The organism is Acidovorax sp. CF316, assembly GCF_000276605.1.
Classification (GTDB): Bacteria; Pseudomonadota; Gammaproteobacteria; order Burkholderiales; family Burkholderiaceae_C; genus Acidovorax.
In genome coordinates this window covers 1-109,607 of record NZ_AKJX01000207.1, presented here as the reverse complement: position 1 = coordinate 109,607, position 109,607 = coordinate 1, and the positions used below count along the sequence as shown (strand labels likewise).

General features: G+C 67.4%; 112 protein-coding genes (1 of these 112 running past the window's edge). 56 read left to right on the top strand and 56 right to left on the bottom strand.

Translation table 11 applies throughout. The features are described 5' to 3' along the window. From sbcB to PMI14_RS25665, 3 genes are all read left to right on the top strand, one after another. A protein-coding gene (gene sbcB, locus PMI14_RS25675) for an exodeoxyribonuclease I (RefSeq protein ID WP_007858886.1) crosses the window boundary here: on the top strand, positions 1-1,068 show its 3' portion. 372 nt of this gene lie to the left of the window's left edge; the window shows 1,068 of its 1,440 coding nt (coding positions 373-1,440); the start codon falls outside the window, past its left edge; the stop codon is at positions 1,066-1,068. 45 nt (positions 1,069-1,113) lie between these two features. Continuing rightward, positions 1,114-2,364, top strand: coding sequence for a cystathionine gamma-synthase family protein (locus PMI14_RS25670; RefSeq protein WP_007858884.1), 1,251 nt, complete (start codon positions 1,114-1,116; stop codon positions 2,362-2,364). Positions 2,365-2,472: 108 nt separating this feature from the next. Further along, a complete protein-coding gene (locus PMI14_RS25665; RefSeq protein WP_007858882.1) occupies positions 2,473-4,362 on the top strand; it encodes a sigma-54-dependent Fis family transcriptional regulator in 1,890 nt (629 codons plus the stop codon). 12 nt (positions 4,363-4,374) lie between these two features. Here the strand turns inward: PMI14_RS25665 and PMI14_RS25660 are convergent, their stop codons facing one another. After that, positions 4,375-5,172, bottom strand: a complete 798-nt coding sequence (locus PMI14_RS25660; protein ID WP_007858880.1) for an isocitrate lyase/phosphoenolpyruvate mutase family protein — start codon at positions 5,170-5,172, stop codon at positions 4,375-4,377. Positions 5,173-5,193: 21 nt separating this feature from the next. Further along, entirely contained in the window at positions 5,194-5,931 is a 738-nt protein-coding gene (locus PMI14_RS25655) for an SDR family NAD(P)-dependent oxidoreductase (RefSeq protein ID WP_007858879.1), read from the bottom strand. Positions 5,932-6,038: 107 nt separating this feature from the next. On the opposite strand from PMI14_RS25655, the gene PMI14_RS25650 reads away from it, so the two are divergent. Then, complete coding sequence (locus PMI14_RS25650; RefSeq protein WP_007858876.1) at positions 6,039-6,632, top strand: TetR/AcrR family transcriptional regulator; 594 nt, start codon at positions 6,039-6,041, stop codon at positions 6,630-6,632. Between the two features lie 39 nt (positions 6,633-6,671). Here PMI14_RS25650 and PMI14_RS25645 read toward each other — a convergent pair whose 3' ends face one another. Both PMI14_RS25645 and adh read right to left on the bottom strand, forming a co-directional pair. Continuing rightward, a complete protein-coding gene (locus tag PMI14_RS25645) occupies positions 6,672-7,058 on the bottom strand; it encodes a DUF779 domain-containing protein (RefSeq protein WP_007858874.1) in 387 nt (128 codons plus the stop codon). Positions 7,059-7,077: 19 nt separating this feature from the next. Next, the gene (adh, locus tag PMI14_RS25640) at positions 7,078-8,598 is read right to left on the bottom strand and encodes an aldehyde dehydrogenase (RefSeq protein ID WP_007858873.1); all 1,521 of its coding nucleotides are present in this window, start codon (positions 8,596-8,598) and stop codon (positions 7,078-7,080) included. A 334-nt stretch (positions 8,599-8,932) separates the two neighbouring features. On the opposite strand from adh, the gene PMI14_RS25635 reads away from it, so the two are divergent. Next, entirely contained in the window at positions 8,933-10,273 is a 1,341-nt protein-coding gene (locus PMI14_RS25635) for a protein kinase (protein ID WP_007858871.1), read from the top strand. Here the strand turns inward: PMI14_RS25635 and PMI14_RS25630 are convergent. Further along, positions 10,248-11,627 carry an MATE family efflux transporter gene (locus PMI14_RS25630; RefSeq protein ID WP_007858869.1) on the bottom strand — a complete coding sequence of 460 codons (1,380 nt, stop codon included), beginning with the start codon at positions 11,625-11,627 and terminating at the stop codon, positions 10,248-10,250. The genes PMI14_RS25635 and PMI14_RS25630 overlap by 26 nt on opposite strands. A gap of 2 nt (positions 11,628-11,629) precedes the next feature. After that, positions 11,630-12,073, bottom strand: a complete 444-nt coding sequence (locus PMI14_RS25625; RefSeq protein WP_007858868.1) for a VOC family protein — start codon at positions 12,071-12,073, stop codon at positions 11,630-11,632. A 79-nt stretch (positions 12,074-12,152) separates the two neighbouring features. Here PMI14_RS25625 and PMI14_RS25620 point away from each other — a divergent pair, with 79 nt between their 5' ends. Next, positions 12,153-12,806: a TetR/AcrR family transcriptional regulator gene (locus tag PMI14_RS25620; protein WP_007858866.1), complete on the top strand. Its 654-nt coding sequence runs from the start codon at positions 12,153-12,155 to the stop codon at positions 12,804-12,806. Positions 12,807-12,812: 6 nt separating this feature from the next. Here PMI14_RS25620 and PMI14_RS33740 read toward each other — a convergent pair whose 3' ends face one another. After that, on the bottom strand, positions 12,813-14,384 hold the full coding sequence (locus PMI14_RS33740; protein WP_007858864.1) for an EAL domain-containing protein: 1,572 nt from the start codon (positions 14,382-14,384) through the stop codon (positions 12,813-12,815). A 444-nt stretch (positions 14,385-14,828) separates the two neighbouring features. After that, on the bottom strand, positions 14,829-15,536 hold the full coding sequence (locus PMI14_RS25610) for an HAD family hydrolase (protein WP_052024492.1): 708 nt from the start codon (positions 15,534-15,536) through the stop codon (positions 14,829-14,831). Positions 15,537-15,725: 189 nt separating this feature from the next. Between PMI14_RS25610 and PMI14_RS25605 the strand changes: the two genes are divergently transcribed. Genes PMI14_RS25605 through PMI14_RS25595 form a run of 3 tightly spaced genes read left to right on the top strand, consistent with a single transcriptional unit; the run spans position 15,726 to position 17,897 of the window. After that, positions 15,726-16,226 carry a hypothetical protein gene (locus PMI14_RS25605; RefSeq protein WP_007858861.1) on the top strand — a complete coding sequence of 167 codons (501 nt, stop codon included), beginning with the start codon at positions 15,726-15,728 and terminating at the stop codon, positions 16,224-16,226. A gap of 57 nt (positions 16,227-16,283) precedes the next feature. Next, positions 16,284-16,907 carry a superoxide dismutase gene (locus tag PMI14_RS25600; protein WP_007858860.1) on the top strand — a complete coding sequence of 208 codons (624 nt, stop codon included), beginning with the start codon at positions 16,284-16,286 and terminating at the stop codon, positions 16,905-16,907. Positions 16,908-16,964: 57 nt separating this feature from the next. Then, positions 16,965-17,897 carry a ZIP family metal transporter gene (locus PMI14_RS25595; protein WP_007858859.1) on the top strand — a complete coding sequence of 311 codons (933 nt, stop codon included), beginning with the start codon at positions 16,965-16,967 and terminating at the stop codon, positions 17,895-17,897. Positions 17,898-17,957: 60 nt separating this feature from the next. Here the strand turns inward: PMI14_RS25595 and PMI14_RS25590 are convergent, their stop codons facing one another. Beyond that, positions 17,958-18,854, bottom strand: a complete 897-nt coding sequence (locus PMI14_RS25590; protein WP_007858858.1) for an NmrA family NAD(P)-binding protein — start codon at positions 18,852-18,854, stop codon at positions 17,958-17,960. A 121-nt stretch (positions 18,855-18,975) separates the two neighbouring features. Between PMI14_RS25590 and PMI14_RS25585 the strand changes: the two genes are divergently transcribed. Beyond that, a complete protein-coding gene (locus PMI14_RS25585) occupies positions 18,976-19,947 on the top strand; it encodes an AraC family transcriptional regulator (protein WP_007858857.1) in 972 nt (323 codons plus the stop codon). Here the strand turns inward: PMI14_RS25585 and PMI14_RS25580 are convergent. After that, the gene (locus tag PMI14_RS25580) at positions 19,944-21,173 is read right to left on the bottom strand and encodes a nucleoside recognition domain-containing protein (protein ID WP_007858856.1); all 1,230 of its coding nucleotides are present in this window, start codon (positions 21,171-21,173) and stop codon (positions 19,944-19,946) included. The two genes, PMI14_RS25585 and PMI14_RS25580, sit on opposite strands and share 4 nt — an antisense overlap. A gap of 118 nt (positions 21,174-21,291) precedes the next feature. On the opposite strand from PMI14_RS25580, the gene PMI14_RS35090 reads away from it, so the two are divergent. The 7 genes from PMI14_RS35090 to PMI14_RS25545 all read left to right on the top strand — a co-directional run bounded on the left by PMI14_RS35090 (position 21,292) and on the right by PMI14_RS25545 (position 26,052). After that, on the top strand, positions 21,292-21,684 hold the full coding sequence (locus PMI14_RS35090) for an SMI1/KNR4 family protein (protein WP_007858854.1): 393 nt from the start codon (positions 21,292-21,294) through the stop codon (positions 21,682-21,684). Positions 21,685-21,845: 161 nt separating this feature from the next. Beyond that, the gene (locus tag PMI14_RS25570) at positions 21,846-22,559 is read left to right on the top strand and encodes a YebC/PmpR family DNA-binding transcriptional regulator (protein WP_007858853.1); all 714 of its coding nucleotides are present in this window, start codon (positions 21,846-21,848) and stop codon (positions 22,557-22,559) included. A gap of 64 nt (positions 22,560-22,623) precedes the next feature. Then, positions 22,624-22,908, top strand: a complete 285-nt coding sequence (locus PMI14_RS25565) for a DnaJ domain-containing protein (RefSeq protein ID WP_007858846.1) — start codon at positions 22,624-22,626, stop codon at positions 22,906-22,908. Next, entirely contained in the window at positions 22,905-23,480 is a 576-nt protein-coding gene (locus PMI14_RS25560; RefSeq protein WP_007858843.1) for a hypothetical protein, read from the top strand. The genes PMI14_RS25565 and PMI14_RS25560 overlap by 4 nt, the downstream gene beginning before the upstream one ends. Before the next feature lie 2 nt (positions 23,481-23,482). After that, on the top strand, positions 23,483-24,241 hold the full coding sequence (locus PMI14_RS25555) for a hypothetical protein (protein WP_007858842.1): 759 nt from the start codon (positions 23,483-23,485) through the stop codon (positions 24,239-24,241). 8 nt (positions 24,242-24,249) lie between these two features. Then, positions 24,250-25,521 carry a hypothetical protein gene (locus PMI14_RS25550; protein WP_035205719.1) on the top strand — a complete coding sequence of 424 codons (1,272 nt, stop codon included), beginning with the start codon at positions 24,250-24,252 and terminating at the stop codon, positions 25,519-25,521. A gap of 45 nt (positions 25,522-25,566) precedes the next feature. Beyond that, positions 25,567-26,052, top strand: coding sequence for a DUF2199 domain-containing protein (locus PMI14_RS25545; RefSeq protein WP_007858840.1), 486 nt, complete (start codon positions 25,567-25,569; stop codon positions 26,050-26,052). Positions 26,053-26,099: 47 nt separating this feature from the next. Here PMI14_RS25545 and PMI14_RS25540 read toward each other — a convergent pair whose 3' ends face one another. Next, positions 26,100-26,849, bottom strand: a complete 750-nt coding sequence (locus PMI14_RS25540) for an AAA family ATPase (protein ID WP_007858839.1) — start codon at positions 26,847-26,849, stop codon at positions 26,100-26,102. Between the two features lie 235 nt (positions 26,850-27,084). Between PMI14_RS25540 and PMI14_RS25535 the strand changes: the two genes are divergently transcribed. Next, on the top strand, positions 27,085-28,248 hold the full coding sequence (locus PMI14_RS25535) for a GGDEF domain-containing protein (protein ID WP_007858838.1): 1,164 nt from the start codon (positions 27,085-27,087) through the stop codon (positions 28,246-28,248). 30 nt (positions 28,249-28,278) lie between these two features. Here the strand turns inward: PMI14_RS25535 and PMI14_RS25530 are convergent, their stop codons facing one another. From PMI14_RS25530 to PMI14_RS25515, 4 genes are all read right to left on the bottom strand, one after another. After that, on the bottom strand, positions 28,279-29,553 hold the full coding sequence (locus tag PMI14_RS25530) for an amidohydrolase family protein (RefSeq protein WP_007858837.1): 1,275 nt from the start codon (positions 29,551-29,553) through the stop codon (positions 28,279-28,281). An 88-nt stretch (positions 29,554-29,641) separates the two neighbouring features. Further along, positions 29,642-30,088 carry a hypothetical protein gene (locus tag PMI14_RS25525; protein WP_007858835.1) on the bottom strand — a complete coding sequence of 149 codons (447 nt, stop codon included), beginning with the start codon at positions 30,086-30,088 and terminating at the stop codon, positions 29,642-29,644. Next, a complete protein-coding gene (locus PMI14_RS25520; RefSeq protein WP_007858833.1) occupies positions 30,085-31,008 on the bottom strand; it encodes an ABC transporter permease in 924 nt (307 codons plus the stop codon). The genes PMI14_RS25525 and PMI14_RS25520 overlap by 4 nt, the downstream gene beginning before the upstream one ends. Next, positions 31,005-32,066 carry an ABC transporter permease gene (locus PMI14_RS25515; protein WP_007858832.1) on the bottom strand — a complete coding sequence of 354 codons (1,062 nt, stop codon included), beginning with the start codon at positions 32,064-32,066 and terminating at the stop codon, positions 31,005-31,007. Before PMI14_RS25515 ends, PMI14_RS25520 begins: the two co-directional genes overlap by 4 nt. 137 nt (positions 32,067-32,203) lie before the next feature. Here PMI14_RS25515 and PMI14_RS25510 point away from each other — a divergent pair, with 137 nt between their 5' ends. Further along, a complete protein-coding gene (locus PMI14_RS25510) occupies positions 32,204-32,743 on the top strand; it encodes a hypothetical protein (RefSeq protein WP_108016437.1) in 540 nt (179 codons plus the stop codon). Positions 32,744-32,777: 34 nt separating this feature from the next. Here the strand turns inward: PMI14_RS25510 and PMI14_RS25505 are convergent, their stop codons facing one another. From PMI14_RS25505 to PMI14_RS25485, 5 genes are all read right to left on the bottom strand, one after another. Then, on the bottom strand, positions 32,778-34,346 hold the full coding sequence (locus tag PMI14_RS25505; RefSeq protein WP_007858828.1) for an ABC transporter ATP-binding protein: 1,569 nt from the start codon (positions 34,344-34,346) through the stop codon (positions 32,778-32,780). Positions 34,347-34,354: 8 nt separating this feature from the next. Beyond that, complete coding sequence (locus PMI14_RS25500; protein WP_007858826.1) at positions 34,355-35,305, bottom strand: 5'-methylthioadenosine/S-adenosylhomocysteine nucleosidase; 951 nt, start codon at positions 35,303-35,305, stop codon at positions 34,355-34,357. Positions 35,306-35,399: 94 nt separating this feature from the next. Beyond that, positions 35,400-36,410: a BMP family protein gene (locus tag PMI14_RS25495; protein ID WP_007858824.1), complete on the bottom strand. Its 1,011-nt coding sequence runs from the start codon at positions 36,408-36,410 to the stop codon at positions 35,400-35,402. A gap of 202 nt (positions 36,411-36,612) precedes the next feature. Beyond that, positions 36,613-37,254 carry a uracil phosphoribosyltransferase gene (gene upp / locus PMI14_RS25490; protein ID WP_007858819.1) on the bottom strand — a complete coding sequence of 214 codons (642 nt, stop codon included), beginning with the start codon at positions 37,252-37,254 and terminating at the stop codon, positions 36,613-36,615. Positions 37,255-37,597: 343 nt separating this feature from the next. Next, the gene (locus tag PMI14_RS25485; RefSeq protein ID WP_007858817.1) at positions 37,598-38,572 is read right to left on the bottom strand and encodes a threo-3-hydroxy-L-aspartate ammonia-lyase; all 975 of its coding nucleotides are present in this window, start codon (positions 38,570-38,572) and stop codon (positions 37,598-37,600) included. A gap of 182 nt (positions 38,573-38,754) precedes the next feature. Between PMI14_RS25485 and PMI14_RS25480 the strand changes: the two genes are divergently transcribed. Then, complete coding sequence (locus tag PMI14_RS25480; protein ID WP_007858814.1) at positions 38,755-39,522, top strand: basic amino acid ABC transporter substrate-binding protein; 768 nt, start codon at positions 38,755-38,757, stop codon at positions 39,520-39,522. A 102-nt stretch (positions 39,523-39,624) separates the two neighbouring features. Next, the gene (locus PMI14_RS25475) at positions 39,625-40,395 is read left to right on the top strand and encodes an amino acid ABC transporter permease (protein ID WP_007858804.1); all 771 of its coding nucleotides are present in this window, start codon (positions 39,625-39,627) and stop codon (positions 40,393-40,395) included. On the opposite strand, the gene PMI14_RS25470 is transcribed toward PMI14_RS25475, so the two are convergent. The 4 genes from PMI14_RS25470 to PMI14_RS25455 form a co-directional block, all read right to left on the bottom strand. Then, the gene (locus tag PMI14_RS25470; protein ID WP_007858802.1) at positions 40,392-41,243 is read right to left on the bottom strand and encodes an enoyl-CoA hydratase-related protein; all 852 of its coding nucleotides are present in this window, start codon (positions 41,241-41,243) and stop codon (positions 40,392-40,394) included. The genes PMI14_RS25475 and PMI14_RS25470 overlap by 4 nt on opposite strands. Positions 41,244-41,350: 107 nt before the next feature. After that, a complete protein-coding gene (locus PMI14_RS25465; protein WP_007858800.1) occupies positions 41,351-42,673 on the bottom strand; it encodes a hemolysin family protein in 1,323 nt (440 codons plus the stop codon). Between the two features lie 127 nt (positions 42,674-42,800). Continuing rightward, positions 42,801-43,637 (bottom strand): hypothetical protein, encoded by an 837-nt coding sequence (locus tag PMI14_RS25460; RefSeq protein WP_007858798.1) that lies wholly within the window; start codon positions 43,635-43,637, stop codon positions 42,801-42,803. A gap of 83 nt (positions 43,638-43,720) precedes the next feature. Beyond that, positions 43,721-45,241, bottom strand: coding sequence for a helicase HerA-like C-terminal domain-containing protein (locus PMI14_RS25455; protein WP_007858796.1), 1,521 nt, complete (start codon positions 45,239-45,241; stop codon positions 43,721-43,723). A gap of 68 nt (positions 45,242-45,309) precedes the next feature. Between PMI14_RS25455 and PMI14_RS35085 the strand changes: the two genes are divergently transcribed. The 9 genes from PMI14_RS35085 (at position 45,310) to PMI14_RS34405 (ending at position 55,617) form a co-directional block, all read left to right on the top strand. Further along, entirely contained in the window at positions 45,310-47,961 is a 2,652-nt protein-coding gene (locus PMI14_RS35085) for a PDZ domain-containing protein (RefSeq protein WP_007858794.1), read from the top strand. A 42-nt stretch (positions 47,962-48,003) separates the two neighbouring features. After that, positions 48,004-48,723 carry a YebC/PmpR family DNA-binding transcriptional regulator gene (locus PMI14_RS25445; RefSeq protein ID WP_007858792.1) on the top strand — a complete coding sequence of 240 codons (720 nt, stop codon included), beginning with the start codon at positions 48,004-48,006 and terminating at the stop codon, positions 48,721-48,723. 81 nt (positions 48,724-48,804) lie between these two features. Further along, positions 48,805-50,085: a phosphoribosylamine--glycine ligase gene (gene purD / locus PMI14_RS25440; protein ID WP_035205688.1), complete on the top strand. Its 1,281-nt coding sequence runs from the start codon at positions 48,805-48,807 to the stop codon at positions 50,083-50,085. Between the two features lie 205 nt (positions 50,086-50,290). Beyond that, on the top strand, positions 50,291-51,250 hold the full coding sequence (gene hemF, locus PMI14_RS25435; RefSeq protein ID WP_035205684.1) for an oxygen-dependent coproporphyrinogen oxidase: 960 nt from the start codon (positions 50,291-50,293) through the stop codon (positions 51,248-51,250). A gap of 182 nt (positions 51,251-51,432) precedes the next feature. Next, positions 51,433-52,257 carry a ribosome silencing factor gene (gene rsfS / locus PMI14_RS25430; RefSeq protein WP_007858786.1) on the top strand — a complete coding sequence of 275 codons (825 nt, stop codon included), beginning with the start codon at positions 51,433-51,435 and terminating at the stop codon, positions 52,255-52,257. Between the two features lie 59 nt (positions 52,258-52,316). Further along, positions 52,317-52,784 (top strand): 23S rRNA (pseudouridine(1915)-N(3))-methyltransferase RlmH, encoded by a 468-nt coding sequence (rlmH, locus tag PMI14_RS25425; protein WP_007858784.1) that lies wholly within the window; start codon positions 52,317-52,319, stop codon positions 52,782-52,784. 91 nt (positions 52,785-52,875) lie between these two features. Continuing rightward, the gene (locus PMI14_RS25420) at positions 52,876-53,490 is read left to right on the top strand and encodes a nucleoside triphosphate pyrophosphatase (RefSeq protein WP_007858781.1); all 615 of its coding nucleotides are present in this window, start codon (positions 52,876-52,878) and stop codon (positions 53,488-53,490) included. A 22-nt stretch (positions 53,491-53,512) separates the two neighbouring features. Continuing rightward, on the top strand, positions 53,513-55,000 hold the full coding sequence (rng, locus tag PMI14_RS25415) for a ribonuclease G (RefSeq protein ID WP_007858779.1): 1,488 nt from the start codon (positions 53,513-53,515) through the stop codon (positions 54,998-55,000). Between the two features lie 92 nt (positions 55,001-55,092). Beyond that, a complete protein-coding gene (locus PMI14_RS34405; protein WP_007858777.1) occupies positions 55,093-55,617 on the top strand; it encodes an SHOCT domain-containing protein in 525 nt (174 codons plus the stop codon). Positions 55,618-55,641: 24 nt separating this feature from the next. Here PMI14_RS34405 and PMI14_RS25410 read toward each other — a convergent pair whose 3' ends face one another. Next, positions 55,642-56,505 (bottom strand): SHOCT domain-containing protein, encoded by an 864-nt coding sequence (locus PMI14_RS25410; RefSeq protein WP_035205681.1) that lies wholly within the window; start codon positions 56,503-56,505, stop codon positions 55,642-55,644. A gap of 91 nt (positions 56,506-56,596) precedes the next feature. Here PMI14_RS25410 and PMI14_RS25405 point away from each other — a divergent pair, with 91 nt between their 5' ends. The 3 genes from PMI14_RS25405 (at position 56,597) to PMI14_RS25395 (ending at position 59,012) form a co-directional block, all read left to right on the top strand. After that, the gene (locus PMI14_RS25405; RefSeq protein WP_007858774.1) at positions 56,597-57,082 is read left to right on the top strand and encodes a RidA family protein; all 486 of its coding nucleotides are present in this window, start codon (positions 56,597-56,599) and stop codon (positions 57,080-57,082) included. A gap of 81 nt (positions 57,083-57,163) precedes the next feature. Beyond that, a complete protein-coding gene (locus tag PMI14_RS25400; protein ID WP_007858771.1) occupies positions 57,164-58,039 on the top strand; it encodes a helix-turn-helix domain-containing protein in 876 nt (291 codons plus the stop codon). A gap of 52 nt (positions 58,040-58,091) precedes the next feature. Next, the gene (locus PMI14_RS25395; protein ID WP_007858769.1) at positions 58,092-59,012 is read left to right on the top strand and encodes an SDR family oxidoreductase; all 921 of its coding nucleotides are present in this window, start codon (positions 58,092-58,094) and stop codon (positions 59,010-59,012) included. Positions 59,013-59,034: 22 nt separating this feature from the next. On the opposite strand, the gene PMI14_RS25390 is transcribed toward PMI14_RS25395, so the two are convergent. From PMI14_RS25390 to lptF, 6 genes are all read right to left on the bottom strand, one after another. Continuing rightward, the gene (locus PMI14_RS25390; RefSeq protein ID WP_007858768.1) at positions 59,035-60,207 is read right to left on the bottom strand and encodes a pyridoxal phosphate-dependent aminotransferase; all 1,173 of its coding nucleotides are present in this window, start codon (positions 60,205-60,207) and stop codon (positions 59,035-59,037) included. Between the two features lie 56 nt (positions 60,208-60,263). Then, positions 60,264-61,151: a bifunctional 2-polyprenyl-6-hydroxyphenol methylase/3-demethylubiquinol 3-O-methyltransferase UbiG gene (locus PMI14_RS25385; protein WP_007858767.1), complete on the bottom strand. Its 888-nt coding sequence runs from the start codon at positions 61,149-61,151 to the stop codon at positions 60,264-60,266. Between the two features lie 12 nt (positions 61,152-61,163). Beyond that, a complete protein-coding gene (locus PMI14_RS25380; RefSeq protein WP_007858766.1) occupies positions 61,164-62,105 on the bottom strand; it encodes a CysB family HTH-type transcriptional regulator in 942 nt (313 codons plus the stop codon). 73 nt (positions 62,106-62,178) lie between these two features. Then, complete coding sequence (locus PMI14_RS25375) at positions 62,179-62,553, bottom strand: sirohydrochlorin chelatase (protein WP_007858765.1); 375 nt, start codon at positions 62,551-62,553, stop codon at positions 62,179-62,181. A gap of 8 nt (positions 62,554-62,561) precedes the next feature. Next, a complete protein-coding gene (gene lptG, locus PMI14_RS25370; RefSeq protein WP_007858764.1) occupies positions 62,562-63,668 on the bottom strand; it encodes an LPS export ABC transporter permease LptG in 1,107 nt (368 codons plus the stop codon). Then, the gene (lptF, locus tag PMI14_RS25365; RefSeq protein ID WP_007858763.1) at positions 63,665-64,759 is read right to left on the bottom strand and encodes an LPS export ABC transporter permease LptF; all 1,095 of its coding nucleotides are present in this window, start codon (positions 64,757-64,759) and stop codon (positions 63,665-63,667) included. Before lptF ends, lptG begins: the two co-directional genes overlap by 4 nt. Before the next feature lie 23 nt (positions 64,760-64,782). Between lptF and PMI14_RS25360 the strand changes: the two genes are divergently transcribed. The 4 genes from PMI14_RS25360 (at position 64,783) to PMI14_RS25345 (ending at position 68,716) form a co-directional block, all read left to right on the top strand. Further along, positions 64,783-66,276, top strand: a complete 1,494-nt coding sequence (locus PMI14_RS25360; protein ID WP_007858762.1) for a leucyl aminopeptidase — start codon at positions 64,783-64,785, stop codon at positions 66,274-66,276. Positions 66,277-66,282: 6 nt separating this feature from the next. Next, entirely contained in the window at positions 66,283-66,717 is a 435-nt protein-coding gene (locus PMI14_RS25355) for a DNA polymerase III subunit chi (RefSeq protein ID WP_007858761.1), read from the top strand. Further along, positions 66,717-67,454, top strand: coding sequence for a hypothetical protein (locus tag PMI14_RS35650; protein ID WP_108016436.1), 738 nt, complete (start codon positions 66,717-66,719; stop codon positions 67,452-67,454). The genes PMI14_RS25355 and PMI14_RS35650 overlap by 1 nt, the downstream gene beginning before the upstream one ends. Positions 67,455-67,585: 131 nt before the next feature. Next, a complete protein-coding gene (locus tag PMI14_RS25345) occupies positions 67,586-68,716 on the top strand; it encodes a branched-chain amino acid ABC transporter substrate-binding protein (RefSeq protein WP_007858759.1) in 1,131 nt (376 codons plus the stop codon). A gap of 201 nt (positions 68,717-68,917) precedes the next feature. Here PMI14_RS25345 and PMI14_RS25340 read toward each other — a convergent pair whose 3' ends face one another. The 3 genes from PMI14_RS25340 to lexA form a co-directional block, all read right to left on the bottom strand. Continuing rightward, positions 68,918-69,925, bottom strand: coding sequence for a D-2-hydroxyacid dehydrogenase family protein (locus tag PMI14_RS25340; protein WP_007858757.1), 1,008 nt, complete (start codon positions 69,923-69,925; stop codon positions 68,918-68,920). 216 nt (positions 69,926-70,141) lie between these two features. Next, positions 70,142-70,543 (bottom strand): hypothetical protein, encoded by a 402-nt coding sequence (locus PMI14_RS25335; protein ID WP_007858755.1) that lies wholly within the window; start codon positions 70,541-70,543, stop codon positions 70,142-70,144. A gap of 138 nt (positions 70,544-70,681) precedes the next feature. Next, positions 70,682-71,356, bottom strand: a complete 675-nt coding sequence (gene lexA, locus PMI14_RS25330; RefSeq protein WP_007858753.1) for a transcriptional repressor LexA — start codon at positions 71,354-71,356, stop codon at positions 70,682-70,684. 83 nt (positions 71,357-71,439) lie between these two features. On the opposite strand from lexA, the gene PMI14_RS25325 reads away from it, so the two are divergent. From PMI14_RS25325 to PMI14_RS25310, 4 genes are all read left to right on the top strand, one after another. Further along, positions 71,440-72,393 carry an asparaginase gene (locus tag PMI14_RS25325; RefSeq protein WP_007858751.1) on the top strand — a complete coding sequence of 318 codons (954 nt, stop codon included), beginning with the start codon at positions 71,440-71,442 and terminating at the stop codon, positions 72,391-72,393. 38 nt (positions 72,394-72,431) lie between these two features. Further along, the gene (locus PMI14_RS25320) at positions 72,432-72,851 is read left to right on the top strand and encodes a hypothetical protein (RefSeq protein ID WP_007858749.1); all 420 of its coding nucleotides are present in this window, start codon (positions 72,432-72,434) and stop codon (positions 72,849-72,851) included. A 20-nt stretch (positions 72,852-72,871) separates the two neighbouring features. After that, entirely contained in the window at positions 72,872-73,351 is a 480-nt protein-coding gene (locus PMI14_RS25315) for a DUF6152 family protein (RefSeq protein ID WP_007858747.1), read from the top strand. 120 nt (positions 73,352-73,471) lie between these two features. Next, positions 73,472-73,966 (top strand): DUF3617 family protein, encoded by a 495-nt coding sequence (locus PMI14_RS25310; protein WP_007858745.1) that lies wholly within the window; start codon positions 73,472-73,474, stop codon positions 73,964-73,966. 90 nt (positions 73,967-74,056) lie between these two features. Here PMI14_RS25310 and adk read toward each other — a convergent pair whose 3' ends face one another. The 6 genes from adk to PMI14_RS25280 all read right to left on the bottom strand — a co-directional run bounded on the left by adk (position 74,057) and on the right by PMI14_RS25280 (position 78,218). Next, complete coding sequence (gene adk, locus PMI14_RS25305; RefSeq protein ID WP_007858743.1) at positions 74,057-74,713, bottom strand: adenylate kinase; 657 nt, start codon at positions 74,711-74,713, stop codon at positions 74,057-74,059. A gap of 320 nt (positions 74,714-75,033) precedes the next feature. Continuing rightward, positions 75,034-75,828, bottom strand: coding sequence for a 3-deoxy-manno-octulosonate cytidylyltransferase (gene kdsB / locus PMI14_RS25300; RefSeq protein ID WP_007858742.1), 795 nt, complete (start codon positions 75,826-75,828; stop codon positions 75,034-75,036). After that, a complete protein-coding gene (locus PMI14_RS25295; protein WP_007858740.1) occupies positions 75,825-76,007 on the bottom strand; it encodes a Trm112 family protein in 183 nt (60 codons plus the stop codon). Before PMI14_RS25295 ends, kdsB begins: the two co-directional genes overlap by 4 nt. A gap of 39 nt (positions 76,008-76,046) precedes the next feature. After that, entirely contained in the window at positions 76,047-77,117 is a 1,071-nt protein-coding gene (gene lpxK / locus PMI14_RS25290) for a tetraacyldisaccharide 4'-kinase (protein WP_007858738.1), read from the bottom strand. 5 nt (positions 77,118-77,122) lie between these two features. Beyond that, entirely contained in the window at positions 77,123-77,566 is a 444-nt protein-coding gene (locus PMI14_RS25285) for a biopolymer transporter ExbD (RefSeq protein ID WP_007858737.1), read from the bottom strand. Between the two features lie 10 nt (positions 77,567-77,576). Next, positions 77,577-78,218, bottom strand: a complete 642-nt coding sequence (locus tag PMI14_RS25280; protein ID WP_007858736.1) for a MotA/TolQ/ExbB proton channel family protein — start codon at positions 78,216-78,218, stop codon at positions 77,577-77,579. Positions 78,219-78,571: 353 nt separating this feature from the next. Between PMI14_RS25280 and xseA the strand changes: the two genes are divergently transcribed. Together xseA and PMI14_RS25270 are read left to right on the top strand one after the other, a co-directional pair. Continuing rightward, complete coding sequence (xseA, locus tag PMI14_RS25275) at positions 78,572-79,885, top strand: exodeoxyribonuclease VII large subunit (protein ID WP_035205675.1); 1,314 nt, start codon at positions 78,572-78,574, stop codon at positions 79,883-79,885. Positions 79,886-80,057: 172 nt separating this feature from the next. After that, the gene (locus PMI14_RS25270; RefSeq protein WP_007858734.1) at positions 80,058-80,639 is read left to right on the top strand and encodes a superoxide dismutase; all 582 of its coding nucleotides are present in this window, start codon (positions 80,058-80,060) and stop codon (positions 80,637-80,639) included. A gap of 83 nt (positions 80,640-80,722) precedes the next feature. Here PMI14_RS25270 and PMI14_RS25265 read toward each other — a convergent pair whose 3' ends face one another. Then, positions 80,723-81,220: a DUF192 domain-containing protein gene (locus PMI14_RS25265; protein ID WP_007858733.1), complete on the bottom strand. Its 498-nt coding sequence runs from the start codon at positions 81,218-81,220 to the stop codon at positions 80,723-80,725. 128 nt (positions 81,221-81,348) lie between these two features. Beyond that, positions 81,349-81,561 (bottom strand): hypothetical protein, encoded by a 213-nt coding sequence (locus PMI14_RS34400; RefSeq protein WP_007858730.1) that lies wholly within the window; start codon positions 81,559-81,561, stop codon positions 81,349-81,351. A 196-nt stretch (positions 81,562-81,757) separates the two neighbouring features. Here PMI14_RS34400 and icd point away from each other — a divergent pair, with 196 nt between their 5' ends. Both icd and PMI14_RS25255 read left to right on the top strand, forming a co-directional pair. Then, on the top strand, positions 81,758-83,017 hold the full coding sequence (gene icd, locus PMI14_RS25260; protein ID WP_007858729.1) for an NADP-dependent isocitrate dehydrogenase: 1,260 nt from the start codon (positions 81,758-81,760) through the stop codon (positions 83,015-83,017). 256 nt (positions 83,018-83,273) lie between these two features. After that, entirely contained in the window at positions 83,274-83,825 is a 552-nt protein-coding gene (locus PMI14_RS25255) for a hypothetical protein (RefSeq protein WP_007858727.1), read from the top strand. A 126-nt stretch (positions 83,826-83,951) separates the two neighbouring features. Here PMI14_RS25255 and PMI14_RS25250 read toward each other — a convergent pair whose 3' ends face one another. Then, positions 83,952-84,905, bottom strand: a complete 954-nt coding sequence (locus PMI14_RS25250) for an aldo/keto reductase (RefSeq protein WP_007858725.1) — start codon at positions 84,903-84,905, stop codon at positions 83,952-83,954. Positions 84,906-85,216: 311 nt separating this feature from the next. On the opposite strand from PMI14_RS25250, the gene PMI14_RS25245 reads away from it, so the two are divergent. Beyond that, complete coding sequence (locus PMI14_RS25245) at positions 85,217-86,236, top strand: hypothetical protein (RefSeq protein WP_007858723.1); 1,020 nt, start codon at positions 85,217-85,219, stop codon at positions 86,234-86,236. Here PMI14_RS25245 and PMI14_RS25240 read toward each other — a convergent pair. Both PMI14_RS25240 and PMI14_RS25235 read right to left on the bottom strand, forming a co-directional pair. Next, on the bottom strand, positions 86,224-86,823 hold the full coding sequence (locus tag PMI14_RS25240) for a chromate transporter (protein ID WP_007858721.1): 600 nt from the start codon (positions 86,821-86,823) through the stop codon (positions 86,224-86,226). The two genes, PMI14_RS25245 and PMI14_RS25240, sit on opposite strands and share 13 nt — an antisense overlap. Then, the gene (locus PMI14_RS25235) at positions 86,820-87,422 is read right to left on the bottom strand and encodes a chromate transporter (protein ID WP_007858720.1); all 603 of its coding nucleotides are present in this window, start codon (positions 87,420-87,422) and stop codon (positions 86,820-86,822) included. Before PMI14_RS25235 ends, PMI14_RS25240 begins: the two co-directional genes overlap by 4 nt. Positions 87,423-87,559: 137 nt before the next feature. Here PMI14_RS25235 and PMI14_RS25230 point away from each other — a divergent pair, with 137 nt between their 5' ends. From PMI14_RS25230 to PMI14_RS25215, 4 genes are all read left to right on the top strand, one after another. Further along, positions 87,560-88,405: a fumarylacetoacetate hydrolase family protein gene (locus tag PMI14_RS25230; protein ID WP_007858719.1), complete on the top strand. Its 846-nt coding sequence runs from the start codon at positions 87,560-87,562 to the stop codon at positions 88,403-88,405. 88 nt (positions 88,406-88,493) lie between these two features. Beyond that, positions 88,494-90,389: an adenylate/guanylate cyclase domain-containing protein gene (locus tag PMI14_RS25225; RefSeq protein WP_238541902.1), complete on the top strand. Its 1,896-nt coding sequence runs from the start codon at positions 88,494-88,496 to the stop codon at positions 90,387-90,389. Between the two features lie 38 nt (positions 90,390-90,427). Further along, positions 90,428-90,949 (top strand): SH3 domain-containing protein, encoded by a 522-nt coding sequence (locus tag PMI14_RS25220; protein ID WP_007858717.1) that lies wholly within the window; start codon positions 90,428-90,430, stop codon positions 90,947-90,949. After that, the gene (locus PMI14_RS25215) at positions 90,946-91,875 is read left to right on the top strand and encodes a M48 family metalloprotease (protein ID WP_007858716.1); all 930 of its coding nucleotides are present in this window, start codon (positions 90,946-90,948) and stop codon (positions 91,873-91,875) included. Before PMI14_RS25220 ends, PMI14_RS25215 begins: the two co-directional genes overlap by 4 nt. Positions 91,876-91,969: 94 nt before the next feature. Here PMI14_RS25215 and PMI14_RS25210 read toward each other — a convergent pair whose 3' ends face one another. Next, positions 91,970-92,254: a DUF6150 family protein gene (locus PMI14_RS25210; protein ID WP_007858715.1), complete on the bottom strand. Its 285-nt coding sequence runs from the start codon at positions 92,252-92,254 to the stop codon at positions 91,970-91,972. A 170-nt stretch (positions 92,255-92,424) separates the two neighbouring features. After that, on the bottom strand, positions 92,425-93,042 hold the full coding sequence (locus PMI14_RS25205) for a hypothetical protein (RefSeq protein WP_007858714.1): 618 nt from the start codon (positions 93,040-93,042) through the stop codon (positions 92,425-92,427). 161 nt (positions 93,043-93,203) lie between these two features. Between PMI14_RS25205 and PMI14_RS25200 the strand changes: the two genes are divergently transcribed. After that, positions 93,204-94,574 carry a sorbosone dehydrogenase family protein gene (locus tag PMI14_RS25200; protein WP_007858712.1) on the top strand — a complete coding sequence of 457 codons (1,371 nt, stop codon included), beginning with the start codon at positions 93,204-93,206 and terminating at the stop codon, positions 94,572-94,574. A 45-nt stretch (positions 94,575-94,619) separates the two neighbouring features. Here PMI14_RS25200 and PMI14_RS25195 read toward each other — a convergent pair whose 3' ends face one another. From PMI14_RS25195 to PMI14_RS25185, 3 genes are all read right to left on the bottom strand, one after another. After that, positions 94,620-95,660 (bottom strand): phytanoyl-CoA dioxygenase family protein, encoded by a 1,041-nt coding sequence (locus PMI14_RS25195; protein ID WP_007858711.1) that lies wholly within the window; start codon positions 95,658-95,660, stop codon positions 94,620-94,622. 83 nt (positions 95,661-95,743) lie between these two features. Beyond that, a complete protein-coding gene (locus PMI14_RS25190; protein ID WP_007858710.1) occupies positions 95,744-96,727 on the bottom strand; it encodes a tripartite tricarboxylate transporter substrate-binding protein in 984 nt (327 codons plus the stop codon). A 39-nt stretch (positions 96,728-96,766) separates the two neighbouring features. Then, complete coding sequence (locus PMI14_RS25185) at positions 96,767-97,435, bottom strand: DJ-1/PfpI family protein (protein ID WP_007858709.1); 669 nt, start codon at positions 97,433-97,435, stop codon at positions 96,767-96,769. 105 nt (positions 97,436-97,540) lie between these two features. Here PMI14_RS25185 and PMI14_RS25180 point away from each other — a divergent pair, with 105 nt between their 5' ends. After that, positions 97,541-98,551, top strand: coding sequence for a GlxA family transcriptional regulator (locus PMI14_RS25180; RefSeq protein ID WP_007858708.1), 1,011 nt, complete (start codon positions 97,541-97,543; stop codon positions 98,549-98,551). A 99-nt stretch (positions 98,552-98,650) separates the two neighbouring features. Here the strand turns inward: PMI14_RS25180 and PMI14_RS25175 are convergent, their stop codons facing one another. The 3 genes from PMI14_RS25175 to PMI14_RS25165 form a co-directional block, all read right to left on the bottom strand. Then, positions 98,651-98,854 carry a YjfB family protein gene (locus PMI14_RS25175; RefSeq protein ID WP_007858707.1) on the bottom strand — a complete coding sequence of 68 codons (204 nt, stop codon included), beginning with the start codon at positions 98,852-98,854 and terminating at the stop codon, positions 98,651-98,653. Between the two features lie 93 nt (positions 98,855-98,947). Further along, a complete protein-coding gene (locus PMI14_RS25170; RefSeq protein WP_007858706.1) occupies positions 98,948-100,363 on the bottom strand; it encodes a dihydrolipoyl dehydrogenase in 1,416 nt (471 codons plus the stop codon). A gap of 90 nt (positions 100,364-100,453) precedes the next feature. After that, a complete protein-coding gene (locus PMI14_RS25165; protein ID WP_007858699.1) occupies positions 100,454-101,044 on the bottom strand; it encodes a YigZ family protein in 591 nt (196 codons plus the stop codon). Positions 101,045-101,287: 243 nt separating this feature from the next. Between PMI14_RS25165 and PMI14_RS25160 the strand changes: the two genes are divergently transcribed. Further along, positions 101,288-101,494 carry a hypothetical protein gene (locus PMI14_RS25160; protein ID WP_007858684.1) on the top strand — a complete coding sequence of 69 codons (207 nt, stop codon included), beginning with the start codon at positions 101,288-101,290 and terminating at the stop codon, positions 101,492-101,494. A 36-nt stretch (positions 101,495-101,530) separates the two neighbouring features. Here the strand turns inward: PMI14_RS25160 and PMI14_RS25155 are convergent, their stop codons facing one another. Beyond that, the gene (locus PMI14_RS25155) at positions 101,531-102,088 is read right to left on the bottom strand and encodes a GNAT family N-acetyltransferase (protein WP_108016433.1); all 558 of its coding nucleotides are present in this window, start codon (positions 102,086-102,088) and stop codon (positions 101,531-101,533) included. 259 nt (positions 102,089-102,347) lie between these two features. Continuing rightward, positions 102,348-103,292: a bifunctional helix-turn-helix transcriptional regulator/GNAT family N-acetyltransferase gene (locus tag PMI14_RS25150; protein WP_007858680.1), complete on the bottom strand. Its 945-nt coding sequence runs from the start codon at positions 103,290-103,292 to the stop codon at positions 102,348-102,350. Between the two features lie 172 nt (positions 103,293-103,464). On the opposite strand from PMI14_RS25150, the gene PMI14_RS25145 reads away from it, so the two are divergent. The 3 genes from PMI14_RS25145 to PMI14_RS25135 all read left to right on the top strand — a co-directional run bounded on the left by PMI14_RS25145 (position 103,465) and on the right by PMI14_RS25135 (position 107,670). Further along, complete coding sequence (locus PMI14_RS25145) at positions 103,465-105,852, top strand: YgiQ family radical SAM protein (RefSeq protein ID WP_007858679.1); 2,388 nt, start codon at positions 103,465-103,467, stop codon at positions 105,850-105,852. 24 nt (positions 105,853-105,876) lie between these two features. Further along, positions 105,877-106,647, top strand: a complete 771-nt coding sequence (locus PMI14_RS33735; RefSeq protein ID WP_007858673.1) for a helix-turn-helix transcriptional regulator — start codon at positions 105,877-105,879, stop codon at positions 106,645-106,647. 63 nt (positions 106,648-106,710) lie between these two features. Continuing rightward, a complete protein-coding gene (locus PMI14_RS25135; RefSeq protein WP_007858671.1) occupies positions 106,711-107,670 on the top strand; it encodes a DMT family transporter in 960 nt (319 codons plus the stop codon). Here PMI14_RS25135 and PMI14_RS25130 read toward each other — a convergent pair. Continuing rightward, a partial coding sequence (locus tag PMI14_RS25130) for an EAL domain-containing protein (protein WP_007858669.1) occupies positions 107,619-109,607 on the bottom strand: 1,989 nt, incomplete at its 5' end. The genes PMI14_RS25135 and PMI14_RS25130 overlap by 52 nt on opposite strands.

Below are 109,607 nucleotides of genomic sequence, written 5' to 3'. Positions count from 1 at the left end.
TGCGGCCGCTGGGACCTGCTCGACGTGGTGCGCATGACCTACGCCCTGCGCCCGGACGGCATCACCTGGCCCAAGAAGGAAGACGGCGCGCCGAGCTTCAAGCTCGAGCACCTCTCCAAGGCCAACGGCCTGCTGCACGAGGCCGCGCACGACGCCCTGTCGGACGTGCGCGCCACCATTGCCCTGGCGCGGCTCATCCGCCAGCACAACACCAAGCTCTTCGACTTCGCGCTCAGCCTGCACAAGAAGGACCGCGTGGCCGCCGAGCTGCGCCTGCCGGCCACGGCCATCACGGCCAAGCCCTTCCTGCACGTGTCTGGCATGTTCCCGGTGGAGCGCGGCTGCCTGGCCGTGATGTGGCCGCTGGCCAGCCACCCGACCAACAAGAACGAACTGATCGCCTGGGACCTGGCGCACGACCCGACGCCGCTGGCCAGCATGGGCGTGGAGGAGATCCGCCTGCGCATGTTCTCGCGCGCGGCCGACCTGCCCGAGGGCGTGACTCGCCTGCCGATCAAGACCATCCACCTGAACAAGTCGCCCATGGTGGTGGGCAATGTGAACACCCTCACGGCCGAGCGCGCCAGGCACTGGAACATGGACCTGCCCCAGGCCGCGCAGCACGCCGAGATCGCGCGCGTGCTGCCCGACATGAGCGGCATCTGGCCCCAGGTGTTTGCCCGCCCCGAAGAGCCCACGCCCGACGTGGACCAGGACCTGTACGGCGGCTTCGTGGGCAACGGTGACCGGCGCCAGCTCACCGACATGCGCGCCATGAGCGGCGAGAAGCTGGCGCGCACGCGCCTGTCGTTCGACGACCCGCGCCTGAAGGAGCTGGTCTGGCGCTACCGTGCCCGCAACTTCCCCCAGACGCTCACGCCCGAAGAGCACGAGCGCTGGGAGAAGCACCGCGCCGCCTGCCTGTTTGATGGCGCCGGCGGCGCCCGCACGGTGGAGCAGCTGTTCACCGAGATCGACAACCTGTCGGAGACCGCCGATGACGACCGCACCCAGGACATCCTCGGCGCGCTGTACGATTACGCCGAGCAGATAGCGCCCGAGCGCTGAGTTTTTGTTTTCCCCGATTCCGCAGAGCAGCAAGCCCGCATTCCCATGAGCAGCAGCAACGACAAGCCCACCCGCCAGTTCACCACCCAGATCGTGCACGCCGACCGCCTGGCCGGCACCGAATACGGCGCGGTGCACCAACCCATCCACACCTCGGTGCAGTACGGCTACGACAAGGTGGAAGACCTGATCGGCGTGTTCCAGGGCACGCTCAAGGGCGGCTTCAACTACGCGCGCCAGGGCACGCCCACCACGGCGGCGCTGGAGGCCAAGGTCACGCAGATGGAGCGCGGCCAGGGCAGCATCGTGTTCTCCACCGGCATGGCGGCCGTCTGCGCGGTGTTCCTGACCCTGCTCAAGGCGGGCGACCACCTGCTGGCCAGCCAATTTGTCTTCGGCAACACCAACAGCGTCTTCGGTACCCTGGCCGACCTGGGCATCGAGGTGACCATGGTGGACGTGACCGATGCGGCCCAGGTCGCGGCCGCCGTGCGCCCCAACACGCGCATGGTGTTCGTGGAGACCATTGCCAACCCCGGCACGCAGATCCCCGACCTCGAAGCCATCGGCACCCTGTGCAAGGAGCGCGGCCTGCTCTACGTGGTGGACAACACCGTGGCCTCGCCCTACCTGTTTCGCCCCGTGACCGTGGGCGCGGGCCTGGTCGTCAACTCGCTGACCAAGAGCATCGGCGGCCTGGGCGATGCGCTGGGCGGTGCGGTCACCGACACCGGCCTGTTCGACTGGAGCAGCTACCCCAACATCTTCGCGCCCTACCGCAAGGGCGACGCCAAGGGCTGGGGCCTGCAGCAGATCCGCAAGAAGGGCCTGCGCGACATGGGCGGCATGCTCTCGTCGCAGGCTGCGCACCAGCTGGCGCTGGGTGCCGAGACCCTGGCCCTGCGCATGGATCGCACCAGCACCACGGCCCTGGCCCTGGCCCGGTGGTTGGAGCAGCACCCCGCGATTGCCCGAGTGCACTACCCGATGCTCGAATCGCACCCGCAGCACGCCATTGCGCGCAAGCATTTCAAGGCCGGCTCGTGGCTGCTGGCCTTCGAGCTGCGCGATGCCGACCAATGCCTGGCTTTTTGCAACCGCTTGCAACTGCCGATCAAGGCCACGGGCCTGGCCGACACGCGCACGCTCATCATCCCGGTGGCGCACACCATCTTCTGGGAGGCAGGCCCGGCCGTGCGCGCCAAAATGGGCATTGGCGACGGCATGATCCGCCTGTCGCTGGGGCTCGAAGAGTTCGAAGACCTGCAGGCGGATTTCGCGCAGGCACTCGCTTGAAAACCCCTTGCGCCGGCTTGCCGTGCAAGCTGGCGCCAAGCTGGGCGTGCTAAGGTTTCCTGAAATGCCGGGTGGCACTGACTGCCCCGGCCGCAAGGAGACAAGCCCATGCACCTGGAGCCAACCGCCCTGGCGGCGCCGCGCGACCTGATCCCCCACGCCCATGCGCGTTCGGCCGCCTTCGGCCTGCGCGCGCAGGACGCCATGGATGCCATGCCCCTGGCCAGCGCCGACCTGCGCTGTGCGCTGCAGCGCAACCGCACCCTGGCCGACCATGCGCTGCCGGTGATGGAGACGCTCTACCACCAGATCGCGGGCACCCACAGCATGGTGCTGCTGACCGATCCCGAGGGCGTGATCCTGCACGCCCTGGGCGACGACGATTTCGTGGCCCGGGCCGACCGCGTGGCCCTGCGCCCCGGCGGGGTGTGGACCGAGGAGCGCAAGGGCACCAATGCCATCGGCACCGCACTGGCCCTGGGCCAGGCCGTGCAGGTGCACGCCGGCCAGCACTACCTGCGTGCCAACCAGTTCCTCACCTGCTCGTGCGTGCCCATCCTCGACCCGCAGGGCAGGGCGCTGGGCGCGCTGGACGTGAGCGGCGACCACCGCAGCCAGAGCAAGCACACCATGGCCCTGGTGCGCATGTCCGCCCAGATGGTGGAAAACCACCTCTGGAACCAGGTGCACGAGGACGCGGTGCGCCTGCACTTCCATGCCCGGCCGGAGTTCCTGGGCACGCTGGTCGAGGGCCTGGCCGCTTTCAGCCCCGACGGGCGCTTTCTCTCGGCCAACCGCAGCGGCCAGTTCCAGCTGGGCCTGTCGCACAGCGCGCTGCAGGCCCACACCTTTGGCTCGCTGTTCGGCGTGGACATGGGCCAGGTGCTCGACCACTGCCGCAGGGGGCACGCGGAGTTGCTCACGCTGCGCCTGCCGGGCGGCGTGACGGTGATGGCCCGGCCCGCGTACCGGCCGCAGGCCGAGCGCCTGTGGGTCGCGGGCCGGCCGGCCGAACCCGCGCGCGCCGCCGCCCGATCCTCCGGGCTCTCGGGCCTGCGCTACCTCAACACCGGTGACCCCGTGCTGGCCCTGGCCATAGCCCGCGTCACCAAGCTGCTGGGCCGCGACATCGCCACGCTGATCCAGGGCGAGACCGGCACCGGCAAGGAACTGCTGGCCCGTGCCATCCACCACGACGGGCCACGGCGCCAGGCGCCCTTCGTGGCGGTGAATTGCGCGTCCATCCCCGAGTCGCTGATCGAGTCGGAGCTGTTCGGCTACGAGGAGGGGGCCTTCACCGGCGCGCGGCGCAAGGGCAGCCCGGGCAAGATCGTGCAGGCCCATGGCGGCACCTTGTTTCTCGACGAGATCGGCGACATGCCCCTGGCCCTGCAGGCCCGCCTGCTGCGCGTGCTGCAGGAGCGCAGCGTGGCCCCGTTGGGCGGCACGCGCCAGGTCGAAGTGGACATCCAGGTGGTCTGCGCCACCCACCGCAACCTGCGCGAGATGATGGCTGAGGGCAGCTTCCGCCAGGACCTGTACTACCGCCTCAACGGCCTGGTGGTGCGCCTGCCCGCGCTGCGCGAGCGCAGCGACCTGGCGGCCATCGTGCAACGCATCCAGCAGTCAGGGGCCGACGGCGGCTCGCCACCGCTGCCCGTGTGCCCTGAGGTCATGGATCTTTTCGCGCGCTGCGCCTGGCCGGGCAACCTGCGCCAGCTGACCAATGTGCTGCGCACGGCGGCGCTGATGGCCGAGGGCGATACGGTCATCCGGCGCGAGCACCTGCCCGAGGATTTTCTGGAAGAGTGCGAAGAGGTTGCCGCCATGCCCCCGGGGCCTGCAGCGGCACCGGCTGCGCAGCCCCTGCAGGCCATCACCGCCGCCGCCATCGCCCAGGCCCTGGCCGCGCAGGGCGGCAATGTGTCGGCCGTGGCGCGTGCGCTGGGCGTGTCGCGCAATACCGTGTACCGGTACCTGCGCGCCCAAGCCGCGTGATCGCTGTCCAGGTCAGCTGAACAGGCCCTGCATCTGCGCATAGGGGATCTGCCCCTGCAGCTTGTCCGATTCGCCGCCCTGCAGGAAATCCGTCGCCAGCTTCGCGGCCTGCCCCCACAGCACCTGCGGGATGCCGGAGCCCGCGCTGAGCCGCCTCACGCCCAGGGCCTGCAGTTGCGTGGCGTTGGCCAGGCCGCCCCAGGCCATCAGGTTCAGCGGCAGGTCGACACCGGCCACGATGGCCTTGATCTGCCCAGCATCGGTGAGCCCGGGGACGAACAGGCCGTCGACGCCCGCCTTGCGGTACAGCTGGCCGCGTGCGATGGCTTCACCTGCCTGGCTGCCCTCATCGACCAGGCGCTGCAGCACCACGTCCGTGCGCGCATTGACGAAGAGGTCCAGCCCGTCCTTGGCCAGCCGCTCGCGGATCGCCTCGGCCTTGCGCGCCAGCAGCTCGGGGGGCTTGCGTCCGTCTTCGAGGTTGATGCCCGCAACGCCTTCGCCCGCCAGGCGCGCAGCCAGGTCGGCGACCTGGGCCGGGTCGTCGGAATAGCCGTCTTCCATGTCCACCGACAGGGGCACCTTGAGCACCCGCACCAGGTTCTTCGCGTACGCCAGCACCACGTCGACGGGCATGGCGTAGCCGTCAGGGTAGCCCTGGGACCAGGCCACACCGGCACTGGTCGTGGCGATGGCCGTCGCACCCAGGCTCTCGAAGAGCCGGGCGCTGGCGGCATCCCAGGCATTGGGCAGGCGCAGCAGGGTCGGGCTGGCATGCAGCGTGCGGAAAGTGGTTGCGGGTGCGGTCAAGGGGTCTCCTCCAGTAAGTCTTTACGCGAGCATACCGCCGTCGACCGTGAGCGCAGTGCCGGTGATGTACTGCGCCTTGGCGCTCGCGAGGAAGGCCACGGCGTGGGCGATGTCCTCGCCGCTGCCGTACTTGCCGACGGCGATGGGCTTGCGGATCAGGTCGGACAGCGGCCCGGCGGCCGGGTTCATGTCGGTGTCGATGGCGCCCGGCTGCACCAGGTTCACGGTGATCCCCTCGGGCCCGAGCTCGCGCGCCAGGCCCTTGGTGAACGAGGCCAGTGCGGACTTGGACATCGCGTAGATGCTCAAGCCCGGCCACTGCACCTGCTCGGCGAACCAGCTGCCGATGTGGATGATGCGCCCGCCCTGGCCCAGGTGGGGAATGGCCGCCTGGCTGGCGATGACCGGCGCGCGCACGTTCACGTTCAGGATCGCGTCGATGTCCGTCAGCACGGCGTCCTTGACCGGGCCCATGTGGAAGATGCCCGCGTTGTTGACCAGGATGTCGATGCCGCCCAGGAAGGCCACCGCCTTCTGTACCGAGGCCTGCACGGCCGCAGCGTCGGCACTGTCGGCCTGGATGGCGGTGCCTCGTCGCCCCAAGGCCTCGATCTCGCGGACGACGCCAGCAGCCAGGTCGGCCGACTTTTCATAGGTGATGGCGACGTCGGCGCCCTCGGCGGCCAGGGTCTTTGCAATCGCGGCGCCAATACCGCGGCTGGCCCCCGTGACGAGGGCGCGTTTGTTGGAAAGCAGCATGAATTACCTTTCTGTGTTGATCGACACAGAATGATTGCGGCATTGATCTTTGCTGTCAATCGATTTATTGTGTCGATCAACACAAAAATGACGAAAGGATGGATTCCATGCCGGTTCTGGGCCGACCGAGAGCGTTCGACCGCGATGCCGCCCTGCAGGCGGCCGTGGAGGTTTTCTGGCGCCAGGGCTTCCTGGCCACCTCGATGAACGACCTGTGCGCAGCCATGGGCATCCGCTCGCCCAGCCTGTACGCAGCGTTCGGCAGCAAGGAGGCGCTGTATGCCGAAGCCATCGACCGCTACAGCGCGGCCGCCAACGAACTGATCTGGGACCGCATCGATGACGGCCCCACGGTGCGGGCGGGCATGCAGAAGGTGCTGCTGGCGGCAGCCCAGGTGGTGGCCGGCCGCGACGACATGCCTTCGGGCTGCATGGTGACGCTGGCCACGGGCGAGGAGTGCCCGGGCGGCTCGCCCGATACCGCCCGGCACGCCCGCGAGGGCTCATTGGCCAAACTGCGCGCTGGGCTCCAGCGGGCGGTGACTACGGGTGAGCTGCCACCCTCCAGCAGCATCGACCGCCTGGCGCGCTTCTACCTGGGCGTGGTGCAGGGCATGGCCATCCAGGGGCGTGATGGCGCGGACCTGGCGGACCTGGAAGACATGGCCCGGACCGCCATGGCGGCCTGGCCGGAAAGATGAAATCCCCCTGCGCCGCAGCGCGCGCCAGGGGGATTGGCGTCAAGCCACCGGGCGCAGCCTCAGTGCCTGCGACTCTTCGTCGTTGAACAGCCGCGAACGGATCAGAAAGCGAAGCCCCGTGGGCCGCTCCAGCGAGAACATGCCGCCCCCGCCGGGCACCACGTCCACGGTGATCTGGGTGTGCTCCCACACCGCGAACTGCGGGCGGCTCATGTAGAAGGGCTCGCTCCCGATGTGCCCCAGCAGCACGTCGGAGTCGCCCACCAGGAACTCGCCGCGCGCAAAGCACATGGGGGCGCTGCCATCGCAGCAGCCGCCCGACTGGTGGAACATCAGTGGGCCATGCTGCGCATGCAGCCGCGCGATCAGTTCCAGGGCCTCGGGCGTGGCTGTGACGCGCTCGGGTGCTGCAAGGCTTGCCTGCATGGCGTCGTCCGGTTCGGGTTCAAAAGAACCCGAGCGGCGCCTGCGTGTAGCTCACCAGCAGGTTCTTGGTCTGCTGGTAGTGGTCCAGCATCATCTTGTGGTTCTCGCGGCCGATGCCCGACTGCTTGTAGCCGCCGAAGGCTGCGTGCGCCGGGTACTGGTGGTAGCAGTTGGTCCACACGCGCCCGGCCTGGATGCCCCTGCCCATGCGGAAGGCGCGGTTGCCGTCGCGGCTCCACACCCCGGCGCCCAGGCCGTAGAGCGTGTCGTTGGCGATCTCCAGGGCTTCCTCTTCGGTCTTGAAGGTGGTGACCGACAGCACGGGGCCGAAGATCTCCTCCTGGAAGATGCGCATCTTGTTGTGGCCCTTGAACACGGTCGGCTGGATGTAGTAGCCGCCGGCCAGGTCGCCCGCGAGGTGGTTGCGTTCGCCGCCGATCAGGCACTGCGCGCCCTCCTGCTTGCCCAGGTCCAGGTACGAGAGGATCTTCTCGAGCTGCTCCTGCGATGCCTGCGCGCCGATCATGGTGCTCTTGTCCAGCGGGTGGCCCTGCTTGATGGCGCCCACGCGCTTCAGGGCGCGCTCCATGAAGCGCTCGTAGATCGACTCCTGGACCAGCGCGCGGCTCGGGCAGGTGCAGACTTCGCCCTGGTTCAGCGCGAACATGGCAAAGCCTTCGAGCGCCTTGTCGAAGAAGCCGTCGTCGGCGTCCATCACGTCCTCGAAGAACACGTTGGGGCTCTTGCCGCCCAGCTCCAGCGTCACGGGGATGATGTTCTGGCTGGCGTACTGCATGATCAGCCGGCCTGTGGTGGTTTCGCCCGTGAAGGCGATCTTGGCGATGCGCGGGCTGCTGGCCAGGGGCTTGCCGGCTTCCAGGCCGAAGCCGTTGACGACGTTGAGCACGCCGGGCGGCAGCAGGTCGGCCACGATCTCCAGCAGCACCAGGATGGAGGCGGGCGTCTGCTCGGCCGGCTTGAGCACCACGCAGTTGCCGGCGGCCAGGGCCGGGGCCAGCTTCCACACCGCCATCAGGATCGGGAAGTTCCAAGGGATGATCTGCCCGACCACGCCCAGGGGCTCGTGGAAGTGGTAGGCCATGGTGTCGTGGTCGATCTCGCTGATGCCGCCTTCCTGCGCACGGATGCAGCCCGCGAAGTAGCGGAAGTGGTCGATGGCCAGCGGGATGTCGGCCGCCATGGTCTCGCGCAGCGGCTTGCCGTTGTCGATGGTCTCGGCCACGGCGATGGTCAAGAGGTTGGCCTCCATGCGGTCGGCGATCTTGAGCAGGATGTTGGCGCGGTCGGTGGTCGAGGTCTTGCCCCAGGCCGTTTTCGCCTTGTGGGCGGCGTCCAGCGCGGCGTTGATGTCCTTGTCGTTGGAGCGCGGGATGGCGGTGAACACCTGGCCGTTGATGGGCGAGCTGTTCTCGAAATACTGTCCGTCGATGGGGGCCACCCACTGGCCGCCGATGTAGTTGCCGTACTGCTTCTTGTAAGGGTTGGCGATGCCGAGGCTCGCGATTTCTGCCATGTTCATGCGTTTGTCTCCTGCGGTGGTTGGGTTGTGCCAGGCCCTGTCGGCGGGCCTGCAGCAGTAGATGGGCGCAATGCCCGTGCCAGCCGCAGCATGGGAGCGCTGGCAGCGCGAAAACCCAGCATCCATGCGGCTTGGGCCTCGTCTGCCAGCAACCCGTGGTGTGGGTATTGGGTGTGCCATGGCACAGCCCTTGTTCAGAAATGGAACAGCGGGCGGGACACTTGCGGCACACCACGGACCGTTGCCGGCGTGCAAAAAGCCACGGGTGGGGATGCCGCATGCGGTTGCAGGCCGCGGCTTTTGCCACAATGCGGGCATCGCCACCCGGATGCCCATGACCGCCACGCCCACCCTCATCCCCCCGACCATCGGCAAGTACCGCATCGAGCGCGAGCTTGGGCGCGGCGCCAGCGGCATCGTGTACCTGGGGCTCGACGGGTTCCGCGGCAAGCGCGTGGCCATCAAGCAGATGCACGCCCACCTGCTGGCCCAGCCCGACCAGGCCGAGCGCTACCGGCGCCTGCTGCGCAACGAGGCGGCCATGTCCGGCCGGCTCAGGCACCCCCACATCGTGCGCCTGCTCGATGCCGACGAGGACGCCGCCCAGCCCTACCTGGTGCTCGAATACGTGGACGGCCAGCCCCTGGCGGCCCATGCCCGGGCCGATGCCCTGCTGCCGGTGCCCCATGTGCTGGACATCGCCTTCAAGTGCTGCAATGCGCTCGAATACGCCTACCGCGAAGGCCTGGTGCACCGCGACATCAAGCCCGCCAACCTGATGCTGGCCGCCAACGGCGACGTCAAGCTCACCGACTTCGGCGCCGCGCTGTCGCTGCGCAGCGATGCCACGCAGCTCTCGGGCATGGTGGGTTCGCCCTCCTACATGTCGCCCGAGCAGGTGCGCGAGGAAGACCTCACGCACCACAGCGACATGTTCTCGCTGGCCATCGTGGTGTACGAGCTGCTCACCGGCCGCCGCCCCTTCGATGGCGAGACCGACTTCGCCACGCTCTACAAGATCAGCCACGAAGAGCCCACGCCCCCGAGCCTGCTGCGCGTGTCGCTGCCCGGGCATGTGGACGCGGTGCTGCTGCGCGCCATGGCCAAGAAGCCGACCGACCGCTTTGCCACCTGGGGCGACTTCGCCCAGGCCCTGCTCGACGCCCACCGCGACCTGCCGCGCCAGCGCTCGCAGGACACCGAGGCCGAGCGCTTCGGCCGGCTGCGCGAGCTGCCCTTCTTTGCCGACTTCCACGACGTGGCGCTGTGGGAGCTGATGCGCCTGGGCAACTGGCGCCGGCTGGAGCAGGGCACGGTGCTCATGCGCGAGGGCCAGCCCGGCGACTCGTTCTGCATCCTCATCGAGGGCCAGGTGACCGTGAGCCGCCAGGGCTGGACGCTGAGCACCCTGGGCCCGGGCGTGACCCTGGGCGAGATGACCTACCTGCGCCCCGACAACCGCCTGCGCACGGCCACCGCCGTGGCCGAGACCGAGGTGCTGGTGCTCAAGATCCGCAACCCCGCGCTGCGCGAGGCGTCCGAAGACCTGCAGTCGCGCTTCGACAAGGCCTTCATCAAGCTGCTGGTGGGCCGGCTGGTCGCCGCCAACGAGCAGATCGCCGAATGGGACATGGTGGCCGGCCAGGTGTTCACGCCGGACGACGAGCAGGGCTGACGCTCTCCTGGAAACCCCGCAGCACCCACCGCAGCCTTGCGTGAAAGGCCGCAGCCAGCACCGCGCTGAGCAGCGCCGCCGCCATCCAGCCACCCCATGCGCCCCAGCCCAGGGCCGGCACGCTGGCGCCCAGCGCATCGAGTGACAACCATGCCGCCAGCGGCACGAACAGCAGCAGCGAGCACACGGTGTTGACGGTACTGGCCCAGCGCACGTCGCCCAGGCCGCGCAGGGCAAAGGCACTGCCCAGGTTGATGGCATCGAGCACCTGGTACGCGGCCACCAGCCCGAGCAGCGAGGTGGCCAGGGCCAGCGCGGCCTGGCCGCCGGCCCCGGCATCGCTGCCCAGCAGCGCCGCCAGCAGGGGCGGGCCGACGAGCACCATGGCGGAGCCCACCAGGGCCATCCAGCCCGCCATCAGCCACAGGCTGGCGCGCACCAGGGGCGCTATCTGGTGGCGCTGGCCCGCTCCCATGGCATGGCCCACCAGCGTGGCACTGCCCGTGGCCAGGCCCAGCGCCGGCCAGAAGGCCAGGCCGGTGAGCGACAGCAGCAGCAAGGTGGCCGCACCCTCGGCGGGGCCGATGTGCGACATCAGGAGCTGGAACAACGCCATCGCCAGCACATCGGCCGCGGCGGCCACGCCGATGGGCAGGCCGGTGCGCAGCAGCTCCACGGTGCGGGCTCGCAGGGAGCCGAGGGACGATCTCCAGCCCGCGCGGGGAACCATGCCCAGCCCTGCCGCCACACCGACCAGATTGGCCAGCGTGGATGCGTGGGCCGAACCTGCGAGGCCCAGGCCCGCATCGAAGATCAGCCACTGGTTGAGCGGCACATTGGCCACGGCCGCCGCCAGGCTGGCCCTCAGGCTGGCCCGCGTGCGGCCCAGGCCGGCCAGGTAGCTCGACACCGCGAACAGCAGCACCACCGATACCCCGCCCGCCATGCGCGGCTGCCAGTACTGCACGGCCTGCGCGGTGGACTCCGCGGGCAACTGCCACAGCGCAAACAGCCAGGGCCCGGCCCAGGCCAGCGCCCAAAAGCAGGGCAGGGTGAGCGCGGCGGCCAGCAGGCCCGCGGGCAGGTAGGCCCGTGCGGCCTGCACCTGGCCCGCACCCAGGGCCTGGGCCACCGGCACCTGCACGGCAAACGCCACGCCGCCCAGGCCCACGAACACCGCCAGGTTCAGGAAGGTCTGCGCCCCCAGACCGGCCAGGGCATCGGCCGAGATGCGGCCGGCGAACCAGGTATCCGTCACGCCGACCACGGCCTGCAGCGAGTAGGTGGCGATCAGTGGCCAGGAGATGGCCAGCAAGGCACGTACGGGGCCCGGGGTGGTGGTTGTTTCGGCCATGGTCAGCCAGCCAGGTACGGGTCCCAGAAGCCCTCGGCGGGCTCGGCCTGCTCCACGATGTCGAGCACCAGGCCCGAAGGATCGCGCACCTGGAAGCGCACCTGGCCCCAGGGCTCGTGCTGCACGGCATGGACGATTTCCACGCCGGCCGCGCGCAGGCGAGCCTCTTCGCGGCGGGCATCGTCCACCTGCAGGGTCAGCAGCAGGCCCTGGCCGTTGAAGACCTCGGGGCCTGGCGGGCGCGAGGGATGGTCGGGCGCCATGAAGGCGATGGACGCCGCACCGCCCTCGCTGCTGTTGCGCGACAGCAGCACGAACCACGAGGCTTCGAAGACCACCTCGAAACCCAGGTGCTGCACGAAGAAGTCGCGCGAGGCCGGGACGGTGGCGGTGGTGACCAGGGGATAGGCGGAGGTCAGTTGCGAAAGGGGGGACGGGGTTGGCATGGTGGCTCCTGTTGCATCGGATGAGTACTGCGTACATACTGCCTGTATGTTCAATTAAATATAGATACGTACAGTCTGTATGTCAACAGGAAAACCCATTCCCGGCCCCGCCGCGGGCAATCGGCGCCTGGAGCAGGGCGCCCAGTCGCGCACCAAACTCATTGCGGCGGCGCGCGCGCTGTTCGAGAGGGACGGCTATGCCGCCACCTCCACCGAGGCGCTGCTGGCGGCCACGGGCCTCACGCGCGGCGCGCTGTACCACCACTTTCGCGACAAGAAAGACCTGTTCGTGGCCGTCTGCGAAGCGGTGCATGCCGAGCTCAGCGCCGCCATCGACGGGGCGGCCGATGCAGAGGCGACCCCGCCGGACCAGTTGGTGGCGGGTGCATTGGCCTGGATCGATGCGGTGTCGCGGCCCGGCCCGCGCCAGGTGCTGCTGATCGACGGCCCCTCGGTGTTGGGCGCCCAGGCCTGGGCGGAACTCGACGGGCGCCATGGCTACCAGCAGCTGCATGCCGTGGTCGCCGAGATCCTGGCGCCCGCGGGCCTGGCACTGCTGGAGGTCGATGCCTGCGCCTCGGCCTTGAACGGCGCCATCAACGAGCTGGCGCGCTGGCTCGCGCGCCACCCTGCCGACGAGCACCCGGGCGCGCGCGATGCTGCCATCGCCGCGCTGCAGCGGGTGTGCGTGAGCGTGCTGCCGGCCGAAGGAAAAGCGGGGAGGGGCGCCTGAGCGCGTCTATCGAGCTGCCTGGGCCTTGAGCCCTGCCAGCAGCTCGGCCAGTGGCATGGCCTTGGCAAACAGCCAGCCCTGCGCATGCCGCACGCCGCGCTCGCGCAGGAAGTCGGCCTGGAACTGGGTTTCCACGCCCTCGGCGATCAGGTCCAGCCCCAGCTTCTGCGCCATCTCGATGATGTGCGTGGTGACCGGGCTGATGGCGGCCTGCGCGCCGATGCTGGCGATGAAGATGCGGTCGATCTTGAGCGTGTCGATGTCGATGGATTCGAGCATGGACAGGCTCGAATAGCCGGTGCCGAAGTCGTCCATGGCGATGGACGCGCCGATCTGTCGGCCCGCCTGCAATGCGGGCCTGGCGGCCTCGACGTCCACCAGGCCGCGCTCGGTCACCTCCAGCATCAAGGCCCCCGGTGGCAGGTCCTGGGCGTCGAAGCGCTGCTGCAGGTATTGCACGGGCCCGTCGGCCACCAGGTCCTGGGGCGAGAGGTTCAGACTGACGTGAAAGCCCGGGCTGGCCTTGAGCACATCGGGCAGGTCTTCGAGCACGCGGTCCATCACGTAGCGGGTGATGTGCGCCACTACGCCGGTGCGCTCTGCCTCGGCGATGAATTCGTCGGGCGGCACCAGGGTGGCGTTGGCCTTGCCGTTGCCACGGCGCCAGCGCAGCAGGGCCTCTGCGCCCACCCAGCGGCGGGTCTGCAGGTCCACGATGGGCTGGTACAGCACGAAGAACTCGCGCCGCCTGAGGCCCGCACGCAGCCGGGACCGGGAGGACAGGGTCCAGCGCGTGAGCGCCGCCACTCCCAGCGCCAGGGTGGCGCTGGCCACCAGCCCCAGAGGTGCCAGCACCAGCGCCTGGGCCGCCAGGCCCTCGTAGGCCAGGGCCTTGGGCGCGGCGGCCAGGGCCGCGATGTTGTTCTCCTGGGAGCTGCGAAACACGATGTGGTGCGTGTCGCTTTCCACCAGGCTGGGGGCGGGGGCCTGGTAGAGGTCCAGCCAGGCCTCCTGCAGTGGCCCCCGGGAGCGGATCAGCGCCTTGGGGGTGGTGATCGCCAGGCCCAGCGACACATCGGCATGCAGCACCGGCATGTCGATCACGATGCCGGGGTGGATGATCACCGCATGGCCGTTGCGCGCATAGATGTGGAAGGGCTGCTCGGGCGCGAAGGGCAGGCGCGCTCCGATCCAGCTGGAGATGCCCGAGGAGGTGACCATCGGCTTGCCGGCCAGTGCCACCGGACCGCTGCCCAGGGTGAGCGTGCTGCAGACCAGCGTCCCTTCCACCACCGAACCCATGCCCTGCAGGTAGAACGAGGTGCCCACCATCTGCTGCATGCGCGCCAGGCTGGCCTGGCCGCAGGGTGGGCTGGGGTCCTTGTCGAGCTCGTTCAAGGCCGCCACCAGCTGCTGGCGCGAGGCGATGCCCCGGCGCAGCACCTCGTCCGCCAGCGAGGTCAGGTAGGCCACCTGGTCATCCCGGGCCTTGCGCTGTGCCAGGTAAAGCGAGGCCGCGATGGGAATCAACGCCGCCAGCAGCAGGGGGACCGAGGCAACGACGTAGAAGCGTTTCATGGGTGCGGCGGTGAGAGGAGGTGCCTTGCAATGAGGGTCGATGCTGGCGTGTTTTGGGGTGGTGGGCAATCGGCCGGACCCTGCCATCGGATGGGTCTCAGTGTCCCGGATCGGCCTCTCACCTGGGCTCGAATGTTACTACTTGTTAATGGATAGGCCTGCTCCATGCCAGGTTTGGCTTTCACACCATCAGCCTCAAGAACTTGGGGTGGTGCAGGTGACCCTCTTCGCTGCCGCATGGTCTTTCGTGAGAACCCATGTTCGCTGATTTGGTACCGACCTGGCCTGCGGGCTTTCACTGGGCCCTTGCGCGCCTATGGACCCCATCCAGCGTTGCGAGCACATGTTGGAGGTCAGGCCGGCCAGTTTCGCAACGTCGGATCGCGCAGCACCATCCGACCTTACCCCGACCTCACCCGGCTGTGAAGGCCTGTCGTCCGGGACTTACCCGCGCGCCGGGGTGGGCACCGCGGTCAGCGCAGCGATCGAGGGTATGCAGAAATCCGCCACATCCGCGCCGCCGCCGCAGGCCGTGACCCAGCAGGTTGCCATCCCCAGCGCCTTGGCTGGAGCAATATCCCGCTCAAGGCTGTCGCCGACGAACAGCACATCCTGGGGCGGCAAGTCCAGCATACCCAGCGCTTGCAGGAGTAGTCGGGGGGAGGGCTTGATGGACCTCGTGTCCGAAGAGAAGACTTGGCATTCCAGCACGGGCGCGACCTTCGACCGGCGCAGCTCGGGCTGCCAGTGGTGGGAGGGCGCCCAGAGGTTGCTCACCAACCCCATCCGGTGGGACCGGGCCAGCGTGAGAAGCACCTGTGCTGCCCATTCCGGGACCACGCCCACCTCGTGCCTTGCAATGACAAGCTCCAGAAGCCGGGCCTCGTGCCTGGACGGTATGCTGTGTTTGGCAAGCGTCTCTCGCAGGGACGGGAAGTCGTCGACAAGGGCAGGGTTGGTGTAGTCGGCAAGAAAGCCCGCCACGGCTGCGCCAACGCAATGCGCAACGGCTTCTGCAGACAGCGCAGCGCCGCCCACAGCGCGGTAGGTGGCATCGAAGTCTTCGCCGGGCCCCAGGCGGTCGCCGCCAAACATGAACGTTTCGTTCATGTCGAACAGCAGGGCCTTGTAGCGATGGAGAGGGGGAACCATGGAGGCAATGGTGCCTGATCCGTGCCACAGGTGGCTCGCAAAGACGGGCCGCACCGGGCTGTGCGCTTTCCCTGATGTGCCCGCCACAAAACCCCTCGCTGGACAATACGAATGAGAATGCATATCATTTTAATTGCCTGAGTACGCTACACCCGTCCACCGCAAAAGGCTCCCACCAGGAGCATTGCCATGGACCTGCGTCACGCATCCAGCCCTTCGATTGCCACCACCGCCCGGGACGCCCTGGCGCCCGAGCCCGCCACGCTGGCGCATTGGGAGCGCACGCTGCAGCGCGCCAATGCGGCGCTGCACATGGAACAGCCCGTGATGGCGCTGGCCTACCAGCAGCAGGCCTTGGTACTGGCGCTGCGCATCGTGCAGGCACCCCCCGCCGGCCGGGAAGACGACTGCATTGCCGCCCTGGTGGTCTCGCACCTGAACCTGGCCGACCTGCAGGCCGAAGCCGGCGCGCTGGACGCGTCTGCGCAGTTGCTGTGCAGCGTGCATGCCACGCTGCTGGGCCTGATGGCCGATGGCAGCCAGGGCACCGCCCTGCAGCGGGCGGCCTGGCGCCACAGCCGCGAATCCCATGCCGCGCTGCTGCGCCACGTGCAGGCCCATGGCCCGCACCCCGACACCACCGCCGTGCTGGCCGCCGCCTCGGGCGTGCTGCAGGGCACGGCGCATTGAGCTTCCCCGATTTTTTCCACCTGGCCATTGACGATTCACCCCACCTGAAAGGAACCCATGCTCTATTCGCTGCCTGCCTTGCCCTATGCCTATGACGCGCTGGAACCCCACATCGATGCCCGCACGATGGAGATCCACCACACCAAGCACCACCAGACCTATATCAACAACCTGAACGCCGCGCTGGACGGCACGCCCCACGCCGGCCTGCCGGTGGACGAGCTGGTGGCCGGCATTGCGCAATTGCCCGAGAACCTGCAGGGCCCCGTGCGCAACAACGGTGGCGGCCATGCCAACCACACGCTGTTCTGGACCGTGATGTCGCCCACGGGCGGCGGTGAACCGCAGGGCGCGCTGGCCGAGGCCGTCCAGGCGGACCTGGGCGGCTTCGATGCCTTCAAGGACGCTTTTACCAAGGCCGCGCTCACGCGCTTTGGCAGCGGCTGGGCCTGGCTGTCGGTGAACAGCGCCGGCAAGCTGGTGGTGGAGAGCTCGGGCAACCAGGACAGCCCGCTGATGGCCGGCCTGCTGTCGGGCAACACCCCCATCCTGGGCCTGGACGTGTGGGAACACGCCTACTACCTGCAGTACCAAAATCGCCGCCCCGAATACATCGCGGCGTTCTATAACGTGGTGGACTGGGCCGAGGTGGCCCGCCGCTACGCCCTGGCGCGCGGCTGAATCGATCCGCACTGCCGCGCCCTGCGCCCTGACCCGATGCCATCCGGAGCCGACACCATGCCCGTTCCCCCGCCGTCACCCGACAACGCCGCGCTGCCTGCCGGCCATGCCCCTGCTGCCCGCCAGTCCTTGCACTTGCGCCAGTGGTTGGGCCTTGCCATCGTGCTGACCGGGGGCGTGGTCGGCACGCTGCAGATCTGGCAGTGGATTGCGCAGCAGCCGGTGGTGCTGTCGGCGCTGCTGGGCGGCAGCGTTGCGGCCCTGGCCACGGCCCTGGGCACGCTGCCGGTGATGCTCTCGCAGCGCATCTCCGAGCGCACGCAGGACACGCTGTTCGGCTTTGGCGCGGGCGTGATGCTGGCGGCCTGCTCGTTCTCGCTCATCATCCCGGGCATCAATGCCTCGCGCGCCGCCGGTGCCGGGGCCTGGGAGGCGGGCGGCACCATGGGTGCGGCCATCCTGCTCGGTGCGCTGGTGCTGCTGCTGATGGAGCGCCTGCTGCCGCACGAGCATTTCATCAAGGGCGTGGAGGGCCAGACCTCGCGCACGCTGCGGCGCACCTGGCTGTTCGTGTTCGCGATCGCGCTGCACAACCTGCCCGAGGGCCTGGCCATCGGCGTGGGCTATGCCAGCGGCGACACCATGCGCGCCGGCGCCCTGGCCACGGGCATCGCCATCCAGGATGTGCCCGAGGGCCTGGTGGTGGCCGTGGCCCTGCTGGCCGCCGGCTACAAGCGCTGGCTGGCCGTGGGCTTGGGCATGGCCTCGGGGCTGGTGGAGCCCATCGGTGCGGTGATCGGCGCCGCCGTGGTCAGCTACTCGGTGAGCCTCTTGCCCTGGGGCCTGGGCTTTGCCGCTGGCGCCATGCTGTTCGTGATCAGCCACGAGATCATCCCCGAGTCGCACCGCAAGGGCCACGAGGCCTGGGCGACCGGGGGGTTGATGCTGGGCTTCGTGATCATGATGGTGCTGGATACGGCCCTGGGCTGATACCGCGCCCCGCATGACCAACGGCCACGGCAGTGCAGATTGCCGTGGCCTTTCTGCATTTCAGGGCAGGGCGTCGTAAGCCGCCTTGATGGCCGGGGCCAGGGATTGCAGTGGGGTGGCGGTGGTATTGCGCGCATTGCGCCCCTCCACCGAGCGCACGCGCCCTTCGTTGAGGGCGCGCGCCATCTCGGCCAGCAGGTAGGCCAGGTCGGGCGCAATGCCGGCCTGGGCCATGCCCTGAGCGGCGGCGTCATACGGAAGCTGCTGGTAGGCCAGCGCCGGCTGGCCGATCACCCCGCCCACGAAGGTGGCGAGCTGCTCGTGGCTCAGGTCCCCGGGGCCCAGCAGCTCGCGCACGCTGTGGCCTGTCCAGCCGCGCTGGTCCAGCGCCGCGGTGGCCGCATCGGCAATATCGCGCGTGGCGATCATGGGGATGGGCAGATCGGGCGCAAAGGCATCGGCCAGGCTGCCGCCGTATTTGACGCCGGGCAGCAGGTTGAACAGGCCCTCGTAGAACATGGCCGGGCGCAGCCTGAGCACGTGGCTGTGCTGCAGCGTGGCCAGGCGCTGTTCCTGCTCGTGCAGGCTGACCAGCACACCCGTGCCGGCAGGCTGCTCGGCGCCCAGGCTGCTGAGCGCCACCACATGCGGCACGCGCGCCGCCTGCAGCGCCGCCACGATGGCCTGGCCCTGGGTGCGCTGCAGCTCCACGAAACCGGGGGCCGTGGGGTCGAAGGGCATCATGGCGTAGACGGCGTCGGCGCCTTCGAAAGCGCGGGTGAGGTAGGCCGGGTCGGCGGCATCACCCACGTGCACCTGCGCACCCTGTTGCCGCAAGGCGTCGAGCCGCTCGGCCGAGCGGCCCAGGGCACGCACGCGGTGGCCCAGGGCAAGGAGGTTGCGGGCGATCACGCTGCCCGTGTGGCCGGTGGCACCCATCACTGCGATGTCTGACATGTGGAACTCCGAGGGGTTGTGGAACAAACAGGCGTCCAGTGTCTCGGCCAGCGTCCGGCATGCCAATGATGAATAGAAGGTGTTTTTTGATTATTCGTCCAGATCGGATTAGGATGGCGGCATGGACATCCAGGTTGAAGCCGCCTCTGCCGCCACCGACCCGCTGGGCCGGGCCCTGCACCTGTTGCGCATGACGGGCGTGATCTACTGCTACTCCTATCTGCACCCGCCCCTGGGCATTGCGCTGCCGCCGATCCCGGGCTGCCTGATGTTCCACGCCATCACGGCGGGCGAATGCTGGCTGCGCGTGCCGGGCGCCGAGCCCGTGTTGCTGCGGGCCGGTGACTTCGCGCTGGTGCCGCGCGGTGAGGGGCACGACCTGCTGTCCACCGCCACCTCGCAGGCCGACGATTTCTTCGACCTGCCGCGCGTGCAGCTCGGCGGGCGCTTCGAGATCATGCGCCACGGCGAAGGCAACGCGCCTGTCGCCCTGGTGTGTGGTGCCGTGCGTTTTGACGATGTGCTGGCCCGCCGCCTGGTGCATGCGCTGCCGCGCCAGATCGTGCTCGGCGGGCAGTCGCTGGGCCCATCGAACTGGCTCGCGCCCATCCTGGCGCTGCTGCAGGAAGAGGTCCAGCACCTTCGGCCCGGCGGCGAGGCCGTGGCCACGCGCCTGGCCGACGTGCTGGTGCTACAGGCCATCCGCACCTGGCTGCAGAACGACCCGGGCGCGCGCACCGGCTGGCTGGGCGCCCTGCAGGACGCCCAGCTCGGCCCGGCCCTGGTGCTCATGCACGAGCAGCCCGGCACGCCCTGGACCCTGGCTTCGCTGGCCAGCGCCGTGGCCATGTCGCGCTCGGCCTTTGCCGCGCGCTTTGCGGCATCGGTGGGCATGCCGGTGATGCAGTACCTGACCCTTTGGCGCATGGCCCTGGCCCAGTCGCGCCTGCAGGAAGGGCAGGTGCGCCTGGCCGAGCTGGCCGACAGCCTGGGCTACCAGTCGGAGGCGGCGTTCAGCCGGGCCTACAAGCGCTGGTCGGGGCGTTCGCCTGGGAGTGAGCGGCGGGTGGAAGCCGCCACCGCCTTGGTTTAGCCAAAGAACCAGTAGCAGACGGCGATGGCGGCAATCACACCCGCCAATTCGGCCAGCAGCGCGCACGCCACCGAATGCCGCGCACGCTGGATCCCCACCGCACCGAAGTACACCGCCAGCACATAGAAGGTGGTCTCGGTGCTGCCCTGGATGATGGCCGCCGCGCGGGCGGCGAAGCTGTCCACGCCCTGGGTCTGCATGGTCTCGATCAGCATGGCGCGGGCGGCGCTGCCCGAGAAGGGCTTGACCAGGGCGGTGGGCAGGGCGTCCACGAAGCGGGTGTCGGCACCGACCGCCTCCACGCACCAGCGGATGGCGTCGAGCACATAGCCCAGCGCGCCCGAGGCGCGGAACACGCCCACTGCGCAGAGCATGGCCACCAGGTAGGGCAGCAGGCCCTTGGCCACGTCGAAGCCCTCGCGCGCGCCTTCGATGAAGGCCTCGTACACGGCCACCTTGCGCCAGGCGCCCAGCACCACGAACAGCACCACCAGCGAGAACAGCGTGAGGTTGCCCAGCAGCGACGACAGGCTGGCCAGGGCCGCGGCGCTCAGCGTGGTCAACAGCGCCATGAAGCCGCCCAGCACCAGCGCCACGGGCAGCAGGTAGGCCAGCGCCACGGGGTGCCACAGCGGCAGCCGCTGCACCACGGCCACGGCCAGCAACCCGACCAGGGTGGAGACGGACGTGGCCAGCAGGATGGGCAGGAAGACCAGGGTCGGGTCCGGCGCGCCCTGCTGCATGCGGTACATGAAGATGGTCACCGGCAGCAGCGTGAGCGACGATGCATTGAGCACCAGGAACAGGATCTGCGCGTTGGTGGCGGTGTCGGGCCGGGGGTTGAGCTCCTGCAGCGAGCGCATGGCCTTGAGGCCCATGGGCGTGGCCGCGTTGTCCAGCCCCAGCGCGTTGGCGGCAAAGTTGAGCGTGATCAGCCCCAGGGAAGGATGGCCGCGCGGCACCTCGGGCATGAGCTTGGCGAACAGCGGCGCCAGCCAGCGGGCGAGGGCGTCGACGATGCCGGCCTTTTCGGCAATGCGCAGAAAGCCCAGCCACAGTGTGAGCGTGCCGAACAGCAGCACCATCACCTCGACCGAGAGCTTGGCCATGGCGAACAGCGCCTCGACCATGCTGCCGAAGATCTGCGCATTGCCGCCCACCAGCCACTGGGCGAAGGCCGCCACGGCGGCGATGATGAAAAAACCCAGCCAGAGGGTGTTGAGCATCCGGTCTCCAGGAAATTGCAGCTTCCAAGGTTACCTTGGGTCGGTGCGAGCCAGCGGCACGGGCCTTGGCGATTTGCCCGGGTTCCCTGGGCTGGCGCGATCTGGTAGCGTGCCTGCCATGGCGCTTCCCACCACCGAATCCTTTGTCGCGGCTGCAGAGGACCAATTGGGCCTTGCGCTGCCGCCCTGGCTGCGGGTGCGGCTGATGCAGGCCAATGGCGGCACCCTGGAGGCCGAGGGCGAGTACTGGGAGCTGTTTTCCGTGCCCGACACGAGGGACCGCAAGCACATCACCCGCTCCGCAACCCACATCCTTGGGGAAACGGCTGCGGCCCGCGAATGGACGGGGTTTCCGCCCCAGGCGATCGCCATTGCCAGCAATGGCGGCGGCGACTACCTGATCCTCCTGCCCGACGAGCAGGCGCCCTCCAGGCTGCACGACAGGCCCTTCATCTGGCTGCACGGCGTGGACGAGGCACCGGTGCAGATCGATGTGCCCATGCCCCCATAGTGCTTGCACCTTGGCGACAGTGGTACTCTATAGGGTTCGGCCAGAGACGGGGCTGCGGCGTTTTTGCAACGCTTTCAAGCCCGGATTCCTGGCCTGACAGGGCGCCTGCTTGAAGGGCAGGGCGCCCGACCAACCAAAACTCACCGAGGAAGAGGTCCAACATGGGCGCGCAGTGGAAAGCAAAAGGCAAGGCACAGGTCGCAGATGCCAAGGGCAAGCTGTTTGGCAAGCTGGTCAAGGAAATCATGGTCGCTGCGCGCGGCGGTGCCGACCCGGCCGGCAATGCACGACTGCGCCTGGTGGTCGAGCAGGCCCGCAAGGTCTCCATGCCCAAGGACACGCTGGAGCGCGCCATCAAGAAGGGCTCCGGTACCGGCGCCGATGCGGTCAACTACGAGCGCGTGATCTATGAAGGCTTTGCGCCCCACCAGGTGGCGGTGATGGTCGAGTGCCTGACCGACAACGTCAACCGCACCGCGCCCGAGATGCGCGTGCTGTTCCGCAAGGGCCAGCTGGGCACCTCCGGCTCGGTGGCCTGGGACTTCAACCACGTGGGCATGATCGAAGCCGAGCCCGCCAACGGCGATGCCGACCCTGAAATGGCCGCCATCGAGGCCGGTGCGCAGGACTTCGAGGCCGGCGACGAAGAAGGCAACACCACCTTCTGGACCGACCCGACCGACCTGGACCTGGTGAGCCGCGCTCTGCCGGCCCAGGGCTTCACGGTGCTGTCGGCCAAGCTGGGCTACAAGCCCAAGAACCCGGTGAACCCCGCCAACCTCACGGCCGAACAGCTCGAAGAGGTGGAAAACTTTCTGGCGGCCATCGACTCCAACGACGACGTGCAGAACGTGTACGTGAGCCTGGGCGGCTGAAGAAGCCCGCCGCCCTGGTGCCGGCGCCCGCTGTGCGCGCCGGCCACCGCACCACCTGGATTCCATGACTGCAGACCACTACGCCGCCCTCGGGCTGGCGGCCAACGCCTCGCTCGCCGACATCAAGAAGGCCTACCGCCAGAAGGCGGCCTTCTACCACCCGGACCGCAACCCGGCGCCCGACGCCGCGCAGCGCTTCCAGGCGGTGCAGAAGGCGTATGACGTGCTGTCCGACGATACGGCACGCCAGGCCTACGACGACAACCGCCGCCGCAACCTGCTCGACGACCCGCTGCAGACCGCCCAGGAAATCTGGCACACCTACACCCAAGGCATTCTTCCTTCGTGAAACTCTCTCCCTATTTCTATGACCTGCGTTCGGCCTACCAGGCCGAGCTCGATGACCTGACCCAGGATTCCGAAGGCAAGGACGTGCTGCGCAAGCGGCTGGCGCAAAAGCGCAACGAAATGGCCTTTCTCGTGCAGATGATGGAGCTGGCCCCCGAGATGGTGGCCGTGGTCTTCCACCAGGGTTTTCGCTTTGCGCGCCCCGCGGCGCTGGAGCACCTGATCGGCCGCGGCGTGGACGACCTGCCGGCCTGGAGCACCCTGGCCGATGGCGCCGTGCTGCTCGAGCCCTGGGCTGCCAGCCTGGCCAAGACGGTGCTGGCCGAGCCTGGCGGCGAGCGCTTCATGGCCGTGGCAGCGGGCCTCGAGTACCTGCAGGTGCATTCGCGCCTGGCGCCTGCGGCCCAGCAAGCCGACGCCGAAGATGAAGAGAACGACGAAGACGCCGCCGAGCACGACGACGGCTACGACAACCTGAGCGCCGACGATGCCGCCGACCCGCACAACGCCCGCTCGCGCGAGGAGGCCAGCGACAACTGGCTGTCCGACGTAGGCTTTGACCGCAAGGACTGACCATGAGCAGCAACAACCACCTGGCCCTGATCACCAAGACCACCAGCCTCATCGCGGCTGGCGACATCGTGGGCGCCGAATCGGCGCTGGCCGAACTGGCCGACACCGATGGCGACAACGCCCTGATGGTGGTGCTCGACCAGCTCGCGCCCAAGGACATCCTGGCCGTGATGCGCGAGTACGACGACTCCAAGGCCTCGGTGGTCAACCTGCTGGTCACGCCCGAGCAGTTCGCGCGCGCCATGGTGCTCGAAAAGCAGTACAAGGACCTCACCCACACGCACCTGCGCAACATGGTCAACGCCGTGGTGTTCCGCGACGATGCCGACCCGGTGGCCTTCCTCACCGCCATTGGCGACCTGGAGGGTGGCAGCGAGGCGCTGGCCAATTACTTTGCTGAAAAGTGGAGCCGCATCGAGGCCTTTGCCCGCACCGGCACCTTCGATGCGGTGGAGGACTACGGCCCCACGCTCACCGACGACGAGCTGCTGGCCTCGGGCTACGTGCAGCCGCGCATCGACCAGGACGAAGTGGCCGACCGCGACTGGATGCAGATGGCCTGGCTGCTGCGCTACGAATGCCGCGACCTGTTCATCGAAACCCTGCTGGTGCTGCGCGCCAAGGCCCGCGCCTTCGACCTGGGCCTGGACGAAGGCGATGAGCCCGCCGAAGAGGATGACGGCAAGTTCGAGACCAGCGAGACCGACCGCGGCAAGGCCACGCCTGCCGCCCGCGCATCCGACGAAGAGTCGGCCATCTGACTTTGTTCATGTCCGAGCACGAAATGTCTTCTGCGCCGGCGGCCAACGCGCTGCAACTGCACGACGCGCGCCCCTTCTTCGAGAAGGCGCTGGCCCACGGCGTGGCGCACGGCATCATCGATGCGGCCAGGCTGGCCGCGATGAACACCGACGCCCCCAAGGGCATGGTGCAGATCGCGCGCTACTTCGGCAGCGAGTTCCTGCGGCCCGAGCTGGAGAAGGCCCGCGACCGCATGGTCAACCTGATCAGCCTGTACCTGCTGGACACCACGGGGGGCGACCTGCACGAGGCCGCGGTGTCGCTGCGCGACAACTCCTTCCTGTCGCGCTCCAAGGGCGGGTCGGACATGCTCAAGCGCCTGATCGCCATGCCCGAGAGCAGCAATTTCGGCATGGGCGGGTACGCCGATGCCGAAACGCCGTTGCTGGCCGTGTGGTCGCTGCGCAGCCATGCCGATTACCGCGCCGAGCTGGCGCGGCGCAGCCAGATCGCAGCGGCCATCGGCGCTGCCCGGTGGCTGGCCGAACAGTACGACCTGGACGACGACGCGCTCGAAGAATCGGGCGCCGACGCCGAGGCCGTGGTCCGCACCGGCCTGCTGCTGCAGGCCCTGGCCCCCAAGGTGGGTGATTGGCCCAATGCCGTGGTGTTCGAGAAGATCGCCACGGCCCACCGCAAGAAGAAGACCACGGCGGACCAGGTCAGGCTGTCGCTGCCGCCTGGCCTGCCTGCCGACCTGAAGGATGTGGTGGAGGCCCAGCGCGCCACGGTGCTGGCCGACCTGCCCAGGCTGCTCGACACGGCCACGCCACTGCGCAACCTGCTGCGGCCCACCAGCGGTTTCCGTGCGCGCTACTTCCTGCTCGACGACCCCCTGGCCGAGGTGGACGACTACCACCGCAACCTGGCCGACCTGGACGAAGAGGGCGATGCCCCCCAGCCCGCCAGCAAGACCTGGACCAAGGCCGTGCAGGGCAACGAGGACGAGCCCAGCCTGCTGACCCTGTTCCTGTGCCTGGCCACCGGCACGCCCAAGAAGACGGTGCTGACCGAAAAGACCGCCGCCAGCCTGGTGCGCAAGTTGCGCAAGAGCGGCTGGCAGCCCGAGCTGGCAACCGGGTTCATCCGCGCGCATGCGCCCGGCGTGCGCCAGGCCGACTATGGGGACCTGTGGAACAGCTTCGTGCAGGAGTCGCAGGCCACACTGCTCAGCGACATGGACTACCAGATGCACGATGCCCTGGCGTTGCTGCGCCGGGAATGCAACGTGGTGGGTTGAAATTCCAGGGTTTACATTGCTGTCCTTCTCAATCGGGAGGTTCTGATGGCGTCCATCTGCAGCAGCTGCGGAAAAGTCCATGGCGAGATGTCTCGCTACTTCATGTGGCGTTTGCCCAAGCTGGGGTTCGCGTCTGCGCAGAAGCTGGTATCGGACGATGAGTACATGTGCCGCATCGGCAACAAGCGGCACTTCATCAGCTGCGAGCTGGCGCTGGCTTTCCAGGACCCATCGGAAAAGCCACTGGGCTTCATCGGCTGGGTGGAGGTTTCGCGCGCTGACTACGAGGCTTACCAGCGCTACCGCAGTGACGAGGAGAAACTGCCGCCTATGGCCAGGTGGATCGAAGGTCGCCTCGCCAATCCTGTGCCTGCGGTGGCTGAATCGCTGGGTGTTTCGGTGCAATTCGAGGTGCTCTGTGGTGATCCCACGCCCTACATCACCTGGGTGCAGCCGGGTACTGCATTGGCTGCCCGTGTGCAGGAGGGCGCGACCCTGGCGTTCTGGCACGAGGCCGCCGGGCTGGTGTAGCACCCCGCACCTTCCAGGCGTTGCGGTTTATGCCGCAGCGTCGGTACTCAGCCCCCGAGGAGCCCCTTCAGCATGCCCTCTGGGTCCATGAAAAAGTCGCGCGGCACCCGAAAGTGTTCGGTGTCCTGGTAAGCGATGGGCGCTATGCCGTCTTGGCCGCAGTGAAAGATGGTCGCGTCCGGGTAGGCCATGAGGATCGGCGAGTGCGTGGCGATAATGAACTGCGATTTCTCTTCCACCAGGTCGCGCATGCGCGCCAGCGTGGCCAGTTGGCGCCGGGGTGACAGCGCGGCTTCGGGCTCGTCCAGGATGTACAGGCCCTGGCCGCCAAAGCGCTCCGTCATCAAGGCCATGAACGACTCGCCGTGCGATTGCTCGTGCAGGGAGCGGCCACCATAGCTGTTGATGATGGGCGGCGCAGGGCAGGGCTCTTCGTCCATCTTCTCGATCTCGGTGGCTACATTGAAAAAACTCTCGGCCCGCAGGAAGTAGCCGTCCCTGGGCCGGCGCAGGCCCTTGGCGATGCGCAGGTACCGGTGCAGGTCGGAATGCGATGCGCGCGTGCCGAAGCTGAAGTTCATCGATCCGCCCTCGGCATTGAAGCCCAGCGACACGGCGATGGCTTCGAGCAGCGTCGATTTGCCCGAGCCATTTTCGCCCACGAAGAAGTTCACGTGCGGGTGCAGGTCGATCTGCTCCAGGTCGCGAAGGAGGGGCAGTGAGAACGGGTACTGGTCGAAGGACTCGACCTTGTCACGCAGCAGCGTGATCCGGCTGACGAACTGGGACGAGATCATGTCGGCAGGCAGGTAAGGGGGAGGCTGGCTGTCCGGCGCGCGCCACACTTCGGGGCGGGTAGCAGGTTTCCTCGGGGCTGTGTCAGCCCTGGGTCATGGGGTAAGAGTAACATTGCCTGCATCCCAGCCTGCACGGGCCTTCCATCGCGCCCAAGAGCGCGCCTACCACCTGCCAGTCAGTCAGCCAGCTTCAGTGCACAGTCCGACACTCGTCATCCTCGCTGCCATTCTCGCAATGCTGCTCACCCTGGTGGTGTTCACCATGTGGCATTTCAACCGGAACATTCCCGGCCTGGGGTGGTGGGTGCTGTCCTTCCTGTCGGCCGGGGTGTTCAGTGTGAGCCTGCTGGCGCGCGAGCACCTGCCCGAGCTGGTGTCTGTGGTCATCTCACAGTGCTGCATCTCGCTGGCGGCCTACATGTGCCTGCTGGGCAGCCGTGCCTACATGGGGCGGCCGCCGGCCTCCCATGCGTATGCGGCAGCCGCCATAGGGGCGCTGGTGCTGGCATCGGCCTACTTCACCGTGGTACAGCCCCACCTGGGCATGCGCTTCGTGTTCGCCGGGCTGGGTGCCGGTGTGTTCTTCCTGTTGACCGCGCGCACCCTGGCGCAAGGGGAGGCGCGGCTGGTGCCTGCGCGCTACCTCTTTGCGCTGGCGGCGGCTGCCCACGGCCTGTTCCTGCTGCTGCGCCCCTTGCTGTTCAGGCTGGGTGCCGGCACGGTGGAAGGCGGGATGGACGCGAGCCTGGTGGCCCGGCTGTCGCAGTTCGTTGTGCTCGAGTCGTTGATCGCGCTGGTGCTGTTCGCCTTCGGCGCGCTGATGCTGGCCAACGAATTCATCGCCAATGAACTGCGCCACCTGGCCGAGGTGGACCCGCTGACCAATGTGTTCAACCGCCGCGCCTTCCTGACGCTGCTGGACAAGGCCATGAGCAATGCCCAGCGCACCAGCGGTGCCGGACTGCCGGTGCTGGTGATGGACCTGGACCATTTCAAGAAGGTCAATGACACCTGGGGCCACCAGTGCGGCGACGAGGTGCTGCGCCACTTCGTGCTGCTGGCCAACCGCTGCCTGCGCCGCGAGGACGTGCTGGGCCGCCTGGGGGGCGAGGAGTTCGCGATTGCCCTGCCCAACGCCGACCACGAGGGCGCGCGCACGGTGGCTGAACGCCTGTGCGCCCTGGTGGCGGCGCAGCCGGCTCCCACCGAGCGCAGCGCCATTCCGATCACCGTGAGCATCGGGGTCACGCTGAGCATGCCGGGTGAAACCCCTGAGTCCGTGCTGCAGCGCGCCGATGAGGCCATGTACCTGGCCAAGAAGCGCGGTCGCAATCGGGTGGAGGTGCTCAGGGCGCCCGAGCGGGCAGTATCGGCCACGGTTGCGGTGCCTGCCCACTGACCCAGCCGCTGCTGTCGCAGCAGCCGATCTTTATTGCGCCAGGAACGCTGCGCTGTCCGGCCGGCCGGGCAGTGCCAGGCGGGCAATGGGGGCGGGGCTGCTGGCGATCTTCTGGCCGCGCCGGTACACCGCCAGCCGCGTGGACCGCAGGCGAATGGCCTCGACCGGGTTGCGCGCGTGCAGCAGCACGAAGTCGGCGTGGCAGCCGGCCGCCAGGCCATAGCTTTCCAGCCCCAGCAGTTGGGCCGGGTTGGTGGTGACCGCCTCGAAGCACTGGCGCATGGCGGCCTGGCTGGTCATCTGCGCCACATGCAGGCCCATGTGGGCCGCCTCCAGCATGTCGGCGCTGCCGCCACCGTACCAGGGGTCCATCACGCAGTCGTGGCCAAAGGCCACGGTGAGGCCGGCCGCCATGAGCTCGGGCACGCGCGTCATGCCCCGGCGCTTGGGGTAGGTGTCGTGGCGGCCCTGCAGGGTGATGTTGATCAGCGGGTTGGCGACCACGCCCAGCTGCGCCTCGGCCATCAGCGGGATGAGCTTGCTCACATAGTAGTTGTCCATGCTGTGCATCGACGTGAGGTGCGAGCCCGCCACGCGGCCGTGCAGTCCCAGGCGGTGGGTTTCGTGCGCAAGGGTCTCCACATGGCGCGACAGCGGGTCGTCCGACTCGTCGCAGTGCATGTCCACGCGCTTGCCGCGCTCGGCCGCCAGCTCGCACAGGATCTTCACGCTCTCGGCCCCCTGGGCCATGGTGCGCTCGAAGTGCGGGATGCCGCCCACCACGTCCACGCCCAGGTCGAGCGCGCGTGTCAGGTTGTCCAACCCGCCGGGTGAACGCAGCACGCCGTCCTGCGGAAAGGCCACCAGCTGCAGGTCCAGGTAGGGTGCCACGCGCTGCTTCACGTCGAGCAGGGCGCGCACGGGCAGCAGGCTCGGGTCGCTGGTGTCCACATGCGAGCGGATGGCCAGCAGGCCCTGGGCCACGGCCCAGTCGCAGTACTGCAGCGCGCGCTGCACGATGGCCTCGTGCGTGAGCTGGGGCTTGAGCTCGCCCCACAGCGCAATGCCTTCGAGCAGGGTGCCGCTCTGGTTCACGCGCGGCTGGCCATAGCTCAGCGTGGAATCCATGTGGAAATGGGCGTCCACGAACGGCGGGCTCAGCAGCAGGCCGCCGGCATCCACCGTTTCGTGCGCGGGGGCTGCGAGGCCCTCAGTCACCTCGTTGATGCGGCCATCCTGCACGGCCACGGACATGTGGGTGCGGCCGTCGGGCAGGGTGGCGTTGTGGATCAGCAGGTCGAGCATGGTGGTGCAGGTGCAGGGCGTTGTTCGTGTTCGGCGCGGGTAAGGGTATTTTGTCGCGGATTCGTGCCTGGATCCCGTTCCTGGTGGCTCATCGCTCCGGGTGCGCGGTGTAGCGGTACACCCCAGGCCGATGGCCGGCGTCGATGGCAATGCTGCGCAGCTTTTCTTCATGCCCCGAGCTGGCCCGCGCCGTGATGCGGATGCCGGTGCGCGTGGCGTGGCAGGCGATGCGGGTCAGCGCGATCTCCGCATGGTCGTTGTTGAGTTCGCGGATGCCCTGGGTATGGACTGCCTGCAGAGTGCCATGGTCATCGCGCTGCATCCACTGCAGGTACAGGAAGGACTGCGCGTACTGCGTGCCATGCACGATGCGGTAGACGCCTTCGTTCTTGCGCACAGGCCATTGGCCGCAGACCTGCACCCAATCCACCGCGTCGGCAGTGGCAAAGCGTTCGTAGGGCACATCCATGCCCAGGGCGTTGGCCGAGGGGGCGCACGCCAGCGCCAGTGCAGCCAGCGCGATCGCTGCTTTCACCGCTCGCCCTTGCGGTAGGGCTTCATCAGCGCCTGCGGATACGCGGCCTTGCGCGCCACCAGCACCAAAGCCAGGATGGACAGCAGGTAGGGCAGCATCAGGTAGACCTGGTAGGGCAGCCAGGCATCGCCAGCCTGCTGCAGGCGCAGCTGGAGGGCGTCGAAGAACGCGAAGAGCAGGGCGCCCAGCAGTGCCTTGCCGGGCCGCCACGAGGCGAATACCACCAGCGCCACGCAGATCCAGCCGCGGCCGTTGACCATGTTGAAGAAAAAGGCGTTGAAGGCCGACAGCGTGAGGAAGGACCCTGCCACCCCCATCAGCGCCGACCCGGCCACGATGGCCCCGGCGCGCGTGGCCGCGACCGACAGGCCCTGGCCTTCGGCGGCCTGTGGGTTCTCGCCCACCATGCGCACGGCCAGGCCCAGCGGGGTGCGCATGAGCACCCAGGCCAGCAGGGGCACCAGCACCAACGCCAGCAGCGTGAGCGGCGTCTGGGCCGAGAGAATGGGAATGCCCAGCCATTCCATGGGCGCAAACGGCTCGATGGTGGGTGGTGTGTTCACCTTGGGAAAGCCCACGCGGTAGCCGTAGTAGCTCAGCGCCGTGGCCAGGAGCGTGATGCCCAGGCCCGAGACATGCTGCGACAGCGCCAGCCCCACCGTAAGCCAGGCATGCAGCAGCCCGAACACCGCGCCCGTGAACGCCGCCACCAGCACCCCGGTCCACAGGCCGCAGCCGGCATACACCGCGAGCCAGCCCGTGAAAGCGCCCGCGACCATGATGCCTTCGATGCCCAGGTTGAGCACGCCGGCGCGCTCGCACAGCAGCACCCCGAGCGTGCCCAGGATGAGGGGCGTGGCCACGCGCAAGGTGGCGATCCAGAAGGCCGGGTTGGCCAGGATGTCGAGCAGCTCGGTCATTTCCACTTCACCCGGTACTGTGTGAGGAGCGTTGCCACCAGGACGGCGATCAGCGAGGTGGCCACGATCACGTCGGCGATGTAGGTGGGTACGCCCACGGCGCGGCTCATGCTGTCGGCCCCCACCAGCACGCCGGCCACGAAGGTGCCGGCTGCTATCACCCCCAGCGGGTGCAGCCCGGCCAGCATGGCGATCACGATGCCGCTGTAGCCATAGCCCGGCGACATGTCCAGCGTGACGTAGCCGGTGCGGCCCGCCACCTCGATGGCACCGGCCAGCCCTGCCAGCCCGCCCGAGAGCAGGGCCACCAGCACGACGGTGCGGGTGATGGGCACGCCGGCAAAGGCGGCAGCGCGCGCATTGGCGCCCGCTGCCCGGATGTCGAAGCCCGGCACCGTGCGCCGCAGGATCGCCCAGAGGATGAGGGCGAGCCCGATGGCCCACAGTAGGCCCGTGTGCAGGCGCGTCTGTGGCACCAGCTTGGACAGCTCCAGATCGCCTTGTAGCGCGACGCTCTGTGGCCAGCCCATGGAGAGCGGGTCCTTCATGGGCCCGTCGAGCAGGGCCGAGACCAACAGCAGGGCGATGAAGTTGAGCAGCAGCGTGGTCACCACCTCGTCCACCCCCAGGCGCGACTTCATCAGCGCCGGGCCCAGCAGCAGCAGGGCGCCGGCCAGGGCCGCCGCCAGCATCATCAGCGGGAACAGCAGCCAGGGCGACCATTCCAGCCCCGTGCCCCCATGCATGCCGCCCACGGCCACGGCGGCCAGCGCGCCGGCGTACAGCTGCCCCTCGCCCCCGATGTTGAACAGCCGCGCACGGAAGGCCACGGCCGCGGCCAGCCCGGTCAGGATCAGCGGCGTGGCGCGCGTGAGCGTTTCGGTCAGCGCGAAGACCGAGCCGAAGGCGCCCTGCAGCAGCAGCCCGTAGGTGCGGCCCACGGGCGCGCCGGCCCACAGCACCAGCAGGCCGCTGATGAGCAGGGTGGATACCACGGCGCCCACCGGCGCCGCCACGTAGGCGGCGGGGGAGATGTGGTTGCGTTTCTCAAGCCGCATGGGTCATCAGCGTGTGGAGGGGGGTGGAATGCATCGGATTACCATGTGCAGAGCGGAGGCCGGGCCTGCAGCGCGCGGGGCCGCCAAAAAAAGAGAGGGGACGCATGAACAACCCGGTCCGGAGATGGTCTGGATGCATGGCTGTGGCATTCGCGCGTGGCGCAGCCATGCTGCTGTGTGGCGCTTTGATGCTGCCTTGTGCCGGGGCGGGCGCACAGCCCGGCGCGGCGCCGGCAACGGCTGCTTCGGCCGCTGCGTTGGACCTGCCACTCAAGAACGAAGCGGAATACACGGCCCAGCTCAATGCCGAGCTCCAGGCGGCCCACGAAGACCGGGAGCGGCGCAGGGAGCGGGCACGGTGGATTTCCGCGGTGACGCTGTTGTGCCTGGTGGCCGGCCTTGTCGCATTGGCCTGGTGGGCGCTGCGCAGCCGCCAGCCCCGGGCGGTGCGATGGAGCCGCCTGGCGCTCTGGACGCCCTGCCTGCTGCTTGCCAGCGCCTGGTTCTTCCCCTGGTCGCTGTATGCGGCCGCGGTATTTGCACCGGCCTTTCCGGTCGTGTGGTGGAGGAGGGCGCTGCCCTGGTGGGAGCTGGGCGTGGCATTGGTGCTGTACCTGCCAGCCCTGGTGTTCACCTGGTTTGTCTTCAGGACCTTGGCTGCCATGGGCGCCGGGTAAGGGGCTGGGCGCTGCTGCATCGGTGCCTGCGGTGTCACGGAGCCTCCTCCCTACCCTTGACCGCCCCCGCCATGGCCAGGCCGATGGCCTCTCGGCTCCAGGCTTCGGCCGGCTGGGTGGGGGTGAGGTGCCCCTCGTGCATCACCGCCACGCGGTCGCCCAGGGCCAGCACTTCGTCGAGGTCGTCCGAGATCAGCAGCACGGCCGCGCCGCCGTCGCGGGCGTTGATGAGTTGCTGCTGCACGAAGGTGACGGCGCCGATATCGAGGCCCCAGGTGGGCTGGTGCGCCACGATGAGGCGGGGGGCCGGCGCGCTATGGTGGGCGTCGTAGGGCGGCAGCAGGGCGCGGCCCAGGATGAGTTTTTGCATGTTGCCGCCCGAGAGCGAGCGGGCCGGGGTGTCGGGCCCGCCGCCGCGCACGTCGAAGGTTTCGGCCACGCGCTGGGCATGCTGGCGCGCCGCGCCGCGCTTGACCCAGAAGGCCTTGAACCAGGGGTGGGCGAACCAGTGGCTGCGCAGGCGCTCGGACACGGCGTTCTCCCACACCGGCAGGTCGCCCACCACACCCACGGCATGGCGGTCCTCGGGGATGCGGGCCACGCCCTGGTGCACCACCCAGGCGGGCCGGGCCTGCAGCGGCGCGCCGAGCAGCGTGACCTGGCCGGCCGTGGCAGCGCGCACGCCGCACAGCACATCGGCCAGCGCCACCTGGCCATTGCCCGAGACACCGGCAATGGCGACGATCTCGCCCGCATTCAGGGTGAGCGACACGCCCTGCAGTCGGTCGCGCCCGGTGGCGGCGGTGGACACGTCGGCCAGCGTGCACACCGGCGCGCCCACGCTTTTGGCGGGCCGGCGTTCGCTGGCCTCGATGGCGTGGCCCACCATCCACTGCGCGAGCTGGCTCTGCGTGGTGCCCTGCGCGGGCGCCTCGGCCACGAGCTTGCCCTGGCGTAGCACGGCCACGCGGTGCGAGACGCGCAGCACCTCGGCCAGCTTGTGGCTGATGAAGATGATGGACAGGCCCTCGGCCACCATCTGCGACAGGGTGTGGAACAGCGCCTCGCTCTCCTGCGGGGTGAGCACGGCGGTGGGCTCGTCCAGGATCAGGATGCGTGCGCCGCGGTACAGGGCCTTGAGGATCTCGACCCGCTGGCGTTCGCCCACCGAGAGGCTGCCCACCCGCGCATCGGGCTGCACCGGCAGGCCGAAGCGGGCCGACACGGCGAGCAGCTTCTCGCGCGCGGCGCTGCGGCGCGAAAACGGCTGCCACAGCGGCTCGCTGCCCAGCAGCACGTTGTCCAGCACGGTGAGGTTGTCGGCCAGCGTGAAGTGCTGGTGCACCATGCCGATGCCGGCGGCCAGCGCCGCGCGCGGCTGGCCGGGCGGCAGCGGTTGGCCTAAGACCTCGATGCTGCCCTCGTCGGCCACGTAGTGGCCGAACAGGATGGACATCAGCGTGGACTTGCCCGCGCCGTTCTCGCCCAGCAGGGCCAGCACCTCGCCGCGCGCCAGCGTGAGGCCGATGCCGTCATTGGCCACCAGCTTGCCGAAGCGCTTGGTGATGCCAGTGAGGCGAAGAACGGTTTCTGCGGGCTCCATGGGCAGTGCTACTTCCAAGCTGCGAGAAATGCCTGCAACACCTTGGCCGAATTGGCGGCCGCCAGGTGCATGAAGGTGTCCATCTCGTTGGCACCGTCGCCGCCGCCTGCCAGGTCGCTCAGCGAGCGGAAGGCGATGTAGGGCACGCCGTTGCTGTGCGCCACCATGGCCGTGGCAGCAGTCTCCATGTCGAGCACATTGGCCTCGAAGGTCTTGAACGCGTATTCGCGGAAGGCCTTGTTGTCCACGAAGGCCTGGCCCGAGACGCCGTTGCCGCCCACCACCATGCGCGGGCGCTCCTTCAGGCAGTGGCTGGCATGGCAGTGCTCCAGGGGCACGGTGGCCAGACTATTGGCCACGGCCAGCATGCGCGGGTCGGCCTCGAACCAGAATTTCTGCGTGAGTTTCGGATTGGCGGCCGAGCGCACCTCCACCGGGCGCGGATGCATCATCCCAAAGGCAGGCAGGGTGAGTTCAGCCTGCATCCAGCCGGGCGCCGAGTACTTGCCAGGCTGGTCTTCGCGCGCCACGAGCCACTCCATGTACTGGCCCCAGCGCGCGGGCACCGTCACGTCGCCGATGTGGAGGCCCGGGTTCACGCCGCCGGCAATGCCGGAGAAGACGATGTGGCTCACGTGGAAGCGGTCCAGCACCAGCTGCGTGTTCATGGCCGCATTCGTCATGCTGATGCCCGAGAGGAACACCACCACGGGCTTGCCCTGCAGCGTGCCGGTGGTGAATTCCACGCCATTCACGCTGTGCTTGACCGGCTGCTGCACCTGGGGCAGCAGCACGGTGAGCTCGGGCGCAAAGGCCGAGATCACGGCGATGCGCGGCGTGCTGTCAAGGCGCGTGCCCTGGACTGCGGGGCTGGATGCGCAGCCAGCCAGGGCACCGGCCAGGGCCAGCGTGCCGAGCAGTTGGGCGATGCGACGGGGGAGCAATGCGGTGAAGGTCATGGGCAACAGGGTAAGCGATGGACAGTACCAATGAAAAGGGCCACCGCAGTGAAGTAGGTGGCCCCGAATGGCGCACGCAAGCGCCGCCTGCAGCTTACTTGGCCGTGGACTTGGGCTGGCTATCGTCCACCTTCACGGTGAACTTGCCGGCCAGGATCTCGGCCTCCCTGGCCTTGACCTTGGCCACGATGTCGGCCGGTACCTTCTTCTCGAAGGTGCCCAGGGGCGCGAGTTCCGAGCCCTTGTGCTTCATCATCGAGTACGGGCCGTAGTCCTCGGGCGTGAACTTGCCTTCCTTGACCAGCTTGAGCGCGCGGTCGATGCTAGGCTCCATGTGCCACAGGGCCGATGCGACCACCGTGTCGGGGTACTTGTCCTGGGTGTTGATCACATTGCCGATGGCCAGCTTGCCCTTTTCCTTGGCGGCATCGCTCACGCCGAAGCGCTCGGCGTAGAGCACGTCGGCGCCCTTGTCGATCATGGCGAAGGTGGCTTCCTTGGCCTTCGGTGGGTCGAACCAGCTGTTGATGAAGCTCACGGTGAACTCCACCTTGGGGTTCACTTCCTTGGCACCGGCCATGAAGGCGTGCATCAGGCGGTTCACCTCGGGGATGGGGAAGCCGCCCACCATGCCGATCTTGTTGCTCTTGGTCATGCCGCCGGCCACCATGCCCGACAGGTAGGCCGGCTCCTGGATGTAGTTGTCGAACACGCTGAAGTTGGGCGCCTGCGGCTTGCCCGAGGAGCCGAGCAGGAAGGAGGTCTTGGGGAAGTCCTTGGCCACCTTGCGGGCGGCGGCTTCCACCGCGAAGGCTTCGCCCACGATGAGCTGGTTGCCGCCGGTGGCGTACTCGCGCATCACGCGCTCGTAGTCGGCGTTGGTCACGTTCTCGCTGGACTTGTACTCGATCTCGCCGCGCGCCTCGGCCGCCTTGAGGGCCTTGTGGATGCGGCTGACCCACTGCTGCTCGTAGGGCACCGTGTAGATCGCCGCCACCTTGGTCTTGGCCTGGGCCATCGCGGCGCCGGGCGCCAGGCCGATCATGGCCGACAGTGCCAGCGAGGTGGAGAACAGGTGGCCGGTGAAGATGCGGCGTGAGGTCATGAGGTTATTCCTTCTTCGGATGGAGGACGGGCGATCGGATCTGGCGTTGTCTCAAGCAATTAGTGCGCCAATGGATGGCAGGCGCTGGCATGCAGTCTGCCAGAAGAAAGCCACCAGTTGGTAAAAATTCGCACCGGCTTGGGGCGTAAAAAAGCCGCCCAAGGACTGGGTCCCTGCGGCGGCTGTTCGATCTGGCCCGCTCTTACTTGGTGCCAAAGATCCGGTCGCCGGCATCACCCAGGCCCGGCAGGATGTAGCCATGGTCGTTGAGCTCGCGGTCGATGGCGGCGGTGAAGATCGGCACGTCCGGGTGCGCCTTCTGCAGCGTGGCCACGCCCTCGGGTGCGGCCAGCAGGCAGACGAACTTGATCGAGCGGGGGTTGAGCTTCTTGAGCCGGTCGACGCAGGCGGCGGCCGAGTTGCCGGTGGCCAGCATGGGGTCGACCACGATGATGTCGCGTTCGTCCATCTCGGACGGCATCTTGAAGTAGTACTCCACCGGCTGCAGCGTGGCCGGGTCGCGGTACAGGCCGATGTGGCCCACGCGCGCGCCAGGCACCACGGTCAGCATGCCGTCGAGAAAACCATTGCCCGCACGCAGGATGGAGACCAGCACCAGCTTCTTGCCGTCGATCACCTGGCCGGTCATGGTCTCCAGCGGGGTCTCGATCTCGATGTCCTGCAGCGGCATGTCGCGCGTGACCTCGTAGGCCATGAGCGTGCTCAGCTCGCCCAGCAGGCGGCGAAAGCTGTTGGTGCTGGCGTCCTTCCTGCGCATCAGCGTGAGCTTGTGCTGGACGAGGGGGTGCTTGATAACGGTGACGTTGGTGGTAGCGGGGCTCATGGCGCGGCCTTTGTTATGTGGCGGTGAATGTGAATGGCGGTGACGGTATTTTGACGTCCCTTTGAGCCTGCGGGCGTGGAAACTGGCAAGGCCACATGCCAGAGACCCCGCGGAGCCGGCTTTGCCGGGCCACTGGAGGCGCCCCCTGAGGGGGAGGCGACGCAGTCGCTTCGGGGCGAGGGCAGCGCAAAGCCAAGTCCATCGCGCGCCGCGCGCCCCGCTTTGGGCGGCCTGCGGCGTTGCAAATGCTCACCATAGCACCCGCTATGGCTGCGCTTTGCGCCTTGCAGTCCATCCCAAATCAGCGCACGCGCCATCTCGAAGACTTGGCTTTGCGTTGCCCCTAATCCGCCAGAAAGCGCGCATAGCGCGCCATGTCCACGTTGCCCCCGCTGACGAGGATGCCCACGCGCGCGCCATGCACGTCCACGCTGCCGTGCCGGGCACCCGCGAAGGCCAGGGCACCCGTGGGCTCCACCACCAGCTTCATGCGCTCGGCAAAGAAGCGCATGGCCTCGACCAGTTGCTCATCGGTGGCGGTGACGATGTCTTCCGCCAGGCGCTGGATGATGGGGAAAGGGATCTGCCCGAGCGAGCGGGCCTGTGCGCCGTCGGCAATCGTGTGTGGCGTGGGGATCTGCACCAGCTGTCCGCTGCGCAGCGATTGCTGGCCGTCGTTGCCGGCCTCGGGCTCCACGCCGACCACGCGGCAGCTCGGCGCCAGGGCCTCGGCGGCCAGCAGGCTGCCGGCGAGCAGGCCGCCGCCGCCCACGCAGACGAAGAGGTAGTCCAGGTCGGGTACCTCCTCCAGGAATTCCTTGGCGGCCGTGCCCTCGCCGGCGATCACGTGGGGGTGGTCGAAGGGCGGCACCAGTGTCATGCCGCGCTCCTGGGCCAGCCTCTGGCTGATGGCCTCGCGGTCCTCGGTGTAGCGGTCGTAGGTGACGACCTGGGCGCCGTACTCGCGCGTGGCGGCCATCTTGGTCGTTGGCGCGTCCTCGGGCATCACGATCAGGGCCGGCATGTCCAGCAGCCGGGCCGACAGCGCGATCGCCTGCGCATGGTTGCCGGCCGAGAAGGCCAGCACGCCGCGTTCGCGCTGTTCGTCGCTGAACTGCGAGAGGGTGTTGTAGGCCCCTCGGAACTTGAACGAACCCGTGCGCTGCTGGTTTTCGCACTTGAAGAACACCTGGGTGCCCAGCAGCGCGTCGGCCATGTTCGAGCGCAGCACGTGCGTGCGGTGGGCCACGCCAGCGAGCCGCTGTGCGGCAGAAACAACATCCGCGTAGGTGGGCGGGGCAAGGCTGGCGTTGCTCATAGTGGAATCTTTCAGGGATGAATGGGCTCAACTATTCCACCCATCATAAAACTGCCTGACTATTGGCCACAGGGGGCGCGCAAGGCCCAAAAACAGGGCGTGCACCGCTATGAATATTGATGCCTGTGCCCCTGGGGCATGGATATACTGCCCTTTTTCCCGACTTTCCCCAAGAGCCCACCATGTCCATTTCCCGCCGCATTGCCACCCTGGGCCTCGGCCTGGCCGCCTCGTTCGGTGTCTCCCTGGCTGCCCACGCGCAGGCCCGCGAGCTCACCGTGGCCTCCAGCGCGACCTATGCACCGTTCGCGTTCGAGAACAAGGACAAGCAGATCGTCGGCTTCGACATCGACATCATCAACGCCATCGCCAAGCACCAGAACCTCAAGATCAAGGTCGTGAACACGCCCTGGAGCGGTATCTTCGCGGCACTGAACAATGGCGACGTGGACCTGGTGATCTCGGGCGTGACCATCAACGACAAGCGCCGCCAGAGCTACGACTTCTCGGCCCCGTACTTTGCGGCCCACCAGCTCATCGCCGTGCCCAAGAACAGCACCGTGGCCTCGCTCAAGGACCTGGCGGGCAAGAAGATCGCCGTGGTGAACGCCTCCACGGCCGACGACGTGGCCTCGCGCGAATTCGGCAAGACCAGTGCCAACATCCGCCGCTTCGAGAGCACGCCGCTCATCATCTCCGAGCTGGCCGGCGGCGGCGTGGATGCCGCCATCGGCGACAACGGCGTGATCGCCTACCGCGTGAGCCAGAATGCAGCGCTCAAGACGGTGGAAGACCCTTCCTTTCCCGAAGAAGGTTTCGGCATCGTCGTCAAGAAGGGCGACAAGGCCCTGCAGGACAAGCTGAACGCCGGCCTGGCTGCGGTGCGTGCCGACGGCAGCTATGGCGAGATCTACAAGAAGTGGTTCGCAAAAGAGTACAAGGCCCGCTGAGGCCGGTTCTGGCTTGAGTCACTTGCAGCGGCCGCCAGCGGCCGCTTTTTTGTTTTCTGAAGGGTGGCCGCGTGTGCGGCCGTGAAAGAGGGGAGACGACGCATGGAACAACCCGAATTGTGGTTTGGCTGGTTCCGGCCAGACATCCTGGTGGAATACCGCGAGCTGTTCTTCAAGGGCGCGTGGATGACCCTGTGCATGACGGTGGTCTGCGTGCTGATGGGCGGCACCTGGGGCCTGGTGCTGGCCCTGGCGCGGCTGGCGCAGGCGCGCCATGCGCCGTGGAACTGGGTGTGCCGCTTTCTGCTGCGCTGGCCGTCCACGATGTACGTGAGCTTTTTCCGCGGCACGCCGCTGTTCGTGCAGATTTTGCTCATGCACTTCGCGGTGATGCCGCTGTTCATCCACCCGGTATCGGGCCTGCTGGTGGACGGCGACCTGGCGCGCACGCTCAAGCAGGAGCATGGCGCGCTGATCTCGGGCATCGCTGCGCTCACGCTGAACTCTGCCGCGTACATCTCGGAGGTGTTCCGCGCGGGCATCCAGTCGATTTCGCGCGGCCAGTCCGACGCCGGGCGCTCGCTGGGACTCACCCCCCTGCAGGTGCTGCGCTACGTGGTGCTGCCCCAGGCCTTCAGGCGCATGCTGCCACCGCTGGGCAACAACATGATCGCGCTGCTCAAGGACACCTCGCTGGTCTCGGCCATCGGCCTGGCCGAGATGGCCTACGCCGCGCGCACCGTGGCGGGCGCCTATGCGCGCTACTGGGAGCCGTACCTGGCCATCTCGCTGGCCTACTGGTGCATGACGCTGGCCCTGACCACCCTGCTGCGCCGGCTGGAGCACCACATGGCGCGCAGCGACCGGGGTTAGCCCAACTCCGAGAAACGCTGCAGCGGGGTGAGGGCAGGGAAGTCCCCCGCGCGCTTTTGCTTCATCGCCGTGACCGACTCCTGCACGTGGCGGTTGCTCCAGATCGCGCCCTGCAGCCAGCCCATCTGGCGCAGGCTGTCTTCCACCGAGTGGTCACGCGCATAGTTCACGGCCTGCTTGGTGCCCCAGATGGCCACGGGGGGCTTGCTGGCGATCTCGCGGGCGCATTCCAGCGCGGCGGTCAGCATGGCCTCCTGCGTGTCGAAGACCTCGTTGACCAGGCCGTAACCCAGCGCTTTCTGGGCGGGCATGCGCCGGCCGGTGTAGGCCAGTTCCTTGACCACGCCCAGCGGCACCAGCTTGGGCAGGCGCTGCAGGGTGCCCACGTCGGCCACCATGCCGATGTTGATTTCCTGGATGCAGAAGAACGCGTCGGCCGTGGCGTAGCGGATGCAGGCCGCCGTCACCATGTCCACCGCACCGCCGATGCAGCCGCCGTGGATGGCCATGATCACCGGGATGCGCAGCTCCTCCAGCCGGGTGAAGGTGTGCTGCATGTCGGTCAGCAGGTCGAAGATGGCGGCGCGCCCCTCGGGGCTCTGGTCGTCCATGGTGATGGCACCGCCGAAGGTCTCCAGCGCCATGCCTGCGCTGAAGTGCTTGCCGGTGCTGCTGATGACCAGGGCCCGCGCCGCGCCCGCCTGGTGCAGGTGCACCAGCACCGCGTCCAGCTCGCGCCAGAACGTCGGGTGCATGGTGTTCATGGCCTCGGGCCGGTTCATCACCAGGTGGGCCACATGGCCGGTGGTGGTCAGGGAAAAGCAGGTGAGGGTGGGAGCAGTGTTCATGGGCGAACACTGTAGGCCGCACGCCCGCGCCGCCATCGTCGCGTGGGTGACTATGCGCGGGTTTTGCCCGAGCCCGCCCCGTGGCAGATGGGGCAGGGCGGGGAGGCTCAGCCGTCGGTTGTTTCCGTCGCGTCAGCAATCTCGGGCACGGGCAGGCGGCTGGCCAGGATCTTGTCGATGGTCTTGCCGTCCATGTCCACCACCTCGAGCTTCCAGCCCTCCCACTCCACGGTGTCGGTCACCTTGGGCAGGCGGCCGGTCAGCAGCATGATCATGCCGGAGAGGGTGTGGTAGCGGCCGCGCTCTTCCTCGGGCACGGCGTCCAGGTTCAGCCGGTCCTTGAGTTCGGGCACGGGGATGTGGCCGTCCAGCAGCCAGCTGCCGTCCTCGCGCTGCAGCGCCCACGAGGTCTCGGGGTCGCGCGGCTGGAATTCGCCGGTGATCGCCTCGATCAGGTCCTGCAGCGTGACGATGCCCTGCACCTCGCCGTACTCGTCGATCACGAAGGCCATGTGCACGTCCGACAGGCGGAAGTTGTCGAGCAGCTCCATGCCGGTGATGGTCTCGGGCACGTACAGCGCCGTCTGCAGCGGCTGGTCGGAGAGGCTGTGCGCCTTGTCGCGGATGGTGCGCGAGAGCCACTGGCGCGCATTGAGCACACCGCGGATGTTGTCCATGCCGCCGCGCACCACCGGGAAGCGGGCGTGGTCCGATTCCTCGATGCGCTTGAGGTTCTCCTCGAACGTGAGGTCCAGGTCCAGGCAGACCACGTCGCCGCGCGGCACCATCAGCGAGCCGATCTGCCGGTCGTCCAGGCGGAACACGTTGCGCACCATGGTGTGCTCGTGCGATTCGATCACGCCGGCGGTCGTGCCTTCGACCAGCATGGCGTGGATCTCTTCCTCGGTCACCGGGCTGCCGCTGGTTTCCTTCACGCCCAACAGGCGCAGCAGCGTGCGCGTGGAGGTGGACAGCAGGATGACGAAGGGCTTGGTCGCCACCGCCAGGAAGTTGATGGGGCGCGAGACCAGGCGTGCAAAGGTTTCGGGGTGCGACTGGCCGATGCGCTTGGGCACGAGTTCGCCCACGACGATGGAGAAGTAGGTGATCAGCACCACCACCAGGCCCGTGGCGGCGTAACCACCATAGGGGGCGGGCACGCCCAGCGCCGCCAGCCAGGCGGCCAGGGGAGCCGCCAGGGCGGCTTCGCCCACGATACCGTTGAGCACGCCGATCGACGTGATGCCGATCTGGATGGTGGAGAGAAAGCGGGTGGGGTCTTCGCCCAGCTTCACGGCGGCGGCGGCGCCGCTATCGCCCTCATCAATCAGCTTTTGCAGCCGTGCCCTGCGTGCAGTGACCAGAGCGATCTCTGACATGGCGAACAGCCCGTTCAAAAGGATGAGGGCGAACAGTATTGCGATTTCCATAGACAGGGAGCAGAGGGCTCCCTTGGAGTTGAGAAGCTGTCCATTGTAGGGTTGTGGTTATTGCCGTGGTCCCAAACGGCTATTGGGGCGCATCTCCCGTCAGTTGCCGGTCAGAACCAGCGTGCCTTCAGTCGCCCCCGCCGCCGCCGCAACCCCCGCCTCCGCAACTGCCCCCATCGCTCCCGCCATCGCTGGAGCTGTCACTGCTGCTACTGCTGCTGGAGTGGTCGGCGCCGCCGAAGTCACTCGAGCTGCCGCTGTGGCTACCGTCGGAGAAGCTAGTGCCGCAGTAGGTGCCGCTGCTGTCGCCCCCGGCTGCGTTCTTGGCCAGGATGCTGCTGCAGTCGGGCAGGTAGGTAAAGCCGCCGGCAATCGCCATCTTGGCGTCCAGTGCAAACAGCAGGGGCAGCCGGCTCGGGGCCTTGGGGTTGATGGCCTCGTCCTTGCAGGCCCAGAACCAGGCGCGGCGCAGGCCGTCGTTGTTCCTGGCCTTGGCGCCCAGGGCTTCGGCAGGTGTGTGGTGCAGGAAGAAGCCCAGCGCGTTGTGGCACCAGGTCTTGTAGGCCTGGGTGTGCAGGATGAATTCGTGCCACAGCGCATCCACCGCCTTCGACGGCATGGCCACGAACTGCTTGCGGCTGCGCATGCAGGCCATGAAGAACTGGCGCAGCCCGCGCTCCACGAGCTCGCAGTCCTTCTGGGACAGGTGCGGGTAGGTTTCGCGCAGCTTGCGCTTGAGGTAGGCGGGCAGGCGCGCCTCGCGGATATAGCGCTCGCGCACTGTGCGTGTCCATTGCACCACGATGGCGGTGACCACCACCGTGCACACCAGGTAGGCGGCCCAGCGCCAGTTGGGCCGCAGCAGCCCCGCAAAGGCCGCCACGCCGGCCAGTACCCACACTGCAATCGCCAGTTGCACCACGTTGCCGCCGTAGCGCACCAGCAGCCTGTCGATCTTGCCCATCGGTTTCCCCCTTTGTTGTATGTCTGTTTTCCGGGGTTGTACCTCTTTTTCGCGGGGCTGATGTGACTATTTTTAGACTGCGCTCACCGCTTGCGTCCGCCAAAGACGCTGCCCAGCACGCCGCGCAGGATTTCCTTGCCCAGCGTGGTGCCCATGGTGCGCACGGCGGACTTGGCCATGGTCTGCGCCAGCCCATCGCGCTTGCCGCCGCGCGGTCCGGTGGAGCCAAAGAGCACGTCGTTGAGGCCGCCGAGCAGGCCCCCGCCTTCCTCGGCCGGTGCCGCCACGGTGCCGCCCTTGCCGGTGGGGGCCTGGGCCGTGCCTGCGTCGGCCGTGCGGCCCTTGAGCTTTTCATAGGCCGATTCGCGGTCCACCACTTTCTCGTACACGCCCGCCACCAGCGAGCCGGCCATCAGCGCCTGGCGCTGCTGCGGCGTGATGGGGCCGAGCTGGCTGCCCGGCGGCAGCACGAACACGCGCTCCGTCACGCTGGGTCGGCCCTTGGCGTCGAGAAAGCTGATCAGCGCCTCGCCCACCGCCAGCTCGGTGATGGCGGTCTCGATATCCAGGCCCGGCTTTTGCCGCATGGTGGTGGCCGTGGCCTTCACGGCCTTCTGGTCACGCGGGGTGAAGGCGCGCAGCGCATGCTGCACGCGGTTGCCCAGCTGGGCGAGCACGCTGTCGGGGATGTCCAGCGGGTTCTGCGTCACGAAATACACGCCCACGCCCTTGGAGCGCACCAGGCGCACCACCAGCTCGATGCGCTCGACCAGCACCTTGGGCGCCTCGTTGAACAACAGGTGGGCCTCGTCGAAGAAGAACACCAGCTTGGGCTGCTCGGGGTCGCCGATCTCGGGCAACTGCTCGAACAGCTCGGACAGCATCCACAAGAGGAAAGTCGCGTACAGGCGCGGCGAATTCATGAGCTTGTCGGCCGCCAGGATGTTGATTACGCCGTGGCCGTCCACCGTCTGCATGAAGTCCTGGATGTTGAGCATGGGCTCGCCGAAGAACTGCGTGCCGCCCTGCTGCTCGATCTGCAGCAGCCCGCGCTGGATGGCGCCAACGCTGGCGGCGCTGACATTGCCGTACTCGGTCGTGAATTCCTTGCTGTTGTCACCCACATACTGCAGCATGGCGCGCAGGTCCTTGAGGTCCAGCAGCAGCATGCCGTTGTCGTCGGCGATCTTGAACACCAGGTTGAGCACGCCCAATTGCGTCTCATTGAGGTTGAGCATGCGCCCGAGCAGCAGCGGCCCCATGTCCGACACCGTGGCACGCACCGGGTGGCCCTGCTCGCCGAACACGTCCCACAGCGTGGTCGGGCAGGCCAGCGGGGCGGGCAGCTCCAGGCCACGCTCCTTGAGTGTGGCGGCCAGCTTGTCACCGATCTTGCCGGGCTGGCTGGCGCCCGTGAGGTCGCCCTTGACGTCGGCCATGAACACCGGCACGCCGATGCGCGAGAAGTTCTCGGCCAGCGTCTGCAGCGTCACCGTCTTGCCGGTGCCGGTGGCCCCGGTGATCAGTCCGTGGCGGTTGGCAAGGCTTGGGAGCAGGTGGCATTCGGTGGTGCCGTGCTTGGCAATCAGGAGTGGTTCGGCCATGGTCGGTTCCCGCATCGTTGTATGTACTGATTCGATAGCATAGAGGACAAAAGAGGGAGAGTTGCTCGATGGTGATCTGCAAGCGGAGATGGGGAGGGCTTTTTCATGCCGTGCGGCAAAAATGGGCGGGCATGCTCGTCGCGAGTGCCTGCCTTGCCGCCGGTGTGGCCGCAGCAGGCCAGCCGGGGCACCAGGGTCCGCGCCTGGACAGCATTGCCTATGTAGTATCAAACCCCGAGATTGTCTTTGCCGCAGGGGGTGGAGTTTTCAAGTCGACCGATGGCGGGGTCTCGTGGGTGGGGTTGAAGACGCCCCTGGAGGTCGCAGGCGTGGTGACTGATCCGCACAACCCCGGGCGGGTCGTCGTCGTGCCGCGTAGCTCTTCTCCGGGACCTGGCGACTATCTGGAGTCCCTCGATGGGGGCGAGACATGGTCACACAAGCGCATCGTGCCAAGGTCGCGGGAGGGCGAGGGCCTGTCTTATCCCAGGTTGCTCATGCACCCATCTTCGCCTGGTGTGTGGCTTGCCTATGGAACGGGAAAGCTGTGGACCACGCGGAACGCGGGGGTATCGTGGGAAGCTGGCCCCGATCTGGGTCTTGCGCGGTCAAGGGTCAATCTGACCGCCACGCGGGAGGCGTTCTATGTGCATTCATCAACGCAGGTCTGGCGATCGGAGGATGGCAAGGACTGGCAGTCGACAGGATTTCCAGAAGGCCAGGAGCTGCGGGCCATAGAGGCCCTGTCGGGAGACCGCGTGGCCGTTGCATCCCGCCAAGGCTGGTGGCTGAGGTCCGCGGCGGGCACTTGGGGGCACGGGCCTTCGTCACCCAAGGGGCATTCCAGCGACTTGTTGCCCGGCGAGCAGCCAAGTCCCTACCCGCATGCCATGGGCAGCCATTGCAGGCCCGCCCAGTCGCCTGCCGACGCTGCGTACCTGCTCGCGAGCTGCTCGGTAGGTGGCTATCTGCCGATTCCGTCCAGTTCCCAGTTGCAGAGCTCCGATTCCGGGGTGAGTTGGTCGCGTATCGGCGGGGAGGGGCTGCCCTCTCGCTGGTATCCACAGGTGATCGCACCGCATCCGCATGATTCCGGAATCTTGCTCATGGTCTGGGCATCGGGCCGTATCTTTCGCTCCCATGACCATGGGGCGACGTGGACGGCTTCCGATGCAGGGTTGGCTATTCCGCGCTCCGTGGAATACATGGACCACGGCTCGCTCCCCGTATTTCCTTTGCTGGAGTACCCGCGTGAGACCCCGCTCAACAAGGCCGTCATTGCCGACGACCTGGCTGCCGTTCGGCAACTTGCCAGGGCTGGCGTCGATCTGAACGAGCGCGGGCCTGCAGGGCTTTCGGCGGTGGAATGGGCGCTCATGCTCGGAGCGCATGTGGACAGGCCCAGGCGAGGGGATGCGATGTACTGGGCGCTGCGCGGGCTGGGCGCCGTGGTGCCGTCCCAGAAGTATGCCGACGCCGAATTCATGTGGAGCGCCGTGGATCATGGCCAATTCGGCAGTGTCATGGAGGAGTTGCTGCGGTCCGGTTGGCAGCTGACCACGAAACTTGCGGGAGGCGACAGTACTTTTTTGGGCGACCGGGCGCGACGTCGTTGCCACGATGCGGGGGAGGGCTCGAGACCCCAACCCTGCGTTTCCACGTTGGCAGGGCGACCCCTGGAATCATGGGTGGATCTGCATCTGTCCCAGGCGCAGCCCGGAAACAGTGCGCAGCTTGCCATTGACTTGGCAGCACTGGGGCAATTGGGTTTGACCGAGCGTGTGCTCTCCTTTGATGCCGGCCGCTACCGCAGCACGCAGGAGGTGGTGCAGTTGCTGGAGGCGCTTCCTGACCAGGCCCCCGGGTTGCGCAGCCAGGTCTTTGGCGGATACCAGGGGCGTCTCGATTCCCTGAGCGGTGGTGGCGCCATTTACGACGCACTGAAGATCGACCGTATGGCGACGGATTGGCTGCTGGACATATTGCCAGCAGACCGCAGTCCCATCACCGCGGAAAATGCAGCCTTGCTCATCCAGGCCTTGCTGGGGCCACTTCGTCGGCCCGACTGGGTCCGGTCGGTTGTTCGTGGCAAGCGAGGCCCGCGGATTGACGAACAGGGTTGGCAGCAGATTTCAGACGCGCTGGTGCTCGGTTGCGAGCCAGGCTTGCTGGTCAGTGCCATGCGTGCTGGCGTGCAGCTGAAAGCGTCACGGGGTGGTGGTTTCCTGCAAAGTTCGGTTCGGGCCGCCGTGGATTTCTGTGATGACAAGGAGGCGTCTGTCCGCAATGCGCACCTGGAGGTGTTGCACCGTGCCGGACTGCGGCTTGCAGAAAACGAAATCTGGGCTCTGGACGTCGCGGAAATGGCTGAGCTTCACCGATCCACCCTATGGCCTTACTACAAACGGAGTGTTGCGAATGTGGCTGGGGTTGGTGTGACCCTCGACCAAGCGCGATCTGGGGAGCCGCCAAGGATTGCGGGAACAGTTGCCGGTTTTCCAGCTTCAAGGGTTGGTATCCGTTCAGGGGATCTGCTCGTAGCTGTCAATGGTGTGGAGACGCAGGGCAAATCCATGGGCGAGATGGTTCTGCTCCTTCGTGGGAAACCGGGAACCAAAGTGGCGTTGACGGTGCAGCGGCCCGGTGCAGGGCGCAGCATTCTTCATCTCCGCCGGAAATCCCTGCTGTCCGTGTCCCAACCAGCTTCCGGCGAAAAGTAAAATCACCCCCGACAGACTCCATCAATACAAAAAGGACTTCCCGTGGCAGGACACAGTAAATGGGCGAATATCCAGCACCGCAAAGGGCGGCAGGATGAAAAACGCGGCAAGATCTGGACCCGCATCATTCGCGAAATCACCGTGGCGGCCCGTGCGGGCGGCGGGGACCTGTCTGCCAACCCCCGCCTGCGCCTGGCGGTGGACAAGGCCAAGGCGGCCAACATGCCGGCCGACCGCATCAAGTACAACATCGACAAGGCCACGGGCAATGCCGAAGGCCTGACCTACGAGGAAATCCGCTACGAAGGCTATGGCATCGGTGGCGTGGCCATCATGATCGACACCATGACCGACAACCGCGTGCGCACGGTCGCCGAAGTGCGCCATGCCTTCAGCAAGCACGGCGGCAGCATGGGCACCGAGGGTTCGGTGGTGTTCCAGTTCAAGCACTGCGGCCAGCTGATCTTCGCGCCCGGTACCGACGAGGACAAGGTCATGGAGGTGGCGCTGGAGGCCGGCGCCGAGGATGTGCTGACCGATGAGGACGGTGCCATCGAGGTGCTGACCGCACCGGCCGACTTCGAGGCCGTGAAGAACGCCCTGGAGGCCGCCGGCCTGGCGCCGGAGGTGTCCGAAGTCACCATGCGCGCCGAAAACACCATCGAGCTGGAGGGTGACGACGCTGTGCGGATGCAAAAATTGCTCGATATCCTGGAAGACCTGGACGATGCCCAGGAGATCTACCACAACGCTGCGCTCTGAGACGCTGCCACGATTGAATTCACAACATTGTCTCTGTAACGGTGCTTTGCACCCCCTGGAGACAGGTTCTAATAGGCCAGTATGAAGGTTCTTGTAATTGGTGGCGGCGGCCGTGAACACGCAATGGCCTGGAAACTGAGCCAGTCTCCCAAGGTCACGAAGGTGTATGTGGCGCCCGGCAACGGGGGCACGGCCTTGAACTCCAAGCTGGAGAACGTGGCCATCACCGACGTGCGCGAGCTGCGCATCTGGGCGCAGGCCGAGAAGATCGCCCTGGCCGTCGTGGGCCCCGAGGCCCCGCTGGCCGCCGGCGTGGTCGATGAATTCCGCGCGCACGGCCTGCGCGTGTTCGGCCCCACGCAGGCGGCCGCGCAGCTCGAAAGCTCCAAGGCCTTCTCCAAGGCCTTCATGCGCCGCCACGGCATCCCCACGGCGGACTACGACACCTTCACCGACCCGGTGGCAGCCCACGCCTTCGTGGACCGCCTGGGCGCACCCATCGTGATCAAGGCCGACGGCCTGGCAGCCGGCAAGGGCGTGGTCGTGGCCATGACGCTGAAAGAGGCGCACGATGCCGTCGATTTCATGCTGGTGGACAACAAGTACGGCGTGACCCACAACGAAGGCGGTGCCCGGGTGGTGATCGAGGCCTTCCTCGAAGGCGAGGAAGCCTCCTTCATCGTGCTGTGCGATGGCAAGAACGTGCTGGCCCTGGCCACCAGCCAGGACCACAAGCGCCTGAAGGACGGCGACGAAGGCCCCAACACCGGTGGCATGGGCGCCTATTCGCCCGCGCCCGTGGTCACGGCCGACGTGCATGCCCGCGCCATGCGCGAGATCATCCTGCCGACCATCCGCGGCATGGAAAAGGACGGCATTCCCTACACCGGCTTCCTGTACGCGGGCCTGATGATCGACGCCAAGGGCCAGCCCAAGACGCTCGAGTTCAACTGCCGCATGGGCGACCCCGAGACCCAGCCCATCCTGATGCGCCTGAAAAGCGACCTGGCCGACGTGCTGGGCGCCGGCGTGGACGGCAAGCTCGACCAGATCGAGCTGCAGTGGGACCGCCGCACCGCGCTGGGCGTGGTGATGGCTGCCCACGGCTACCCCGAGAACCCGCGCAAGGGCGACGTGATCACCGGCCTGCCGGCCGATGCGGACGATGCCGTGGCCTTCCATGCGGGCACGGCCCTCAAGGATGGTGTGGTCAGCGTGACGGGTGGCCGCGTGCTGTGCGTGACGGTGCTGGCCGACAGCGTCAAGCAGGCGCAGCAGCGCGCCTACGATGTGGCGCGGGGCATCCAGTTCGACGGCGCCCAGTACCGCCGCGACATCGGCTTTCGCGCCGTCAAGGCCTAAGAAGGTGTGAACGAACCCGCCATGCCCGATCATGCCGCCAAAACACGCGCGCTCGTCGTTGCAAATGCTCGCCATAGCCCTAGCCCGAGCTATGGCTGTGCTTTGCGCCTAGATCGCACGCGTTTTGGCGGCCTGCTCGGACACGCCGGGTCCCTTCACACCTTCTGAGCGCACACCCATGCATATGACTGCCGGATCTGGGTTGATGCCCACGGATCTCCCTCTGAATGCCGCCGACACGGTGGCGCGGGTGCGCAGCTACCTGCAGGGACTGCAGTTGCGCATCACCGATGCCCTGGAGGCCGTGGAAGGCGAGGGCGGGGCCCGCTTCCTGGCCGATGCCTGGCGCAAGGATCCCGGCGAGACCCTGCAGGGCGATGGCGTGACGCGCATCCTCGAGGGCGGCCGCGTGTTCGAGCGCGCGGGCTGCGGCTTCTCGCATGTGCGCGGGCCGCTGCTGCCGCCATCGGCCACCCAGCACCGGCCCGAGTTGGCGGGTGCACCCTTCGAGGCCATGGGGGTGTCGCTGGTGTTCCATCCGAAGAACCCCTATGTGCCCACGGTGCACATGAACGTGCGCATGATCGCCGCGGGCCACCCCGGCCAGCACCCGACCTGCTGGTTCGGCGGGGGCATGGACCTCACGCCGTACTACGGCTTCGAGGAGGATGCGGTGCATTTCCACCGCAGCTGCCGCGATGCGCTCGCGCCCTTTGGCGACGACAAGTACCCGCGCTTCAAGCAGTGGTGCGACGAATACTTCTTCCTCAAGCACCGCAACGAGCAGCGCGGCGTGGGCGGCGTGTTTTTCGACGACTTCTCGGAACTGGGTTTCGAGCAGAGCCTGGCCATGACGCAGTCGGTGGGCGATGCCTTCCTGGATGCCTACCTGCCCATCGTGCAAAAGCGCCGGGACATGCCCCATGGCGAGCGCGAACGCGACTTTCAGCTCTACCGCCGCGGCCGCTATGTCGAGTTCAACCTGGTGTGGGACCGGGGCACGCATTTCGGCCTGCAATCGGGCGGGCGCACCGAGTCCATCCTGCTGTCCATGCCGCCGCTGGTGTCCTGGTCCTACCAGCGCCAGGAGGGCGCCGGTTCGCCTGAAGCAGCGCTGGCCGAGCGCTTCCTGGTGCGGCGCGACTGGCTTGCGGATACCGTCTGAAACGGCCGCTGTTCGCAAAAAGCTATAATTTCAATAGCTGCCCGCGCTTTTGGCGCCAGCAGCGAAGGGTTCCAACACCCTTTATCGCCTGAGCGCCACCGCGCAACACCCGAGGCCCAGCCCACTGGCTGCACGCCCGGTTGCGCGCTATATTGATTCCATTCCTCATAAATCACCGCCTGATGACCACATCCACCAAATCGGAAACCGCCGCCAAGAAAGACGTCACCAAACTCCAGCGCGCCATCGTCGATGGCTTGGAAGACGTCAAGGCGCAAGACATCCAGGTCTTCAACACCGAGCATCTCTCGCCGCTGTTTGAACGGGTCATCGTGGCATCGGGTACTTCCAACCGCCAGACCAAGGCGCTGGCCGCCAGCGTGCGCGACGCGGTGAAGGAAGCCGGGTTTTCCAAGCCCCGCATCGAAGGCGAAGACAACGGTGAGTGGATCATCGTGGACTGCGGTGCGGCCGTGGCCCACATCATGCAGCCCGCCATACGCCAGTACTACCGCCTGGAAGAACTCTGGGGCGAGGTGCCCGTGCGCATGAAGCTGGGTGCGGCCAAGCCGGCATCCTCGGCAGCCACCGAGCTGGCCGAGAAGAAGTCGGCGCAGAAGGCTGCGAAGTCCGATGCCAAATCGGCCGCCAAGAGTGGTACCTCGGCCCGCCCCGCGGCCAAGAAGGCGGCAGCACCTGCCAAGTCGTTTGCCCGCCCCGCCGCCAAGTCTGCGGCCAAGCCGGCAGCCAAGGCCCCCGCAAAGGCACCGAGCCGCGCCCCGGCGAAGACCGGCACGGCCTCCAAGGCCGCACCGGCCAAGTCCGCCGTGAAGACCAGCCCTGCAGCCAAGAAGCCCGCCGCCACCAAGGCCCCGGTCAAGACCATCGTGGTCAAGCCATCCGTGCCGCGCAGCAAGGCCAATGCCGAGGCCGCCAAGCCCGCTTCGCGCGGTGGTGCACGGCCAGCGGTCAAGGCCCCCGCCAAGAGGGCGCCCGGCCGCAAGTGAGGCGATGGAGGAGGGCTTCGGCCGGTCTCCCGCAACAATCTCCTGGCGCCTGAATTGCCATGAAACTGCTGATCGTGGCCGTGGGCCAGCGCGTGCCCGATTGGGCGCAGACCGCCTACGACGACTATGCCAAGCGCTTCCCGCCCGAGCTCAAGGTCGAGCTCAAGGCGGTGAAGACCGAACCGCGCGGCTCCAAGACGCTGGAGACGCTGTACGCCGCCGAGCGTGAGCGCATCGAGGCCGCCATCCCCCGCGGCACCCGCGTGGTGGCACTCGACGAGCGCGGCACCAACCTCACCACCAAGGCCCTGGCCGAGCGGCTCAAGGGCTGGCAGCTGGGCGGAGACGACGTGGCCCTGGTCATCGGCGGGCCCGACGGCCTCGACCCGGCCTTTCGCCAGGCGGCGCACGAGCGCATCCGCCTGTCCGACCTGACCCTGCCGCACGCCATGGTGCGGGTGCTGCTCATCGAGCAGCTGTACCGCGCCTGGTCGGTGAATGCCGGCCATCCGTACCACCGCGAGTAGCGGCCAGGCGTGATTTGCTGCGCGCCTGCGCTGCAAAGGAGGTAGGCGGGGCCGGATCGATCACTCTTTCTTGGTTATCCTTGATCCCACCATGCCGGACTTCATCTACCTCGCCTCCCAAAGCCCCCGCCGCCGCCAGTTGCTCGACCAGCTGGGCGTGCGCCATGAACTGCTGGTACCCAATGTGGACGGCGACATGGGCGAGGACGCCGAGGCCATCGAGGAAGTGCGCCCCGGCGAGGTGCCGACGGCCTATGTGCAGCGCGTCACCGGCCTCAAGCTCGACGCCGCCATGGCGCGCCGCGCACGCCGGGGCCTGCCCGAGGCGCCCATCCTGTGCTCCGACACCACGGTGGCCCTGGGCCGCGCCATCTACGGCAAGCCCGACGATGCCGCCCACGCCGCGCGCATGCTGGCCGAGCTGGCGGGCCGCACGCACCGCGTGCTCACGGCCGTGGCGCTGCAGATGGGCACGCGCCGCGTGGCGGCGCTGTCGGTGTCGCGCGTGACCTTCGCGGCGCTCACGCCGCAACAGGTCGATGACTACGTGGCCACCGGCGAGCCGCTGGGCAAGGCCGGTGCCTATGGGGTGCAGGGCCGCGCGGCGGCCTTCATTCCCCAGCTGAGCGGCAGCTATTCGGGCATCATGGGCCTGCCCATGTACGAGACGGCGCAGTTATTGCGCGCCGCCGGATTCCCTGTTTGAAGAACAACAAGCGTTGACGACCATGCAACAAGACATCCTCATCAACTGGTCGCCGCAGGAGACACGCGTCGCCATCGTCGAGCACGGCGCCGTGCAGGAACTGCACATCGAGCGCACGCTGGAGCGTGGCCTGGTGGGCAACGTCTACCTGGGCAAGGTCTCGCGCGTGTTGCCGGGCATGCAGTCGGCTTTCATCGACATCGGCCTGGAACGGGCCGCTTTCCTGCACGTGGCCGACGTCTGGCAGCGCCAGCCCGACGGCGAGCCTCCCGCCTTCGCGCGCAAGGGCGAGCCGCAGGTGCCCATCGAAAAGCAGGTGTTCGAAGGCCAGTCGCTCATGGTGCAGGTCATCAAGGACCCCATCGGCACCAAGGGTGCGCGCCTGTCCACGCAGATCAGCATCGCCGGACGCCTGCTGGTGTTTCTGCCGCAGGACGACCATGTCGGCGTGTCGCAGAAGATCCCCTCGGCCGAGCGCGATGCGCTGCGCGCGCGCCTGCAGGCCCTGGTGGGCGACAAGTCCACGGGCGGTGGCGGCGGCTTCATCCTGCGCACCAATGGCGAGGATTCAACCGACGCCGAGCTGGCCGAGGACATCGCCTACCTGCGCAAGACCTGGGCACGCATCAAGGAGGCATCGCTCAAGCTGCCGCCCATGTCGCTGCTGCACCAGGACCTGGACCTGCTGCAGCGCGTGCTGCGCGACCTGGTGGGCGACCACACGCAGACCATCCGCCTCGATTCGCTGGAGCAGTTCCAGCGCCTGCGCGCCTTCGGGCAGGAGTTCATGCCGGCCGCGGCGCCCAAGCTGCAGCACTACAAGGGCGAGCGCCCCATCTTCGACCTCTACTCCATCGACGAGGAAGTCGCCAAGGCCCTGGGCCGGCGCGTGGACCTGAAGTCCGGCGGCTACCTGATCGTGGACCAGACCGAGGCGCTCACCACCATCGATGTGAACACCGGCGGCTACGTGGGTGCGCGCAATTTCGACGACACCATCTTCAAGACCAACCTGGAGGCCGCCCAGGCCATCGCCCGCCAGCTGCGCCTGCGCAATCTGGGGGGCATCATCATCGTGGACTTCATCGACATGGTGCAGGCGGGCCACCAGGAGGCCGTGCTCTCCGAATTCAAGAAGCAGCTGGCGCGCGACCGCGTGAAGACCATGGCCGGCGGCTTCTCGCAGCTGGGCCTGGTGGAGATGACGCGCAAGCGCACGCGCGAATCCCTGGCCCACATGCTGTGCGAGCCCTGCGAGGCCTGCCAGGGCAAGGGCAGCGTGAAGACCGCGCGCAGCGTCTGCTACGACATCCTGCGCGAGATCCTGCGCGAGGCACGCCAGTTCAACCCGCGCGAGTTCCGTGTGGTCGCCTCGGCACGCGTGGTGGAGCTGTTCCTCGACGAGGAAAGCCAGCACCTGGCAGGGCTGTCGGATTTCATCCGCAAGCCGATCTCGCTGCAGTCCGAAAGCGCGATGGGGCAGGAGCAGTACGACATCGTGCTGCTGTGAGCTTCGACGCGGGCTGGTTTGGCGCGGACAGCCATGAGGCTGGCGTATCGGCAACCCGGTCACACCGTTCAAACAGCATTTAGGGAGGCCTCATGGCAGCGTTGCGCGTAGGTATTTTGGGACTTGCCATCTGCTTGACCGCATGCGCCAATCGGCCGGCAAGCATCAAGCCGTCATTTGTGTCCCACGAGCGCTTCGTTGGACTGGAATGCCCCGCTATCCACGAACGCCTGGTGTCTGCACGCAACGATCTATCCCGCTACTCGGTACTGCAAGACCAGAAGGCCAACAACGACGCGGTAGGCGTGTTCTTGCTGGGGGTGCCTTTCAGCAAGATGTCCGGAGACCATGAGGCCGATGTCGCGCGCGCGAAGGGCGAGATCGAGGCGTTGGAGACCGCACAGATCAAGAACCGGTGCGACACCGTTGCCTCCACCCGTATCCAGGCGGCGCCAGCGCTGGCAGTGCGAGGTCCAGCAACGCCAGCGGCTCCTGTAGCAAGTCCGCCATCCTCTGTTCAAGCCCAACTCGAAGCACTGCGGCGCTTGCATGCCGATGGATTGATTACGCAACAGGAATACGACGCTAAGCGCAAGAAAGTGCTGGACGGACTGTGATGCCGTCTTGCGGTTGAAGCCCGCCTACATTTCGTCGACGATCTTCTTTCGTTTGCCTTCGTACTCTTCGGGAGTGATCAGCTTGCTATCGAGCAAGGACTTCAGTTGGCGCAGGCGAGCTTCAGCCGAACCGGGGGCGGCAGCGGTCGCGCTGCCGGCCATGGGTTGTGCGGCGACAGGTTGTGTGGCCCCTAGAGTGGACGCGAATGCCGGGAGCTCGGGCAACTGTCCCAGGGGAGTGGCCCGGGTGATCATGGCGGTGAGAGACGAGGCCGCCTCGCGTCCCCAGGCTTCTGCGGCAGGTGCGGAGTCGAGGCCTCCCGCGAAGTGCGCGTTGAGTCTGAAGTAGTCGCCCTTGTGGTACTTGGTGTGGTGCACCTGAAGCATGGGGACGGGGAGCGCATAGCTGTTGCTGTGGGCCCAGCGTGCAACCTCCTTGTGGGTGTCTGACAAGGCTTCAAAAGCGCCTGCATTCAGGTTGGCAACCACAAAGCATTCGGGCATGGCCCTGGTCTGGTTCAATGTGCTTTTGACGATGTAGGAGGTCACGTTCTTGCACGGCTCATCGCTCCACTGGGTAACGGCATAGCTCCAGGCGGGCCCGCTGAACATGATGACAGCGGAGATGGTCTTGTCGCGTACCTGCACCACGGCGAACCTGTGCAATGGTGGTGCAGGCATGTTGGGCTGTGATCCGCCTCCCACTTGCGCCTTCGCGGCCAAAATCCACTCGCCGCTCGGGAGTTGCATCGACAGTTTCCCGATGGTCAACGTGCGATCTGCAATGACCTGCCCTACGACAGCGGTCTTGAATTCGGTCGCATGTACGGTGGAAAATTGAGCCGCCAGAACGATGGCGGCACCGAAGGCAAGACAGGGCTTTTTCATGCAGGCAGGTCTACCGCCGGACTCCGCGGTGGCCTTCTCCTGCCTTCAAAGAGATGACAATGTTTGTTTGCAGCCGACCGGAGTACCGTCCATGGCACTGATCGAACAACGCCTCGCGCAACTCGGGCTTAAGCTGCCGGCGCAGATCCAGCCTCCGCCGGGCGTCAGCTTGCCATTCGCCTTCGTGCAGGTTCAGGGGACGCGGGTGCTGTTCTCCGGCCATGGGCCGTTGAACGACGATGGTTCGATTGCCGGGCCGCTGGGCAAGCTGGGTCAGGATTTGACCGTCGAGCAGGGCTATGAGCAGGCGCGCAGGGTGGCGCTGTCGGTCCTGGGGAGCCTGAAGAGGGCGCTCGGCGACCTGGACCGGATCTCGGCCTGGACTCGCGTCTTTGGCATGGTGAATTGCACGCCCGACTTTGCGGCCCAGCCCGCGGTCATCAACGGTTTTTCGCACCTCATCCTGGAGCTGTATGGCGAAGATCGCGGCATGCACACGCGCAGTGCGGTGGGCATGGCGGCGCTGCCGTTCAACATCCCGGTGGAGATCGAAGGGGAAGTGGCGCTCTACGGCTGAGGCCGGCCCTCTCGGCGCGGCCTGTGCGGGTGGTCTGGCCGACGTGCAGTGAATTAGGATGCGCCATCTGCCGCATCCCCCATGACCGAGCGCCTCTTTCTTCGCCTCGATGGCGACAACGTGCACGGGCCGGAAAGCACCGTGCCTGCCGATACGCTGCGCACCTTTTCGGTGGGCGCGCGCCTGGCGCCCCATGTCTCCCAGATCCTGCAGTACCGCGAAACCTTTGCCGAGGGTGCCGGGGTGGCCGAGCGCGTGCTGCCCGATGGGGCCGTGCGCCTGGTGGTCCACCTGGAGGATGGCACGCCAGCAGGCCCGGCGGGTGAGTCCCAGGGCAGCGTGGCCATCGGTGCCGCCACGGCACCCGTGCTGCTGCGTTGGCGCGGTGGCAGCCGCATGCACAGCATCTCGGTCGCGCTGCGCCCCGGCACCGCATCGGCTTTGCTTGGGTTGCCGGCCGGGGAGCTGCAGGGCATGGCGGTGCCGCTGGAGGTGCTGTGGGGCAGGGACTTCGCCGAATTGCGCGAGCGCATGGCCGAGCAGCCGGACGATGGGGCACGGATGGCCGTGCTGCAGGCCGCGCTGGCGCAACGCCTTGCGCGCGGCACCATGCCTGCAAACCCCTGCGCCGCGCAGGCCGCCGCCCTGCTGACGGCATCGGCAGGCCGGATGCGCCCCCGGGAGGTGGCCCGTGCCGTGGGTGTGGGCGAGCGGCGCCTGCAGCAGATCTTCCGTGCCGAGGTGGGCATGTCGCCCAAGGCCTGGGGTCGGCTTGCGCGACTGCATGCCTGCCTGCGCGCGCTGCGCGGCGGTCCCACTGCGCCGCCGTGGGCCGCTCTGGCAGCCGATGGTGGTTTCTACGACCAGGCGCACCTGGCCAACGAGTTCCGCGTGCTCTGCGGGCTCTCGCCCACCGACTTCCTGCAGCGCGGCGTTTCGCTTTCTTCCAAGACATAGACCGCTGGCGTCGGTACCGTGGCATCCATCGAAAGAAAAAAGGACGCAACGCATGAACCCGACACACAACTCCCTCAAGGGAAAAGTCGCCCTCGTGGCGGGAGCCACCCGGGGTGCCGGTCGTGGCATTGCCGTGCAACTCGGCGCGGCAGGGGCCACGGTCTATGTGACCGGCCGCTCATCGGGCGCGCAGCGCTCCGAGATGGACCGGCCCGAGACCATCGAGGAGACCGCGGCGCTCGTGGACCAGGCCGGTGGCCAGGGCATTGCGGTGCGGGTGGACCACCTGGTGCAGGATGAGGTGCGCGCCCTGGTGGCACGCATCGAACGCGAGCAGGGCGCATTGCACCTGCTGGTAAACGACATCTTCGGCGCCACGCACGTCGAATGGAGCAAGACCGTGTGGGAGTCCGACCTGGACTATGGCCTGCGCACCCTGCGCCTGGCGGTGGACACGCATGCCATCACCAGCCATTTCGCGCTTCCGCTGCTGCTGAAGTCACCCGGCGGGCTGGTGGTGGAAGTCAACGATGGCACGGCCGAATACAACGGCACGCGCTACCGCAACTCCTTCTTCTACGACATCGCCAAGGCTGCGGTGCTGCGCATGGGATTTGCGCTGGGGCATGAGCTGGCGCCGCACGGCGCCACCGCCGTGTCGCTGTCGCCCGGCTGGCTGCGCTCGGAGGCCATGCTGGAGGCCTTTGGCGTCACCGAGGCCACCTGGCGCGATGCGATTACCCGGGTGCCGGGCTTTGCGGTGGCGGAAAGCCCTGCCTATGTGGGCCGCGCCGTGGTGGCCCTGGCGCAGGACCCCGCGGTGGCGCGCTGGAATGGGCAGTCCTTGTCCAGCGGTCAACTGGCGCGGGTCTATGGCTTCACGGACCTCGATGGCAGCCAGCCCGATGCCTGGGGCCACATGCTGGCCGAGGAGCGGGCGGGCAAGCCGGTGGATGTGGCGGGCTACCGATGACGGCTCGCAGGCCGCCCACAGGTCACAGCTTGCGCAGCCGCTCCAATGCAGCGCGCAGGGTGTCGTCCTTCTTGGCGAAGCAGAAACGCACCACGCGCTGGTCGAAGCCGTCGCCGTAGAAGGCCGACAGCGGAATCGCGGCCACGCCGATCTCGCGCGTGAGCCACTGGCAGAAGTCCGATTCATTGAGATCGCTCACGGCCGAGATGTCCACGCACTGGAAGTAGCTGCCCGTGCTGGGCAAGAGCTTCAGGCGCGAGCCGGCCAGGCCCTCGCGGAACAGGTCGCGCTTGGCCTGGTAGAAGGCGGGAAGCTGCAGGTAGGGGGCAGGGTCCTTGAGGTAGGTGGCCAGGCCGTACTGCACGGGGGTGTTCACCGTGAACACGTTGAACTGGTGTACCTTGCGGAACTCTGCTGTCAGCGCGGCGGGCGCGGCCACCGTGCCCACCTTCCAGCCTGTGACGTGGAAGGTCTTGCCGAAGCTCGAGACGATGAAGGCGCGCGCCGCAAGGCCCGCAAAGCGCGCAGCACTCTGGTGCTGGCCGCCGTCGAACACCATGTGCTCGTAGACCTCGTCGCTGATCAGCAGGATGTCGGTGGGGGCGAGCAGGTCCTGCAGCGCCTGCATGTCCTCGGCGCTCCAGACGGTGGCGCTGGGGTTGTGCGGGGTGTTGATGAGGATGGCGCGCGTGCGTGGCGTGATGGCGGCGCTGATCTTGCCGAAGTCGGGCCGGAACGTGCCGGGCGTGAGCGGCACGCGCACCGCGCGGCCGCCGGCCAGCTCGATGTTGGGCACATAGCTGTCGTAGCAGGGGTCGAGCACGATGACTTCATCGCCCGGGTGCACGATGGCCAGGATGGCGGTGATGATGGCCTGCGTGGCGCCGGCGGTGATGGTGATCTCGCTCGCCGGGTCGTAGCGGCGGCCGTGCAGGGCCTCGATCTTGGCCGACACGGCCTCGCGCAGCGCGGGCACGCCGGTCATGGGCGGGTACTGGTTGTGGCCGGCCTGCATGGCGGCGGTGACGGCATCGACCAGCGCGGGGTCGCAGGCGAAGTCCGGAAAACCCTGGCCCAGGTTCACGGCGTTGTGCTCGGCCGCCAGGGCTGACATCACGGTGAAGATGGTGGTGCCCACCTGAGGCAGCTTGCTGGCAAGGGCAGGGGTGCGTGCGGTGTCGGTCGCGAGGGTCATGGGAAGGAACGAAAAGAGAAGAAAAACAGGGAATGGAGGGGGTAAGGAAACAGGACCTACGTGGCCCTTTTGCGGAAGATCACCACGTCGATGTCGCTCGGCGCGCCCCAGCGTACCAGCGGGTAGGCCGCCACGATGGACAGCCAGATCAACGGTGCCAGCCAGCGCAGGCCCGACTTCACATAGGCAATGCGTGCGTACAGGCCGCCCAGGTGGATGCTTGCCAGGTGGGCCGAGTCGACCAGGGTGAGTCCGTGCCGTGCACTCAACTGGGTGAGGTTGCGGGCATGGAAGTAGTGCAGGTGCGGCGAGGGCATGTCTTTTTGCCAGAGCCGGTCGAAGAAGGCACCCGCGCCGAAGCGGTGCAGCAGTTTGCTGGTGCGGTAGAAGATGCCGCGGCTGGAAGGCAGGTTCAGCACCAGCAGGCCCCCTGGGGCCAGCCGTGCCATGCACTGGGCCAGCAGGGTGTCGGAATGCGGAATGTGCTCGAACACGTCGTTGAAGACGATCACCTCGAACTGCTCGCCCTCGGCGAGCACATCGGGAAAGAAGCCCTCGCGCACCAGCGCACCGGTACGCTGCGCCTGCTCGCAGACGGCACGGTCCGGCTCCAGGCCCAGGGCGCTGAATCCCCGGCCTGCTGCGGCCTTCACGAACCAGCCATGGGCCGCACCCACGTCCAGCAAGCGGCTACCCGCAGGGGCGACGTGCTGGCCGATGCGGTCCAGCAGTTGGCGGAAGTTGAGCTCGCGCAGGCTCTTGAGGCCGGTGTCGCGCCGGGCTTCATCGACCTTCTGGTGCGATGCGGCCTGGTTGATCGCTGGCGCGAGCTGCGCGGACTCGTAGCCGCACAGGGCGCACACCTGGTGCCATTTCTCGAGTCCGGCGCGCAGTGCCTGGCCACAGCAGACACAAGGCGGTGCTGCCGAAGAAATAGCATCCATGGTGCCTCCCCATCAGAGTTCGTAGTCGTTCACATGGCCACTCATCGCGCGGGCAATCAACTCGCGGCTCAGGCGGTCGCTCAGCAGTTCTGCGAATTTGTACACGAAATTGCGCAGGTAGGCTCCGCGCTTGAAGGCCACGCGCGCCACGCTCTGGCCGAACAGGTGGCCCACGGGGCGCACCACCAGGTCGCCCACGGGGTCGTCGCGCATGGCCATCTCGGCCACGATGCCGATGCCCAGGCCCAGGCGCACATAGGTCTTGATCACGTCCGAATCGATGGCCTCGAGCGCGATGCGCGGCTGCAGGCGGCGTGCGGCAAAGGCGTGGTCGATCTTGCCGCGGCCGGTGAACGAGGGGTGGTAGGTGATGAGCGCCTCGTGCGCGATGTCATCGAGGCCAATGCGTTCCTTTTGCGCCAGCGGGTGGCCGGGCGGCAGCACCAGCACGTGCTCCCACTCGTAGCAGGGCAGGGTCACGAGCTCGGGGTAGTCGGCCAGGGACTCGGTGGCCATGCCGATCTCGGCCACCTCGTCGATGACCATGCGCGCCACCTGGTCGGGCGTGGCCTGGTGCAGGCTGATGTTGACCTTGGGGTAGGCCTCGCGCAGGCGTGCCACGGGCACGGGCAGCACGTAGCGGGCCTGGGTGTGGGTGGTGGCGATGCTCAGCGTGCCGTTGTCCTGGGCGCTGAACTGTTCGCCGATGCGCTTGAGGTTGCCCACCTCGCGCATGATGACCTCGATGCTCTTGAGCACATGCTGGCCGGGCTCGGTGATGCGCTTGAGGCGCTTGCCGTGGCGCGCGAAGATGTCAACGCCCAGCTCTTCTTCCAGCTCGATGATGGCCTTGGAGACGCCCGGCTGCGAGGTGTGCAGTGCCTTGGCGGCTTCGGTCAGGTTCAGGCCGCGCCGCGCGGCCTCCTGGACAAAGCGGAATTGGTGCAGATTCATATCTGATATCGCCTAAAGAGTTGCATCATTATGCTGCAAGCATCTAAGGGATATGCGGCGAGGTTGCAAAAACTCAGCTCGGAGACGACTCGCAGGCGATTTCCGCCATGAGCGCGGTCATGCGCGGGTCCTCGCCAATGGCCGTCTGCACGTTGAACTGCACGCCCGTGTGGGCGGTGCGCAGTTGCTGCACCAGCACGGGCAAGTCCTCGCGCGCATGCTTGCCGGTGCCCAGGAACATGGGCACCACGGTGACCTGCCGGGCACCCTGGGCTACCAGTTGCGCCACGGCCTCGGGCAGGGCGGGGGCGCACAACTCCAGGTAGGCGCAGGCCACGGGCCGGCGGGGTTGCTGCGCCGCTATGCGTGCAGCCACGGCTTCCATGGGCGCGCGCCACAGGGGGTCGCGCGAGCCGTGGGCGAAAAGGACGATGGCGTGGTCGGTCATGGGTGTGGCTAGCGTCTGAGTACCAGCCAACTGAAGGCGCCCAGCGACAGCAGGGAGTAAATCAGTCCCGGCGCTGCCGCCGTGAGCCAGGGCGACCAGTTCTGCAGGTTGCCGGCGTAGCCGAACACGTTGTTGAGCAGGAAGAAGCTGATGCCGGCCATGACGCCACCGAATACATAGCCGGCGATGCCGCCCGAGCGGAAATGCAGGTAGGCAAAGGGCAGGGCCAGCACCACCATCACCAGGCAGGACAGGGGGTAGAACACCTTGCGCCAGAATTCGATCTCGTAGCGCTGGGCCGACTGGCCGTTGCTGTCCAGGTGGCGGATGTACTGGAACAGGTCCACCGTGGCCATGCGGTCGGGCTTGAGCAGCGAGGCCGCCACCATGTCGGCGCTGATGCGGGTGGGCCATTGCAGTGCGGGCACGTCCAGCCGGTCCACTCGCGCCTGGTCTTCGCCGCGCTGCAAAAAGCTGCTGCGCTGCACGCCGGTGAGCTCCCAGGCACCGCCGTCGCCGAAGCGCCCCGATGCGGCGCGGGTCTGCGAGGCGAGCAGGCCCTTGGCGTTGAATTCGAAGATGCGGATGTCCAGCATGCCGCCATCGGGCGTGAGGGCGCGCACATTGACTGCGTAGGAGTGGTCGTTCTGGCGTTCCTTGAGCCACGCGCCGGTGGCACCCGAGGTGAGGCGCCCCAGGTGGCGCACCTTGATGAGTTGCGCGGCCTTGTCGCTCAGGGGCGCGATGTAGTCGCCCACGGCAAAGGTCAGCACCACGAAGAACCCGCCCAGTGTGAGCAGGGTGCGCATGGCGCGCCAGGGCCCCATGCCGCTGGTGCGCATGATGGTGAATTCGGAGCTCTGCGCCAGGCGCGCCATCACGAAAATGGTGCCGATCAGCACCGTGATGGGCAGCAATTCGTACAGGTGGCTCGGGATGCTGAGCACCACGAACAGCATGGCGTGCGAGAGCTGGTAGCCCTGGGGCCCGGTGCGGCCCACCCAGCGCAGTTCATCGACCAGGTCGAAGAAGAAGAACAGGGCCAGGAAGCCGATGGTGACGTAAGCCACCGCAAAGAAGGCCTCGCGGTGGATCAGGCGGCGGATGGTTTTCATGTGGGGCTCCGGCGCTGCCACAGGCGGCGCAGGCTCCAGTTGTTGTGGCGTGCGGTCAGCACCAGCAGCGAGAAGGCCAGGGTGCCGCCGTGCAGCATGAGCATGAAGCTGCCAAGGCCCAGGCGCCCGGCGCCGACCCAACTGGTGCCCAGGGTCATGAGGTTGTAGTAGACGATGAAGGCGAAGAGGGCGAACACCAGGCTGGTGCTGCGCCCGGCACGCGGGTTGACCGTGGCCACGGCCAGGCCCAGGACCACGAAGTTCAGCGCCGCCAGGGCCAGGCCGATGCGCCAGCCCAGCTCGGCCCGGTAGGCGGGCAGGGGCTGCATCAGCAGCTCATGGGTGGCACGGGTCTTGACCGACAGCTCCTCGGCGGAGCCGGCGGGGGCCGAGCCGATGCGGGTGGTGTATTCCTCGAACTCGCTGATCTTGAGGCCGGGCTTGTCGTGCTCGGTTTCCAGCCGCTGGCCCTGGACCAGCGTGGCGATGCGCTCGCCGTCCTTGGTTTCCAGCCGGGCGCTGCGCGCGGAGGTGACCGTTTCCTTCTTGGCCACGTTGGTGGCGATGAAGATGTTGTTGCCGGCCAGGTTGTCGGGGCTGTCCTTGTCGATGAAGAACACCCGGCTGCCGTTGGCCGACTCCTGGAACTCACCGGGGGCGATGCGGTCGATGTCGCTGCGCTGCTCGTAACGGGTCTTGAGCTCCTGGATCTGGGTGTTGGCCCAGGGCCATACCAGCAGCGAGAGCACGGAGATCACCAGCATGGACGGCCAGGCAAAGCGCAGCAGCGGGCGCAGCAGGCTGGTCAGGCCGCGGCCGCTGGCGAACCAGATCACCATCTCGCTGTCGCGGTACATGCGCGACAGCGTGCTGACCACAGCGACGAACAGGCTCAGCGTCAAAATGGTGGACAGCTGACCCAGCACGGTGAAGCCCATGACCAGCATCACGTCGGACGGGCTCACGCTGCCGCGCGAGGCCTGGCCCAGCGTGCGGATGAGCATCATGGTCATCACCACGGTGACCAGCACCACCAGTGTGGCCCCGAAGCTGCGCGCCAGCTCCTTGCGGATGGATGAATCGAATAACATTGGCTCTGAGGAAAACACCGATTATGAACTTTGATCTGAAGACCCTTGAGTTGCCGGCAGCTGCTTTGGAAAAATGCGACCTGCTGGTTGTGTTGGTTCCGGAGGGCTTCAAGCCCGGGCGCGATGCCCTGTCCACGCTGGCGGCCCTGGCGCTCAAGCAAGGCGACTTTTCCGCCAAGCCCGGCAAGAGCCTGCCGCTGTACCAGGTGCCTGCCGTGGCAGCGCGCCGCGTGCTGCTGCTGGGCGTGGGCGATGGCGCGGCCCGTTCCGTGCGCCAGGCCCTGGGCGCTGCTGCGGGCGCGTTGAAGGCACCCCAGACCAAGCGCGTGGTGCTGTGCTTTGCCGGCAGCGCCCAGGCCGACGCGGTGTGCGCCGCGGTGCAGGCCGTGGCCGATGCCAGCTATGTCTACACCACGACCAAGCCCAAGGCCGAGGCGCGCAGCCTCTCCCGCCTGGTGGTGGGCGTGCCCGACCCCTCCGAGGTGCGCGTGGCCTTCTACCAGGGCGTGGCCCTCGTCGAAGGGGTGGAGTTTGCCCGCGAGTGGGGCAACCGCCCCGCCAACCATGCCACGCCCACCCTGCTGGCCAATGCCGCCAAGACGCTGGCCAAGCAGCCGCGCATCCAGTGCAAGGTGCATGGCCCGGCCGAGGTCGAGCGCCTGGGCATGGGTTCCTTCATGGCCGTGGCCAAGGGGTCGGAAGAACCGCTGCGCTTCATCGAGCTGCGCTACAGCGGCGGCGCCAAGGACCAGGCTCCCGTGGTGCTGGTCGGCAAGGGCATCACCTTCGATACCGGCGGCATCTCCATCAAGCCTGCGGCCGAGATGGACGAGATGAAATTCGACATGTGCGGCGCCGCCAGCGTGCTGGGCGTGTTCCGTGCCCTGGGCGAGCTGCAGCCGGCCATCAACGTGGTGGGCCTGATCCCCGCCTGCGAGAACATGCCCGACGGCCGTGCCGTGAAGCCCGGCGATGTGGTGACCAGCATGAGCGGCCAGACCATCGAGGTGCTCAACACCGACGCCGAAGGCCGGCTGGTGCTGTGCGATGCGCTGACCTATGCCGCGCGCTTCAAGCCGGCGGCGGTGGTGGACATCGCCACGCTCACGGGTGCCTGCGTGATCGCACTGGGTGGTGTGCGCAGCGGCCTGTTCAGCAACAACGAAGGCCTGGCCCAGGCGCTGCAGGCGGCGGGTGAGGCGGCGCAGGATCCGTGCTGGCGCATGCCGCTGGATGACGACTACGCCGACGGCCTGAAGAGCAACTTTGCCGACATGGGCAACGTGGCAGGCCGCGCGGGCGGTGCCATCACGGCCGCCAAGTTCCTGCAGAAGTTCGTGGGCGACATGCCCTGGGCGCATCTGGACATCGCCGGTACCGCCTGGAAGGGCGGGGCTGCCAAGGGCTCCACCGGCCGCCCGGTCGGCCTGCTGGTGCAGTACCTGCTGGACCGCGAGGCGCAAGCGACCGAGGCTCCCAAGCCCGCCGCCAAGCGTGCGCGCGCCAAGGCCGCCTGAGCTCCGATGACCGAGGTCGCCTTCCATTTCAACGCGCCGGACAAGGTGGCCTATGCCTGCCGGTTTGCGCGCAAGGTGCTGCGCAGCGATGCCCGCCTGGTGATCGCCGGTCCGGCCCATGTGCTGGCTGCCCTGGACCGGCAGATGTGGAGCATGGCGCCGCAGGATTTCGTCGCCCACTGCACCGACGCGGCCGACGAGGACCTGCGCCTGGCTTCGCCGGTGCTGCTCACGTCCGATGTGCAGGGTGCTCCGCACCACGAGGTGCTGTTGAACCTGGGCGCTGAGGTGCCTGAAGGTTTCGGGCGCTTCGAAAAGCTGATCGAAGTGGTCAGCGCCCATGACGAGGAAGACCGGGGGCAGGCGCGCAACCGCTGGCGCCACTACGCTTCGCGCGGCTACGCCATCGTGCGCCACGATCTGGTGCTGAAAGGCGCTTGATGGCCACCACGCCGCCCCGTACGCCGCCCCGTTTTGTACCCACGCTCACTGAAGTGGTGCAGGCGCCGCCGGGTGCCATGCCCGTGCCGCTGGTGGCCAAGCCGCCAGCGCCTTCGGCGGCGCCTGCGCGCCCGCTTCCTGCAGCGGCCCCGGATGGCCGCGTTGCCAGCCGCGGCGCCGCGCCGCAGAGCGCTCCGGCGCGCCCGCCTGCCGCCGCCACTCCCGCAGCGTCTTCGCCGGTGGCGCAGGCGGCCGGCCGTGCACTGGAGGCCCTGGCATTGCGGCGCGCGCAGATTGCAGCGGCAGCAGTTGCCCCCCCGGCACCCGTGGTTGCTGCACCCGTGGTCGCTCCTGTCGCCACGCCGGCTCCCGCGCCTGCAGTACCTGCCGCTTCCGTGCCTGCCAGGCCTTTGGTCGCTGCGCCTGGGCCTTTTGCGGCACCGCTTGGCGTGCCCGCCGCGGCATCTGCACCTGCCGTGCCGAATGTGGGGCAGCCGGCGGCCGCGCGTGCACTGCCAGAGGGCATGGAGGAGTACATGGTGCACCGGGTCATGCAGCGGGTGGACGTGGCACTGGACCAGCGCCTGCGCGATGCCATCGCCACTGTGGTGCAGGAGCAGACGCGTTCAGTGCTTCCGCGCCTGCGCGAGGAGATCGAATCCGTGGTTCGCCACGCTGTGTACGAGGCTGTGGCCGATGAGCTTGCCGGCGGCCAGCCCACGCCCACCAAGGGATGACAGGGTATTCCCCTGTGGTTTCTCCCACATTTAATCGTGTTCCCTAATGATCTGGCCCGTAAATTGCGATATGTTCGCCTGCGTTGAGACACAAGAACATTTCTCAGCGTTTATCTTTACTGGAGATTGATATGCAATTGAAGTTGAAACTGACCGTGGTTGCTGCTATCGCGGCTGCTGCTGGTGTGGCCTCTGCACAAGAGCAGGTGGTCAAGATCGGCCACGTGGCTCCGGTTTCCGGCGCCCAAGCCCACTACGGCAAGGACAACGAAAATGGCGCCCGCATGGCCATTGAAGAGCTGAACGCACAAGGCGTGACGATCGGCGGCAAGAAGATCAAGTTCGAGCTGCAGGCTGAAGACGACGCTGCGGATCCGAAGCAGGGCACGGCTGCTGCACAGAAGCTGTGCGACGCCAAGGTTGCTGGCGTGGTCGGTCACCTCAACTCCGGTACCACCATCCCCGCGTCCAAGGTCTACAACGACTGCGGCATCCCCCACGTGACCGGCGCGGCCACGAACCCCAACCTGACCAAGCCAGGCTACAAGACCACGTTCCGCATCATCGCCAACGACAACGCCCTGGGCGCTGGTCTGGCTGCCTACGCCGTGGACACGCTGAAGCTCAAGTCGGTCGCCATCATCGACGACCGTACCGCTTACGGCCAGGGTGTTGCCGACGTGTTCAAGAAGACCGCAGCCGCCAAGGGCATGAAGGTGGTGGACGAGCAGTTCACGACCGACAAGGCCACGGACTTCATGGCCATCCTGACCGCCATCAAGGCCAAGAACCCCGACGCCATCTTCTACGGCGGCATGGACCCCCAAGGTGGCCCGATGCTGCGCCAGATGGAACAGCTGGGCATGGGCAACGTGAAGTACTTCGGTGGTGACGGCATCTGCACGGCCGAAATCGCCAAGCTGGCTGCCGGCGCCAAGACCCTGGCCAACGTGATCTGCGCCGAAGGCGGCGCATCGCTGGCCAAGATGCCTGGCGGCACGGCCTGGAAGGCCAAGTACGACGCCAAGTACCCCAACCAGTTCCAGGTGTACAGCCCCTACACCTACGACGCCACGTTCCTGATCGTGGACGCCATGAAGCGCGCCAACTCGGTCGACCCCAAGGTCTATACCCCCGAGCTGCTCAAGTCCAGCTTCAAGGGCGTGACCTCGACGATCGCCTTCGAACCCAACGGCGAAATGAAGAACCCTGCCATCACCCTGTACAACTACAAGGACGGCAAGAAGACCCCCCTGAACTAAGGCACGGACTTGCCTTCAACCGGCTAACGTCGTTGGGGAGCCTTGCCGTGCTACAGCACTGTCTGCGGCTCCCCGCCTAGTTATCCGGTCGAATGCAATCCGTGTGGGAGCGCTGCCTTCGGGCGGCGCACCACAGGGCAAAAAAGGCTTCCCTCGGGAAGCCTTTTTTATTGGTGCTCGCTGCGTTGCAGCGCTCAGTTGCTAGCGTCGCACCTGCAGAGAACCTGGATTCACGATATTGGTCGGCGTGCCCTTGATGAAGTTCACCACGTTGTCGAAGGCCGCACCAAAGTAGAGCTCGTAGCTGTCCTGCTCCACATAGCCGATGTGCGGCGTGCAGATGCAGTTCTCCAGGCGCAGCAGGGCATGGCCCTGCAGGATGGGCTCGCTCTCGAATACGTCCACGGCCGCCATGCCGGGGCGGCCCCGGTTCAAGGCGGCGATCAGGGCGTCGGACTCGACCAGTTCGGCGCGCGAGGTGTTCACGAACAGCGAGGTGGGCTTCATGCACGACAGGTCTTCGAGCGAGATGATGCCGCGTGTCTCGTCGTTCAGGCGCAGGTGCACCGAGATCACGTCGCACTGCGAGAAGAACTCCTCGCGCGTGGTGGCGGCCTGGTAGCCATCGGTCAGGGCCTGGGCGCGCGATGCCTCGCGGCCCCAGACGCGCACGTTCATGCCGAAGGCGCGGCCATAGCCGGCCACGAGCTGACCGATGCGGCCGTAGCCCCAGATGCCCAGCGTCTTGCCGCGCAGCACCGTGCCCAGCCCGAAGTTGGGCGGCATGGACGCGGTCTTGAGGCCCGACTGCTGCCAGGCCCCATGCTTGAGGTTGGAGATGTACTGCGGCAGTCGGCGCGTGGCGGCCATCACCAGTGCCCAGGTGAGTTCGGCCGGTGCCACGGGTGAACCGACGCCCTCGGCCACGGCAATGCCACGCTCGGTGCAGGCTGCCACGTCGATGTGGTTGCCGATCTTGCCGGTCTGGGCAATGAGCTTCAGGCGCGGCAGCTTTTCGACCAGCTGGCGGGTGATCTGGGTGCGCTCGCGCACCAGCACGATGATGTCGGCGTCCTTGAGCCGTATCGACAGCTGGCCCAGGCCCTTGACGGTGTTGGTATAGACCTTGGCGGTGTAGGCGTCGAGCCGGGTGGCGCAATGGAGCTTGCGCACTGCGTCCTGGTAGTCGTCGAGGATCACGATGTTCATCCCGACATTGTGCCTTGGCGGGCCGCGGTCTTTGTGCCCCAAGCCCCGTCGGGCGTGCAGCATTTGCAACGCTGCGTGAATGCCACATGCCTCGACGGCCTGGGTGCATGCGCAATGCGGGTGCCCGCGGCCGTTGCGGCGGGCTCTGCGCAGTCGACGGCCGGGCGTTGCAGGCCATGGTGGCCGTGTCCCCGCGCCAGCCCGCAGGCCGCGTGCTCAGTGTTGCAGCAGCGCCTCGCGCGCGGCCATGCGGTCCAGCTCCGCGCAGACATCGGCCATGCGGCCCGAGATCACGAGGCGCCCGGCATCGGCGCCCGAGGCGGCCGTGCGCAGCACGCGCACCACGCGGCGTGCCTGGACATGGTTGCACAGGGGGTCGGCGCCGGGGGCAGGGTGCAGGCTGCGCGTGCCCGTGGCCGGCAGTGCGATCTCGTCGCGTGGCATGCGGGCCGTGGTAGGCCATGCGGGTGCCGCATGGGCAGGCACTGGCGCCTTGCAGGTGCGCAGCCGTGCCGCAGCGCTGTCGTGCCCGCCCTGCATGGCGATGGGCTGCAGCCAGCGTGTCAGCGCATGCAGGGGGTGGGAGAAGGCCGAGAAGGTCAAAGAAGCAATTCCCATGTGAAGACTCCGAAGGTCGGTGGTGAACACAGGCAGGATTGCAAGGAACATGGCGCCGCCCAGGGCTGACCAGCGGCGGTGCCCGATACCCGGCACCCCGCCCGTCAAACGCCCGCCACCTGGGCAGCGCGACGGCAATTACATGAGCATGGTGTTGCGGATCAGGCCGACTGCCAGGCCTTCGATCTCGAAGGCCTCGCCGGGCTGCACGGTGATCACGGGGTAGTCCGGGTTCTCGGGCAGCAGCTCGATGCCGGTGGCCGTGCGGCGCAGGCGCTTGACGGTGACGTCGTCGCCCAGGCGGGCCACGATGATCTGGCCGTTGCGCGCCTCGCGCGTGGACTGCACGGCCAGCAGGTCGCCGTCCATGATGCCGGCGTCGCGCATGGACATGCCGCGCACCTTGAGCAGGTAATCAGGCTTGTGCTGGAACAGGCTGTTTTCCACGCTGTAGGTCTGATCGACATGCTCCTGCGCGAGAATGGGCGAGCCTGCTGCGACCCGGCCGATCAGCGGCAGCATCAACTGCGACAGGCCGGGAATGGGCAGGCTGAACTGGGTGCCGCGTGCTGCGTTGATGGAGCGCACTGTCTCGCCGCGCAGGCGAATGCCCCGTGAGGTGCCGCTGACCAGCTCGATCACGCCCTTGCGGGCCAGGGCCTGCAGGTGCTCTTCCGCCGCATTGGCGGACTTGAAGCCCAGCTCGGTCGCGATCTCGGCGCGGGTAGGGGGGGCGCCGGTGCGCGCAATGGCGGTCTGGATCAGGTCCAGAATCTGTTGCTGGCGGGCAGTGAGCTTGGGGTTGTCGAGCATGGTGGTTTCCAGTGTGTGCCGGTACAGTGGCAAATAACTGTTTTTTAATCCAGTAGCTGTATTTTTCACCAGTTTTTCGGAGTATGCAAGTGAGTGCGCAAAAAATTGTGGTTCTGGGTACGGGCGGCACCATTGCCGGCACCGCTGCGCAGGCGGGGGACAACATCGGCTACACGGCCGCACAGGTGGGGGTGGGCGAGCTGCTGGCGGCCGTTCCAGGGCTCCAGGCGCTGGCCGGTGGTCCCCTGGTGGTCGAGCAGGTGGCCCAGATCGACAGCAAGGACATGGAGCATGGCGTGTGGCGGGCCCTGGCGCTGCGCTGCGCCGAGTGCCTGGCCGACCCCGCCGTGCGCGGCGTCGTCATCACCCATGGCACCGACACGATCGAAGAGACGGCCTGGTTCCTGCACTCCGTGCTGGATGCGACCAAGCCCGTGGTGCTGACCTGCGCCATGCGCCCCTCGACCGCGCTGGTGCCCGATGGCCCGCAGAACCTGCTCGACGCCGTGGCGGTGGCGGCCAGCACTGGTGCGCAGGGCGTGGTGGTGGTGGCTGCCGGCGCCATCCATGGCGCGCAGCGCGTGCAGAAGGTGCACCCCTACCGGGTCGACCCGTTCAGCTCCGGTGATGCCGGGCCGCTGGGCTGGGTGGAAGAGGGCGCAGTGCGCCTGGTGCAGGGCTGGCCCGCCGTCTCGCAAGGCAAGGGTCTTGCAGCCATGCAGAACCAGACCGCCGACGCACCCTGGCCCTGGGTGGAACTGGTGGTAAGCCATGCGGGCGCCAGCGGTCGTGCGGTGGACGCGCTGGTGCGCGATGGTGTCCAGGGTCTGGTCGTTGCCTGCACCGGCAACGGCACCCTGCACCATGCGCTGGAGGCCGCGTTGCTGCGGGCCCAGGCCGTGGGTGTGCGCGTGGTGCGTGCCACGCGCTGCCCCGAGGGGCAGTTGCTGCCCACGCCGGGCAATGCCCTCGTGGCCGCTCCCGGCCTGTCCCCCGTGAAGGCGCGCATCAGCCTGGTGCTCGATCTGCTGGGCTAGGAAGGCCTAAGCCAACCCACAACGCCAGGAAGCCCCGCATGTTCACCGCCCTCCGATCCCATGTATGGGCCTATCCGGCACTGGAGGTGGTGCACATTGTGGGCATTGCACTGCTGCTGGGCAACCTGGTGCTGCTGGAGCTGCGGGTGTTTGGCTGGGGTGCCGCGCTGCCGCCCCGGGACCTGGCGCGACTGAGCCTGTCGCTGGCACTGTGCGGCTTTGGCATGGCGGCTCTGTCGGGCCTGGTGATGTTTGCCACGCAGCCCCAGGAATTGCTCGCCAACCGGGCCTTCACCCTGAAGATGCTGTTGTTGATGCTTGCCGGCTGCAACGCGGCGTGGTTTCATGGGCGCGGTTCGCTGGCACGGCTCGATGGCCTGGCGCGGGCGCAGATGCTGCTGTCCACTCTGATCTGGCTGGCCATCGTCGCCTGTGGTCGCTGGATAGCGTACCTCTGACATTCGAAAGGAAAAACTCCATGCCTTTGCAGCGTCGCCAGATTCTCACCGTGGCCAGCGTCCTTCCCCTTGTTCCCCTGGCGGCCCATGCCCACCACGGCTGGAGCAGTTTCGATGCGGACCGCCCGATCTACCTCGAAGGCACAGTGCGCAAGGTGCGCTGGCAGAACCCGCATGCCGAACTGGAGCTGGAGCTGCCCGCCAACCTGGCCTTGCCGCCCAACCTGGCACAGCGCGCAGTGCCCGCGCAGACGGCACCGGTCGATGGCAAGGCCCTGCTGGCCCGTGCCGTGCTGCCCACGCGCAGGGACCGGATGTGGGAGGTCGAGCTGGCGCCGCTGACCCGCATGCAGGCCTGGCAGGTGGCCGAGATCAAGCCGGGCACGGCCATCTCGGTACTGGGCTTCACGTTGCGCGAGGAGAAGGGCGATCCGGTGCTGCGTGCCGAGTACCTGTTCGTCGATGGCAAGGCCTACGGCCTGCGCTCCAGTCCTGCCTGAGGCCAGAAGCGGCGCGCGCGTCGAATAGTGCACGTTTGGTTGCACAGCTTTTAGCCGCGCCATTGGTTCTGCGCGGGAGCGCAACTATCATCCGGCGCATCACTTTGCAGGAGTTGTCCCATGCGTTTCGTTTCCCTCTCTCTCGTGGCCGCAGCCGTGGCACTGGCAGCCCTGCCTGCGCAATCCCAGGACATGCCCAAGCGCAAGGCGGGGCTGTGGGAGATCAAGGCCACATCCAGCCCAGGCACGCCGCCCACCGTGATGCAGCAGTGCACGGATGAGGCCTTCGAGGCCCAGATGCAGAAGACGGCCCTGGAGCAGTCCAAGACCATGTGCAGCAAGAACGACATCAAGCGCAGTGGCAACACCATCACTGCCGATGCGGTCTGCAAGATCGGTTCGACCACGGTGACCTCGCAGTCGGTGAGCTCGGGCGACTATTCCAGCGCCTACAAGGTCGAGGTCAAAAGCACGTTCAACCCGCCGCTCATGGGCAAGGCCAGCGACAATACCGTGATGGAGGCCCGTTACCTCGGCCCCTGTGCCGCTGGCCAGAAGCCCGGCTCCATGACCATGCCCAACATGCCCATTCCTCCTGCCCCGAAGACCAAGTAAGCTGCGCGGCAGGCAGCGCCTCCAAGGCGTGCAGAAACAACAAAGCCGGGCATGCCCGGCTTTGTTGTTGGTGTGGCCGCAGCCGAAAAATCAGCTGGCCAGGGCCGCGAAGGCGCGCTGGGTGATGTCGTCCACGCTGCCCATGCCGCTGATGGCGCGGTACTGGGGGGCGGCTGCCGGTTCGGCCTTGGCCCACTGGCTGTAGTAGTCCACCAGGGGGCGGGTCTGGTCGCTGTAGACCTGCAGGCGCTTCTTGACGGTTTCTTCCTTGTCGTCGTCGCGCTGGATCAGGTCTTCACCAGTCACGTCGTCCTTGCCTTCCACCTTGGGTGGGTTGAACTTGACGTGGTAGGTGCGGCCGCTGGCGGGGTGCGAGCGGCGGCCGCTCATGCGTTCGATGATGGCCTCGAAGGGCACGTCGATCTCCAGCACGTAGTCGAGCTTCACGCCCGCAGCCTTCATTGCATCGGCCTGAGGAATGGTGCGTGGGAAACCATCGAACAGGAACCCCTTGGCGCAGTCGGGCTGGGCAATGCGTTCCTTGACGAGGTTGATGATCAGGTCGTCGCTGACCAGGGCGCCCGACTTCATGATCGCATCGGCCTGCAGGCCCAGCGGTGTGCCGGCCTTCACGGCAGCGCGCAGCATGTCCCCGGTGGAGATCTGCGGAATGCCGTACTTCTGGCAGATGAACGTGGCTTGCGTGCCCTTTCCGGCGCCGGGCGCGCCCAACAGAATCAGTCTCATGAAGGTCCTCGAAGGTTAGAAATCGGCTGGCACTGCTGGCAGGGGCGGATCGCGCGCCGGCGCACAGGTCACCGCCGTGGCAGCAAAAAAAGACCGCAGTGCTCCACGGATGGGCAGGGGCTGCGGGGTGGTGTGCTGCTACGTCAGTGCTCGCGCAGGCGCTTGTGGGGCCCGGGATGCAATGCTCTCGTTGCGTCGAGGATAGCATGTGACCGCCTTGCACTGGCTTACACGCGCGATATGACGTGCGTATAAATGCGTAGGATGGGGCATGGCCGCACCAGATCAGTGCGCTCAACCGCCTTGCAGCCCCTTTGGCGTCAGGCCAGCAGGGCGCGCACGCGCTCGAGGTCCTGCGGGGTGTCCACGCCGGGGCCGGGTGCCGTGTCCGTGACATGCACGGCAATGCGGTGGCCGTGCCACAGCGCACGCAATTGCTCCAGCGCTTCCATGACCTCGGTAGGTGCCTGGGACAGGGTGGGAAAGGCGCGCAGAAAGCCCGCGCGGTAGCTGTAGATGCCGATGTGGCGCAGCGGTGCGAAGCCTGCCGGCACCGCGCCCGTTGCGCTTTCCCACCAGGCCGTGCCCGCATGGTCGCGCGCCCACGGAATGGGGGCGCGGCTGAAGTAGTGCGCCAGACCGCGGGCATCCAGCACCACCTTCACCACGTTCGGGTTTTCGTAGTCGGCCAGGGTGTGGATGGTGTGCGCAGCCGTGCCCATGCTGGCCTCGGGCCGCGCTGGCAACAGGGCCGCCACGGCGTCGATGAGGCTCGCGTCCATCAGCGGTTCGTCGCCCTGCACATTGACCACGATGTCGTCGCCTGCCAGGCCCAGTTGCTCGCAGGCCTCGGCCAGCCGGTCGCTGCCGCTGGCATGGTCGGTGCGGGTCAGGATGGCGGGCACGCCATGCGCCTGGCAGGCGTGCAGCACGCGCGCGTCATCGGCCGCCACCACCACGCGGGCGGCGCCGCTCAGCGCCGCGCGCTGGGCCACGCGCACCACCATGGGCAGGCCGGCGATGTCGGCCAGGGGTTTGTCCGGCAGCCGGCTCGATGCCATGCGCGCCGGGATCACGACCGTGAAGGGCGCGGATGCGGGCACCACCGCGCTCATGCCTCGACTTCTTCGTCGGTCAGCGTGCGCGCCTCGTTTTCGAGCAGCACGGGGATGCCGTCGCGCACCGGGTAGGCCAGGCGCGCGCTGCGCGAGACCAGTTCCTGGTGCTCGCGGTCAAAGGTCAGCGGGCCCTTGGTAACGGGGCAGACCAGCAGTTCAAGCAGTTTGGGGTCCATGGCGGCAGCTTTCCGGCAAACGTTGGTTCAGTCAGTCAATCAATCGCCTGATGGGCGGGCAGGGGGCGATGATAGCGAGGCGGCGCCCAGCAAAACAGCCAGCCGGGCGTCGAGGGCTGCGAAAAAGCCCAGGTCCAGGCGCACTTCGAGCGGAACGGCCAGCGCATCGGGGCGCAGGCTCCAGAGCTTCACCGCGTCCTTGGCCGTGCACAGCAGTGGCATTTGCGTGCCCGGTGCTGCCCCATCGCTCGGGTCGGTGAAGCCGGTGAAGTCGTGGTGGTCGGGCAGTGCGGTGGTGCGCGCCAGGGTCAGCCCCTGGGCCCGCAGCATGCCGAAAAAGTCTTCGGGCCGGGCAATCGCCGCCAGGGCATGCACGGGTTGGCCGCGCAGCGATGGCAGCGGCACGCTGCTGCCATCGGCGCGCACGGCATGGTTGGCCAGGCCGCGCTGCAATGCAAACGCGGGTGCCGTGCCGGCCGGGGGGGGGGTGGTGTCGGGATGCAGCACCCAGTCCACCTTGCGCGGCCAGGGCTCGCGCAGCGGCCCTGCGGGCAGCAGAAGGCCGTTGCCGACCCCCTGGTCGTTGAAGACGCAGACCTCCAGGTCGCGCTGCAGTGCCAGGTGCTGCAGGCCGTCGTCGCAGATGATCACGTCGATGCCTGGATGGCGGGCCAGCAGCGCCCGTGCCGCGCTGGTCCGCTGGCGGTCCACGAAGACCGGCACGCCGCAGTTGCGCGCGATCAGGGCGGGTTCGTCGCCGACCTCGCTGGCCGGGCTGTCGGCCAGCACCTCGCGGCAGTCGGCGGTGCTGCGGCCATAGCCGCGCGAGACAACCCCGGGCTTGAGCCCGCGGGCCTTGAGATGCTCCACCAGGGCCATCACCACGGGGGTCTTGCCGGCGCCGCCGGCAATCACATTGCCCACCACGATGGTCGGGCGCCCGGGGTGTTCGGAGCGCAGCGTGCCATTGCGGTACAGGGCCCGGCGCAGCCGCACCAGGGCACCGTAGGGCAGGGAGACGGGCCACAGGGCCCAGGCAGCAAGGCCCCGGGATTGCCAGGCCCTTGCCAGACCGGCAGAAGGGGGCGGCTGCAGCCCTGGGGCAGCCATGTCCGCTAGCGGGCGCCGTTGCCTGCGCGCGCGCCAGCCGATGACTGGGTGGCAAAGGTGATCTGCGTCAGGCCCACGCGGCGCGCAGCCTCCATCACCGTCACCACGGCCTGGTGGGGCGACATCGCATCGGCGCTGATGATGACCACGCTGTCCTTGCCGATGGCGGTGGCGGCTTCGCGCAGGGCGCGGGCCACGGCATCGACGCTCTTGCCGTCCACGCCGGCCTTGTTCACCGCATAGCGGCCATCCGCCGCCACCGCGACCACGACTTCCTTGGGGTGGTCGCGCTGCTGCTCGGTGTCGGCCACGGGCAGGGTCAGCTGCAGCTCGGTGAACTTGCTGTAGGTGGTGGTCAGCATCAGGAAGATGAGGATCACCAGCAGCACGTCGATGAACGGGATCAGGTTGATCTCGGGTTCTTCCTTGGTGCGGGGGCGGAAGTTCATGGCCGCCCCGTCACTTCTTGTGGCGCAGGATGTGGCGCACGAACTGCTCGGATGCGAGTTCCAGGGTCAGCAGGTAGGCATCGACGCGGCCGCGGAAATAGCGCCAGAAGATCAGCGCCGGGATGGCCACGATCAGGCCGAAGGCCGTGTTGTACAGCGCGATCGAGATGCCGTGTGCCAGCCGGGCCGGGTTGCCCCCGCCCATGGCCTGACCCACGCCACCGCCGCCGGCCTGGGAGCCGAAGATCTCGATCATGCCGATGACGGTGCCCAAGAGGCCCAGCAGGGGCGCCGCCGAAGCGATGGTGGCCAGGGCGGCCAGGTACTTTTCGAGCCGGTGGGCCACGGAGCGGCCCGTGCCTTCCATGGCAGCGCGCAGGTCGGCCTCGCTGCACTGCGGGTTGCTGTTGAGCGTGCGCAGGCCACTGGCCAGCACCTCGCCCAGGGCCGAGTTCTGGGCCAGCTGATTCACCACGTCGGGCGTGGGCAGGCTTTTGGACGAAACGGTGATGGCTTCATCGAGCAGCTTGGGTGGGGCTACACGGGCCGTCTTGAGGGCCACGAAACGTTCGATGACCAGGGCCATTCCGAGGATGGAACACAGGATCAGCGGCCAGATCGGCCAGCCTGCGGCTTGTATGATGGACAGCAAATCTCTCTCCGCGCAGATGAGGGGCAATCGGTGATTATGGCCCAGCTTCTTGACAGCTTTCGGTCACAAACCGTTACCTTGGCGGACGCTCTTTTAGGCCGGCGCGTCACCCACAAAAACTGTGGATAACTTTGTGGGCAACCGGGCTGTCCAGGCCCGCAAAGTGGCTTGGCGCCGTGCTTGCAACAGATTGATGAAAAATTGCGCAGTGAAAAATCCTTATAAATCAATGACTTGCACGTGCATCTGTGGCATTCGAGGCGAGAATGCTTCTCAGGCAATGCGGAGCGCTGCATCGCCGTTTCTGTGGAAGACTCGGCCTGTCAATGGGGCGCCAATGGCCGCCGTTGCTCATGTTTGAACGCGCAAACCCCATGGTGGCGCCGCGCGTATGGGAAGTTGGCGCGCTGTGCCGCGCCATTGCTGATGCGCTGGAGGCGCGCTTCAATCCTGTCGCGGTGCGCGGCGAGATCACGGGCTTCTCGCGCGCATCCAGCGGGCATTGCTATTTCTCGATCAAGGACCCCCAGGGCCAGCTGCGTTGCGCCATGTTCCGCCGCGCGGCCAGCCTGCTTGACTTTTCGCCGCGCGATGGTGAATTGGTGGAGGTGCGCGGCAAGCTCGGGGTGTACGAGGCCCGGGGCGACCTGCAGTTCATTGTGGAAAGCATGCAGCGCGCGGGGCAGGGCGCGCTGTTCGAGCAGTTCCTGCGCCTCAAGGCCCAGCTCGAGGCCGAAGGTCTGTTCGACACGGCGCGCAAGCGGCCACTGCCCGTGCAGCCGCGCGGCATTGGCCTCGTGACCTCGCTCGGGGCGGCTGCGCTGCACGACGTGGTGACGGCCTTGCGCCGCCGGGCGCCGCACATCCCCGTGGTGCTGGCCCCGGCGCAGGTGCAGGGCGCGGCGGCGCCGCAGTCCATTGTCTCGGCGCTGGCGCGGCTGTACCGGCTGGCGGAGCAGGGGCCTGCGGCCGGCCAGCCGCACATCGACACCATCCTGCTGGTGCGCGGTGGCGGCTCCATCGAGGACCTGTGGGCCTTCAACGACGAGCAGCTCGCCCGCACCATTGTGCAAAGCCCGGTGCCGCTGGTCAGCGGCGTGGGGCACGAGACCGATTTCACGATTGCCGACTTCTGCGCCGATCTGCGCGCACCCACCCCTACGGCGGCGGCCGAGTTGGTAGCGCAGCCGCGCGAAGTCTGGCTGGGGGCCCTGGATCTGATCGAAGGCCGCATCGCTGATGGCATCCAGCGCCTGCTGGACGCCCGCCACCAGCGGCTGGACCAGGCCGCCGCGCGCCTGGGCCGCCCCTCGGGGCTGGTGGCGCGCGAACAACTGCAGATGGCCCGCACGGCCCAGCGCATGCGCCATGCCGTGCTGCTGCGCCTGCAGCGCATGGAGCAGGCCCAGCAGGCGGCCGCAGCCGCCTTGCCGGTGCAGGTGCAGCGCCGCATCGATGGCCTGCGCGAACGGGTGGACCGTGCCGCGCTGCGCCTGGAGCTGCTGGACCCGCGCCTGGTGCTGCAGCGCGGCTACGCGCTGCTGGCCGATGCCGAGGGCCGCGCCGTCACCAGCGTGCGCCAGGCCCGTCCGGGCGACGCCCTGCGCGCGACGCTGGCCGATGGGGCGGTGGACGTCACCGTGGCGGCCCAGCCCCGCCTGTTGTAGCCCATGGCGCTGTAGGATCAGCGCGCATCTCCGCACGGCGTGGCACGATTGCTTGCCAACTTCTCTGCAGAGGTCACACGATCTTCCTACAATGCCCGTTCGCCTGCAGGTTCGCCTGCCCGCTTCACGGCCGGCGAGTCCGCCACAATTCAAACCACCACGAGGAAACACCATGGAACATACCCTTCCCCCGCTGCCCTATGCCATCGACGCGCTGGCGCCCCATTACAGCCAGGAAACGCTGGAGTACCACCACGGCAAGCACCACAATGCCTACGTGGTGAACCTCAACAACCTGCAAAAGGGCACGGAGTTCGAGTCGCTGTCCCTGGAAGAAATCATCAAGAAGTCCAGCGGTGGCATCTACAACAACGCCGCCCAGATCTGGAACCACACCTTCTTCTGGAACTGCATGGCACCCGCCGGCGGCGGCGAGCCATCGGGCGCGCTGGCTGCGGCCATCACCGCCAAGTGGGGCAGCTACGCCGCCTTCAAGGAAGCCTTCGTCAAGAGCGCCGTGGGCAACTTCGGTTCCGGCTGGACCTGGCTGGTCAAGAAGGCCGACGGCAGCGTCGACATCGTGAACACCGGCGCCGCCGGCACGCCCCTGACCACGGCCGACAAGGCCCTGCTGACGGTGGACGTGTGGGAGCATGCCTACTACATCGACTACCGCAACCAGCGCCCCAAGTTCGTCGAGACCTTCCTGGACAAGCTGGTCAACTGGAAGTTCGCCGAAGCCAACTTCGCCTGATTGCCTGGGTGCAATCCTTGCGCCCGTTCAGCGGGCAGCAAAAAAAACGGCCCTCGGGCCGTTTTTTCATGGGCGCAGGCAACTCACTTCTTCGCGAAGGGCGCACCGCCGAGCCTGGAGCCGGCCTTGATGCCCTTCTTGGCAAACCAGCCCTGGTTCATCTCCAGCACGAAGCGCACGGGCTTCTTGGAGCAGTGCGAGTCCAGGGTCTGCGGCTTCATGTCCTCCAGGTTGACGATGGTGCCGTCGTCCGCGACGAAGGCCGCCGTCAGCGGCAGCAGCGTGTTCTTCATCCAGAAGCACTGCTGGCTGGGCTGCTCGAAGATGAACAGCATGCCCTCGTGCTGGGGCATCTCGGGCCGGTTCATCAGGCCGATCTGGCGCTCCAGTGGGGCCGCGGCCACCTGGGCATCGATGCGGTGCATGCCGGCGGTCAGTTCCACGCGCTGCAGGTTCAGTTGGGGGCCTTCCTGGGCCTGGGCGGCAGGCGCCAGGGCCGCGAGCGACATGGCGAGCAAGGCGGTCAGGTGGAGGCGGCGGTGCAAGGAGGAGAGGGGTGTGGCAAGGCTCGGGCTGGGCATGGACAGGGTTCATTCGGTGGGAAAGACAAGAAGGGGGCGCCAGAAACAAAATCGCCCGCGGATGCGGGCGATTTTGAAGCAAACCGGAAAGGGTGGGGGTCAGAGTTCCGCACAGACCCCCAGCACCATCAGGCGGCAGCCTTCTTGGGGTGCTTCTTGGTCTTCTTTTGCGCCACTTTCTTGGACTGCTTGTGGGCGGGTGCGGCCTTGGCTGCAGGGGCCGGGGCTGCTGCCGGAGCAGCGGCAGGGGCTGGGGCGGCAGCAGGGGCGGCTGGAGCCTGTGCGAAGGACGCACCGGCGGAGAACAGACCAGCCATCAGGACAGCGAGGAGTTTTTTCATATGTGCCATTTCCTAGACGAACTATCGGGTTGAGGGCTCCGCAAAATATTCACGAAGCTCCACCTGCAACGATAGCAGCCCGTACGCGGTTGACAGGGGTTTCCGGCATTTTTTTGTCTATAGAATCTTTGTGATCAGGTGCGCCCCGCCCGGCACGCTGCATTGTGTTTCAGATATCCAACGGAGACTCCCGCCCATGACCAGCTACCAGCACATCAAGGTGCCCGCCCAAGGCCAGAAAATCACGGTCAACGCCGACATGTCGCTGAACGTTCCGGACGAGCCCATCATTCCCTTCATCGAAGGCGATGGCACCGGCCTCGACATCACGCCGGTCATGATCAAGGTGGTCGATGCCGCGGTGGCCAAGGCCTATGGCGGCAAGAAGAAGATCCAGTGGATGGAGGTCTACGCCGGCGAAAAATCCACCAAGGTCTACGGCCCCGACGTGTGGCTGCCCGAGGAGACGCTGGCCGTGCTGCGCGAGTACGTGGTGTCCATCAAGGGCCCGCTGACCACGCCCGTGGGCGGCGGCATCCGCTCGCTCAACGTGGCCCTGCGCCAGGAGCTCGACCTGTACGTCTGCCTGCGCCCCGTGCAGTACTTCAAGGGCGTGCCCTCGCCCCTGAAAGAGCCCGAAAAGACCAACATGGTCATCTTCCGCGAGAACTCGGAAGACATCTACGCCGGCATCGAGTTCGAGGCCGAGTCCGACAAGGCCAAGAAGCTCATCAAGTTCCTGCAGGACGAGATGGGCGTCAAGAAGATCCGCTTTCCCAACACCTCGGGCCTGGGCGTCAAGCCCGTCTCGCGCGAGGGCACCGAGCGCCTGGTGCGCAAGGCCATCCAGTACGCCATCGACAACGACAAGCCCAGCGTGACCATCGTGCACAAGGGCAACATCATGAAGTACACCGAAGGCGGTTTCCGCGACTGGGCCTACGCCCTGGCGCAAAAGGAATTCGGCGCCCAGTTGATCGACGGCGGCCCCTGGTGCAAGTTCAAGAATCCCAAGACGGGCAAGGAAATCACCATCAAGGACAGCATTGCCGATGCCTTCCTGCAACAGATTTTGCTGCGCCCCGCCGAGTACTCGGTGGTGGCCACGCTCAACCTCAACGGCGACTACATCTCCGACGCGCTGGCCGCCCAGGTCGGCGGCATCGGTATCGCGCCGGGCGCCAACATGTCCGACTCGGTGGCCTGCTTCGAAGCCACCCACGGCACGGCGCCCAAGTACGCCGGCAAGGACTATGTGAACCCCGGCTCCGAAATCCTCTCGGCCGAGATGATGCTGCGCCACATGGGCTGGGTCGAGGCCGCCAACCTGATCATCAGCTCGCTGGAAAAGTCGATTGCGTCGAAGAAGGTGACGTATGACTTCGCGCGCCTGATGGATGGCGCCACGCAGGTGAGCTGCTCGGGCTTTGGCCAAGTGATGATCGACAACATGTGATTGCGTTTGCCCGGATTCCCTCGGCACCCGCAAAACAGGCCCGCTCCCATGGAGTCGGGCCTTTTTTCTGCCCGTTGAATTCCTGACAGTTGCATCCGCAGGGGCGAATGGGCGCTGCATATCGGGCCGGGCCCGAGCACGCCGGCGGCGTGCAGGCGGTTGCCGGGTGTTGGGCCGGTGGTCTGCGCCATTTGGGTGCTTTTTGGCACCCGGTTACCGGTGATAGATTCAGGCGATCACCTGAGGAGATCTTGTCGTGCCGTTGCTGAACCTTGCCTGTGCCAATTGCTCCGCTCCGCTGGAGGTGGGGGCTGATCTGGAGCGCTTTACTTGCGCTTACTGCGGCATTGCGCAGATCGTGGAGCGTTCAGGCGGCGTGGTTTCCACCCGCAAGCTCGAGGTGGCGATCAGCGCTGTGCAGCGGGGGACTGACCGCACGGCTGCGGAGTTGGCCATGCCCAGATTGACGCGCGAGCTGGACGAAGTGCTGGCGCGGCGAGAGAAGGTGGTCCAGCGGCTCCAGCGCCAGTTGGAGCAGGCCGAGACTGATCGGCGCACCATTGCCCTCATTGCCGTGGTGTGCGTCTCCATTCTCTGGGCGGTCCTCTTGGGGCCGATGTTGGACACTGCCTGGCAGATTGCGTGCTTCTTTGGGGTGCTGATCGGCACCTTGGTGCTGGTCTACAAGAAATACAAGCTGCCGAAGTTCGACCTGGCGCGGGAGACAAAAAACCTGGATGAGCAGATCGACAAGATCGAAGCGCACATCAAGGCCAACCGGCGCATTCTGGACACGCTGCCGGCCTGAGCGTTTTCGCGGGCAACGCCGAAGTCGCCACCGAGGCGGCGGTTCACGTGTTGGGTGAACCGGTGGCTCTGGGTGCCAAACGGGGCTGCGTACCGTCCCGTGCGGTGAGGAGCCAGCCGTTGCAGCTCACTGCGCGCTGGCAGCGCCCAGCGTGGCCAGGGCCTCGGCGTCCAGCGTGAGCTGGCTGGCCTTCACCAGGTCCTGCAGCTGCGCCAGCGAGGTGGCGCTGGCGATCGGTGCGGTGATACCCGGCTGCACGATCTGCCAGGCCACCGCCACCTGGCCCGGCGTGGCGTTCAGGCGCGCGGCCACGGTGTCCAGCGCGGCTAGGATGCGCAGGCCGCGCTCGTTGAGGTACTTGGCCGTGGTGTTCTTGCCGCGGGCGCTCTTGGCGGCATCGGCCTCGGTGCGGTACTTGCCGGTCAGAAAGCCCGCCGCCAGCGCATAGAAGTTGATCACGCCCACGTTGTGCTCCACGCACAGCGGCTGCAGTTCCTTCTCGAACACGGCGCGGTCGTACAGGTTGAACAGCGGTTGCAGGCTCTCGTAGCGGGCCAGGCCCAGGTTGTCGCTGGTCTTGAGAGACTCTGCCAGGCGTGCCGCCGTGAAGTTGGAGGCACCGATGGCGCGCACCTTGCCGGCCTTGACGAGGTCGCTGTAGGCGCCCAGCGTGTCGGCCAGCGGCACCGTGGCATCGTCGTCGTGCGACTGGTAGAGGTCGATGTGGTCGGTTTGCAGGCGCTTGAGCGAGGCGTCCACCGCCTGGCGGATGTATTCGGGGCGCAGGCCCACCTTGCCGTCGCCCATGTCCTTGCCGACCTTGGTGGCCAGCACGATGCGGTTGCGCTTGCCGTTCTGCCTGAGCCAGCGGCCGATCACGGCCTCGGACTCGCCGCCCGTGTGGCCCGGCACCCAGCGCGAATACACATCGGCCGTGTCGATGAAGTTGAAGCCTGCGTCCACCCAGGCGTCGAGCAGCCGGAACGAGGTGGCCTCGTCGGCTGTCCAGCCGAAGACATTGCCGCCAAAGCACAAGGGGGAGACTTGCAGGCCCGAGCGGCCCAGGGGACGGAGATTCATGGAGCGGGATTCCTTGGATGGGAAGGTTGAGCACTGGTCAGCGGCATTGTTGCCGCTTTTGGCGAGTGCTGCAGGCGGACAGCGCCGCTGGCCTCGAGAGGCGGGTGGCACGCGGCCGGCCTGTGCGTGATGTTGTTCACGGCAGGGGCATCTGCTGTCTTGGTGGTCTATGGACTGCAGGGCCCAGCGAAGAGGACACTTCGCCCAGCCGCAGGGAACCCGTGCCCTGCAGGCCTTGGCTGGTACCCACGGGGATATCTGGCAAGCCCGGATCTGCAGAGCTCCTGGTCTACGCCTTCACTGGAGAAACCATGATGCGATCATCTATCAGGCGCTTTGCAGCGCTGGCACTCGGCGTATCGGTTGCCGCCACCGCCCAGGCGCAACTGTCGGTACGTCCCTCCAGCCGCGACGCGGCGCGGCAATGGCTTGAAAGTTCGTTCCCCTCCCTTTTTCCATCCGGCGCCGGGCAGGACGGAATGGCCGGGCCCTATGCCTACCGGTTCTACCCTTCAGTAGGCAATGCCTTTGCCTTCAGCGAAGGCCGGTTTCTCGTGGCCAGCCAGACCCAGACCGCAGGGCAGATCGTGGACCTGACGGCGGCCATGTGCCAGCTCAACGCCTCGCTGTGCGAGACCACGTCCGTGACTCCTCCCGGCACGGGCACCGGCGCCGCGTCGGACTGCTTCAACCCGGTGCTGCTGCAACAGGGCACGACCTACCGCTGGGACTGGCAGTCCAGCGACGGCGCCGTGCAGTTCAGCACCGAGGGCCGCATCAACGGCCCCGGCAGCTTTGCCGGGCAGTCGGGGCTGATCGAGACCGAGCGCACAGTCCTGGTGAGCAAGGCCGGAGTCACCTCGTTCAATGCCCGCGTATGGGAGTACGACAAGCTGGAAACCACACCGCAGGGGCCGGTGCTGTTGCGCTACGGCAGCACCGCCCGCGTGGAAGCGCCGATTGCCGGGATGAGGACCACCATGGTGCTCGACCCGGTCAACCGCGTGCGCGACTTTGCGCTGGCGCTCAACGAGAGCTACACGATCAACGAGGTACGGCACACCACCATGGAACTCCCCGGGCTGCCGACCCAGACCAGCACCCTGCGCGAAGCCCAGACCATCACCTACCGCGGCCAGGAAAGCGTGACCGTGCCCGCCGGCACCTACATGGCCTGCAAGTTCGAATGGACCAACGGCGCGCGTGTGTCGGCAGGGTGGACGGCCAAGGGTACCGGCCTGCCCCTGGTGATCACCGGCGACGATGGCGCAGGCAACCCCATCACGCTGTACATCAAGTCCAGCTCGCACATCAACGGTCACCCCATATAGCCGAGCGCGCCCAGCAGGGCGCCGGCGCCCAGCATCCACAGCAGGTGCAGGCGCGTCTTCCACACCAGCAGCATGGTCACCACGGTCGCCAGCCACAGCGGCCAGGCACTGGCCAGGCCGCCATGGGCCTGGGCCAGCACCCAGGTGGTGGCTAGCAGCAGGCCGATCACCACCGGCACCATGCCCTGCTTGAAGGCGCGCACGCCACGGCGCTCGCGGTTGCGGTGGCCCCAGCGCGTGGCCAGCCAGGTCAGCAGGCTGCTGGGCAGCATCACGCCCAGCATGCACAGCCCCATGCCCAGGGCGCCCAGGGCCCAGCCCAGCGGGCCGGCGCCGCCCGCGTTCAGCCCCACGTTCCAGCCCAGCAGCGCGATGAAGAGCACGTTGGGCCCGGGCGCCGCCTGGGCGATGGCAATCGAGGCGTTGAACTGCGGGTCGGCCAGCCAGGCCTGCTTGTCCACCAGGAAGCGGTGCATGTCGGGCGCCGTGGCGATGGCGCCGCCCACGGCCAGCAGCGACAGCGACATGTAGTACAGGAACAGCTGCAGCCAGTCGGCCCAGCCCATGTGGATGGTGGCGCCCGTCATGGTGCGAGCTTTCGCCAGGTGAGCAGGCAGGCCGTGCCGCCCAGCAGCGGCAGGGTCCACACCAGCGGCCAGCGCAGCACGGCCATGGCCACCACCGTGAGCACCGTGATCACCGAGCACACGGCAGGGCCCAGCGGGTGGGTGCGCAGCGTGGCCGAGAGCTTGAGGCCCGTGCCCGCGATGAGGCCTGCGGCCACCGCGCCCATGCCGCGCAGCGCGCCGGCCACGGCCGGGTGGCTGGCAAACTGGGCATAGACCACGGCCAGCGACAGCACCAGCATGAGCGGAAACAGCAGCATGCCGGCCAGCGCCGCCAGCGCGCCGCGCCAGCCGAAGTAGCGGTCGCCGATGGTGATGGAGAGGTTGACCACATTGGGGCCCGGCATGATCTGGGCCACGGCCCATTCCTCGACGAACTCCTCGTTGGTCATCCAGCGCTTGCGCTCCACCAGCTCGCGCTGCACCACGGCCAGCACCCCGCCAAAGCCCTGCAGCGCCAGCCAGGTGAAGGACCAGAACAGGTCGGTGCAATTGCGGGGAGCCGGGCGCGGCTCTGCCAGGAGGGGTGGGATGGGGGAGGGCGGTGTGGCTGGGGCCATGGGGCGCGGGACAGGCAGGGCAGGAGGCAGGAGACCGGGCGCCATCGCGGCGCCAGGCTGCGATGTTAAACGCCCGGACGGGGAATTGCCCTGCGGGGTATGCTGGCGCCCCTTGCATTTTCGCGACCCATTCCGACATGAAACTCCTCCGCTACGGCCCGCCCGGCGCAGAGCGCCCCGGCCTGCTGGACGCCCAGGGCGTGCTGCGCGACCTCTCCATGCTGCTGCCCGACCTGGGGCCGGCCCAGCTCAACCCGCGCACGCTGGCGGCCCTGGCCGCCATCGACGCCACCCGCCTGCCGGCCGTGGAAGGCACGCCGCGCCTGGGCTCCCCCGTGGGCGGCGTGGGCAAGATCGTCTGCGTGGGCCTGAACTACGCCGACCATGCGGCCGAGGCCGGCATGCAGGCGCCGGCCGAGCCGGTGCTGTTCATGAAGGCCGTCACCTCGCTGAGCGGCCCGAACGACGCGGTGCGCATTCCGCCCGGGTCGCAGAAGACCGACTGGGAGGTGGAGTTGGGCCTGGTCATCGGCACGCGCGCCAGCCACGTCAGCGAGGGTGTTGCGCTGCAGCACGTCGCGGGCTATGTGCTGGCCAACGACGTGTCCGAGCGCTCCTACCAGATCGAGCGCGGCGGCCAGTGGGTCAAGGGCAAGAGCTACGACACGTTCGCCCCCATCGGCCCCTGGCTGGTGACGGCCGACGAGGTGGCCGACCCGCACGCGCTGGACCTGTGGCTCGAAGTCAACGGCCAGCGCGTGCAAAACGGCAACACGCGCAACTTCATCTTCGGCCTGCCCACGGTGATCTGTTACATCAGCCAGTTCATGACGCTGGAGCCCGGCGACATCGTGCTCACCGGCACGCCCGCCGGCGTGGGCCTGGGCCAGAAGCCCGCGCCCTGGTTCCTCGAGCCCGGCGACGTGGTGCGCCTGGGCGCCACGGGGCTGGGCGAGCAACTGCAGATCTGCTCGGGCGGTTGACGCCAGCGCGCCGGGGTAGTCGGGCGGCCGCAACGTGCAGGGTTGATGCGCTTGCCGCCTGCAAAGCGGGGCGTGGATACTCTCGGCTGTGTCCTCTGCCCCATCCCCCCATTCCTCGTCGGTGCTCACCCGGCTGCGCCAGCGCTTCGGCCGCAGCGCGCTGTATGCCGGGCTGTGCCTCATGCTCTGCGCGCTGGCGCTGTTCGAGGTGACCACCTGGCACAAGCTCGACGCCCTCGACAACCGGGTGGGGGACGCCTTGCTGCGCTGGCATGCGGACAGCCGCACGCCGCCGGAGGACATCGTCGTGGTCGATATCGACCAGGTGTCGTTGGTCAATCCACAGATGCTCGACGTGGCCGGCAAGTGGGTGTGGCCCCGGGTCATCCATGCGGAAATGATTTCTGCGCTCGTGGCCCAGCAGCCGCGCGCCATCGTGCTCGACCTGATCCTGACCCAGCCGGACCGCTTTCGTCCTGAAAACGACGTGGAGCTGGCCAAGGCCCTGGCATTCGAGCATGCCTTCATCCCCATGGTGCTGGAAGAAAACACCGAACAGAAGGCCCCGCTGAGGATGGCGCCGCCAGCCATGGGCATACGCCCGCTGGAGAACGCGGACCCTGAAGCGGCCTATGGGATCGAAGGCCCGCTCTCGCTGCCGGCCGAGGTCTGGCGCACGGGGTACATCAATTTCATCAAGGACCGAGACGGTATCGGTCGCCGCACCGAGGTGGGCCGGGAAACCCAGGGGTGGTGGATTCCGCACATCATCGGCCGGGTTGCCGATGCCCTGCAGCTGCCCCAGCCCAGAAAGCCGGGCTTTCGGCTGAACTGGTATGGCTCGGAATTCACGCGCATTTCCTACGCCGATGCCTACCTGGCCACCCAAACGGGTGATCGCAAGCTGCCTTTCGACGCGCGCGGCAAGATCATCGTGATTGGCGCAACGGCCAGCGGCATTCTGGATTTCGTGCCCACGCCCATGGATGCCACCACGCCAGGGCCCTTCGTGCTGGCGACTGGGCTGGCCAATCTGCAGAACAACGAATGGTTGCGCGAGGCACCGGACTGGGCCAACCCGACCCTGGTGCTGATCCTCATCTTCGGCCTGGCGCTGGCCTTCGTGGTGCGCGTATCACCCACTTGGGTGGTCATGGGCTACGGGGCGCTTGCTGCGGCGGCCATCGGGGGAAGCGTCGTGGCCTTGCAGGAAGCGAATGTGTATTGGATGCCCGTGTCCTCCCTGGTGCTGGGCGCCGTCGCGCTGCTGGCCTTCGGCTTGCTCTCGTCGCGGCTGGAGATGGGGCAGCGGCGCCACGTACAGGCCATGTTCTCGCGCTTCGTGGACCCCCGCATCGTGCAGGATCTGTCAGAAACGGTGGCCGAAGCCGAGGTGTCCGCCAGCCGCGAGATCACGCTGCTGTTCTCGGACATCCGGGGCTTCACCAGCCTGTCGGAACACCGCAAGCCCGAGGAGATCGTGAACATCCTCAACCGCTACTTCGAGATGCAGGTGGAGGTGATCTTTCGCTACCAGGGCACGCTCGACAAGTTCATCGGCGATGCCATCATGGCCTTCTGGGGGGCACCCATCGCCCAGCCCAACCACGCCGTGCTGGCCGTGGAGGCGGCGCTGGGCATGGCCGACGCGCTGCAGCGCTTTGCCGACGACATGGCGCGCGAGGACCCGACGGCCAAATTCGACATCGGCATCGGCGTGCACACGGGCTCGGCCGTGGTGGGATTCCTGGGCACTTCGCGCCGGCTGGACTACACCGCAATCGGCGATGCCGTCAACCTGTGCAGCCGCATCGAAGGTTGCACAAAAGGGATAGCCCGGGTTTTGGTTTCCGAGTCGACAAGAGCACAATGTGGGGAAACATTTGTTTTCATTGACCGCGGCGATTTCGAGGTGAAAGGCCGCGACCAGGCGGTGCGGCTTTTCGAGCCGCAGCGCAGGTCCAGTGGAGGGGCGCCGGAATGATCTGGCGCATAGGTATCGTCATACAGAGGAGAAGGAAAGTGAACACATCATTCGTGGGCCTGTTGAAGGGCCTGCTCATTGCGCTGCTGCTGGGGTTGGGCCTCGGCGCGCATGCCCAACAGCTGGAAGTCACCGTGGCCACCGAGCTGCGCGCGACGCCGGCGCTGGACGGCAAGGTCCTGGTCAAGCTGGCCAAGGGCAACAAGCTCGAACAGACCTCGGCACAGGAGGGCTGGGTCAAGGTCAAGTTCGGCCGCACCGAAGGCTGGGTGCGCGTGACCCATGTGAAATCCCTGGAAGCTACGGCCCCCGCCGCGTCCGCCCCCGCCAGCTCGGGCACCAACCTGGCGAGCATGTTCTCGGCTCCCAGCCGCGGTGCAACGGCAACCACCGGAACCCGAGGCCTCACCGAAGAACAGCTGGCCAATGCCCAACCTGCACCGGCTGAAATGGCCCAGTTGGAGAAGTACGCCATCAACATGGGCCAGGCCGAAGCCTTTGCGCGCAGTGGCAAGGTTGTGGCACAGAAGATTGACGCCTACACCGGAGCAGAAAAATGAAGATCCAACGCTTGAAGGCCGCCGCGCTGGCGCTGGCCACGGTCGTGCTGCTGACCGGTTGTGAAACCATGCCCCAGGCTGGCGGCTCTGGTGGCCTGAATGTTCTTTCGTCCGCGCTGGGCGGTGGCTCCGGCGGTGGTTCGCGTGCGGGCGGCGTGCTGGATGTCATCCAGGGCGCGTCGGCCGCGTTCAAGGACTACACCGCAGAAGAGCAACGTGCACTGGGCAATGACTTCTCGTCCGTGCTGCTGGGCGCACGCCCCCTGCTGCGCAATGAGGCCGTGCAGCGCTATGTGAACCAGGTCGGCTGGTGGGTGGCGGCGCAGGCAGAGAAACCCAAGGACAAGGACGGCAAGGAGATCCAGTTCGCCTGGCGCTTTGGCGTGATCGATTCCGACGCCGTGAATGCCTATGCCACGCCTGGTGGCTTCGTGTTCGTGACCGTCGGCCTGATGCGCCAGCTCAAGTCCGAATCGGAATTGGCAGGCGTGCTGGGCCACGAGATCGCCCACGTGACGCGCGGCCACTACCTGGCTGCGCTCAAGAAGGGCGGTTTTGCCCAGGCGGTGGGTGGCGTGGTGCAGGCCCGCTCTGGCAATGCCATGGTGAGTTCCGCCATGGTGAATTTTGCCAAGAACCTGTATTCCAAGGGCTTGGACCAGGGTGACGAGTTCGACGCTGACCGCCAGGGCGTGCTGTATGCCGCCCGTGCTGGCTATGCACCCGTCGGCCTGCCCACGGTGCTGAACATGTATGCGACCGGCTCCAGTGCCGACCAGAACTTCACGCTGCTGTTCAAGACCCACCCCGCGCCCAAGGACCGTCTGGAGAAGCTGCAACCCTTCATGAGCAGCAAGTTCTCGACCGTGGCATCGAACGTGAGCAACGAAGCACGCTACGACGCCATCAAACGCCAACTGCGTTGATTCCTCGCAGGGGCGGCCAGCCGGTCGCCAATGGCAAAAACCCCTGCCGGGCAATGCGTGGCAGGGGTTTTTCTTTTGGCGCGGGCAATGGTGCTCAGCCCATCTTGCCTACAAACTTGTGCGCCGCATTGCGCCAGCCCGCCTGCTCAGGGTACTTGACCTGGAAGGCCTTGATGTCGGCCTGGCCCTCGTACTTCACCTTGAAGATCTTGAAGCTGGCCTGGCTCTCGTAGTCGACGAAGAGCCACTTGGCATCGCCCTGGGCCTGCTGTTCGTAGGGCGTTTCGTACCAGCACAGATCGGCCTGGCTTTCGTAGGCCACTTCGCAAACGGTTGCATCGGCCTGGTTTTCGTACTTGGTGACCAGAATCTTCGCCATGGAGGTTCCTCTGTGCAGGCTGTGGTATGGCAGCTTAAAAGTCACGGGAGCGAGAGCGCTCCGTCCACCAAAGATTATCCAAAAAACCGTGAAATATTCCACGGACCTGCCGTGCGTCACATCTGGATACTTTGTGGCCGTTTTTTGTCTTTTTTTGCGCCGCCCCGCACCTATTCGACCTGCGCCGTCTCCACATAGATCAGCTCGCACGAGTTGGCGCCGGAATCGCCGCGGGTGAGCGAACTGGTCCAGCGCCAGCCGCCCGGGTACGTGACTTCCACCAGCTGGCCGGTGATGCGGATGAAGCTGCCCTTGCGCGCTTTCTTGAGCGCCCGCTCCACGGCCGCGTTGGCAGGGATCAGGTGCATGTTGGCCGAGGATTCGATGATCTCCTGCAGCGGAATCGGTGGCTGGTTGGACCAGGAGTAGCGGTACCAGCGCCCGCCCTGCGTGATGTTAAGGGGCTCGTAGACGGCGGGCTCGGCCATGCGCCGCCAGCCCAGGGCCAGGTCCACGGGGGAGAGATCGGCTTCGCGGCCAAAGGAGTACTCCTCGCGCCCCAGCACCCGCGCCCGGATGGCGAATTGGGCGAGCGGCCTGACCTGGTATCCCTGCAGCGCAAAGGGGGCGGCGCTGGTGGCGGTCTGCTGCGGCACCTCGGCAAACACCTGCTGCGTGGCCGACTGGCCCTGCAGCTTCCTGTCCACCCGGCCCACGCGCAGCTTCTCGACGGCGAAAAAGCCGATGAACAGGATGATCGCCAGCAGGACAACGGTCTTGAGTCTCATGGAAGCTTCTTGCGGCAGCGCAAAGCAAAGGGGGCTGGGCGCTGGGGGTGGCGGAAATAAATGTAACGCGGGGCTGCGCATTTTGCGCGATCGGCTGACAGGGCGTGCCTGCCTGCCCCTTCACACTGCACCATCCCCCTGCCACCAGAAAGCCCACCGCCATGCCATCTCTCTTTTCCCCGACATCGCGCTCTTGGCCGGTTGTGCTCACAGGCACGGTGCTGGCAGCCAGTCTGGCCGCTTGCGGTGACACCGCCATCCTCTCGCCCGAGCAGGGCATGGGCAAGTCACCCACTTTGCCGGCGCCCCACCAATCGCTGATCCCCACACTGCACATCGCCCCAGCCAAAGGCTGGCCCGAGGGCGCCATGCCTAGCGCCAGCCTGCCGGGCCTGTCGGTCACCCCGCTGGCCACCGGGCTGGACCACCCGCGCTGGGTGCTGGTGCTGCCCAATGGCGACGTGCTGGTGGCCGAAAGCCAGGCGCCGCCCAAGGGCGAGGGCGCCCCTTCGGGCGGGGTGTTCGGCGCCGTCCGGGGCTGGGTCATGAAGACCGTGATGGGCAAGGCCGGCTCGGGAAAGCGCCCCTCGGCCAACCGCATCACGCTGCTGCGCGACGCCGATGGCGACGGCAAGGCCGAAACCAGGAACGTATTCCTGCAAGACCTGAACTCGCCGTTCGGCATGGTCCTGGTGGGCAAGGAACTCTATGTGGCGAATGCCGATGCGGTCGTGCGCTTTCCCTACGAACCCGGCCAGACCCGCATCACGGCGGCGGGCACCAAGCTGGTGGACCTGCCCGGCGGCCCCATCAACCACCACTGGACCAAGAACCTCATCGCCAGCGCCGACGGCAGCAAGCTCTACGTCACCGTGGGTTCCAACAGCAACGTCGGCGAGAACGGCATGCAGGCCGAAGAGGGCCGTGCCGCCATCTGGGAGGTGGACCGGGCCAGCGGCTCCCACCGCATCTTTGCCAGTGGCCTGCGCAACCCCAATGGCCTGGGTTGGGCGCCGGGCAGCGGCGCGCTATGGACGGTGGTCAACGAACGCGACGAGATCGGCAGCGACCTGGTGCCCGACTACCTCACCTCGGTGAAGGACGGCGCCTTCTACGGCTGGCCCTACAGCTACTACGGCCAGCATGTGGACGAACGCGTGAAGCCGCCGCGGCCCGACCTGGTGGCCAAGGCGGTGGCACCCGACTATGCCCTGGGCTCGCACGTCGCGCCGCTGGGCCTGGCGTTCGCGCAAGGGCCGGCCCTGGCGCCCCAACTGGCCAGTGGCGCCTTCGTGGGCGAGCATGGCTCCTGGAACCGCAAGCCGCGCAGTGGCTACAAGGTGGTGTTCGTGCCCTTTGCTGACGGCCAGCCTGCGGGCCTGCCCATCGACGTGCTTGCGGGCTTTGTCAGCCCGGACGGCGATGCCTATGGCCGGCCGGTGGGTGTAGCCATGGATGCGCGCGGCGGCCTGCTGGTGGCCGATGACGTGGGCAATGCCGTCTGGCGCGTGGGTGCTGTGCCGTCGAAGTAAGGCAACCGGCAACCCTGGCCGGGAGGGGCGGCCCTTGCCGGATGGTCACACCCAGTCGTCGCTGGCCGGTACCTCTGCCGGGAACATGTTGATGTACTGCACCAAGCGGGGTTGGGTGGCCCGATTCGGGCTGGGCCCGTGGGGCAGGGCCTGGTGCCAGATCACCAGATCGCCCGCTCCCGCACCGATGGGGCGGGCGCCAAGGGCGTTGAAGTCCTGGCGGCGCGGGTCGGCACCCGGCGGCAGGCTGGCCAGCCACGGACCCACCCGGCGGTGGAAGCCGGGCACCACGGTCAGGCCGCCCTGTTCCGGCAATGTGTCCGTGAGGTAGAGGATGCCCTGCGTGCAGAACGGTATCGGCTGCGCCAGGCTCACGTCCCAATGCATGCCCTGGGCGCTGTAGGTATGGCCTGGGCGCTCGGGCGGATTGAAGCCGCAGCGGTCCGTGCTGCGCCACAGGTCGGCTGTGCCCCACAGCTGGGCAAAGGCCTTGTGGATGCGCGGCGAACGGCGGTTCTTCTCGAAGGCCGGGTGCTGGAACAGCTGCACCATGACATTGCGCGGGGCGTTCGGGTACCAGGAGTCCACGTCGCCCGGGGTGGCGCCGACGGCATCCCACACCACCTGTGCGGCAGCCGCGCTGTCGTCGGCTGGCACGGCCTGCCGCAGCACCACATAGCCATGCTCTTCCCAATGGGCCAGGTCGGCCGCGCCGAGCACGGGCGGCATGGCGTCGATCCGGCCATGCAGGTCCAGGATGGCGTCGGGTTGCGGGCCCCCATCGACCAATGCCTGGATGCGCGCCACGGTGGCGGCATCGGGGGCTCCCGCGGTGCGCACGATCCAGTCTTCGAAACCGGCGAAATCCGGTGCTTCGCGCAGCACGTGCTGCATGGCCTGCTCCAGCCCCAGGCCCATGGCGGCCAGAACGACCTGGGTGCGGTGCGCCTCCTGCATGCCTGTTCCCGCCTTGCCCTGGCGCGCCGCCATGAGGCTGGACCAGCAGCGCTTGAGGTAGGGCACCTGCAGGATGCCACGGTCATGGGCGGAGCAAAGGGGATCGGTGGAATGGGGTGCTGAGGACATGCAAGGCTCAAAGGCGGGTGGTGGTGCGGGCACTCCTTTGTAGCAGCCTGCGCATGTCCGGCCAAGCAATGCACCCAGACCGCTTACTGGGGCACGAACCCGCTTTGCGCGACCAGCGCCCCCAGGGCTTTGGACACCTGCGCCAGGCGCTGGGCCTGCTCGGCGGGTGTGCCTGCGGCCGGCGTCATGGCGCTGGCCTGCAGCTTGGCCACCACCTCGGGCAGGGCCAGCACCTGGTTCAAAGCCGTGTTGTAGCGCGCCACGGTCGCATCCTGGAGCCCGGCGGGGGCGTACAGGCCCAAGAAGTCGCTGGTTGCATCCAGGCTCGCAAGGCCCGCCTGTGCGAAGGAGGGCACGCCGGGCAGCAAGGGGGTGGCGCGGCTGACCGCCAGAATGCGCAGCTTGCCCGCCTTCTGGTGCTGCAGGAAGTCCGAGATGCCTGACACACCTGCCGAAATCTGCCCTGCCAGCAGGTCGGTCACCATGGGCGTGGCGCCGCGATAGGCCACGGGCACGATGTCGGCCTTGAGGTGGCGCGCCACTTCGCCAGCGATGAACTCCGGCGCGGACGCCGGCGCCGGCACGCCGATGCTGGCGTCGCTGCGGCGGCTGGCGAACCAGGTGCCCAGTTCCGCCAGATTGCTCGCCCCGGTCTTGGGGTGCACGGCCAGCGCCAGTTCGAAGTTGGCCACTGCGCCCAGGGGCCGGAAGTCGGTGGCGGGCGCAAATCCCGGCGCCTTCATGGTCAGCGGCACCATGGCCACCGTGTGCGTGTTGCTCAGGAAGACCACCGACCCGTCCGCAGGCGCCGCCTTGAGCGCCTGGGCCGCAATCTGGCCACCCGCGCCGGGCTTGTTGTCCACCAGCACGGGCTGGCCCAGCTGCACGGCCAGCTTTTCGGCCACGATGCGTGCCGCCGTATCGGCCGGGCCACCGGGTGGGTAGCCCACCAGCATGCGGATGGGGCCGCTGTAGGTTTGCGCGGCGGCCGACAGGGGCAGTGCCAGTAGCGCCACCTGCAGGCAGCGGCGGCGGGACAGGGCGAGGGGGGCATCAGGGTGGAGCATGGCGTTGTTTCTCTCTCTGGCAAGGGGCGTTGTGTCGGATCAGGCGGCCTGGCGCTTGGTGAGCAAGGCGCGGCGCCGTTCCACGATGGGGTGCAAGCGGGCCCGGGCGGCTTGCACCAGGGGCGCGGGCGCCTTGTGCGGCGATCCGGTGTCGAAAGGCGGCTTGGGGTCGTACTCGGCAAACAGCTGGATGCCCTGGGCCACGTCGGCGCTGCTGGCCAGTGCAATGGCCTGCAGCGCGCAGTCGATGCCCGAGGTCATGCCGGCACCGGTGATGCGGTTGCGGTCTACCACCACGCGCTCGTCCACCGGTGTGGCGCCCACCAGGGAGAGCAGGGCGTGCGATCCCCAGTGGCAGGTGGCGCGGTAGCCCTGCAGCAGGCCGGCGGCACCCAGCACCAGCGGGCCGGTGCAGATGCCCACGATCCACTGCGCGCCCGCAGCCTGCTGCGCCAGGAAGGCCAGGGTTTCCTCGTCGCTGAGCAGGGCCTCGATGCCTGGCCCGCCGGGTACCACCAGCATGTCGAGTGGGCCGCAGCTGTCAAAGGATGCCGTGGGGCGGAATTCCCAGCCCAGCTCCGTACGGATCGGGTCGGTGTGCTTCCACACCAGGTGCAATTGCGCGCCGGGTATGCGCACCAGCAGGTCGGCGGGCGCGACGTAGTCGATGGCGGTGATGTCCGGGAATACAAGCATGCCGATGTTCATGGTGTTGGCTTTCGTTGGTGTCGAGATGGCTCCACTGTAGGATCGGGTGGTTTGTCCGTCAGGACACAAGTACCACGATTTCTGCCAACCCGGATCGCGACTTCCATGGACAAACCCCTGCACCAGGTCTGGTTCCTTGTGTTCGACCAGTTCCAGCTGCTCGATGTGAGCGGGCCGCTGCAGGTGTTCGCCACGGCCAACGACGAGCTTCGGCTGGCGGGCCGGCCGGCGCTGTACGAGACGGGCGTCTACGGGCTCGAGGGTGGCGCGACCCGCAGCTCCAGCGGGGTCGAGGTGCTTGCGCGGCCCTTGCCGAAACGGCTGTCCCGAGCCGTGCAGACCCTGGTGGTGCCCGGGGGGCCCGGGGTGTTCCGGCCGGCGGCACCGTCGTGCGAAGCCGCCGACATGCCTGCGGCAGCCGCCCTGGCGCGGTGGATCCGGCTGGCGTCACCGCGTATCGAGCGGCTGGCGTCGGTGTGCACGGGCGCCTTCGTGCTGGCGCACACCGGCGTGCTCGATGGCGCCGGTGCGGTGACCCACTGGGCCGCCTGCGAGCACCTGTCGTCCCGATTTCCCGCCGTTGCGGTGCAGCCCGATGCCATTTATTTCCGCCAGGGGCGGGTGTGGACCTCGGCCGGGGTCACAGCCGGCATCGACATGGCGCTGGGCATGGTCGAGGCCGACGTGGGCCGCGACATCGTGATGGCCGTGGCCAAGAAACTGGTGGTGTTCTACAAGCGCCCGGGCGGGCAGTCGCAGTTCAGCAGCGCGCTGCTGGAGCAGACCGCAGGCGACGAGCGCATCTCACGGCTGCATGCCTGGATTGCCGAGCACCTGCGCTCCGACCTCAACGTGGCACGCATGGCCGACCAGATGGGCATGACCCTGCGCACCTTTGCGCGTTTTTACACCGCCCAGACCGGCACCACGCCGGCCCATGCGGTGGAGCGCATCCGCCTGGAGAAGGCCTGCCGCCTGATTGAAGCCCACCGGCACAGCAACAAGGCCATTGCCGTGCAGTGCGGCTTCAATTCGGAGGAAGTGATGCGGCGCATGTTCATGCGCCACCTGAATGTCTCGCCCAAGGGCTACCGCGAAAGGTTTGCGGCAGCGTGACGGCCCAGGTGACGCAGGCCAAAAAAATGCCGCCTCTAGGGGCGGCTTTTGAGGGGCTTACCTTGGAGAAAAGGGGAAGATTCCAGTCCGGCGGAGGGATCAGGCGAAGGTATTGAGCTGGGTGCCCAGCGTGCCCGAGGTGGCCAGTGGCGGTTGGGGCAGGGCCTGCAGCAGCGTGGCGGCGGAGTTGGCCTGGATGTCCAGCGCCTTCTTGAGCACCCGAATATTCAGGGCATCTGAATTTTCGCGGCTGGCCAGTGCCGTGGCGGTGCTGACGATGCTGTTGCTGAGTGCGACATCCATGGGGGTTCTCCGTTGCTTGCCGGATTTATCGACATTCTGCTCCCGAAATGCAGCGCGTTTGCGAACTGTTACATCCTGGGGCGGCAGCTCCTGTCATTCCAGCGCGGGTACGCCCAGGGGTTTGCAGGCGGCCAGGTCTGATTCGCTGATCTCGGGCAGGTGCCGGGCCGCATTGCGCAGGGCGGTGCGCAGGCCTTCCTCCAGCACCGGGTGGTAGATGGGCATGCCCAGCAATTGGTGCACCGTGAGCTTTTGCTGAATGGCCAGGGCCAGCAGGTGTGCCAGGTGCTCGCCATCGGGGGCACACATCTCGGCCCCCAGCAGCCGGGCATTGCCCTTGTCGGCATACACGCACAGGCGCCCCTGGTTGCGCAGGGCGGCGCGGGCCCGGCCGTGGTGGTCGAAGTCCACGGCGCCCACCACGGTGTGGGCTGGGTCGAGTTTGTCGAACGGCGTGCCCACGACTGCGATGTTGGGGTCCGAGAACACGATGGACAGCGGGGTGCGGCGCACGAAGCGCGTGGGCTCGGCTGCCAGCGCGTTCATGCCGGCGATGTGGCCTTCGTCCGCGCCCTCGTGCAGCAGCGCCGCATCGTCGTTGGCATCGCCCGCCAGGAACACGCGCAGCTGGCCGATCTGCTGGGTCTGCCGGTCCACCCGGGGCCTGCCGCGTTCATCCAGCGGTTCGCCCAGGGTCTCCAGCCCCAGGTGCTCGATGTTGGGCGTGCGGCCCATGGCGGCGATCACCTGGTCCACCACCACGCGGTTGGCGCCGCTGCTGACCTCGATGCCGCCGGGTACTTCGCGCAACTCGGCCTTGGCATGGGTGTGCAGCACCATTTCCTTTTTCAGCAGTGCCGCCAGTTCAGCGTTCAGGGTCGGGTCGCTCAGGCCACCCAGGGCATGGCCGGTGGTGAAGGCTGCCACCTCCAGTCCCAGGCGCGCCAGGGCCTGCGACAGCTCGACGCCGATGGCGCCCATGCCGATCACGGCGACGCGCGGCCCCAGGGTGGGCTGCTCGAACAGGGTGTCGGTGGTCAGGATGCGGTCACCAAAGGCCAGCCATTCCTCGGGCACCACGGGTCTGGAGCCGGTGGCGAGGATGATGCTGTCGGCGTGGTAGTGGATGCCGGCCACATCCACCGTGTGGGCGTCCAGCAGCACGGCGCGGCCCGAGAGCCTGGCGCCGCCCAGGTCGTCCGTGGCCCTCATGGCGCCGGCCACGAAGTCGTCGCGCAGCGCTCGCACGCGCTGCAGCACGGCAGGGATGTCGGCCCGCAGGTCGGCGCCGCCCCGGATGCCGAACTCCTCGAACGCATGGCGCCGGTGGAAGGCGTTGGCCGCCTCGATCAAGGTCTTGGAGGGCATGCAGCCCACGCGCGCGCAGGTGGTGCCCCAGGGCCCGTCATTGACGATCAGGTAGCGCTCGGTGTGTTTGCGCACCTCGCGCAGGGCGGCCAGGCCGGCCGTGCCTGCGCCGATGATGATGGTGTCGAACGGCTGGCCCATGTCTCGCGTCTCCCGGGGTTGCGTTGAGGCCTAGTGTGCAGGGCATGGGCCCGCGCGCATGTAGGCGGGTTGCCCAACCATGTCCGGCGTTCAGGCTGGGTCCATCCAGCCCACGCGCCCCTGGCCCTGGTCGTTGATGCGCTGAACGAAAGCTTCGGCCTGGGCCTGGGGCAGCCGCAGTTGCAGGGTGACCAGGGTGCCGTGCTGCACATCGACCAGTTCGGCGCCTGCGGCCTCGATCTCCCGGCGCAGCAGGCCTTCCAGCGCGTACGGCACCATGCATTGCCGTGTGGCCATGCGCTGCAGGACGATCTTGGGGGCCGTGAGCAAGGCCTGGGCGATGGTGTCGGTGTAGGCGCGCACCAGCCCGCCCGCGCCCAGCTTCACCCCGCCGAAGTAGCGCACCACGGTGGCCTGCACCCCCTCCAGGTCCTGGTGGCGCAGTACGTCGAGCATGGGCCGGCCGGCGGTGCCGCCCGGCTCGCCGTCGTCCACCGCGGCCGATTGGCCGCCCGCCAGCAAGGCCCAGCAGACATGCGCAGCGCCCGGGTGCTGCTTGCGCAGCGCGTCCACCACCGCTTGCGCACTGGCGCGATCGGCCATGGGCTGCACGCAGCCGATGAAGCGGCTTTTCTTGATGACGAGCTCGCTGTGGGCGGGGGCTGCAAGGGTCTGTGGCATGGGGCGCCGAGCTTATCAGCGTCGCCCGCTCGCCAGGTTGTGGCGCAAATGCACCACCCGTGGCCCCACGCGGGTGGCAGTTATGTGACGCCTGTCACAGCCGCGCGCCCGCTGATCGGGCTTGGGCCTGTAAGTGTGCGTTCTGTCACAAGCGCAGACGCGGTGCGTTCCTACACTTGACCCCATAGCCGATAACTATTCTCGGCAGACAACAAGCAAACGACTCGCACCCAAGGACCCGCCATGTTCGCACTGCCATTGACCGCCTCCCTCCCCAGCACGCTGGCCAGCCATGTGTTCGGCCGCTTCGCCGCCTCGTCGGCAGCATCGTCCATGCCCCGCATGGCCATGCCATCGCCCAGCGTGGCCACCAGCGCCGCGGCGACGGATTTCGAAGAGGAAGAAGAGTTCGACCTGGCCCAGCGCGTGCGCGAAGTGGGCGAGTGGTAAAAACTATCGGCGCCTGGCGCTCGGCGTAGCCGTGCCTCAGGCGTCCACGGGGCGTGCCATGAGCACGCTGGTGTAGTTGGTGAGCGGCCTCCAGTCGCACGCGCCGACCACCCGGTAGCCCCAGGATTCGTACATCGCAATCAACGCATGGGCCGGTTCGGCCGTGTCCAGTGCCAGGGTGGCGGCCCCGGCACTGCGCGCCCTGGTCAGCAGTTCCCCGTGCAGCAGTTTCCCCAGGCCCAGGCCCTTGAACCGGGGCGCCACGCAGAACTGCGTGATCGACCACACCGTGCTGTCGCGGTACAGCGCCACCTTGGACTCGGGTTGCGGGGCGCGCAAGGTCGCCGTGGCCGCATGGTCACCTTCGATTTCCATGACCAGTGCCAGGCCCGAGGCCAGGCGTTTGGCCGTGTCCTCCACCGTCTGGTGGGTGGCCCAGTAGCGCAGGCCCTTGGCGGCGTGCGGGGCGTAGGCCGCATGGATCAGCGCGGTCAGCCGCTCCAGGTCATCGTGCGGGGTGAGCAGGCGCAGGGTGGGTTCTGAAGGCGGGCTGGTGGTCACGGCATCGGTCCGGGCGGGGGTAGGGCGTGTCATCATTCATTTCGCCCCCGCGCTGGCCCCGGCATGAGGATGGATGCGCGAAGCGCGGCGCAGCCAATAGCGGGCTATTGGCAAGCCGTGCGACAAAGCAGACGCCGCATGCCGGGGCCAGCCCCAAGGGAAAGCCTGCGGCGCGGCACATTGCGGTGTTGCCCTTCGCTTGTGTAGCCGTGCTACACGGCACTCAGGGCGCCTTGCACTGCACCGCGCTGCAGGCTTTCGCGGGGGCGAAATGAATGATGACATGCCCTGGTCATAGCTTGAGCGACCAGGTTTCTCCCACCAATTGTTGCCCGAAGTCCTCGTAGGGCTCCGACTTGTCGAGCACAAAACCCCGTTTGGCATAGATGGAACGTGCGGTGGTGAGACAACTGTTGGTCCACAGCACCATTTTTTTGTAACTCTTGGCACGCGCAAAGGCGATGCATTCGTCCGTCAACCGCGCTCCCAGGCCCATGCCACGGGCCTTGGGCGAGAGGATCAGCATGCGCAGTTGGGCGGTGCTGGCGGATTTGCGCACCACGAAGATGGCGCCCACGCGCTCGCCGTCGAGCTCGGCGATCCAGCATTTTTCCCATTCAGGCTGGAACTTGCGCACGAACTGCGCGGCGATATCGGCCACCAGGGCCTCGAAGCGCAGGTCCCAGCCGTATTCCCGCGCATAGATTTCGCCATGCTGCTGCACCACCCAGCCCATGTCGCCAGGCACCGGGTCGCGCAGCACGGCCACCCTGGCAGGCCCGCTGGTGGCGGCAGCGGGCTCCAGCAGCGCTTCGATGCGCTCCATGGCCTGCACCAGCTCTGCCTGGCGCGGGGCGGGCAGGGGGGCGAGCAGCGCGGCCGCTTCGTCGCGCGAGCGCTGCTGCAGCGGCGCAAAGGCAGCATGCCCGGCAGGCGTCAACGTGAGCTCGCTCTGGCGCGCATCCCTGGCGCTCGGTGCCCGGCTGATCCAGCCCGCGCCCTCGAAGCGCCGCAGGATGCGGCTCAGGTAGCCGCCATCCAGCCCCAGCTCGCGCGCCAGTTCGCTGGCCACCAGGGCGTCGCGGTGGGCCAGTTCATAGAGCACGCGCACGTCGGTCAACGACAGCTCGCTGCCCAGGTAGGGGTCGAGCACGCCGATGCGGCGCGTGAAGAAGCGGTTGAAACGGCGCACGGCCTTGACGGCACCTGCCGGGGCTTCGGCGGTCGGGGTTTTCATGATTGATTGCCTTTGTCATGCAATTGATTGACTTTGGCAAGTATATATCTGCCAGGGCATGGCCGGACAATGGGTAGGACAAACCGATGCGGGGCGACAAAACGGGCTTGCCAACGTAAAATCGCGGGTTATCCATAACGGCCTCGCCCATTCGAGGTCTCGCACCCCCCACATGAACGCCCCCGTCGACGTCTCTTTTTTCGCGCGCGCAGCCAAGCCGCTGACCAGCTATCGCCCCTACTGGGCGAAGCGCTTCGGCACGGCCAAGTTCCTGCCGATGAGCCGCGCCGAGATGGAGCAACTGGGCTGGGACAGCTGCGACATCATCCTGGTCACGGGCGATGCCTATGTGGACCACCCGAGCTTCGGCATGGCCGTGATCGGCCGCACGCTGGAGGCCCAGGGCTTTCGCGTGGGCATCATCGCCCAGCCCGACTGGCAGAGCGCCGAGCCCTTCAAGGCGCTGGGCAAGCCCAACCTGTTCTGGGGCGTGACCGCGGGCAACATGGATTCCATGATCAACCGCTACACGGCGGACCGCAAGATCCGCAGCGATGACGCCTACACCCCGGGTGACATCGGCGGCAAGCGCCCCGACCGTGCGGCCATCGTCTACAGCCAGCGCTGCCGCGAGGCGTACAAGGACGTGCCCATCATCCTGGGCGGCATCGAAGGCAGCCTGCGCCGCATCGCCCACTACGACTACTGGAGCGACAAGGTGCGCCGCTCGGTCGTGGTCGATGCCAAGTGCGACCTGCTGCTGTACGGCAATGCCGAGCGCGCTCTGGTCGAGGTGGCGCACCGCCTGGCCGCGCGCGAGCCCGTGGAGCAGATCACTGACGTGCGCGGCACGGCCTTCGTGCGCCGCTCCGACGACGAAACCGGCAAGGGCTGGTTCGAGATCGACTCCACCAGCGTGGACGAGCCGGGCCGGGTCGAGGCGCACATCAACCCCTACATGACCACCAGCGAGCAGGCCGCCGCCCAGGGCAGCACCTGTAGCAAGGAAGATGGGACCCTGGATGCCGAGGCCGGCGCAGCCGCTGCGGCCGAGCCCAACCCCGCCATCCGGCCCATGCTGTTCGTGGCCAACCCGGCGCTCAAGGCCAAGCTCAAGGTGCCGCCGCGCGACCGCAGCGTGATCCGTTTGCCGAGCTACGAGCAGGTCAAGAGCGACCCGGTGCTGTATGCCCACGCCAACCGCGTGCTGCACCTGGAGACCAACCCCGGCAATGCCCGGGCCCTGGTGCAGGCGCATGGCGAGGGCGTGACCGCGCGCGACGTGTGGATCAACCCGCCGCCCATCCCGCTGACCACGGCCGAGATGGACTACGTGTTCGACCTGACCTACGCCCGCGGCCCGCACCCGAGCTATGCCGACGAGAACGGTAGCCACGAAGGCGCGACCAAGATCCCGGCGTGGGAGATGATCCGCTTTTCGGTCAACATCATGCGCGGCTGCTTCGGCGGCTGCACCTTCTGCTCCATCACCGAGCACGAGGGCCGCATCATCCAGAGCCGCTCCGAGGATTCCATCATCCAGGAGATCGAGGACATCCGCGACAAGGTGAGCGGCTTCACCGGCACCATCTCGGACCTGGGCGGCCCCACGGCCAACATGTACCGCCTGGGCTGCAAGAGCCCCGAGATCGAGGCCGCCTGCCGCAAGCCGAGCTGCGTGTACCCGGGCATCTGCTCCAACCTGGGCACCAACCACGACCCGCTGATCAAGATCTACCGCCGCGGCCGCGCGCTCAAGGGCATCAAGAAGATCCTGATCGGCTCGGGCCTGCGCTACGACCTGGCCGTCAAGAGCCCTGAGTACGTCAAGGAGCTGGTGCAGCACCACGTGGGTGGCTACCTCAAGATCGCGCCCGAACACACCGAGCAGGGCCCGCTCACGAAGATGATGAAGCCGGGCATCGGCAGCTATGACAAGTTCAAGCAGATGTTCGAGAAGTTCAGTGAAGAGGCGGGCAAGAAGCAGTTCCTGATCCCGTACTTCATCGCCGCGCACCCGGGCACCAGTGACGAGGACATGATGAACCTCGCCATCTGGCTCAAGAAGAACGGTTTCCGCGCCGACCAGGTGCAGACCTTCTACCCGAGCCCCATGGCCACGGCCACGGCCATGTACCACAGCAACAAGAACCCGCTGCGCAAGATCACGCGCGACAGCGAGGGCGTGGACATCGTGCGCGGCGAAAAGCGCCGCCGCCTGCACAAGGCCTTCCTGCGCTACCACGACCCGAACAACTGGCCGCTGCTGCGCGACGCGCTCAAGGCCATGGGCCGCGCCGACCTGATCGGCAATGGCAAGCACCACCTGATCCCGACCTTCCAGCCGCTCACGGATGGCGGTTACCAGAGTGCGCGGCGCAAGAACTCCACGCCCGGCGGTGCCAAGGCGGCCACTCCGGCGGCGGCATCCAAGTCCTCACAGGGCGTGGCGCTCAAGTCCACGCAGCCGCAAAAGGGCCGCATGCTCACGCAGCACACCGGCCTGCCACCGCGCGTGACTGGCTCGGCCAAGCCCTCGGCCGGCCGCAAGGGCCGCTGACACGGGCGCCCAGCCCGGCCCGCAATGCCGCAGGACCGCATCCTCTACGCCGACACCGCTGCGTGGCGGGTGGAGCGGGTGGTCAAGCCCGCGGGCGTGGCCCATGCCGGCGGCGCCGTCTACCAGGTGGCTACGCCGCGCTGGGTCTTCCCGGTGTGCGGCGTGTCCGAGTTCCATCTGGAGGAGCGGCAGGTGCTGCTCGACGGGCTGACCGTCGTGGCCCTGCCCACCGGGCTGCCATACCGTATCCATGAGTGGCAGCCCGCGCCGCGCAGCCACATGGTGGTCAGCATGCAGCCGGGCGCCCCATCGGCCGGCAGCCCCGGCCATGCACTCGCCTGGATGCTGCCACCCCGGGCCCTCTGGCAACTGCGCCTGCACTGGCGCGCGCTGGCGCAGGGGCGAGAGCGGGTCGAAGAGCCCGTGCTCGGGCAGGGGGTGTTGTGCGACAGTGCCATGGCCCATGTGGCAGTGGCGCGTGCAAGGCGCTTCATGGCCACGCGCACCGCGTCTGCCGATGGCCTTCACTGGTCGCTGCACGACGTGGCCGATGCGGCGTGCTGCTCCTACTTCCACCTCGCGCGCCTGTTCCGTACCCATACCGGCCTGGGCCTGCACGCCTACCGCGAGCAACTGCGGCTGGCCGCGGCACTGCAGCGCCTGGATGAGGGCGAGGCCGACCTGGCTGCGCTGGCGCACGACCTGGGCTACAGCAGCCAGAGCCACCTGGGGGCCGCGTTCCGCCGCGCCATCGGCGTGACGCCGGCACAGGCCCGGCAGGCACTGCGCACCTGACTGCAACTGACCTGGGCAGGATTCTGATAGCCGGGCAGGGGGTGCCGCGCCGAGACTGCGGGCATGCCTGCTTTCGCCCCCTCCTTTCGCCGCCTGTGCTCCTCCATTCCATCGCCCTGGGTCGGCTGGCTGGCCGCGTTGGCTGCCGCGCTCATCGGCAGCGGCTGGCAGATCGCCTCGCGCCATGGTGTCACCACCACGCTGGGGCCGGTCGAGCTGGCCGTGCTGCGCTATGCCGTACCGGCCCTGGTGCTGGCACCGTTGTGGCTGCGGCGCAGCGGGTGGCCAGCCGGCCTGTCTCCCCAGCGCTGCGCGCTGCTGGTGTTGTGCGGTGGCCTGCCGTTCGGCCTGGTGGTGCTGGCCGGCGCGCGCTGGGCGCCGGCCGCGCACATGGGCATCTTCGTGGCGGGCAGCCTGCCGGTGTTCACCGCGCTGGGTGGCTGGCTGGTGGCCGGGGAGCGGCCTCCAACCCCGCGGCTGCTGGGTCTGGCGCTGATCGTGGCGGGCATGGCGGTCTTTGGCGCCGCCGGCTGGCGCACGGTGGAAGAGGCCTGGCGCGGCGACCTGCTGTTCCTGCTGGCGGCGCTGCTGTGGGCGGTGTACACCCTGGCGTTTCGCGGCAGTGGCCTCACGCCCTGGCAGGGCGCTGCCGTGGTGAACCTGGGCTCGGCCGTGCTGTTGCTGCCCGTGCTGCTGGTGGTGGGCGCTCCGCGCCTGCTCTCGGCACCCTGGACCGATGTGGCCTGGCAGGCGCTGGGGCAGGGCGTGGCGGCCGGGTTGCTGGGCCTGGTGGTCTACAGCGTGGCGATTGCGCGGCTGGGCGCGGCACGTGCGGCGCTGTCTGCGGCGCTGGTGCCGCTGCTCACGGCCGCGGGTGGCGCCTGGCTGTTGGGCGAGCCCGTCTCGGGCGCCTTGCTGGCCGCGGTGCTGCTGGTGGTGCCCGGCCTGGCGCTGGGCAGCGGGGCCCTGGTTCAACCCTTGCGCAGGCAATCGACCAGCGGGATGGGGCGCGAGAGCGCATAGCCCTGTGCATGGTCGACGCCGATGGCGCGCAGCGCGTCAACGATGTCCATCGACTCGGCAAACTCCGCGATGGTCTCCTTGCCCATGACATGGCCGATGTGGTTGATCATCTCCACCATGGCCCGGTTGGTCGGGTCGTCCAGCAGGTCGCGCACGAAGCTGCCGTCGATCTTGAGGTAGTCCACCGGCAGGTGCTTGAGGTAGGTGAAGGAGGACATGCCGACGCCGAAGTCATCGAGCGCGAAGCGGCAGCCCAGCTGCTGCAGGTCCTTCATGAGCCGCACCGCGCTGGGCAGGTGCGAGATGGCGCTGGTCTCGGTGATCTCGAAGCACAGCCGATGGGGATCCACGCCCGACTGCTCGATTTCGGTGTGGATGTACCTGAGCAGGCTTTCGTCGCCCAGGCTGGTGCCCGAGAGGTTGATGGCGCAGGTGTGCACGGCCGGGCCGCCGCCCGCGGCCTGGTGCTGTGCCAGGGCGCGCAGCGTGTGTCGCACCACCCAGCGGTCGATGGCGGGCATCATGCCGTAGTGCTCGGCGGCGGGGATGAAGCATCCCGGGGCGATGAGCTCCTCGGTGTTTTCGGCCAGGCGCAGCAGCACTTCCAGGTGCAGCCCCGCTCCCGTCCCCTGCAGCGCGCTGATGGTCTGCGCGTGCAGCCGGAAGCGGTCGTGCTCCAGCGCCAGGCGCAGGCGCCGCACCCAGTCCATGTCGCCTTCGCGGCGGCTCATCTCGATGTCTTCCGTCTGGTAGATGAAGACCTGGTTGCGGCCGGCCTCCTTGGCGCGGTAGCAGGCCATGTCGGCCACGCGCATGGCTTCCTGGATGGTGCTGAGCGCCGGTATCAGCTGCACCATGCCGATGCTCAGGCCGGTGCCCAGCTGCCGACCTTCCCAGAGCACGCGCAGCTCATGCCCTGCCTGGCGCAACTGCTCGGCAATGCGTGCCGAGGGGCCGGGCGGGCAGTCCCTGAGCAGGATGCCGAATTCGTCGCCGCCCAGCCGTGCCAGCGTATCGCCCTCGCGCAGGTGGCTTTGCAGCATGCGGCAGACCTCGCGCAGCATCTCGTCGCCCGCCTGGTGGCCGCAGGTGTCGTTGATGAGCTTGAACTGGTCCAGGTCCACGAAGAGCAGGGCGCCCTCGCGCCCCACCGCGCGCGGCTGGCCGAGCAGCACTTCCAGCCGGTGCTCGAACTCGCGCCGGTTCACCAGGCCGGTGAGCGCATCGTGGCTGGCCTGCCAGGACAGCTGTTCCACATAGTGCTGTTCGCGCGTCACGTCGTGCAGCACCAGCACCACCCCCTTGGGGCGGCCCAGGTGCTCGATCGGCGAGCCCATGAGCTTGATGGGGACCATGCTCTGGTCCGGGCGCACCACGGTCGGCGTGAAGCCATCGCGGTGCGTGGGGCCGCCGCGCAGCACCCGCTCCACCAACTGGTCGGCGCCCAGGGGGCCGGTGCCGTCATTGAGTTGCAGCACCTGGGCCAAAGGGTGGCCGGTAGCTTCCTGGGCCGGCAGGCCCACCAGGGCTTCGGCCGCGGGATTCAGGTACAGCACCTGGCCCTGCAGGTCGGTGGTCACGACGGCGTCGCCGATGGCGGCCAGCGTGATGCGCGCCTGTTCGCGCTCGGCATCGAGCGCCAGTTCCGCGCGCTGGCGCTGCGCCAGCAGGCTGCGGGTGTGCCAGGTGGTCAGCAGGATGAGCACGGCGGCCATGCCCGCGTTGGCCCAGAGCAGCCATTGCACGATGCGCCGGGAGCTGTGCCCGAGCGAGGCGCTGAAGGCGCGGGCCGCCGGCGTCGCACCCGCGTTGATGGCGCGGATGCTGGCCTGCCAGTCCCGGCGCGTAGCGGCGTCCACCATGCCGCTGGTATGGCCGTGCTGGATCTCCTGCGACAGCTGCAGCAGGTTGTCGATATGGCGGTCTCCGACCCGCCA

Bases quoted from the DNA above. Each gene is read 5' to 3' on its own strand.
- upp (WP_007858819.1), bottom strand. From the start codon at position 37,254: ATGAGCCCCGCTACCACCAACGTCACCGTTATCAAGCACCCCCTCGTC.
- PMI14_RS25400 (WP_007858771.1), top strand. From the start codon at position 57,164: ATGACCGAGCGCCTCTTTCTTCGCCTCGATGGCGACAACGTGCACGGG.
- adh (WP_007858873.1), bottom strand. From the start codon at position 8,598: ATGAACATGGCAGAAATCGCGAGCCTCGGCATCGCCAACCCTTACAAG.
- lexA (WP_007858753.1), bottom strand. From the start codon at position 71,356: ATGCTCGACAACCCCAAGCTCACTGCCCGCCAGCAACAGATTCTGGAC.
- PMI14_RS25345 (WP_007858759.1), top strand. From the start codon at position 67,586: ATGCAATTGAAGTTGAAACTGACCGTGGTTGCTGCTATCGCGGCTGCT.
- kdsB (WP_007858742.1), bottom strand. From the start codon at position 75,828: ATGAGCGCGGTGGTGCCCGCATCCGCGCCCTTCACGGTCGTGATCCCG.
- PMI14_RS25620 (WP_007858866.1), top strand. From the start codon at position 12,153: ATGTCAACAGGAAAACCCATTCCCGGCCCCGCCGCGGGCAATCGGCGC.
- PMI14_RS25180 (WP_007858708.1), top strand. From the start codon at position 97,541: ATGGACAAACCCCTGCACCAGGTCTGGTTCCTTGTGTTCGACCAGTTC.
- PMI14_RS25530 (WP_007858837.1), bottom strand. From the start codon at position 29,553: ATGCTCGACCTGCTGATCCACAACGCCACCCTGCCCGACGGCCGCACC.
- PMI14_RS25325 (WP_007858751.1), top strand. From the start codon at position 71,440: ATGCAAGTGAGTGCGCAAAAAATTGTGGTTCTGGGTACGGGCGGCACC.
- PMI14_RS25630 (WP_007858869.1), bottom strand. From the start codon at position 11,627: ATGGCCGAAACAACCACCACCCCGGGCCCCGTACGTGCCTTGCTGGCC.
- PMI14_RS25460 (WP_007858798.1), bottom strand. From the start codon at position 43,637: ATGGGCAAGATCGACAGGCTGCTGGTGCGCTACGGCGGCAACGTGGTG.
- PMI14_RS25265 (WP_007858733.1), bottom strand. From the start codon at position 81,220: ATGCCCAGCCCGAGCCTTGCCACACCCCTCTCCTCCTTGCACCGCCGC.
- PMI14_RS25655 (WP_007858879.1), bottom strand. From the start codon at position 5,931: ATGCTGCTTTCCAACAAACGCGCCCTCGTCACGGGGGCCAGCCGCGGT.
- PMI14_RS25250 (WP_007858725.1), bottom strand. From the start codon at position 84,905: ATGAATCTCCGTCCCCTGGGCCGCTCGGGCCTGCAAGTCTCCCCCTTG.
- PMI14_RS25465 (WP_007858800.1), bottom strand. From the start codon at position 42,673: ATGGAAATCGCAATACTGTTCGCCCTCATCCTTTTGAACGGGCTGTTC.
- PMI14_RS25360 (WP_007858762.1), top strand. From the start codon at position 64,783: ATGAACTTTGATCTGAAGACCCTTGAGTTGCCGGCAGCTGCTTTGGAA.
- PMI14_RS25480 (WP_007858814.1), top strand. From the start codon at position 38,755: ATGTCCATTTCCCGCCGCATTGCCACCCTGGGCCTCGGCCTGGCCGCC.
- PMI14_RS25315 (WP_007858747.1), top strand. From the start codon at position 72,872: ATGCCTTTGCAGCGTCGCCAGATTCTCACCGTGGCCAGCGTCCTTCCC.
- PMI14_RS25390 (WP_007858768.1), bottom strand. From the start codon at position 60,207: ATGACCCTCGCGACCGACACCGCACGCACCCCTGCCCTTGCCAGCAAG.
- PMI14_RS25375 (WP_007858765.1), bottom strand. From the start codon at position 62,553: ATGACCGACCACGCCATCGTCCTTTTCGCCCACGGCTCGCGCGACCCC.
- PMI14_RS25510 (WP_108016437.1), top strand. From the start codon at position 32,204: ATGGCTGTGGCATTCGCGCGTGGCGCAGCCATGCTGCTGTGTGGCGCT.
- PMI14_RS25160 (WP_007858684.1), top strand. From the start codon at position 101,288: ATGTTCGCACTGCCATTGACCGCCTCCCTCCCCAGCACGCTGGCCAGC.
- PMI14_RS25195 (WP_007858711.1), bottom strand. From the start codon at position 95,660: ATGTCCTCAGCACCCCATTCCACCGATCCCCTTTGCTCCGCCCATGAC.
- PMI14_RS25395 (WP_007858769.1), top strand. From the start codon at position 58,092: ATGAACCCGACACACAACTCCCTCAAGGGAAAAGTCGCCCTCGTGGCG.
- rlmH (WP_007858784.1), top strand. From the start codon at position 52,317: ATGAAACTGCTGATCGTGGCCGTGGGCCAGCGCGTGCCCGATTGGGCG.
- PMI14_RS25335 (WP_007858755.1), bottom strand. From the start codon at position 70,543: ATGGGAATTGCTTCTTTGACCTTCTCGGCCTTCTCCCACCCCCTGCAT.
- PMI14_RS25200 (WP_007858712.1), top strand. From the start codon at position 93,204: ATGCCATCTCTCTTTTCCCCGACATCGCGCTCTTGGCCGGTTGTGCTC.
- PMI14_RS35090 (WP_007858854.1), top strand. From the start codon at position 21,292: ATGGCGCTTCCCACCACCGAATCCTTTGTCGCGGCTGCAGAGGACCAA.
- lptG (WP_007858764.1), bottom strand. From the start codon at position 63,668: ATGAAAACCATCCGCCGCCTGATCCACCGCGAGGCCTTCTTTGCGGTG.
- PMI14_RS25665 (WP_007858882.1), top strand. From the start codon at position 2,473: ATGCACCTGGAGCCAACCGCCCTGGCGGCGCCGCGCGACCTGATCCCC.
- PMI14_RS25285 (WP_007858737.1), bottom strand. From the start codon at position 77,566: ATGAACTTCCGCCCCCGCACCAAGGAAGAACCCGAGATCAACCTGATC.
- PMI14_RS35085 (WP_007858794.1), top strand. From the start codon at position 45,310: ATGGTGATCTGCAAGCGGAGATGGGGAGGGCTTTTTCATGCCGTGCGG.
- PMI14_RS25155 (WP_108016433.1), bottom strand. From the start codon at position 102,088: ATGACACGCCCTACCCCCGCCCGGACCGATGCCGTGACCACCAGCCCG.
- PMI14_RS25405 (WP_007858774.1), top strand. From the start codon at position 56,597: ATGGCACTGATCGAACAACGCCTCGCGCAACTCGGGCTTAAGCTGCCG.
- adk (WP_007858743.1), bottom strand. From the start codon at position 74,713: ATGAGACTGATTCTGTTGGGCGCGCCCGGCGCCGGAAAGGGCACGCAA.
- PMI14_RS34400 (WP_007858730.1), bottom strand. From the start codon at position 81,561: ATGAAAAAACTCCTCGCTGTCCTGATGGCTGGTCTGTTCTCCGCCGGT.
- PMI14_RS25340 (WP_007858757.1), bottom strand. From the start codon at position 69,925: ATGAACATCGTGATCCTCGACGACTACCAGGACGCAGTGCGCAAGCTC.
- PMI14_RS25485 (WP_007858817.1), bottom strand. From the start codon at position 38,572: ATGAGCAACGCCAGCCTTGCCCCGCCCACCTACGCGGATGTTGTTTCT.
- PMI14_RS25565 (WP_007858846.1), top strand. From the start codon at position 22,624: ATGACTGCAGACCACTACGCCGCCCTCGGGCTGGCGGCCAACGCCTCG.
- PMI14_RS25410 (WP_035205681.1), bottom strand. From the start codon at position 56,505: ATGAAAAAGCCCTGTCTTGCCTTCGGTGCCGCCATCGTTCTGGCGGCT.
- PMI14_RS25205 (WP_007858714.1), bottom strand. From the start codon at position 93,042: ATGAGACTCAAGACCGTTGTCCTGCTGGCGATCATCCTGTTCATCGGC.
- PMI14_RS33735 (WP_007858673.1), top strand. From the start codon at position 105,877: ATGCCGCAGGACCGCATCCTCTACGCCGACACCGCTGCGTGGCGGGTG.
- PMI14_RS25605 (WP_007858861.1), top strand. From the start codon at position 15,726: ATGGACCTGCGTCACGCATCCAGCCCTTCGATTGCCACCACCGCCCGG.
- PMI14_RS25625 (WP_007858868.1), bottom strand. From the start codon at position 12,073: ATGCCAACCCCGTCCCCCCTTTCGCAACTGACCTCCGCCTATCCCCTG.
- PMI14_RS25580 (WP_007858856.1), bottom strand. From the start codon at position 21,173: ATGCTCAACACCCTCTGGCTGGGTTTTTTCATCATCGCCGCCGTGGCG.
- PMI14_RS25170 (WP_007858706.1), bottom strand. From the start codon at position 100,363: ATGGGCCAGCCGTTCGACACCATCATCATCGGCGCAGGCACGGCCGGC.
- PMI14_RS25670 (WP_007858884.1), top strand. From the start codon at position 1,114: ATGAGCAGCAGCAACGACAAGCCCACCCGCCAGTTCACCACCCAGATC.
- xseA (WP_035205675.1), top strand. From the start codon at position 78,572: ATGTTTGAACGCGCAAACCCCATGGTGGCGCCGCGCGTATGGGAAGTT.
- PMI14_RS25380 (WP_007858766.1), bottom strand. From the start codon at position 62,105: ATGAATCTGCACCAATTCCGCTTTGTCCAGGAGGCCGCGCGGCGCGGC.
- PMI14_RS25240 (WP_007858721.1), bottom strand. From the start codon at position 86,823: ATGACGGGCGCCACCATCCACATGGGCTGGGCCGACTGGCTGCAGCTG.
- PMI14_RS25650 (WP_007858876.1), top strand. From the start codon at position 6,039: ATGCCGGTTCTGGGCCGACCGAGAGCGTTCGACCGCGATGCCGCCCTG.
- PMI14_RS25210 (WP_007858715.1), bottom strand. From the start codon at position 92,254: ATGGCGAAGATTCTGGTCACCAAGTACGAAAACCAGGCCGATGCAACC.
- PMI14_RS25535 (WP_007858838.1), top strand. From the start codon at position 27,085: ATGCTGCTCACCCTGGTGGTGTTCACCATGTGGCATTTCAACCGGAAC.
- PMI14_RS25515 (WP_007858832.1), bottom strand. From the start codon at position 32,066: ATGCGGCTTGAGAAACGCAACCACATCTCCCCCGCCGCCTACGTGGCG.
- PMI14_RS25235 (WP_007858720.1), bottom strand. From the start codon at position 87,422: ATGGCCCCAGCCACACCGCCCTCCCCCATCCCACCCCTCCTGGCAGAG.
- PMI14_RS25230 (WP_007858719.1), top strand. From the start codon at position 87,560: ATGAAACTCCTCCGCTACGGCCCGCCCGGCGCAGAGCGCCCCGGCCTG.
- rng (WP_007858779.1), top strand. From the start codon at position 53,513: ATGCAACAAGACATCCTCATCAACTGGTCGCCGCAGGAGACACGCGTC.
- PMI14_RS25545 (WP_007858840.1), top strand. From the start codon at position 25,567: ATGGCGTCCATCTGCAGCAGCTGCGGAAAAGTCCATGGCGAGATGTCT.
- hemF (WP_035205684.1), top strand. From the start codon at position 50,291: ATGCCCACGGATCTCCCTCTGAATGCCGCCGACACGGTGGCGCGGGTG.
- PMI14_RS25520 (WP_007858833.1), bottom strand. From the start codon at position 31,008: ATGACCGAGCTGCTCGACATCCTGGCCAACCCGGCCTTCTGGATCGCC.
- PMI14_RS25505 (WP_007858828.1), bottom strand. From the start codon at position 34,346: ATGGAGCCCGCAGAAACCGTTCTTCGCCTCACTGGCATCACCAAGCGC.
- PMI14_RS25185 (WP_007858709.1), bottom strand. From the start codon at position 97,435: ATGAACATCGGCATGCTTGTATTCCCGGACATCACCGCCATCGACTAC.
- PMI14_RS34405 (WP_007858777.1), top strand. From the start codon at position 55,093: ATGGCAGCGTTGCGCGTAGGTATTTTGGGACTTGCCATCTGCTTGACC.
- PMI14_RS25555 (WP_007858842.1), top strand. From the start codon at position 23,483: ATGAGCAGCAACAACCACCTGGCCCTGATCACCAAGACCACCAGCCTC.
- purD (WP_035205688.1), top strand. From the start codon at position 48,805: ATGAAGGTTCTTGTAATTGGTGGCGGCGGCCGTGAACACGCAATGGCC.
- PMI14_RS25270 (WP_007858734.1), top strand. From the start codon at position 80,058: ATGGAACATACCCTTCCCCCGCTGCCCTATGCCATCGACGCGCTGGCG.
- PMI14_RS25355 (WP_007858761.1), top strand. From the start codon at position 66,283: ATGACCGAGGTCGCCTTCCATTTCAACGCGCCGGACAAGGTGGCCTAT.
- PMI14_RS25610 (WP_052024492.1), bottom strand. From the start codon at position 15,536: ATGGTTCCCCCTCTCCATCGCTACAAGGCCCTGCTGTTCGACATGAAC.
- PMI14_RS25585 (WP_007858857.1), top strand. From the start codon at position 18,976: ATGGACATCCAGGTTGAAGCCGCCTCTGCCGCCACCGACCCGCTGGGC.
- PMI14_RS25310 (WP_007858745.1), top strand. From the start codon at position 73,472: ATGCGTTTCGTTTCCCTCTCTCTCGTGGCCGCAGCCGTGGCACTGGCA.
- PMI14_RS25135 (WP_007858671.1), top strand. From the start codon at position 106,711: ATGCCTGCTTTCGCCCCCTCCTTTCGCCGCCTGTGCTCCTCCATTCCA.
- PMI14_RS25600 (WP_007858860.1), top strand. From the start codon at position 16,284: ATGCTCTATTCGCTGCCTGCCTTGCCCTATGCCTATGACGCGCTGGAA.
- PMI14_RS25215 (WP_007858716.1), top strand. From the start codon at position 90,946: ATGAAGATCCAACGCTTGAAGGCCGCCGCGCTGGCGCTGGCCACGGTC.
- PMI14_RS25470 (WP_007858802.1), bottom strand. From the start codon at position 41,243: ATGAACACTGCTCCCACCCTCACCTGCTTTTCCCTGACCACCACCGGC.
- PMI14_RS25500 (WP_007858826.1), bottom strand. From the start codon at position 35,305: ATGACCTTCACCGCATTGCTCCCCCGTCGCATCGCCCAACTGCTCGGC.
- PMI14_RS25190 (WP_007858710.1), bottom strand. From the start codon at position 96,727: ATGCTCCACCCTGATGCCCCCCTCGCCCTGTCCCGCCGCCGCTGCCTG.
- PMI14_RS25475 (WP_007858804.1), top strand. From the start codon at position 39,625: ATGGAACAACCCGAATTGTGGTTTGGCTGGTTCCGGCCAGACATCCTG.
- rsfS (WP_007858786.1), top strand. From the start codon at position 51,433: ATGACCACATCCACCAAATCGGAAACCGCCGCCAAGAAAGACGTCACC.
- PMI14_RS25590 (WP_007858858.1), bottom strand. From the start codon at position 18,854: ATGTCAGACATCGCAGTGATGGGTGCCACCGGCCACACGGGCAGCGTG.
- PMI14_RS25540 (WP_007858839.1), bottom strand. From the start codon at position 26,849: ATGATCTCGTCCCAGTTCGTCAGCCGGATCACGCTGCTGCGTGACAAG.
- PMI14_RS25295 (WP_007858740.1), bottom strand. From the start codon at position 76,007: ATGGACCCCAAACTGCTTGAACTGCTGGTCTGCCCCGTTACCAAGGGC.
- PMI14_RS25420 (WP_007858781.1), top strand. From the start codon at position 52,876: ATGCCGGACTTCATCTACCTCGCCTCCCAAAGCCCCCGCCGCCGCCAG.
- PMI14_RS25635 (WP_007858871.1), top strand. From the start codon at position 8,933: ATGACCGCCACGCCCACCCTCATCCCCCCGACCATCGGCAAGTACCGC.
- PMI14_RS25165 (WP_007858699.1), bottom strand. From the start codon at position 101,044: ATGCCACAGACCCTTGCAGCCCCCGCCCACAGCGAGCTCGTCATCAAG.
- PMI14_RS25455 (WP_007858796.1), bottom strand. From the start codon at position 45,241: ATGGCCGAACCACTCCTGATTGCCAAGCACGGCACCACCGAATGCCAC.
- PMI14_RS25385 (WP_007858767.1), bottom strand. From the start codon at position 61,151: ATGGATGCTATTTCTTCGGCAGCACCGCCTTGTGTCTGCTGTGGCCAG.
- PMI14_RS25150 (WP_007858680.1), bottom strand. From the start codon at position 103,292: ATGAAAACCCCGACCGCCGAAGCCCCGGCAGGTGCCGTCAAGGCCGTG.
- PMI14_RS25245 (WP_007858723.1), top strand. From the start codon at position 85,217: ATGATGCGATCATCTATCAGGCGCTTTGCAGCGCTGGCACTCGGCGTA.
- PMI14_RS25495 (WP_007858824.1), bottom strand. From the start codon at position 36,410: ATGACCTCACGCCGCATCTTCACCGGCCACCTGTTCTCCACCTCGCTG.
- PMI14_RS25145 (WP_007858679.1), top strand. From the start codon at position 103,465: ATGAACGCCCCCGTCGACGTCTCTTTTTTCGCGCGCGCAGCCAAGCCG.
- PMI14_RS25570 (WP_007858853.1), top strand. From the start codon at position 21,846: ATGGGCGCGCAGTGGAAAGCAAAAGGCAAGGCACAGGTCGCAGATGCC.
- PMI14_RS25175 (WP_007858707.1), bottom strand. From the start codon at position 98,854: ATGGATGTCGCACTCAGCAACAGCATCGTCAGCACCGCCACGGCACTG.
- lpxK (WP_007858738.1), bottom strand. From the start codon at position 77,117: ATGGCTGCCCCAGGGCTGCAGCCGCCCCCTTCTGCCGGTCTGGCAAGG.
- icd (WP_007858729.1), top strand. From the start codon at position 81,758: ATGACCAGCTACCAGCACATCAAGGTGCCCGCCCAAGGCCAGAAAATC.
- PMI14_RS25595 (WP_007858859.1), top strand. From the start codon at position 16,965: ATGCCCGTTCCCCCGCCGTCACCCGACAACGCCGCGCTGCCTGCCGGC.
- PMI14_RS25645 (WP_007858874.1), bottom strand. From the start codon at position 7,058: ATGCAGGCAAGCCTTGCAGCACCCGAGCGCGTCACAGCCACGCCCGAG.
- PMI14_RS25550 (WP_035205719.1), top strand. From the start codon at position 24,250: ATGTCCGAGCACGAAATGTCTTCTGCGCCGGCGGCCAACGCGCTGCAA.
- PMI14_RS35650 (WP_108016436.1), top strand. From the start codon at position 66,717: ATGGCCACCACGCCGCCCCGTACGCCGCCCCGTTTTGTACCCACGCTC.
- PMI14_RS25320 (WP_007858749.1), top strand. From the start codon at position 72,432: ATGTTCACCGCCCTCCGATCCCATGTATGGGCCTATCCGGCACTGGAG.
- lptF (WP_007858763.1), bottom strand. From the start codon at position 64,759: ATGTTATTCGATTCATCCATCCGCAAGGAGCTGGCGCGCAGCTTCGGG.
- PMI14_RS33740 (WP_007858864.1), bottom strand. From the start codon at position 14,384: ATGAAACGCTTCTACGTCGTTGCCTCGGTCCCCCTGCTGCTGGCGGCG.